General features: G+C 43.0%; 105 protein-coding genes, 4 tRNA genes, 4 pseudogenes and 1 riboswitch (2 of these 114 cut by a window edge). Of the genes and pseudogenes, 82 read left to right on the top strand and 31 right to left on the bottom strand.

Annotated elements, in window-relative coordinates; all coding sequences use genetic code 11:
• Positions 1–104: the start of a spore coat protein gene (locus AXI57_RS00295; protein ID WP_061668890.1), read on the bottom strand. Its footprint begins 385 nt before the window's first position; 104 of the gene's 489 nt are visible here — the first part of the coding sequence; the start codon lies at positions 102–104; the stop codon falls past the left edge of the window.
• Between the two features lie 143 nt (positions 105–247).
• Between AXI57_RS00295 and AXI57_RS21190 the strand changes: the two genes are divergently transcribed.
• From AXI57_RS21190 to rplI, 4 genes are all read left to right on the top strand, one after another.
• A complete protein-coding gene (locus tag AXI57_RS21190; RefSeq protein WP_003326096.1) occupies positions 248–400 on the top strand; it encodes a hypothetical protein in 153 nt (50 codons plus the stop codon).
• Positions 401–662: 262 nt separating this feature from the next.
• Positions 663–1592: a YybS family protein gene (locus AXI57_RS00300; RefSeq protein WP_061668891.1), complete on the top strand. Its 930-nt coding sequence runs from the start codon at positions 663–665 to the stop codon at positions 1590–1592.
• Positions 1593–1630: 38 nt separating this feature from the next.
• Positions 1631–3610 carry a cyclic-di-AMP phosphodiesterase GdpP gene (gene gdpP, locus AXI57_RS00305; RefSeq protein WP_061668892.1) on the top strand — a complete coding sequence of 660 codons (1980 nt, stop codon included), beginning with the start codon at positions 1631–1633 and terminating at the stop codon, positions 3608–3610.
• Positions 3607–4056, top strand: a complete 450-nt coding sequence (gene rplI / locus AXI57_RS00310) for a 50S ribosomal protein L9 (protein ID WP_003326099.1) — start codon at positions 3607–3609, stop codon at positions 4054–4056. The genes gdpP and rplI overlap by 4 nt, the downstream gene beginning before the upstream one ends.
• A 37-nt stretch (positions 4057–4093) precedes the next feature.
• Here the strand turns inward: rplI and AXI57_RS00315 are convergent.
• From AXI57_RS00315 to AXI57_RS20535, 3 genes and pseudogenes are all read right to left on the bottom strand, one after another.
• Positions 4094–4494 (bottom strand): annotated as a pseudogene (locus tag AXI57_RS00315) (mannosyltransferase YkcB-related protein); the annotation flags it as partial.
• A 174-nt stretch (positions 4495–4668) separates the two neighbouring features.
• Positions 4669–5883: a CynX/NimT family MFS transporter gene (locus AXI57_RS00320; RefSeq protein WP_061668893.1), complete on the bottom strand. Its 1215-nt coding sequence runs from the start codon at positions 5881–5883 to the stop codon at positions 4669–4671.
• Between the two features lie 77 nt (positions 5884–5960).
• Positions 5961–6095 (bottom strand): YycC family protein, encoded by a 135-nt coding sequence (locus AXI57_RS20535; RefSeq protein ID WP_003326103.1) that lies wholly within the window; start codon positions 6093–6095, stop codon positions 5961–5963.
• 118 nt (positions 6096–6213) lie between these two features.
• Here AXI57_RS20535 and AXI57_RS00325 point away from each other — a divergent pair, with 118 nt between their 5' ends.
• A complete protein-coding gene (locus AXI57_RS00325; RefSeq protein ID WP_061668894.1) occupies positions 6214–6423 on the top strand; it encodes a hypothetical protein in 210 nt (69 codons plus the stop codon).
• 63 nt (positions 6424–6486) lie between these two features.
• Here AXI57_RS00325 and AXI57_RS00330 read toward each other — a convergent pair whose 3' ends face one another.
• Positions 6487–6687, bottom strand: a complete 201-nt coding sequence (locus tag AXI57_RS00330) for a DUF2188 domain-containing protein (RefSeq protein ID WP_087941851.1) — start codon at positions 6685–6687, stop codon at positions 6487–6489.
• Between the two features lie 163 nt (positions 6688–6850).
• Between AXI57_RS00330 and dnaB the strand changes: the two genes are divergently transcribed.
• The 19 genes and pseudogenes from dnaB to AXI57_RS00420 all read left to right on the top strand — a co-directional run bounded on the left by dnaB (position 6851) and on the right by AXI57_RS00420 (position 24607).
• Positions 6851–8215: a replicative DNA helicase gene (gene dnaB / locus AXI57_RS00335; RefSeq protein WP_010790516.1), complete on the top strand. Its 1365-nt coding sequence runs from the start codon at positions 6851–6853 to the stop codon at positions 8213–8215.
• Between the two features lie 117 nt (positions 8216–8332).
• Positions 8333–8740, top strand: coding sequence for a VOC family protein (locus AXI57_RS00340; protein ID WP_061668895.1), 408 nt, complete (start codon positions 8333–8335; stop codon positions 8738–8740).
• Positions 8741–8972: 232 nt separating this feature from the next.
• On the top strand, positions 8973–10265 hold the full coding sequence (gene purA, locus AXI57_RS00345) for an adenylosuccinate synthase (protein ID WP_003326108.1): 1293 nt from the start codon (positions 8973–8975) through the stop codon (positions 10263–10265).
• A gap of 218 nt (positions 10266–10483) precedes the next feature.
• A tRNA-Lys gene (locus AXI57_RS00350) sits at positions 10484–10559 on the top strand.
• A 7-nt stretch (positions 10560–10566) separates the two neighbouring features.
• Positions 10567–10638, top strand: a tRNA-Glu gene (locus AXI57_RS00355).
• Positions 10639–10720: 82 nt separating this feature from the next.
• Positions 10721–10797 (top strand) — tRNA-Asp (locus AXI57_RS00360).
• Positions 10798–10832: 35 nt separating this feature from the next.
• Positions 10833–10905: transfer RNA gene (locus AXI57_RS00365), tRNA-Phe, on the top strand.
• 39 nt (positions 10906–10944) lie between these two features.
• The gene (locus AXI57_RS22250) at positions 10945–11079 is read left to right on the top strand and encodes a hypothetical protein (protein WP_003326110.1); all 135 of its coding nucleotides are present in this window, start codon (positions 10945–10947) and stop codon (positions 11077–11079) included.
• A gap of 206 nt (positions 11080–11285) precedes the next feature.
• Positions 11286–11993, top strand: coding sequence for a cell wall metabolism DNA-binding response regulator WalR (gene walR / locus AXI57_RS00370; protein WP_003326111.1), 708 nt, complete (start codon positions 11286–11288; stop codon positions 11991–11993).
• Between the two features lie 7 nt (positions 11994–12000).
• Positions 12001–13836, top strand: coding sequence for a cell wall metabolism sensor histidine kinase WalK (gene walK / locus AXI57_RS00375; RefSeq protein WP_003326112.1), 1836 nt, complete (start codon positions 12001–12003; stop codon positions 13834–13836).
• A pseudogene (gene yycH / locus AXI57_RS00380) lies at positions 13826–15191 on the top strand (two-component system activity regulator YycH). Before walK ends, yycH begins: the two are co-directional and overlap by 11 nt.
• On the top strand, positions 15178–16023 hold the full coding sequence (locus AXI57_RS00385; RefSeq protein ID WP_003326115.1) for a two-component system regulatory protein YycI: 846 nt from the start codon (positions 15178–15180) through the stop codon (positions 16021–16023). The pseudogene yycH and the gene AXI57_RS00385 overlap by 14 nt, the downstream one beginning before the upstream one ends.
• A gap of 14 nt (positions 16024–16037) precedes the next feature.
• Positions 16038–16832, top strand: coding sequence for an MBL fold metallo-hydrolase (locus AXI57_RS00390; RefSeq protein ID WP_003326116.1), 795 nt, complete (start codon positions 16038–16040; stop codon positions 16830–16832).
• A gap of 81 nt (positions 16833–16913) precedes the next feature.
• Positions 16914–18110 (top strand): S1C family serine protease, encoded by a 1197-nt coding sequence (locus AXI57_RS00395; protein ID WP_003326117.1) that lies wholly within the window; start codon positions 16914–16916, stop codon positions 18108–18110.
• Between the two features lie 581 nt (positions 18111–18691).
• Positions 18692–19696 (top strand): ThiF family adenylyltransferase, encoded by a 1005-nt coding sequence (locus tag AXI57_RS00400; RefSeq protein WP_061668897.1) that lies wholly within the window; start codon positions 18692–18694, stop codon positions 19694–19696.
• Positions 19693–21012 (top strand): periplasmic substrate-binding domain-containing protein, encoded by a 1320-nt coding sequence (locus AXI57_RS00405; RefSeq protein ID WP_061668898.1) that lies wholly within the window; start codon positions 19693–19695, stop codon positions 21010–21012. The genes AXI57_RS00400 and AXI57_RS00405 overlap by 4 nt, the downstream gene beginning before the upstream one ends.
• Before the next feature lie 18 nt (positions 21013–21030).
• Positions 21031–22224 carry an MFS transporter gene (locus AXI57_RS00410; protein WP_061668899.1) on the top strand — a complete coding sequence of 398 codons (1194 nt, stop codon included), beginning with the start codon at positions 21031–21033 and terminating at the stop codon, positions 22222–22224.
• Between the two features lie 24 nt (positions 22225–22248).
• A complete protein-coding gene (locus tag AXI57_RS00415) occupies positions 22249–23874 on the top strand; it encodes an ABC-F family ATP-binding cassette domain-containing protein (protein ID WP_061668900.1) in 1626 nt (541 codons plus the stop codon).
• A 13-nt stretch (positions 23875–23887) separates the two neighbouring features.
• The gene (locus tag AXI57_RS00420; protein ID WP_061668901.1) at positions 23888–24607 is read left to right on the top strand and encodes a cupin-like domain-containing protein; all 720 of its coding nucleotides are present in this window, start codon (positions 23888–23890) and stop codon (positions 24605–24607) included.
• A gap of 67 nt (positions 24608–24674) precedes the next feature.
• Here AXI57_RS00420 and AXI57_RS00425 read toward each other — a convergent pair whose 3' ends face one another.
• The gene (locus AXI57_RS00425) at positions 24675–26060 is read right to left on the bottom strand and encodes a sigma-54 interaction domain-containing protein (protein WP_061668902.1); all 1386 of its coding nucleotides are present in this window, start codon (positions 26058–26060) and stop codon (positions 24675–24677) included.
• A gap of 218 nt (positions 26061–26278) precedes the next feature.
• Here AXI57_RS00425 and AXI57_RS00430 point away from each other — a divergent pair, with 218 nt between their 5' ends.
• The 14 genes from AXI57_RS00430 to AXI57_RS00485 all read left to right on the top strand — a co-directional run bounded on the left by AXI57_RS00430 (position 26279) and on the right by AXI57_RS00485 (position 40006).
• Complete coding sequence (locus AXI57_RS00430; RefSeq protein ID WP_061668903.1) at positions 26279–26566, top strand: autorepressor SdpR family transcription factor; 288 nt, start codon at positions 26279–26281, stop codon at positions 26564–26566.
• Complete coding sequence (locus AXI57_RS00435) at positions 26563–27198, top strand: SdpI family protein (RefSeq protein WP_061668904.1); 636 nt, start codon at positions 26563–26565, stop codon at positions 27196–27198. Before AXI57_RS00430 ends, AXI57_RS00435 begins: the two co-directional genes overlap by 4 nt.
• Positions 27199–27530: 332 nt before the next feature.
• Positions 27531–28736, top strand: a complete 1206-nt coding sequence (gene rocD, locus AXI57_RS00440) for an ornithine aminotransferase (RefSeq protein ID WP_061571997.1) — start codon at positions 27531–27533, stop codon at positions 28734–28736.
• A 233-nt stretch (positions 28737–28969) separates the two neighbouring features.
• Positions 28970–30373, top strand: coding sequence for an amino acid permease (locus tag AXI57_RS00445; RefSeq protein WP_061668905.1), 1404 nt, complete (start codon positions 28970–28972; stop codon positions 30371–30373).
• 72 nt (positions 30374–30445) lie between these two features.
• The gene (gene rocF / locus AXI57_RS00450; protein WP_010790498.1) at positions 30446–31336 is read left to right on the top strand and encodes an arginase; all 891 of its coding nucleotides are present in this window, start codon (positions 30446–30448) and stop codon (positions 31334–31336) included.
• 53 nt (positions 31337–31389) lie between these two features.
• A complete protein-coding gene (locus AXI57_RS00455; RefSeq protein ID WP_061668906.1) occupies positions 31390–31860 on the top strand; it encodes a GNAT family N-acetyltransferase in 471 nt (156 codons plus the stop codon).
• A gap of 215 nt (positions 31861–32075) precedes the next feature.
• Positions 32076–32825: a hypothetical protein gene (locus tag AXI57_RS00460; RefSeq protein ID WP_013390712.1), complete on the top strand. Its 750-nt coding sequence runs from the start codon at positions 32076–32078 to the stop codon at positions 32823–32825.
• 62 nt (positions 32826–32887) lie between these two features.
• Positions 32888–34063 carry a hypothetical protein gene (locus AXI57_RS00465; protein ID WP_061668907.1) on the top strand — a complete coding sequence of 392 codons (1176 nt, stop codon included), beginning with the start codon at positions 32888–32890 and terminating at the stop codon, positions 34061–34063.
• Positions 34064–34117: 54 nt separating this feature from the next.
• Positions 34118–34294 (top strand): hypothetical protein, encoded by a 177-nt coding sequence (locus tag AXI57_RS21650; protein WP_169800239.1) that lies wholly within the window; start codon positions 34118–34120, stop codon positions 34292–34294.
• Positions 34295–34402: 108 nt separating this feature from the next.
• Positions 34403–35620 (top strand): formaldehyde dehydrogenase, glutathione-independent, encoded by a 1218-nt coding sequence (gene fdhA / locus AXI57_RS00470; protein ID WP_141292154.1) that lies wholly within the window; start codon positions 34403–34405, stop codon positions 35618–35620.
• Between the two features lie 187 nt (positions 35621–35807).
• A complete protein-coding gene (locus tag AXI57_RS20545) occupies positions 35808–35978 on the top strand; it encodes a CxxH/CxxC protein (protein WP_081112729.1) in 171 nt (56 codons plus the stop codon).
• A gap of 80 nt (positions 35979–36058) precedes the next feature.
• Positions 36059–36538 (top strand): 23S rRNA (pseudouridine(1915)-N(3))-methyltransferase RlmH, encoded by a 480-nt coding sequence (gene rlmH, locus AXI57_RS00475; RefSeq protein ID WP_003226975.1) that lies wholly within the window; start codon positions 36059–36061, stop codon positions 36536–36538.
• Positions 36539–36711: 173 nt separating this feature from the next.
• Positions 36712–38472, top strand: a complete 1761-nt coding sequence (locus tag AXI57_RS00480; RefSeq protein WP_061668909.1) for an ATP-dependent nuclease — start codon at positions 36712–36714, stop codon at positions 38470–38472.
• Positions 38459–40006: a UvrD-helicase domain-containing protein gene (locus AXI57_RS00485; protein WP_061668910.1), complete on the top strand. Its 1548-nt coding sequence runs from the start codon at positions 38459–38461 to the stop codon at positions 40004–40006. The genes AXI57_RS00480 and AXI57_RS00485 overlap by 14 nt, the downstream gene beginning before the upstream one ends.
• Before the next feature lie 935 nt (positions 40007–40941).
• Here AXI57_RS00485 and fbp read toward each other — a convergent pair.
• The gene (gene fbp, locus AXI57_RS00490) at positions 40942–42867 is read right to left on the bottom strand and encodes a fructose-1,6-bisphosphatase (RefSeq protein WP_061668911.1); all 1926 of its coding nucleotides are present in this window, start codon (positions 42865–42867) and stop codon (positions 40942–40944) included.
• Positions 42868–43384: 517 nt separating this feature from the next.
• Between fbp and AXI57_RS00495 the strand changes: the two genes are divergently transcribed.
• From AXI57_RS00495 to AXI57_RS00505, 3 genes are all read left to right on the top strand, one after another.
• On the top strand, positions 43385–44014 hold the full coding sequence (locus AXI57_RS00495) for an ATP-binding cassette domain-containing protein (RefSeq protein ID WP_061668912.1): 630 nt from the start codon (positions 43385–43387) through the stop codon (positions 44012–44014).
• A 20-nt stretch (positions 44015–44034) separates the two neighbouring features.
• Positions 44035–44757, top strand: a complete 723-nt coding sequence (locus AXI57_RS00500; protein ID WP_061668913.1) for a peptide ABC transporter permease — start codon at positions 44035–44037, stop codon at positions 44755–44757.
• 287 nt (positions 44758–45044) lie between these two features.
• Positions 45045–45125: riboswitch (glycine riboswitch) on the top strand.
• Between the two features lie 149 nt (positions 45126–45274).
• A complete protein-coding gene (locus AXI57_RS00505; RefSeq protein WP_061668914.1) occupies positions 45275–46627 on the top strand; it encodes an amino acid permease in 1353 nt (450 codons plus the stop codon).
• A 355-nt stretch (positions 46628–46982) separates the two neighbouring features.
• On the opposite strand, the gene ahpF is transcribed toward AXI57_RS00505, so the two are convergent.
• The 6 genes from ahpF to AXI57_RS00535 all read right to left on the bottom strand — a co-directional run bounded on the left by ahpF (position 46983) and on the right by AXI57_RS00535 (position 54566).
• Positions 46983–48512 (bottom strand): alkyl hydroperoxide reductase subunit F, encoded by a 1530-nt coding sequence (gene ahpF, locus AXI57_RS00510; RefSeq protein ID WP_061668915.1) that lies wholly within the window; start codon positions 48510–48512, stop codon positions 46983–46985.
• A 13-nt stretch (positions 48513–48525) separates the two neighbouring features.
• Entirely contained in the window at positions 48526–49089 is a 564-nt protein-coding gene (ahpC, locus tag AXI57_RS00515; RefSeq protein WP_003326173.1) for an alkyl hydroperoxide reductase subunit C, read from the bottom strand.
• 414 nt (positions 49090–49503) lie between these two features.
• Entirely contained in the window at positions 49504–50907 is a 1404-nt protein-coding gene (gnd, locus tag AXI57_RS00520) for a decarboxylating NADP(+)-dependent phosphogluconate dehydrogenase (protein WP_061668916.1), read from the bottom strand.
• Positions 50908–50930: 23 nt separating this feature from the next.
• Positions 50931–52277 (bottom strand): gluconate permease GntP, encoded by a 1347-nt coding sequence (gene gntP, locus AXI57_RS00525; protein ID WP_003326176.1) that lies wholly within the window; start codon positions 52275–52277, stop codon positions 50931–50933.
• A 23-nt stretch (positions 52278–52300) separates the two neighbouring features.
• On the bottom strand, positions 52301–53842 hold the full coding sequence (gntK, locus tag AXI57_RS00530) for a gluconokinase (RefSeq protein WP_061668917.1): 1542 nt from the start codon (positions 53840–53842) through the stop codon (positions 52301–52303).
• Positions 53835–54566 (bottom strand): GntR family transcriptional regulator, encoded by a 732-nt coding sequence (locus tag AXI57_RS00535; protein WP_061668918.1) that lies wholly within the window; start codon positions 54564–54566, stop codon positions 53835–53837. The genes gntK and AXI57_RS00535 overlap by 8 nt, the downstream gene beginning before the upstream one ends.
• Before the next feature lie 259 nt (positions 54567–54825).
• Between AXI57_RS00535 and AXI57_RS00540 the strand changes: the two genes are divergently transcribed.
• The 8 genes and pseudogenes from AXI57_RS00540 (at position 54826) to AXI57_RS00580 (ending at position 64092) form a co-directional block, all read left to right on the top strand.
• A complete protein-coding gene (locus tag AXI57_RS00540) occupies positions 54826–55941 on the top strand; it encodes a sugar diacid recognition domain-containing protein (protein WP_061668919.1) in 1116 nt (371 codons plus the stop codon).
• A gap of 119 nt (positions 55942–56060) precedes the next feature.
• Positions 56061–57326 (top strand): GntP family permease, encoded by a 1266-nt coding sequence (locus AXI57_RS00545; RefSeq protein ID WP_061668920.1) that lies wholly within the window; start codon positions 56061–56063, stop codon positions 57324–57326.
• 32 nt (positions 57327–57358) lie between these two features.
• Positions 57359–58507, top strand: coding sequence for a glycerate kinase (locus AXI57_RS00550; RefSeq protein WP_061668921.1), 1149 nt, complete (start codon positions 57359–57361; stop codon positions 58505–58507).
• 109 nt (positions 58508–58616) lie between these two features.
• Positions 58617–59648: a polysaccharide pyruvyl transferase family protein gene (locus AXI57_RS00555; RefSeq protein WP_061668922.1), complete on the top strand. Its 1032-nt coding sequence runs from the start codon at positions 58617–58619 to the stop codon at positions 59646–59648.
• Between the two features lie 457 nt (positions 59649–60105).
• Positions 60106–60785 (top strand): annotated as a pseudogene (locus tag AXI57_RS22420) (VOC family protein).
• Between the two features lie 292 nt (positions 60786–61077).
• Positions 61078–61653: a transcriptional regulator YxaF gene (gene yxaF, locus AXI57_RS00570; protein ID WP_061668925.1), complete on the top strand. Its 576-nt coding sequence runs from the start codon at positions 61078–61080 to the stop codon at positions 61651–61653.
• A 90-nt stretch (positions 61654–61743) separates the two neighbouring features.
• Entirely contained in the window at positions 61744–62757 is a 1014-nt protein-coding gene (locus AXI57_RS00575) for a quercetin 2,3-dioxygenase (protein WP_061668926.1), read from the top strand.
• A 108-nt stretch (positions 62758–62865) separates the two neighbouring features.
• Positions 62866–64092, top strand: a complete 1227-nt coding sequence (locus AXI57_RS00580; RefSeq protein ID WP_061668927.1) for a DUF418 domain-containing protein — start codon at positions 62866–62868, stop codon at positions 64090–64092.
• 60 nt (positions 64093–64152) lie between these two features.
• On the opposite strand, the gene AXI57_RS00585 is transcribed toward AXI57_RS00580, so the two are convergent.
• Positions 64153–64611 (bottom strand): RDD family protein, encoded by a 459-nt coding sequence (locus tag AXI57_RS00585; protein WP_061668928.1) that lies wholly within the window; start codon positions 64609–64611, stop codon positions 64153–64155.
• A 427-nt stretch (positions 64612–65038) separates the two neighbouring features.
• On the opposite strand from AXI57_RS00585, the gene AXI57_RS00590 reads away from it, so the two are divergent.
• Positions 65039–65458 carry a DUF5391 family protein gene (locus AXI57_RS00590; protein ID WP_061668929.1) on the top strand — a complete coding sequence of 140 codons (420 nt, stop codon included), beginning with the start codon at positions 65039–65041 and terminating at the stop codon, positions 65456–65458.
• A 160-nt stretch (positions 65459–65618) separates the two neighbouring features.
• Here the strand turns inward: AXI57_RS00590 and AXI57_RS00595 are convergent, their stop codons facing one another.
• Entirely contained in the window at positions 65619–66956 is a 1338-nt protein-coding gene (locus AXI57_RS00595) for an aldehyde dehydrogenase family protein (protein WP_061668930.1), read from the bottom strand.
• Positions 66957–67099: 143 nt separating this feature from the next.
• Here AXI57_RS00595 and AXI57_RS00600 point away from each other — a divergent pair, with 143 nt between their 5' ends.
• The gene (locus AXI57_RS00600) at positions 67100–68260 is read left to right on the top strand and encodes a TetR/AcrR family transcriptional regulator (RefSeq protein ID WP_061668931.1); all 1161 of its coding nucleotides are present in this window, start codon (positions 67100–67102) and stop codon (positions 68258–68260) included.
• 80 nt (positions 68261–68340) lie between these two features.
• Here AXI57_RS00600 and AXI57_RS00605 read toward each other — a convergent pair whose 3' ends face one another.
• On the bottom strand, positions 68341–69162 hold the full coding sequence (locus AXI57_RS00605) for an SDR family oxidoreductase (protein WP_061668932.1): 822 nt from the start codon (positions 69160–69162) through the stop codon (positions 68341–68343).
• Positions 69163–69279: 117 nt separating this feature from the next.
• Here AXI57_RS00605 and AXI57_RS21875 point away from each other — a divergent pair.
• Positions 69280–69369 (top strand): annotated as a pseudogene (locus AXI57_RS21875) (hypothetical protein); the annotation flags it as partial.
• A 174-nt stretch (positions 69370–69543) separates the two neighbouring features.
• Positions 69544–71424, top strand: coding sequence for a molecular chaperone HtpG (gene htpG, locus AXI57_RS00610; protein WP_061668933.1), 1881 nt, complete (start codon positions 69544–69546; stop codon positions 71422–71424).
• A 41-nt stretch (positions 71425–71465) separates the two neighbouring features.
• On the opposite strand, the gene AXI57_RS00615 is transcribed toward htpG, so the two are convergent.
• The 3 genes from AXI57_RS00615 to AXI57_RS00625 all read right to left on the bottom strand — a co-directional run bounded on the left by AXI57_RS00615 (position 71466) and on the right by AXI57_RS00625 (position 74218).
• Positions 71466–72854 carry a sugar porter family MFS transporter gene (locus AXI57_RS00615; protein ID WP_061668934.1) on the bottom strand — a complete coding sequence of 463 codons (1389 nt, stop codon included), beginning with the start codon at positions 72852–72854 and terminating at the stop codon, positions 71466–71468.
• Positions 72855–72991: 137 nt separating this feature from the next.
• Positions 72992–73480 (bottom strand): HPP family protein, encoded by a 489-nt coding sequence (locus tag AXI57_RS00620; protein ID WP_223827886.1) that lies wholly within the window; start codon positions 73478–73480, stop codon positions 72992–72994.
• Between the two features lie 153 nt (positions 73481–73633).
• Positions 73634–74218, bottom strand: a complete 585-nt coding sequence (locus tag AXI57_RS00625; protein ID WP_013390705.1) for a CGNR zinc finger domain-containing protein — start codon at positions 74216–74218, stop codon at positions 73634–73636.
• Between AXI57_RS00625 and AXI57_RS00630 the strand changes: the two genes are divergently transcribed.
• A complete protein-coding gene (locus tag AXI57_RS00630) occupies positions 74181–74483 on the top strand; it encodes a hypothetical protein (RefSeq protein ID WP_238380152.1) in 303 nt (100 codons plus the stop codon). The two genes, AXI57_RS00625 and AXI57_RS00630, sit on opposite strands and share 38 nt — an antisense overlap.
• 38 nt (positions 74484–74521) lie before the next feature.
• Here AXI57_RS00630 and AXI57_RS00635 read toward each other — a convergent pair whose 3' ends face one another.
• Entirely contained in the window at positions 74522–75454 is a 933-nt protein-coding gene (locus AXI57_RS00635) for an aldo/keto reductase (protein ID WP_010790460.1), read from the bottom strand.
• Between the two features lie 92 nt (positions 75455–75546).
• Positions 75547–76308, bottom strand: coding sequence for a DeoR/GlpR family DNA-binding transcription regulator (locus tag AXI57_RS00640; protein WP_003326205.1), 762 nt, complete (start codon positions 76306–76308; stop codon positions 75547–75549).
• Between the two features lie 431 nt (positions 76309–76739).
• On the opposite strand from AXI57_RS00640, the gene iolA reads away from it, so the two are divergent.
• From iolA to fba, 10 genes are all read left to right on the top strand, one after another.
• Complete coding sequence (gene iolA / locus AXI57_RS00645; protein ID WP_061668937.1) at positions 76740–78203, top strand: methylmalonate-semialdehyde dehydrogenase; 1464 nt, start codon at positions 76740–76742, stop codon at positions 78201–78203.
• Positions 78204–78272: 69 nt separating this feature from the next.
• Positions 78273–79088: a 5-deoxy-glucuronate isomerase gene (gene iolB, locus AXI57_RS00650; RefSeq protein ID WP_061668938.1), complete on the top strand. Its 816-nt coding sequence runs from the start codon at positions 78273–78275 to the stop codon at positions 79086–79088.
• A gap of 26 nt (positions 79089–79114) precedes the next feature.
• Positions 79115–80098, top strand: a complete 984-nt coding sequence (gene iolC, locus AXI57_RS00655; RefSeq protein ID WP_061668939.1) for a 5-dehydro-2-deoxygluconokinase — start codon at positions 79115–79117, stop codon at positions 80096–80098.
• 27 nt (positions 80099–80125) lie between these two features.
• On the top strand, positions 80126–82039 hold the full coding sequence (gene iolD / locus AXI57_RS00660; protein WP_061668940.1) for a 3D-(3,5/4)-trihydroxycyclohexane-1,2-dione acylhydrolase (decyclizing): 1914 nt from the start codon (positions 80126–80128) through the stop codon (positions 82037–82039).
• Positions 82040–82055: 16 nt separating this feature from the next.
• Positions 82056–82952 (top strand): myo-inosose-2 dehydratase, encoded by an 897-nt coding sequence (gene iolE / locus AXI57_RS00665; protein ID WP_061668941.1) that lies wholly within the window; start codon positions 82056–82058, stop codon positions 82950–82952.
• 17 nt (positions 82953–82969) lie between these two features.
• Positions 82970–84274 (top strand): MFS transporter, encoded by a 1305-nt coding sequence (locus AXI57_RS00670; protein WP_061668942.1) that lies wholly within the window; start codon positions 82970–82972, stop codon positions 84272–84274.
• Positions 84275–84299: 25 nt separating this feature from the next.
• Positions 84300–85334, top strand: coding sequence for a bifunctional inositol 2-dehydrogenase/D-chiro-inositol 1-dehydrogenase (gene iolG, locus AXI57_RS00675; protein WP_061668943.1), 1035 nt, complete (start codon positions 84300–84302; stop codon positions 85332–85334).
• Between the two features lie 22 nt (positions 85335–85356).
• Positions 85357–86226 carry a sugar phosphate isomerase/epimerase family protein gene (locus tag AXI57_RS00680; RefSeq protein ID WP_061668944.1) on the top strand — a complete coding sequence of 290 codons (870 nt, stop codon included), beginning with the start codon at positions 85357–85359 and terminating at the stop codon, positions 86224–86226.
• 86 nt (positions 86227–86312) lie between these two features.
• Positions 86313–87149 (top strand): 2-keto-myo-inositol isomerase, encoded by an 837-nt coding sequence (gene iolI / locus AXI57_RS00685; RefSeq protein ID WP_061668945.1) that lies wholly within the window; start codon positions 86313–86315, stop codon positions 87147–87149.
• Positions 87150–87168: 19 nt separating this feature from the next.
• Positions 87169–88041, top strand: a complete 873-nt coding sequence (fba, locus tag AXI57_RS00690; protein ID WP_061668946.1) for a class II fructose-1,6-bisphosphate aldolase — start codon at positions 87169–87171, stop codon at positions 88039–88041.
• 120 nt (positions 88042–88161) lie between these two features.
• Here the strand turns inward: fba and AXI57_RS00695 are convergent, their stop codons facing one another.
• A complete protein-coding gene (locus AXI57_RS00695) occupies positions 88162–89133 on the bottom strand; it encodes an iron-hydroxamate ABC transporter substrate-binding protein (protein WP_061668947.1) in 972 nt (323 codons plus the stop codon).
• A 189-nt stretch (positions 89134–89322) separates the two neighbouring features.
• On the opposite strand from AXI57_RS00695, the gene AXI57_RS00700 reads away from it, so the two are divergent.
• The 6 genes from AXI57_RS00700 to AXI57_RS00725 all read left to right on the top strand — a co-directional run bounded on the left by AXI57_RS00700 (position 89323) and on the right by AXI57_RS00725 (position 94653).
• Positions 89323–89724 (top strand): hypothetical protein, encoded by a 402-nt coding sequence (locus tag AXI57_RS00700; protein ID WP_061668948.1) that lies wholly within the window; start codon positions 89323–89325, stop codon positions 89722–89724.
• Positions 89725–89866: 142 nt separating this feature from the next.
• Positions 89867–90556 (top strand): response regulator transcription factor, encoded by a 690-nt coding sequence (locus AXI57_RS00705; protein WP_003326219.1) that lies wholly within the window; start codon positions 89867–89869, stop codon positions 90554–90556.
• On the top strand, positions 90553–91530 hold the full coding sequence (locus tag AXI57_RS00710) for a sensor histidine kinase (protein ID WP_061668949.1): 978 nt from the start codon (positions 90553–90555) through the stop codon (positions 91528–91530). Before AXI57_RS00705 ends, AXI57_RS00710 begins: the two co-directional genes overlap by 4 nt.
• A 127-nt stretch (positions 91531–91657) precedes the next feature.
• On the top strand, positions 91658–92431 hold the full coding sequence (locus AXI57_RS00715) for an ABC transporter ATP-binding protein (protein ID WP_003326221.1): 774 nt from the start codon (positions 91658–91660) through the stop codon (positions 92429–92431).
• The gene (locus tag AXI57_RS00720; RefSeq protein WP_061668950.1) at positions 92406–94289 is read left to right on the top strand and encodes an FtsX-like permease family protein; all 1884 of its coding nucleotides are present in this window, start codon (positions 92406–92408) and stop codon (positions 94287–94289) included. Before AXI57_RS00715 ends, AXI57_RS00720 begins: the two co-directional genes overlap by 26 nt.
• 13 nt (positions 94290–94302) lie before the next feature.
• Complete coding sequence (locus tag AXI57_RS00725) at positions 94303–94653, top strand: YxeA family protein (protein ID WP_061668951.1); 351 nt, start codon at positions 94303–94305, stop codon at positions 94651–94653.
• A 47-nt stretch (positions 94654–94700) separates the two neighbouring features.
• On the opposite strand, the gene AXI57_RS00730 is transcribed toward AXI57_RS00725, so the two are convergent.
• On the bottom strand, positions 94701–95054 hold the full coding sequence (locus AXI57_RS00730; RefSeq protein WP_003326225.1) for a hypothetical protein: 354 nt from the start codon (positions 95052–95054) through the stop codon (positions 94701–94703).
• Positions 95055–95375: 321 nt separating this feature from the next.
• Positions 95376–95744, bottom strand: a complete 369-nt coding sequence (gene cotNE, locus AXI57_RS00735; protein WP_003326226.1) for an inner spore coat protein CotNE — start codon at positions 95742–95744, stop codon at positions 95376–95378.
• Between the two features lie 189 nt (positions 95745–95933).
• Between cotNE and AXI57_RS00740 the strand changes: the two genes are divergently transcribed.
• The 3 genes from AXI57_RS00740 (at position 95934) to yidA (ending at position 97708) form a co-directional block, all read left to right on the top strand.
• Entirely contained in the window at positions 95934–96299 is a 366-nt protein-coding gene (locus tag AXI57_RS00740; RefSeq protein WP_087941850.1) for a DUF3255 family protein, read from the top strand.
• Positions 96296–96826 (top strand): hypothetical protein, encoded by a 531-nt coding sequence (locus tag AXI57_RS00745; RefSeq protein WP_061668952.1) that lies wholly within the window; start codon positions 96296–96298, stop codon positions 96824–96826. Before AXI57_RS00740 ends, AXI57_RS00745 begins: the two co-directional genes overlap by 4 nt.
• A 69-nt stretch (positions 96827–96895) precedes the next feature.
• A complete protein-coding gene (gene yidA, locus AXI57_RS00750; RefSeq protein ID WP_061668953.1) occupies positions 96896–97708 on the top strand; it encodes a sugar-phosphatase in 813 nt (270 codons plus the stop codon).
• Positions 97709–97799: 91 nt separating this feature from the next.
• Here the strand turns inward: yidA and AXI57_RS22255 are convergent, their stop codons facing one another.
• The gene (locus AXI57_RS22255; RefSeq protein ID WP_255265355.1) at positions 97800–97922 is read right to left on the bottom strand and encodes a hypothetical protein; all 123 of its coding nucleotides are present in this window, start codon (positions 97920–97922) and stop codon (positions 97800–97802) included.
• 284 nt (positions 97923–98206) lie between these two features.
• On the opposite strand from AXI57_RS22255, the gene AXI57_RS00760 reads away from it, so the two are divergent.
• The 8 genes from AXI57_RS00760 to AXI57_RS00795 all read left to right on the top strand — a co-directional run bounded on the left by AXI57_RS00760 (position 98207) and on the right by AXI57_RS00795 (position 106848).
• Positions 98207–99193, top strand: coding sequence for a choloylglycine hydrolase family protein (locus AXI57_RS00760; RefSeq protein ID WP_061668955.1), 987 nt, complete (start codon positions 98207–98209; stop codon positions 99191–99193).
• A gap of 119 nt (positions 99194–99312) precedes the next feature.
• The gene (locus tag AXI57_RS00765) at positions 99313–100221 is read left to right on the top strand and encodes an ROK family protein (RefSeq protein WP_061668956.1); all 909 of its coding nucleotides are present in this window, start codon (positions 99313–99315) and stop codon (positions 100219–100221) included.
• Between the two features lie 12 nt (positions 100222–100233).
• Positions 100234–101355, top strand: coding sequence for an ethanolamine utilization protein EutH (gene eutH, locus AXI57_RS00770; RefSeq protein WP_061668957.1), 1122 nt, complete (start codon positions 100234–100236; stop codon positions 101353–101355).
• A gap of 180 nt (positions 101356–101535) precedes the next feature.
• Complete coding sequence (locus tag AXI57_RS00775; protein WP_081112731.1) at positions 101536–102381, top strand: DUF1206 domain-containing protein; 846 nt, start codon at positions 101536–101538, stop codon at positions 102379–102381.
• A 142-nt stretch (positions 102382–102523) separates the two neighbouring features.
• A complete protein-coding gene (locus AXI57_RS00780; protein ID WP_061668958.1) occupies positions 102524–103462 on the top strand; it encodes a sugar-binding transcriptional regulator in 939 nt (312 codons plus the stop codon).
• Between the two features lie 102 nt (positions 103463–103564).
• A complete protein-coding gene (gene deoC, locus AXI57_RS00785; RefSeq protein ID WP_061572060.1) occupies positions 103565–104233 on the top strand; it encodes a deoxyribose-phosphate aldolase in 669 nt (222 codons plus the stop codon).
• A gap of 103 nt (positions 104234–104336) precedes the next feature.
• Positions 104337–105518, top strand: coding sequence for a NupC/NupG family nucleoside CNT transporter (locus AXI57_RS00790; protein WP_010790428.1), 1182 nt, complete (start codon positions 104337–104339; stop codon positions 105516–105518).
• 28 nt (positions 105519–105546) lie between these two features.
• On the top strand, positions 105547–106848 hold the full coding sequence (locus AXI57_RS00795; protein ID WP_010790427.1) for a pyrimidine-nucleoside phosphorylase: 1302 nt from the start codon (positions 105547–105549) through the stop codon (positions 106846–106848).
• Between the two features lie 40 nt (positions 106849–106888).
• On the opposite strand, the gene AXI57_RS00800 is transcribed toward AXI57_RS00795, so the two are convergent.
• From AXI57_RS00800 to hutP, 6 genes are all read right to left on the bottom strand, one after another.
• Positions 106889–108277: an amino acid permease gene (locus AXI57_RS00800; RefSeq protein ID WP_206699609.1), complete on the bottom strand. Its 1389-nt coding sequence runs from the start codon at positions 108275–108277 to the stop codon at positions 106889–106891.
• Positions 108278–108378: 101 nt separating this feature from the next.
• A complete protein-coding gene (hutG, locus tag AXI57_RS00805) occupies positions 108379–109353 on the bottom strand; it encodes a formimidoylglutamase (protein WP_061668959.1) in 975 nt (324 codons plus the stop codon).
• Positions 109346–110611, bottom strand: coding sequence for an imidazolonepropionase (gene hutI / locus AXI57_RS00810; RefSeq protein ID WP_061668960.1), 1266 nt, complete (start codon positions 110609–110611; stop codon positions 109346–109348). Before hutI ends, hutG begins: the two co-directional genes overlap by 8 nt.
• Before the next feature lie 12 nt (positions 110612–110623).
• Positions 110624–112282, bottom strand: coding sequence for a urocanate hydratase (hutU, locus tag AXI57_RS00815; protein ID WP_061668961.1), 1659 nt, complete (start codon positions 112280–112282; stop codon positions 110624–110626).
• 13 nt (positions 112283–112295) lie between these two features.
• Positions 112296–113816, bottom strand: a complete 1521-nt coding sequence (gene hutH, locus AXI57_RS00820) for a histidine ammonia-lyase (RefSeq protein WP_061572066.1) — start codon at positions 113814–113816, stop codon at positions 112296–112298.
• 112 nt (positions 113817–113928) lie between these two features.
• Entirely contained in the window at positions 113929–114375 is a 447-nt protein-coding gene (gene hutP, locus AXI57_RS00825; protein WP_003326246.1) for a hut operon transcriptional regulator HutP, read from the bottom strand.
• 394 nt (positions 114376–114769) lie between these two features.
• Between hutP and AXI57_RS00830 the strand changes: the two genes are divergently transcribed.
• Positions 114770–115343, top strand: the beginning of a protein-coding gene (locus AXI57_RS00830; RefSeq protein WP_061668962.1) for an arabinan endo-1,5-alpha-L-arabinosidase AbnB. It continues 845 nt past the right edge of the window; 574 of the gene's 1419 nt are visible here — the first part of the coding sequence; its start codon is at positions 114770–114772; the stop codon falls past the right edge of the window.

Below are 115343 nucleotides of genomic sequence, written 5' to 3' on the forward strand. Positions count from 1 at the left end.
TCCCGAATCATTTTTTTCAGTTTTATAAGGCCGTTTGCTTGAAAAGCCACCAATTCATGAATTTCCAACGTTTCGTGCCAAGCCAGTGTTCTGCGTTCATCCATGTAAGTATCTCCTTCATCGTTAATTTCTATATCAGCATATGCCCCGGGTATGATGTGGTTACTGATGTTTCGAAGTTTATAAAAAGGGAATTTACATTGATATAGGAAACCACTTGTGAAAATCATAATAGAGGTGATCATATATGTTGGAGATGATAAAGAACTTTTTCTTGTTTACAGGCGGTATTCTTCAAGCAACCACTCTTCTAGTCGTCATTCTAATCTTCTTATATGTTAGAAAAACGAAAAAGAAAAACAAAGATAGTTCCGGATTTATGGATGATAAACATTTATAATATTGGTTCAGCGGGCATTCTTCATGAGAGGATGTCTTTTATTTTTAATCGGCTATAAATGTTTCACATGAAACATGAGGAAGATCTGGCCTGATTTTACTTGCCTTTTCAACTTATGTTAAAATGTAAAGGTGATTTTAGAGATGATATGAAAAAGAAACTTGGTGCGAAAAAGAAATTTTACGGCGTCAAAAAGAGCAGTCGTTTAAGCTGCTCTTTTCTATTCGTATGTTCATGATTAATCGAGGTATGAGGTGACTAAGTGAAACAAACAAGGGCATTAATGGAAGGTGCTATCCTAATCAGTCTTTTTACTATCATCACGTTAATGGTCGTTTATATTCCAATCATCGGATCCATTCTTCTGTTTGCATTGCCGCTGCCCGTTATTCTCTACACCATTCGGCATGGGTTGAAATTGGGTTTGTGGATGGGCGTTGTCAGTCTTCCGGTGGTATTTATTGTCGGTTCATTTAACGGGCTTATCGTTGCTTTTATGTCAGCGTTTGCCGGGATTGCCATGGGACACTTTTTTAAAAAGAAAGAGCCAGGGCATGCTATTGTATCCGGCGCCCTCATTTACATGCTGTGCATTGTCTTCTATTTTGTGATAAGCATTCAGTTTTTGGGGATCAATATGATTGATGAAGCTATGTCTCAATATCGCCAATCATTGTCTATGACCGAATCGTTCTTAAAGAATACCGGTAATGGGGATCAGCTGGAGAAGCAAATGAAACTGATGGAAGAACAATTAGGTACGGTCCAATATCTTTTTCCAACAGCTATTGTCATGTTAGGGGCTATTTTTTCTTTCCTCAGTTATCTTATCGCTAAGCCGCTCTTAAGGCGATTTTCCCCCGATATTCCCAAGTTAAAGCCTTTTAGAGAGTTGAAACTCCCGCAAAGTATCATGTGGCTGTATCTTTTAATCATTATTTTGTCCTTTATGCCTTTAGAAAAGGGCCAAATGCTGTATTCTCTCGCTTTAAACGGGGGATTTATACTAGGCATATTAGTCTTTATTCAAGGCTTAGCGTTTATATTTTTCTATTGCCATATGAAAAAATATCCTAAAGCAGTTGGGATTATTGCGATCATTTTGGGGCTGCTGTCGCCGATTTTTATGGCGGTGATCCGCCTGTTGGGTATTATTGACATAGGCTTTAACATAAGGAATAAGGTGAAGTGAAAAATGGGTTTTACTCACATGGTGGGGAGTTGATAGAAATGCCAAGCTTTTACGAAAAACCGTTATTTCGGTATCCCATCTATGCGTTGATTGCTTTGACAATCATCACAGTCCTCATCAGCTTTTATTTTAACTGGATGATCGGAGCCGCCGGTATTTTGCTGCTCGCAGTCATTTTGTTTTTTATAAAACGCGCGGATTCTCTTATCAGAAAAGAGATTGACGGTTATATTTCCACGCTATCTTATAGGTTGAAAAAAGTCGGTGAAGAAGCATTGATGGAAATGCCCATCGGGATCATGCTTTTTAATGATCAATATTACATTGAATGGGCGAATCCGTTTCTTTCTTCTTGTTTTAATGAAAGCACTCTTGTGGGGAGATCGCTTTATGATACGTGCGAATCCGTCGTGCCGCTCATTAAACAAGAGGTTGATTCGGAAACGGTTACACTAAATGACCGGAAATTTAAAGTGGTGATCAAAAGAGACGAGCGCCTGTTGTATTTCTTTGATGTGACTGAGCAGATACAGATCGAAAAACAATATGAAAACGAAAGAACTGTATTGGCATACATTTTTCTCGATAATTACGATGATGTCACACAGGGCTTGGATGATCAAACGAGAAGTACGATGAACAGCCAAGTGACTTCACTGCTGAACAACTGGGCGCAAGAGTACGGTATTTTCTTAAAGAGAACGTCTTCTGAACGATTTATCGGTGTGTTGAATGAACATATTTTAACCGAGCTTGAAGGATCTAAGTTTTCCATTCTTGATGAGATCCGCGAGAAGACATCGGTGCATAGTGTTTCACTGACATTAAGCATCGGGGTCGGGGCCTCGGTCTCTTCTTTGAAAGAACTTGGTGACTTGGCGCAGTCGAGTCTGGATCTGGCGCTGGGACGCGGCGGAGATCAGGTAGCGATTAAGATGCCAAATGGCAAGGTGAAATTTTACGGCGGCAAGACCAATCCGATGGAGAAGCGTACAAGGGTGCGCGCCCGTGTGATTTCCCATGCGTTAAAGGAAATCGTATCTGAAAGCAGCAATGTGATTATTATGGGCCACAAGTTCCCGGATATGGATTCAATCGGCGCTGCCATCGGAATATTAAAGGTGGCTCAGGCGAACAGTAAAGACGGTTTTATTGTGATTGATCCAAATCAAATCGGTGCAAGTGTTCAGCGTTTAATAGAAGAAATTAAAAAATATGAAGAGCTTTGGTCGAGATTTATTACGACTGAGGAAGCGATGGAGCTTGCTAATGATGATACGCTGCTTGTGATTGTTGATACGCATAAACCGTCTCTGGTTATGGAGGAGCGACTGGTCAACAAGATTGAGCATATCGTGGTCATCGACCATCATCGCAGAGGGGAAGAGTTCATAAAGGATCCTCTGCTCGTTTATATGGAACCGTACGCTTCCTCTACTGCTGAATTGGTGACTGAGCTTCTTGAATATCAGCCGAAACGCTTAAAAATTAATATGATTGAAGCAACAGCCCTATTAGCTGGTATAATAGTGGATACAAAGAGTTTTTCACTTCGCACCGGCTCGCGTACATTTGACGCCGCTTCTTACTTAAGGGCGAAAGGCGCGGACACGGTGCTCGTGCAGAAGTTCCTCAAGGAGACCGTTGATTCTTATATTAAACGGGCGAAGCTGATTCAGCATACATCTCTTTATAAAGACAGCATTGCCATTGCGTCTCTTCCTGAGAATGCGGAGGAGTATTTTGATCAAGTGCTTATTGCACAGACGGCTGATTCTCTGTTGTCCATGAGTGAGGTTGAGGCTTCATTTGCGGTTGCAAGGCGGGATGAGCAAACGGTGTGTATCAGTGCGAGATCGCTTGGCGAAGTCAATGTTCAAATTATTATGGAGGCCTTGGAAGGCGGAGGACATTTAACAAATGCGGCGACCCAGTTGTCCGGCATTTCTGTGTCAGAAGCGCTGGAGCGGCTGCGAAGTGCAATTGATGAATATTTTGAAGGAGGCGTTCAGAGATGAAGGTTATTTTCTTACAAGATGTAAAAGGAAAAGGCAAAAAAGGCGAAGTGAAAAATGTAGCAGACGGTTATGCTCATAACTTTCTCCTTAAAAAAGGCCTCGCTGTAGAAGCTAACGCATCAAACATCAGCGTATTGAACGGACAGAAACAAAAAGAGAAAAAAGAAGCGATTGCAGAGCTTGAACAGGCGAAGGATTTAAAAGAAAAGCTAGAAAACCTGACTGTAGAGCTTAGCGCTAAATCAGGAGAAGGCGGCCGTTTGTTTGGATCTGTAACAAGCAAACAAATCGCTGAACAGCTTCAAAAAGACCACCAAATCAAAGTGGATAAACGAAAGCTGGAATTAAGCGATGGTATCCGCGCTTTAGGATATACAAATGTCCCGGTGAAACTGCATCCAGAGGTGCAGGCCGTACTAAAGGTACATGTAAAAGAGCTAGTATAATAGATAAAGAGGCTTGGAATTATTCCAAACCTCTTTTTTATGTCTCATATAGTGTTTGCTGATTTTGGCTGCCGCCAGGACCGCCAATCATGCCTTGCTGTATTGAGCTGCTTGTACTGCTTGAAGAACTGCTGTAATCATCGGGAGAAATCACGGTTCCGTTTTTCTTGATCCATGAGACAAGTTCACTATTGCCTGAGTTGTCGCTGCTCAGAAGGAAGTATTTCACTTTGCCTTCTTTTATAAATTTTTTCAGTTCAGACACCGACAAAATCGGGTCTGTGCCGTTGAAGCCGCCGAGTGCCAAGACAGATTCGTCTGTATTGATAATGTATGGCGCGGCGGTTACTGTCATCAGCGTGGCGAATAAGTATTCTTCGCCTGAAGGTAGGAAAGCAGCCCGGTGTCGACTTCGGAGGTGAACATGCTGCCCCCGTGACCTCATCAGTTTCACCCCTTTATGATTGCCTATTGTAAAAGCTAAATATGAAAAAGTTATGAATAAACAATAAATATTCGGGGAAATTTTTGTCATTGCTTTTACTGCGGAATAAAGCCGGACAGAAAACAAGAGACGTGGAATATGATTGCTCCCCGCCTCTCTTGTTTGTTCTAAGCTGAATGTCTCTGTTGTTCTTTTTGAAGGATGTATTTATTGCGACCCGCACCCAGTCCCGCGGCTCCCATTACTGCCAAAATGATCATCAAAAGAATAATCGGCAGTGTCCATGAATGGGTTTGGTCATAAAGGAAGCCGATGAAGATGGGACCGATTGCTGCTAATAAGTAGCCCAATGACTGTGACATGCCTGATAATGCGGCCGCCTGATGGGCATTTTCGCTGCGCAGCCCGATCAGCGTAAGCGCCAAACTGATGCTTGAACCTTGCCCGATCCCAATGATAATCATCCATATGACAAGCATCACATGGTTTCCGCCCGCCAGCAGTCCGCATAAGCCAATAAAGTAAACTGACGTCAGCCCTGCAACGATTCCTCGCTGCTGTTTCACGCGGTCTGCCAAAATAGGGGTTAAGAATGTGGTTGGCAGACTGGCGAATTGCATAAGAGATACCATCCATCCGGAGGTTGCCGGGTCCATGCCGTGCGAACGAAGAATTTCCGGAAACCAAGCGATGCTGCTATAAAATAAAAAAGACTGTAAGCCCATAAAAATCGTGACATTCCAAGCCATTTTGGATGTCCAGATCGGCTGCTGATTTGGTTGGAGCGAAATGATCTGATTCGCCGTATCCCGGTGGCGAAGCTGCGGTATCCAAATGAGAAGCGCAAGAAAAGCAAGGCCGCCCCAAAGCAAAAATGATTGTTTCCAGCCGCCTGAAAGCTGGCTTGCAAGAGGCACACTGATCCCAGAAGCCAAGCCCGCAAAAGTACTCATGGAGGTTGTATAAAGGCTGATCATAAGCCCCGACTTTTTCGGGTATTTATGCTTGATTAAGCTTGGCAATAGAACATTGCCGATCGCGATGCCCACACCGATCAGGATCGTCCCCGCGAATAAGGAGGAGGTCATGCCGGCTGACCGTATGATAATACCAATGAAAAGCGTCAGCATGCCTATCCATAAGGTGCGTTCATTGCCAAGCCGCTGACCTAGTTTAGGGGCAAGCGGAGACAGAATCGCAAAAGACAGCAAGGGCAGAGCTGTCAAAAAACCGGCCAGTCCATTCGACAGGTGTAACTCTGTCCGGATCGAACTGACGACCGGTCCGACAGACGTAATAGCTGGTCTCAGGTTAAACGCTATAAAAATAATGCCTGAGATCAGCCAAAAATTTCGGATGGTATGTGTTGTTGTATTTGGCAAAATAGCTTCTCCTCTTTAACATATAAAATATATAATTTCGTAAAATGAAAGTGATCATACATTGTTATTTTTTGTTATTATTCCTTTTCCTGTAACTCGGCCAATTTCGCAAGCAGTATATGCTGAGGCATATGCATGATTTGCTCCAGCGGCAGATTCAAGGATTCTGCAAGCTTTTGCGCGGTATCAGCTGAAATTTGCAAAGGCTTCATACGATCACTCCTCTCTTTTGTCCATTGTACTAGAATAGGGGACGGTACGTAAGAATATATCACAGATGAATGGAGTATAAGAAAGCTGCCCTTTATAACTGAATGAAGGAGGATTCTTATGCATTTGCCATTATCATTATTAAAACAAACGCTTTATGAACATCAACAGAAAGCAGAGAGCCTATGTACGGGTGAGGAATATGTTGTCATGAGGCATAAGCTTCTGGAGCTGAGGCGAAAATTCGCATCCTATGAAGAATGGGAGCTTTATCAAAAAGCTTCTGATTTTGTGCTGCGGGCAGATTTAGACAAACATTTTATCGAATAATGAGCCCGGTAAACTGAAAACCCTTCGCGCTGGGGAGGCGAAGGGTTTTCAGCTGATGACAGATTAAAATGAGCGTTCTTCTTCTACATTTTTGTGTTGATCGTAGATGACAAGCTTTGCCGGACTGTTGTCTTTTGCCATTTGTGATGCTTTTTCAATCGCGGCATCCTTTGAAGTATATAAAGCTGTAGGCGCCACATTTTCCACTTTGATAAACCAGCCATCTACATCGACATTGGGTGTAACCGCATATTCTTTCATGATGATCCCTCCATTATCATTTATTTTTTGATTTCCCATAGGCGCTTCTGCTGAAACATCGCAGCATGCAGTTGACAAAAAAAGGAGTATGAGATAGTTCTATTTTTTTTTTGTATAAATGGTAAAATGGAGTTTGGATATTTTTTATGAAAGGACGGTGCTTAGCATGACAGACCTTCTGAATGATCGGCTGCCGCCGCAAAATATAGAAGCCGAACAAGCCGTGTTAGGTGCTGTTTTTTTGCAGCCATCTGCTTTAACACAGGCTTCTGAAGTATTAATTCCAGATGATTTCTATAGAATGTCTCACCAGAAAATATATAATGCCATGCTCGTGCTCGGAGACCGCGGTGAACCGGTTGACTTGGTTACAGTGACTTCAGAGCTTGCGAATACGGATTTATTAGAAGAGGTTGGAGGCATTTCCTATCTCACGGATATCGCAAACTCGGTTCCGACAGCGGCTAACATAGAATACTACGCGAAAATCGTTGAAGAAAAATCGATTCTCCGCAGACTGATCAGAACGGCGACAACCATCGCGCAAGACGGCTATACGCGTGAGGACGAAGTCGAGGATTTATTAAGCGAAGCTGAAAAAACGATTATGGAAGTGGCGCAGCGCAAAAATACGAGCGCCTTCCAAAATATTAAGGACGTGCTTGTCCAAACGTATGATAATATCGAGCAGCTTCACAATCGCAAAGGTGATATTACCGGCATTCCTACAGGATTTGCGGAGCTTGACCGGATGACAGCGGGATTTCAGCGAAATGACTTGATTATTGTTGCCGCGCGTCCTTCGGTGGGGAAAACCGCTTTTGCTTTGAATATCGCCCAAAACGTGGCCACCAAGACCGACGAGAGCGTTGCGATTTTCAGTCTTGAGATGGGAGCCGAGCAGCTGGTTATGCGTATGCTCTGTGCGGAAGGCAACATCAATGCCCAAAACCTTCGTACAGGAAACCTGACTGAAGAGGATTGGGGCAAGCTGACGATGGCGATGGGAAGCCTGTCCAACAGCGGAATATACATTGACGATACGCCGGGTATCCGGGTCAGTGAAATTCGCGCCAAATGCAGACGTTTGAAGCAGGAAAACGGTCTTGGCATGATCCTGATCGACTATTTACAGCTCATTCAAGGGAGCGGCCGTTCAAAGGATAACCGCCAGCAAGAGGTATCTGAAATCTCCCGTGAGCTGAAATCAATCGCCAGGGAGCTGCAAGTCCCTGTTATCGCACTGTCTCAGCTTTCAAGGGGAGTGGAACAGCGTCAGGATAAACGCCCGATGATGTCTGATATTCGTGAATCGGGGAGTATCGAGCAGGATGCTGATATCGTTGCATTCTTATACCGTGATGACTATTATGATAAAGAATCAGAGAACAAAAACATTATTGAAATCATTATCGCAAAACAGCGTAACGGCCCGGTAGGCACGGTTTCGCTTGCATTTGTAAAAGAATACAATAAGTTCGTCAATTTGGAACGGCGCTTTGATGACGCCGGAGTTCCGCCTGGCGCGTAAACCCCAAGAGTTAATCTTGGGGTCTTTTTCATTCAAAAGTCTGAAAGAAATACAGCCGTTCTCCCGATGAGGGATTCAAGCCCATTCCATATAATGAAATGAAAGGAGTGATGCGGGATGGAATTTTCCCAGTTTGATGCGGCGCAAATTCGCATCGCAAGACCAACCGGCCAGATTAATCAAATGATTCGTTTTTACGAAGAAGGACTTGGCTTGAAAAGAATTGCCGGTTTTTCTCAGCATAACGGTTATGATGGCGTCATGTTCGGGCTGCCCCATGCCCAATATCATTTGGAATTCACTCAACATACTGAAGAAGCAAGCACTGCTCCTGTTCCTCATGCAGACAGCTTACTTGTGTTTTATCTCCCCAACCTTGATGAAGTCACTGGCATCACCTCAAAATTAAAGAAAATGGGCTATCGGGAGGTTGAATCGGAAAATCCTTACTGGAGCAACGGCGGCGTTACAATTGAAGACCCGGATGGCTGGCGAATTGTCTTTATGAATGCAGAAGGTATTTGATAACAAAGAGTCCGGCCGATCCGGACTCTTTTTATATGAAGATATAAATATTTCATGAGCTTTTGTTCATAATTTCACGAGAAAACGCTTTTAAAAGCATTTAAAGCGAACAAATATAGATTCTTTATAATATAATGTTCGGATTTACAATTGACTTTCTGTTTCTTCACTGATAAACTTAATTTGTTTGAATAAGGATATCGTTTTAAAAGGTTAACGGAGGTGCACGGATATGTCTTCAGTAGTTGTAGTAGGTACGCAATGGGGCGATGAAGGAAAAGGTAAAATTACGGATTTCCTCTCAGAAAATGCAGAAGTGATCGCACGTTATCAAGGCGGAAACAATGCAGGACATACAATTAAGTTTGATGGAATTACGTACAAGCTTCACTTAATCCCGTCAGGAATTTTTTATAAGGATAAAACGTGTGTGATCGGAAACGGAATGGTTGTTGATCCAAAAGCATTGGTCACAGAACTTGCGTATCTTCACGAGCGTAACGTCAGTACAGATAACCTGAGAATCAGCAACAGAGCTCACGTTATTCTGCCATATCATTTAAAACTTGATGAAGTGGAAGAAGAACGAAAAGGAGCAAACAAAATCGGTACGACGAAAAAAGGGATCGGTCCCGCTTATATGGATAAAGCCGCCAGAGTCGGCATTCGTATCGCAGACCTTTTGGATCGTGACGTATTTGCAGAAAAACTGGAACGGAATCTTGCGGAGAAAAACCGTCTGCTTGAAAAAATGTATGAAGCGGAAGGCTTTAAAATAGAAGATATTTTAGATGAGTACTATGAATATGGCCAGCAAATTAAGCATTACGTTTGTGATACGTCTGTCGTTTTAAATGACGCGCTTGACGAAGGACGCCGCGTGTTATTCGAAGGCGCACAAGGGGTCATGCTTGATATTGACCAAGGTACGTATCCATTTGTTACATCATCTAATCCTGTTGCCGGGGGAGTTACAATCGGTTCAGGTGTAGGCCCGACAAAAATTCAGCACGTCGTCGGCGTTTCAAAAGCTTATACAACCCGTGTCGGCGATGGTCCATTCCCGACTGAGCTGAAAGATGAAATTGGTGATCAAATCCGTGAAGTCGGCCGTGAATACGGAACAACGACAGGCCGCGCCCGCCGCGTCGGCTGGTTTGACAGTGTAGTTGTCCGCCACGCGCGCCGTGTCAGCGGAATCACAGACCTTTCACTGAACTCAATCGACGTATTAACAGGAATTGAAACGTTGAAAATCTGTGTGGCATACCGCTACAAAGGCGAAGTCATTGAGGAATTCCCTGCAAGTCTGAAAGCTCTTGCAGAATGTGAGCCGGTTTATGAAGAAATGCCGGGCTGGACGGAAGATATTACAGGAGTGAAAAATCTCAGCGAGCTTCCTGAGAATGCGCGCCATTACCTTGAGCGTGTATCACAGCTCACAGGAATCCCGCTTTCCATTTTCTCTGTCGGACCGGATCGTTCACAGACAAATGTGATCCGCAGTGTATATCGCGCCAACTAATTGCCAAAAAGCCTCTCTTACGAGAGGCTTTTTTCTTTGGATATTGAGTTGTTTTTTGTCTTGAAAAAAAATAATAGAATAAAAAATGAAAAAGTTATTGCCACTTCTATTTATTCTGTGATATTATAAATCTCGTTGTTACGGGAATTGCTTCAATAGAGTACAGTGAAGAATTTGATTCAAGTTGAATGCTCTATGGTAAAACTCCGACGTATCAAGAGCCATTAGCTCAGTTGGTAGAGCATCTGACTTTTAATCAGAGGGTCGAAGGTTCGAGTCCTTCATGGCTCACCATTTGTAAGGCCCGTTGGTCAAGCGGTTAAGACACCGCCCTTTCACGGCGGTAACACGGGTTCGAATCCCGTACGGGTCATTGATTTACTTTAGCGTTATTGCTAAACTCCTTATTTGTCCATGAGGGCTGACACGACAGCTCTCGGGGCAAATTACTGTAAGGTCCGGTAGTTCAGTTGGTTAGAATGCCTGCCTGTCACGCAGGAGGTCGCGGGTTCGAGTCCCGTCCGGACCGCCATTTTACTTTACTTAGTAGAGAAAAATAAAACATTTGGCTCGGTAGCTCAGTTGGTAGAGCAACGGACTGAAAATCCGTGTGTCGGCGGTTCGATTCCGTCCCGAGCCACTTACCAAACGCATCTGCAATTGCAGGTGCGTTTTTTCTGTGAGTTTAAGAAAAGAAATACGAGTGGATGATATAATAGAAGAAAAAGGGAGAACCGGCCTTTCAGCCGGTCCAAAAGAAGAAGACGTCAATAATTTAGACGGTGACTCTTCTGTTGAGGTTTCATTTAAATGAGAAATTTTAAATGAAAATAAAAAACGTGACAAAAGATATACATCTGTTGAAGAATGTGTTTTTTTCTTAAACCTTTAATTTTTTTATCTTTTGACCTTAAACCGTTATAATAGACAAGGACCCGGTCTTTCTTAGCGGGCTTATGTAATGAAACGATTGTTATACAGATGAAACGAAGTTAATTCGGCAGGAGGAAAATCAAGATGATGGATAAAAAGATCCTTGTAGTGGATGATGAAAAACCGATTGCAGATATATTAGAGTTTAATTTAAGAAAAGAGGGCTATGAAGTACATTGTGCCTATGACGGAAATGAAGCCGTCGAAATGGTCGAAGAAATTCAGCCTGATTTGATTCTTTTAGATATTATGCTTCCGAATAAAGACGGCGTAGAAGTATGCCGGGAAGTGAGAAAGAAATATGACATGCCGATCATTATGCTGACGGCAAAGGATTCCGAAATTGACAAGGTCATCGGGCTAGAACTCGGGGCTGATGATTATGTGACAAAGCCGTTCAGCACACGTGAACTTTTGGCGCGGGTAAAAGCGAATCTGCGACGTCAGCTGACGACTGCACCGGCAGAGGAAGAATCCTCTTCCAATGATATTCACATCGGTTCTCTGGTGATTTTCCCTGATGCATATGTGGTGTCAAAAAGAGAAGAAACGATTGAATTGACTCACCGTGAGTTTGAACTGCTGCACTACTTAGCGAAGCACATCGGTCAAGTGATGACCCGTGAGCATTTGCTTCAAACGGTTTGGGGCTACGATTACTTTGGCGATGTCAGAACGGTTGATGTGACAGTCCGGCGTCTTCGAGAAAAAATTGAGGATAACCCAAGCCATCCTAATTGGATCGTGACAAGACGAGGCGTGGGTTATTACTTAAGAAACCCAGAACAGGACTAATACTCCCATGAATAAGGTTGGTTTTTTTCGGTCGATCCAATTTAAGATTACATTAATGTATGTACTCTTAATTATCGTAGCTATGCAAATTATTGGGGTGTACTTTGTTAAGCAGGTAGAGAAGTCACTGATTGATTCCTATGAAACCTCTCTTAATCAGCGGATTGATAACCTCTCCTATTATATAGAGCAGGAATATAAGAGTGACAATGACAGCACAGTTATTAAAGATGATGTCAACCGCATCTTGAACGATTTTACAAAGAGCAATGAGATACGGGAAATCAGTTTTGTCGACAAAAGCTATGAAGTTTTGGCTTCCTCTAAACCGTATGGAGAGGAAGTAGCGGGCAAACAAACGACAGACCCGATATATAAAAGAATTTTTTCTATGAAACAGTCTTACAGCAGAAAATACTATGACCCGAAAAGTAAAATCAGGGTTCTTATTTCGGCAAAGCCGGTCATGACAGAGAATCAGGAAGTTGTCGGAGCGATATATGTAGTAGCCAGTATGGAAGATGTCTTTAATCAAATGAAGACGATAAACAAAATACTGGCATCCGGTACAGGATTAGCTCTTGTTCTGACGGCTCTGCTCGGCATTTTTCTGGCAAGGACCATTACCCATCCGCTTTCAGATATGCGCAGACAGGCAATGGAGCTTGCGAAAGGGAACTTCTCCCGAAAAGTCAGAAAGTATGGACATGATGAGATTGGGCAGCTTGCAACGACATTTAATCATCTGACAAGAGAATTGGAAGATGCTCAAGCGATGACTGAGGGTGAGAGGAGAAAGCTGTCTTCTGTTATTGCTTATATGACAGACGGCGTCATTGCGACAAATCGAAATGGAGCTATTATTCTCTTAAACAGTCCGGCTTTGGAGCTTTTAAATGTTTCACGTGAAACAGCCTTAGAAATGCCAATCACGTCCCTGTTGGGGATTCATGAGAATTTCACCTTTGAGGATCTGGTAGAACAGCAGGAATCTATGCTGCTTGAAATTGAGCGTGAAGAACAAACGACTGTGCTTCGCGTGAATTTCTCTGTTATTGAACGGGAGCATGGCAAAATTGATGGCTTAATCGCTGTCATTTATGATGTAACCGAGCAGGAAAAAATTGATCAGGAGCGCAGAGAATTTGTGGCGAATGTGTCCCATGAACTGCGTACGCCGCTGACGACGATGCGGAGTTATTTAGAGGCGCTTGCAGAAGGCGCATGGGAAAATAAGGACATTGCGCCGCGCTTCTTGATGGTGACCCAGAACGAAACAGAGCGCATGATCAGACTCGTAAATGATCTGCTTCAGCTTTCTAAGTTTGACAGTAAGGATTATCAATTTAATCGCGAATGGATTCATTTCATCCGGTTTATTTCTCTGATTATTGACCGTTTTGAAATGACAAAAGAGCAGCATGTTGAATTTATCCGCCAGCTGCCGGATAGAAGCCTATATGTAGAGATAGACCAAGATAAGATTACGCAGGTACTCGATAATATTATTTCGAATGCCTTAAAATATTCACCAGAAGGCGGACATGTGACGTTTTCTGTAAATGTGAATGAAGAGGAAGAATTGCTCTATATCAGTGTCAAAGATGAAGGAATCGGTATACCGAAGAAAGACATGGAAAAAATCTTTGAACGTTTTTACAGAGTGGACAAGGCGAGAACGAGAAAGCTTGGCGGAACCGGCTTGGGGCTTGCCATTGCGAAGGAAATGGTTCAGGCGCATGGCGGCGACATTTGGGCCGACAGCATAGAGGGTAAAGGAACGACTGTGACATTTACTCTTCCATATAAAGAAGAACAAGAGGATGATTGGGATGAAGCGTGAAAATATAAAAACCATAATACTTTCCATACTCGTGATCATCAGTCTTGTTTTTACGTGGAGCATCTGGACGTTTCAGCCAAACTTTATGGAAGGCTCGACATCGACAAAATCTACAGTGCGTGAGAAATATAAGATTGAGAAGGTTAGCCAAAAACTGTCTGAGGTAGTGAAGCCGCGGGAAATATTCATCCATGATAACGGCGCCCACTACAAAGTGGACGATTCAGATCTCTATAATAAAATCTGGAACGACTTGCCTCGTTGGGATGTAAAGGCAATTAAAGATATTTCAGACCAATATGATAAGCCAGGATTTAAAAACTGGCTTTATGGGAGAAATGGCTCAGCTTCTAAGCTGGACCTCCAATTCAGCGATACGATACCTATTGATATTTTTCAGCAATTGTTTAAATGGTCGAACCAGACTTTTGAGTATAGTTCCTTTGACCATATCGTTATTCCTTTTAATGAAAATAAAACGAACAAGAAAATATATCTTGCGTCCTACAGCAAGCAGCTGATTCTTGAAATCACTGTCGATTCGGCTAATTATCGAAACATTATGAGTGACCTTTACAGTAAGAAATCAAGCATGCCTTCATACAGTTTGTTTTCACTCGGAACGAAGAAGGAATTTTTACTGCCGAACAAATCACTTGAAATGGAAAGTAAAGAATTTATAACAGAGACGATTGATACGAACACCTTTAAGCAGGTGCTGTTCAGTGAACCGAATACGGTTAGGAAGGATTCAAATTACAATCGTAATGTGCTGACAGACGGAGTCAGCCGTTTAGAGGTAAGCGCCAGCCAGCGGCAAATTCAATTCCAGCATCGCAATCTGACGCAAAGCACCTCCTCCCAAACAGGGGAGTTAATCAAAAAGAGTCATAAATACTTAGAAGATACAGGAAGCTGGACGGATGATTATCAGTTTTTTAATATCAACGACAGCCAGCAGCTGACCTTCTATATGTTTATGAACCAGTTGCCGATTATTAATAGTGAGTCCAAACCGTTCGGCGCAGCGCCGGTAATGACGCTGCAATGGGCCAGTGATGATATTCTCAGCTATAAACGGCCGAATTATATTCTTGGCACCAATCCTATTAAAACGGGCACAGCTGATCTGATGAGCGGCAGCGAAGTGAAAAATTTGCTGGAGAAACAACAGGTATATGATATCGATAATATAGATCAAATTTTCCCTGCGTACCAACTAGTTGCGGCTTCCTCAAATGATGAACCGATTGTAGAGCTGAAGCCGGTGTGGGGTATGAAAATTAACGGGAAAACTGTGCCGATAACGAAAGATTTATTAACGAAGGAGGGGGGCAACTAGTGGAGTGGAATAAGACAAAGACAATCTTCATCATTGCCTTCCTCGTTCTCGATATTTTTTTGGGCTACCAGTTTTTTGAAAAGCGTTCGAGCAGTGAGTACGACGTGATTAAAAACTCAAGTGTGCAGACTGACATGAATGAAGATCATATTACCTATGGCACACTATCTGACAACGCAAAGGAAGGTTCACGCATTACAGCGAATCAGAAATCTTTTACTAAAGAAGAGATAGAATCGCTTAAAGGCCAAAAACCTAAGATGGACATGCCGAGTGACAAGCATAAAGTGACGAAATTAAAAATGGAGTTTACCAGTCCTATCGCTCTCTCAAAGGATAGTGTGGAAGATGATGCAAAGGCGCTTGTCTCCTCAGAATTTCAAGATGGGGAAGAATATAAGCTTTGGAAAGTAGATAAGGATAAAAAACAAGTGATTTTCTTCCAAACATATCAAGGGAAATATATTTATCAGGAAAACGATGACGCTTCAGAAATGATCGGACAAGTGATTTTGCACTTAAATGACAAAAATGAAGTCGTTTCCTATGAACAATCAACCCTCGATACGTTTAAAGAAATCCAGAAGGAAAGCCTGATCTCTGAATTGGATGCTGTTGAATCATTGTATTATCAAAATCTGTTAAAGGCCCACAGTACGGTAAAAACGGTGAAGTTCGGATATATCGCCCAATACCCGCTGACAAGTACGCAAGTGTTGGCGCCGGTTTGGAGAATTACAGTGGAATACGAAAAGACCGTAGATGGAACGAAGAAGAAGGTTCAAGAGAATTTTACGGTGAATGCAATGGACAGCAGAGTGTTTGATTCTAGTCAAATAAAGTAATGGAGTGAGATATAATGAGCTTGCAATTTAGCGTACTTGCGAGCGGGAGTACGGGAAACGCGTTTTACTTGGAAACAGACGATCACGCGTTTTTGGTAGATGCCGGGTTGAGCGGGAAAGCCATGGACGGCTTGATGGCGCAAATCGGACGGAACATGGATGATCTGGACGGGATTTTTGTCACTCATGAGCATAGCGACCATATTAAAGGGCTCGGCGTTGTAGCCAGAAAGTACAAGCTCCCCGTCTATGCGAATGAGAAGACATGGAAAGCAATGGAGAATCAGATTGGCAAATTAGACAACGGGCAAAAGTTCGTCTTTCCGATGGAGACGGTGAAATCGTTCGGCGGACTTGATGTAGAGTCGTTCGGTGTTTCTCATGATGCTGCGGAGCCGATGTTCTATGTGTTTCATTATAATGGCCGGAAGCTTGCTTTAATGACAGATACGGGGTACGTCAGCGACAGAATGAAGGGCATTATCCGCTCGGCAAACGCGTTTGTTTTTGAAAGCAACCATGACGTCGGCATGCTGCAAATGGGAAGATACCCGTGGAGCATTAAACGCAGGATATTAAGCGATGTCGGGCATGTGTCCAATGAAGACGCGGCGCTCGCCATGACGGACGTTATCGGAGACGAGACATCGCGTATCTATTTGGCGCATTTGAGTCAGGACAACAACATGAAAGAACTCGCCAGAATGTCAGTCCAGCAGACTTTGGCGTCTAAAGGGTATGTCACAGGCGAAACCTTTGAATTATTTGATACTGATCCAAAAAAACCGACACCGCTATGCGCTGTGTAATTTTTCATCAGAATCATGATTATTATGATCCGTTCTAACCTACACTATAACCATATTTATGTTCTCTGAAAGGATTTGAATATGGTGGATTATAATCGTGACGATGAAAATTATGTTCCGGATCGGCCAAGGAGAGGCAAAAGAGGATATTTTCTTTCAAGCCTGATCGGCGTCATTGTCGGAGCTGTTTTGATGGCGCTTATGATGCCGTACCTGTCAAATTGGGGTTCTGAAACAGGAGAAACAAATCTCGGCGAGAACACCCAAGAACCGGTCCGTACAGTAAATGTAAGTGTGAATAATGCTGTCACAAAGGTTGTCAGCAATGTGTCTGAGGCTGTCGTCGGCGTAGTGAATATCCAGAAAACCGACTTTTGGGGAAAAAGCGGCGAGGCAGGAAGCGGTTCAGGCGTCATTTATAAGAAAAATGGGAATACCGCCTATGTAGTGACCAACCACCATGTGATAGAAGGCGCTTCTCAAATCGAAATCAGCCTGAAAGACGGATCGCGGGTGGCAGCAGAGCTTATTGGCAGCGACCAGCTGATGGATCTGGCGGTATTAAAGGTGAATAGCAATAAAATCAAGGCGGTCGCGCAGTTTGGGAACTCGGATAAAGTGAAGTCTGGAGAACCTGTCATCGCGATTGGAAACCCGTTAGGCCTTGAATTTGCCGGTTCGGTGACACAGGGTGTCATTTCAGGAACTGAACGTGCTGTGCCGGTTGATTCTAATGGCGACGGCCAGGCGGATTGGAATGCGGAGGTTCTGCAAACCGATGCTGCGATTAACCCGGGAAACAGTGGTGGCGCTTTACTGAATATTGACGGGAAAGTGATCGGCATTAATTCAATGAAAATCGCTGAGTCAGCGGTAGAGGGCATCGGCCTTTCCATTCCATCAAAGCTTGCCATACCTGTGATCGAGGATTTAGAGAAATACGGAGAAGTGAGGCGTCCTTATCTCGGAATTGAAATGAAATCACTGAGCGACATTGCCAGCTACCATTGGGAGGAAACGCTGAAGCTTCCTGAAAAGGTAACGTCAGGCGCAGTGGTAATGGGCGTATCCACATTATCGCCTGCCGGTAAAGCCGGGCTTAAGGAGCTTGATGTGATTACTGAGTTTGACGGTGAAAAGATAAGCGACATTGTCGATCTTCGTAAGCAGTTGTATCAGAAAAAAATCGGTGATCGGGTGAAGGTGAAGTTTTACCGGGCCGGTAAAGAAAAATCTGCGGAAATCAAGCTAACTGAAGCGGATAAATTAGGACGATAAAAAAGCAGTCTGGCGAAAACGCCAGGCTGTTTTGCTGTTTTATGAAAAGAACTGAACACGGGTCACACGTATTCAGGTAAAGAGGTATTTCAAAGCAGACATGAAGTATTTGAGTAAATGTTACACGTGAAACGGCTGATTTAGCTGCAAATGCTTCCGTTCTCAGCGTTTACTTTTACCGTTTGCTCTTTATGGTTGTGAGCGGTGTTTTTAATGATGTAAATGTATGTTCCATTTTGTTTTGATGCCCAGTGACAGACCAAACAGGGCTTTCCCTTACATAGGAAAGAAACGTTCCAGACGATCTTATATAGTAAATTATGAGTATAAATAAAGAGGGTAAAAAGATAGGAAACAAGCTCTTGAGTCTTTCATATTATATTTTAAAAATTCTGAAAAATGTGTTGATAATCCCTTAATTTGATATTATTATGAAATTGTTGGAAGCAGGGAGGTGTAAAACGATGAAGATTGAAGAACTTGATCTTGATACTGAAACTGCAAACTTGGTGCAACGTTGCTAGTTGAAAGCGACTCCCCTCTCTCTGGGGAGTTATTATCTTTTTGGGAGGTATAAAAAGATGCTAAACGACAGCAAACGAATGACATTCAAAGATGGCGTGCTGGTTTTAACCTATTCTACCCATATCATTATTCAATATCAAAAGGCGATTAAGCTTGAACCTTCGGCTAACGTTCTGAAAGTGATCGATAAGTTAAAAAACGGATGCTATGAAAAAGAGATATGTGAAGTGCTGGGGGAAGCTGATGGGATTCGGCTGGTCAGTGTATTACAGGGAATGGGTGCGCTGATAGAGGTGTGGGAGAACCAATATAAGGACCACATAGTAGAGAAGCAGCTTTATTATTTGGAGCAATTCGGAGAAAATCCTAATGACATCCAAAAGAAACTGGATCATAGTACTGTTGTGATCTTGGGGCTTGGCGGAGTAGGTTCTATCATTCTCCAGCATTTGGTTTCAGCCGGAGTGCAGCGTTTTATATTAATTGATTATGATGATGTATCTATACATAATTTGAACAGACAATTTGTTTATAACCGCTCTTCTGTCCGGAAGCCGAAAGTGGCCGAATGTCAGCAGTATATCTCTGGCATCAACAGCAAAGCAGAAGTGTCAGTATTTCATAAAGAGATCAAAGCAATGCCAGATCTCGATTTTCTGAACCCATATGGCATTGATATATTTGTAAATGCTGCCGACAAACCAATTGAAATATCAGAATGGGTGTATGGTTATTGCAAAAAGCGAAACATCGCATTTATAACTGGCGGTGTCGGTATTTCCAGCGGACAATGGGGACCGCTTTTGACCCCTGAATCATATCGGGCAGGCATAAGTTATGAAAAACATAAACACAAAGATCTTATCAGTATTTTTCCGTCTGAACCAATAAAGGGGTCATTGGGTGCGACAAATAGTATTATTTCATCATTCATGTCACATGATATTATTTCCTATTTGGCAGGAAACGCCCCTAAATCTATCAATACAAACATCAGTTTACACTTTGATCAATTGAAAATTACAGAGACAAAACTGAATACAAAGGAAAGCATCTCATGAAAAGGCTGAATCGTGCAGCAAGAAATGCTGACGAGCCGCTTAAAATAGAAATCGACAGCCTCCCCATTCAATTAAATCCTTTGATCACAAGCGATTATACCAGCAAGTTTATTTCCAGCATCATGTATGAATCCTTGCGCCACGGTTATAATTGCCGCATGACACACCAGCAGCATCAAATATATACTGTAAAGCTTCATCCTCATTATATCGGAGATGCAGAAAAACTCATTCACACCATAACATTTCATTTGATAAAAGAGAATCAAAGCCCGCATCTCACAAGTTTCCTATGCATTAAAAACGCGATACCTTTTGTCAAAGGGCTTATGCCGCCTGAGGAATTGGGACTGAAAGTGATGAACAAAAGAGAGTTTGAAGTCACCTTGGATGAACCATTTGAAGCTTTTCAAACCGTTTTGCAAAGCAGTTTTCTTATCCCTTCGGAACAGAATGGCGACGCTGTGGCAAACGGGCCCTACCGGCTGATTCATAAAGATGAAAAGGGGCTGGAATTTGAACGAAATCCGGAATATCAAATAACCCCGGCGGATCAAAATACCATCCGGTCCATTCATTTTGTCTTCAATGACAATTTAACAAAAAGCATTGAACTCTATGAAAACAGCAAAATTGACGTCACCTGCCATACTCAGTTCCACCATACAAATATGGATTATCGGACTTATATTGATTTTAAAGAAAGCAGTCTGCCCATGCTGTTCACGTTAAAGGTGAAAGACGGCATGATGCTGCGATTTATTAAAAATAATCTGAACAAGCAGCAATTGGCGCAAGACTTGAGGCACATTGTCATTCCGACAGACTCGCTGCTGGGAGTGAGCAGCAATATAAGAGAGAAACATGAAGAAATAGAGATCGTAAGAAATGAACCTGTCCGTATCGTATATGCTGATTATTACCCGAACGGTGAAATCATGGAGAAAGTCGCTGATATTGTAAGACAAAGCGGAATTGATGTTGTGATTCATAAAGTTTCAACATTTCATGAGTATTATCATTTGGATAAAAGGGTATTTGATATTGAACTTCACCTTTTTCTTCCAAATTATCTGCATTATATGAGTTATTTGAAATATTTTATTCATGATATTCCAGAAAAAAAGGTGAAGATTGACATCATTGAGTTCGCCAAGCATAAAAAAAAGAAGGAACTTTATGGTTTATTCGAGAATACAACACAATATTATCCAATTTGCTTTGGGAAAAGTCTGTATTTGCAAGATCCATGCATAGAAGGTTTTTATTTGAATCCGGACGGCCTCCTTTCTGTTCATGATTTGAAATGCAGATAGCTGGAAAGGGGTATTGAATTGAGAAATCGCAACTTGTTATACTTCTCAGGTTTTTTTGGGAACTTTTTTTTTGAAAGAGGAATATGGATTTTATATTTAACAAGCTTACATTATTCATTATTTCTCGTTGGCATTTTGCAGTCCGTATTAAATCTGGCTATGTTCTTATCGGAGATTCCGACCGGTATCATATCAGATAAAATCGGCAGGAAAAAATCGCTGCTGCTGGGACATTCCCTCATTATTATTTATTTAGCCATGTTTTTGCTGTTCCATGATTTTTGGATTCTATTATTGGCACACATTATTTATGGTGTAGGATTAACCTTTATTTCCGGGACTGACCATGCTTTTTTATATGATTCCTTAAAAACAAATGGAAAAGAAAAGCTTTATGGCAAATCGATCGGAACCTATAACGGTTTAGTTATTGTCGGATTGGCTATCGCCATGGGCGCCGGCGGATATTTGCAAGAACATTCATGGTCCTATGTCTTTATCGCGGGTATTCTGACACAGCTGATTGCAATGGCTGTTATTACTCAATTAAAGGAAATCCAATTTACGGACAGCGACGATCAAATGCAATCCGTAGGAACCATTGTGAATGAAGTGAGAGACTTTTTCAGACTCAACCGGGCTTTTAAATATTTGGTTACGTCTGTCTCCGTCTTTTTTGCCATTACGTCTGTTTTTTATATGTACGGGCAAGATTTATTAAGCCAAGAAGGCATCTCCGTACGTGATATATCTATTATTTTTGCGGGCTTATCCCTATTGCAGGCGATGTTTTCATTTTTATCGTCCAAGCCGGCAGAGAAATTCACTCCGAGACGTGTGTTAATCACGACATTTTGTATCATCGGAGTCCTGTATCTCTTTATTCCATTGAGCAGCATCTATATTACCGTTGCGGCTTTTGTTCTGATTAATGCGTTGTATGACATTATCGATCCTGTATCGAGCCAAGTGATTAATAATGAAATCCCATCCAAAACGAGGGCTACGCTGCTTTCCATTATCAGCTTAATGACATCGTTCATAATGTTTATCGCGTTCCCGCTAATCGGTTTCTTATCAGATTACTTCGATACTGCGTTGCTGCTGACTGTTATCGGTGTGTTATCCATCTTATTGTCGCTATTTATGCTTATCAGCTTTTATAAACAAAAAGCCAATATTTCCGTCCAACAAGAAAAAGTGGAGCTTTAGCGCTTCACTAAAGGATGATGATCATTGTTAAATGTCCATAATCTTACGGTAAATCTTGCGGGGGATTGTATATTTCAAAACGTATCATTTTTTATTAATGAAGGAGAAAAAATACTCATCGCCGGCCCAAACGGTTCAGGAAAAAGCACTCTCTTCAACGTTCTTGCCGGGCATCTGGATCCGGAGGAAGGGAATATCGCCATCAACAAAGGGGCGACTGTCGGTTTATTAAAGCAAATTGCAGAGCCGAAGCAAGACATGACGCTGTATCAATACCTGGAGACGTCATTTGAATCTCTCATGGAGATACAAAACGAGATGAAAGCCATTGAAGTGAAATTATCTGAGGCGCTGAGCGACCGCGAACTGACGAATCTCCTGGAGAAATACAGTAAATTAACAGAAATTTTCGAAAGAAATAACGGATACCAAATGCATACCATCATTGATGATGTTTGTAACGGGCTCAGCATAAGCCACCTGAAGGATCAGCCGTTCTCGAGTTTAAGCGGAGGCGAAAAAACAAAGGCAGGGCTTGCAGAGATCTTAATCCGGAATGATGACATCATTTTATTAGATGAACCGACCAACCATTTAGATGTACATGCGATTGAATGGCTGGAGAGTTTTATTAAAAAATCGGACAAAACCATTCTTTTTACAACCCATGATAAGACATTTGCGAATCAGGCAGCCATGAAGGTGCTGGAATTAGAAGACAAAGAACTGAGGATTTGGCCGTATGGCTTTAATGAATTTTTGAAAAAGAAAGAGGAATTCATTGTTGCACAATTTGAAAAATACGAAGAACAGCAGAAGAAAATTCAAAAAATGAAAGAATCAATCGCACAGCTAAGAGACTGGGCTAACCGTTCCAATCCGCCATCGATCGGTCTTCACAGACGGGCAAATAATATGGAAAAAGCATTAAAGCGCATAGAAATAATTAATAAACCGGTAAAAACAGAGCAAAAGCTGAAAAATGCTTTTCAAGAAGCCGGCATCGGATCAAAAGACATTGTGTTCATTGAAAACGGCACCGTCGCGCAAGGATCTGCCATGTTATATGAAAATCTGAACCTGAATATTAAACATAAGGACAGAGTCGGAATTGTCGGCAGAAACGGTGTCGGGAAAACCACACTCATCAGATGCATCATCGGCGAGAAACAACTGGCGGATGGCACGATAAAGATAGGTGAGAATTTAAAGATCGGATATATTGACCAAAAGAGCCATGTAGGCGATTCTAACCAAACGATCGTCCAATTTTTCAAAGAAAATCTGATGTCTGAGGAGGGGATGGCCCGGAATATTCTCGCGAAATACGGATTTTACGGTTCGTCTGTTTTTAAAAAGCTGTCCGTATTATCCGGCGGAGAAAGAATACGGTTAAAGCTGTCGATTTTAATGGAGAAGAAGTTAAATGTATTAATCTTGGACGAGCCGACCAACCATCTGGACATTGAATCTCAGGAAATTCTGGAAAACAGCCTGCAGCAGTTTCAAGGCACGGTTATTTGTGTATCTCATGATCGGCATTTATTGGAGAATTTCAATAAAATTTTATGGCTTGAAGACAAAAAAGTCACGGTATTTGTCGGCCCGTATAGCTATGCGAAAAACAAAAGGCGGTGTGCTGCCGAATAAAAGGGGTGTTTTGATGTTAATTGACAAGATCAGAATCGAAGACTTATCGTATGAGCGGTTTTTAAGTGATTATGCTGATAAAAAACCTTTTATCTTATTGGATGCGATGGAAAATTGGGAGTGCAGGCAATGGACGTTAGACTTTATTAAAGAAAAGTATGGCGACAGAATCGTAACCATCAGAAAATCTGATATTGAAGGAGTCAAAACGTTTAAACAAGTCAGGCTCGCCAATTACATTGAGCATATTCACGACAATGAGGATCGTTGGTACTGTGATTGGAACTTTACGGCTCTTAATCAAAAGGATCTCGATCTTGTCTATTCATCCCCTGATTACTTTACTAAAGATACGTTAAGAGTAGATGATGAGACAGGCCAGGATTTTAAATGGTTTTTTCTCGGGTCTGAACAAACAGGCACGCCGCTTCACCAAGACTTTAACAAAACGCATGCTTGGAATGCCGTCATCTTCGGCCAAAAGGATTGGGTGTTTTTCCATCCGGATGATACGCCGTATTTATATGAAGGAAATATCAACGTCTTTGATCAAGAGGATATGGAGCAGAAAACGCTCGTAAAGCAGGCAACACCGATATACTTTTCTCAAAAGCCGGGGGAAATCATTTATGCGCCCCGCAATTGGTGGCACCAGGTTGTAAATGCAGAACACACGTTAGCTGTGAGTGAGAATTTCTGGTTCAAACAAGAACAGCTCATTCAACAGGGCTGATAAAGGATGAAAAGGGCTGTGAACGCTATGCAGCCCTTTTTTTGCGGGATAAAAGCCTTTCTGAATGCTACTCTTTGCCATGCAGAGCGAATTTTTTCAGGCGGTATTGCAGGCTTTGTCTGCTGACGCCCAGCTCATTGGCCGTTTGCGAAATGTTGTAACTGTGTTTTCTTAAAATTTTCTCAATGATATATTTTTCAAAGCTTTCCATCTTCCCTTTTAAATCTGCCCCAGGCTGCGGATCAGCGGTATTTTCTGATGGCTTATCAGCGGGTTGGATTTTCATGCGGTATTGATACGGCAGATGGGCAAACGTAATCATTTCTTCGTCTGTTATAAAATTCATCGCCCCTTCGATCATATGCTCAAGCTCGCGAATATTTCCCGGCCAATCATATGAAAGGAAAAATTGTTTTACCTCTTCACTCAGATCTTTTACATTCATTTGAAATAAGTGATTGTTCGTCTGTATGAATTCCGAAGCGAGCAGCAAAATATCCTCTTTCCGTTCACGAAGCGGCGGAATAATCAGTGTGACCACACTCAGCCTGTAATACAAGTCTTTACGAAGCCGCTCTCCGGCAATGGCGTCAATCGGATCTTCATTCATCGTGGCGATAATCCGGACATCAATCGGCGTATCCTGGACAGAGCCGATGCGTCTGATTTTCTTTTCTTGAATGGCGCGAAGTAATTTCGCCTGCAAACTGAGATTCAGAGAATTGATTTCATCTAACAGAAGTGTTCCTCCATTGGCTTGTTCAAACAGGCCGGGCTGGTCAACCGCTCCTGTAAATGCCCCTTTTTTCGTTCCGAATAAAATGCTCTCGACAAGACTGTCAGGCAAGGCCGCGCAGTTTTGTGAAATAAACGGGCGGCCCGATCGCTGGCTGCCGTTATGTATGCTCTGAGCAAATAATTCTTTTCCGGTGCCTGTTTCGCCTGCAAGCAGCACAGACGAGGAGGTGCGGGTCGCGCGTTTCGCATTTTCGATGACCTCCTGAATCGCCGGGCTGTCGCCGAGAATGCTGTCAAACGTGTAGCTGTTCTGTTCTTTTCTGTGCATGTTCTCTCTGATCAGACGCTCCAGCTTCGTCACATCCTTTGCGATCTCTACCGCGCCTTTGATCTCGCCGTCCTTCACAATCGGGAAGGTGTGGTTGATCGTCGTAATTTCCTGGCCTTTATTATTGAAATAGCTTTGTTTCACGTTTTTAATCGTTTTTCCTTCCTGTAGAGCCTGTACAAGGGTGCTGTCCTGCTGATTCGAAAACATAAATACATCAGTCAGGTTTTTATGCAGGACGTCCTGTTCGTCCATATCTTCAATCTGCATCATTTTCTTATTGTAAATGACGGTGCTGCCTTGATCGTCTACCACATGCAGACCGACATCGATTTCCTCCAGAATGCTTTCTAAAACCAGTGTGAAAAATTCGCTGTTTGTGTGCAGAAGAATCCCCCCTTATAATCGTCTTAACATTCATTATTTTAAAATAAATAATGAAGGAAATGCAAAAAAATTTTGCGCTTATCTGTTTAAATAAAAACTTTTTTAATAAAACAAAATAATTGGAAACTGAGTAAATATATCTATTTACAATTTAAGGGAAACACATTAATATTTAGATGATTACCTAAATATCTAAATGTGTGAGAGGGGGAAAGTTTTTGAATAAAGCTTTTAAAGCACTCGCCGATCCCACTAGGAGAAAGATTTTAGATTTATTAAAGAAACAAGATTTGACAGCTGGGGAAATTGCAGAACACTTTGAAATGTCAAAACCTAGTATTTCTCATCATCTTAACATATTGAAGAATACTGATTTAGTTCTCGATGAGAAGAAAGGTCAATTTATTATCTATTCATTAAATACCACTGTATTACAGGATCTTATAGGCTGGTTCTTTTCCCTAACTGATTCAGAACATGATAAGAAGAAAGGTGGAGAATCATGAAAAAATATCTCTTTTCGGTAGTTATCATTGTTTTAACCATTTTAACATGGGTTTTCACATATTCATCTTTACCAAACGATTTGGTGACACACTGGGGAATAAATGGAGATGCAGATGATTACTCTTCGAAATTTAATGCAATGATGACGTTTATTGGCATAATGATTATTCAATATATTTTAATGGTAATCATCCCTAAGATTGATCCTAAAAATAACTACAAAACATTTATGCGCCCATATATGGCTATATTTAATACAATGTTTGCGGTTCTGTTTATAATTAACCTTATTACCATTTTGATTGGACTAGGATACGATCTCCCTATACCTTATTTAGGAAGCTTTGTATCGGGGGCGATTTTCATGGTGTTTGGAAACTTTATTCAGAAAGTTAAGCCTAATTTCTTTTTGGGGATTAGAACACCATGGACGTTGAGCAATGAAAGGGTTTGGAAGGATACACATAGAGTTAGTTCAAAACTTTTTGTCCTAGCAGGAGTTATCATTATGCTTACTGCATTTTTTCCATCAACTTATAAAGAATCAATAATTTTCATTGCTGCAATTGGCTGTATTATATTATCAATAGTAAGCTCCTATTTTATATATCAGAGACAGTTGAATAAATGAAACTTTAATGTGAATTAAGGAAAAACGAAAATGGCTATGATGATGTTTCATCATAGTAAAAGGAGCAATCCCCAATTGGATGGCTCCTTTTCTTGTTGAGTTATAACTGTTTAGTTTGCTTTTAAATGAATTTCTTCATAATTAAAACGAGAAATGCAAAAAAATTTTGCGCTTATTCTTTCTTTGCACATAAACTGCCTGAAATTTTTGCAGGAAAACCGAGAATTTTGACGAAAAACCTCATTCTTTCGCTTTGGCACGGAACTTGCATTTATAAAAAAGGGAAAGCAGCATAACATGTTGAATCACACATTACAGGGGGAATGAGTATTATGTCAGCTTTATCAAAATCTCAAGAAATCATCAGCCAAACTTCACATTTTGGGGCAAACAACTATCATCCGCTTCCGATTGTTATTTCTGAAGCGCTCGGTGCATGGGTGAAGGACCCTGAGGGTAATGAATATATGGATATGTTAAGCGCTTATTCGGCTGTCAATCAGGGGCACAGACATCCGAAAATCATTCAGGCATTAAAGGATCAAGCCGATAAAATCACGCTCACTTCACGTGCGTTTCACAATGATCAGCTGGGACCGTTTTATGAAAAGACAGCCAAGCTGACGGGTAAAGACATGATATTGCCAATGAATACAGGAGCCGAAGCTGTTGAATCCGCCATCAAAGCGGCAAGACGCTGGGCTTATGAGGTAAAAGGGGTAGCGGACAATCAGGCGGAAATTATCGCGTGTGTCGGAAACTTCCACGGCCGGACAATGCTGGCGGTTTCTCTTTCTTCTGAAGAAGAATATAAACGGGGATTTGGCCCGATGCTTCCTGGGATTAAGCTGATTCCATACGGAGACGCAGAAGCGCTGCGACAAGCGATTACGCCGAATACAGCAGCCTTCCTATTTGAACCGATTCAAGGAGAAGCGGGGATTGTGATACCGCCTGAAGGCTTTTTACAAGAAGCGGCGGCTATTTGTAAGGAGGAGCAAGTGCTGTTTATTGCTGACGAAATTCAGACAGGGCTCGGCCGTACCGGCAAAACCTTCGCCTGTGATTGGGAAAACATTGTGCCGGATATGTATATCTTGGGGAAAGCGCTTGGCGGCGGCGTATTTCCAATCTCATGCATTGCGGCGAACCGTGATATTCTGAATGTGTTCAACCCAGGCTCACACGGCTCTACTTTTGGCGGCAATCCCCTCGCTTGCGCTGTATCTATCGCCTCTCTTGAAGTTCTGGAGGATGAGAAGCTTGCTCAGCGTTCACTGGAGCTGGGAGACTATTTTAAAGCTGAACTAGAGCAAATTGATAATCCGATGATAAAAGAAATCCGCGGAAGAGGCCTTTTCATCGGGGTGGAACTGACAGAAGCTGCGCGCCCTTATTGTGAGCGATTGAAAGAAGAAGGATTATTATGCAAGGAAACGCATGAAACCGTTATCCGATTCGCTCCGCCGTTAATCATTTCTAAAGAGGATTTGGACTGGGCGATCGAAAAAATTAAACACGTGCTGAAAAAAGCATAAATCCGCTTAAGCTCGCGATATTCACAGCATCTGTATAAATTTTCAATAACAAATTAGCCACTCACTATTTGCGCAGCTTCAGTATTTTAGTATAATGTATCTTTATGTATTAAAATGAATTTGATATTAAATAGATAACAGATAGAGGCTCTTTGGACAGCAAACTGACATCAGCACGATAGGCGGGTGTTACAGCTTAGATCCAATACAAGTTGCTGAAAGGGTGCAGATATGTGAATACGAAACAACAAGAAGCAAATCAACTCAAAAGGACGATGAAATCACGGCATTTGTTCATGATTTCATTGGGAGGAGTCATAGGGACCGGTTTTTTCCTTGGAACCGGTTATACCATAAATGAAGCGGGGCCGCTCGGTGCGGTTCTGTCTTATTTAACAGGCGGTTTTATCATGTACCTGACGATGCTCTGTTTAGGAGAGCTCGCGGTCGCCTTGCCGGTATCAGGATCGTTTCAGACCTACGCGACAAAATTTATCAGCCCGGCCTTTGGTTTTGCGGTGGGGTGGATTTATTGGCTCGGCTGGGCGGTTACGGTCGCTTTGGAGTTTTTGTCGGCGGGCCAGTTAATGCTCCGCTGGTTTCCGCATGTCGGAGTGTGGGTGTGGTGCCTCGTATTCGGAGGATTGCTGTTCCTGCTGAATGCGTTGACCGCTAAAGCATTTGGTGAATCGGAATTTTGGTTCTCAGGCATTAAAATTCTCGTCATCTTACTCTTCATTTTTCTTGGCGGAGCTGCCATGTTTGGCCTTATAGACTTAAAAGGCGGACAAGAAGCGCCTTTATTCTCTCATTTTTATGAGGACGGGTTATTTCCTAACGGAATCCAGGCTATGCTGATTACGATGATTACCGTGAATTTCGCCTTCCAAGGGACCGAATTAATCGGGATCGCCGCGGGAGAAAGTGAAAATCCGGAAAAAACCGTTCCCCGGTCTATCAGACAGACCGTTTGGAGAACCCTGATCTTTTTCGTATTATCGGTTGCGATTATTGCCGGAATGATTCCTTGGAAACAAGCCGGTGTCGTGGAAAGTCCGTTTGTCGTAGTATTTGATCAAATCGGAATTCCGTACGCGGCTGATATGATGAACTTTGTCATTTTGATCGCCCTGCTATCAGTGGCCAATTCCGGGTTATTTGCATCCACGCGGATCATGTACTCTATGGCGAATGACGGACAAGCATTTGCGTTTTTAGGAAGAGCCAATAAACGGGGGATTCCGATGAACGCGCTTTTGGTGACATTGCTGTTCGCCAGTCTTTCTCTGCTTTCAAGCGTTGCGGCTAAGGATACTTTATATATCTGGCTGTTGTCGATGGCGGGAATGAGTGCGCAGGTCGGATGGATCACCATTACGCTGTCCCAATTGATGTTCAGACGAAAATATATCCGTGACGGCGGAAAAGTAGAAGACTTAAAGTTTAAAACGCCGCTTTACCCGATTGTGCCGATTGTCGGCTTAACATTAAACACGATTGTTCTCATAAGCCTTGCTTTTGACTCAGAACAGCGTATGGCTCTGTATTGCGGCATTCCTTTTATGGTAATATGTGTGGTTATTTATCATCTATTTATCAAAAAACGCCAGCAGGCAAATAAACAACTAGAAATCTAATCATTTTTGTCCAAGTCATCTTTGCTGTTACCCGCACAGGACAACATCATATATGTTGAGGTGGAATTACAGATGAATAAGCAAATTTCAATTATTGGAATGCCAATGGATTTAGGACAAGCACGACGCGGAGTTGACATGGGGCCGAGTGCGATACGATATGCCCATCTTATCGAACGGTTATCAGAAATGGGTTATTCGGTTGAAGACCTCGGCGACATCCCGATCAACCGCGAAAATATTAAAAATGACCAAGAACTGAAAAACTTACATTCCGTACTGGCGGGGAATGAAAAGCTCGCCCAAATGGTCAACAATGTCATTGAAGAACAAAAATTTCCGATGGTCCTAGGCGGCGACCACAGCATCGCCATCGGCACGCTGGCCGGTACGGCAAAGCATTACGATAAGCTCGGCGTCATTTGGTATGACGCACACGGCGATTTGAATACGCTTGAAACATCACCATCAGGCAATATTCACGGGATGCCGCTTGCCGTCAGCCTTGGCATCGGCCATGAGTCATTGGTGAATCTGGAAGGCTACGCGCCGAAGATCAAACCGGAAAACGTCGTCATTATCGGAGCCCGTTCACTAGATGAAGGAGAGCGCAAGTATATCAAGGAAAGCGGTATGAAGGTATACACCATGCATGAAATCGACCGCCTTGGCATGACAAAGGTCATCGAAGAAACCCTTGATTACCTGTCAGACTGTGACGGCGTCCACCTCAGCCTTGATTTAGACGGACTCGATCCAAGCGATGCACCGGGTGTCGGCACCCCTGTCGTCGGCGGCATCAGCTACAGAGAGAGCCACCTGGCTATGGAAATGCTGTACGATGCGGGGATCATTACTTCCGCTGAATTTGTAGAAGTGAATCCGATCCTGGATCACAAAAACAAAACCGGAAATGCAGCAGTTGAGCTTGCTGAATCATTGCTGGGCAAAAAATTGCTATAAAAAGAAAACCTCCGTCTGCACGGAGGTTTTTTTATGAAATAGGAGGAGGAAGTATGCCGATCACATTGAAGCCGATGGAGGAAAGTGAATTCCAGGCTTTCTGCGCGTATTCAAATCAACACTATGCGAAGGAAAAAATAACAGCAGGTACATGGACAGAAGAGGATGCAGATGAGAAAGCAAAGGCCGCCTTCTGCCATCTTTTACCAGAAGGCTTACAAACACAGCATCACCGCCACTGGACCATCACACGCAATGAGACGGAATCCATCGGCTGGCTGTGGCTGTATATTGATCCGATTCATCCGCAGCGAGCAGCCTTTATCTACGGCTTTGGCTTGTATGAGCCATACAGGGGACAGGGCTTAGCCAAACAAGCGCTGGCCGCATTAGACGCCAAGGCGAAGGAGCTGGGCGTCAAAAAACTGTCTTTGCATGTGTTTGCCCATAATGAAACAGCACGGCGGCTTTACGAACATACCGGCTATACCGAAACAGATATCAGCATGAGCAAGGAACTATGATGGGAAGAGAGGGCTGCGTCAGAAAAGTCCTCTCTTTTCTTTATGTCCTTTGTCAGACTATCTCTAAAGAATCATTTTAGCCCATCTCGATTTATCCTGTGTACAAGAAATATTTTTAAAAAATTGTAAATTTAATAGACTATTTGTAATAATCTGATATTATAATGAATATATGGAACTTAATTTCCATTAAAACAATGAAAAGAGGCGATGTAATGAAAAGAAAATCGAAGGTTTATGGCGTGATCCTATCCTTCACTCTGGCTCTTACTCTCACCACACCACTGTCAAACGCGCAAGCCGCAAAAACGTCAGCAGACTATCCTTATGCCGAAGAAATAGCTGCACTCCAGCCAGGCACCACTCCTGAAGAAGTCATCCAATCTGCAAAACAGCTCGCAAAACAGGAGAACGTAAAAACAGAAGCCATCCTCAAACAATTCCATCAAGAGATCACCGCTGACAAAGCCGAAGGAGACAAAATCGCCAAAAAAAGCTACTCGACCATGGGCGGCTCCTCAGGCTCGAAAAAACTGCCGAAAAGCTCCAAAGGGAACATTTATTATACCAACTCTTACACAGCCTACTATAACCACGGACATGTCGGAATGTATTCCGCCGCGGACAAAATTGTTGAATCTGTACCCGGTGACGGAGTCAGACAGATTGCCTACAACGCCAGAGATGTAGAGGATAACTCCATCGTGCAAAGCGTCAGCGTCACATCCTCCCAAAAAACAGCCGCAGCCGACTGGGCGGTATCCAAGGTCGGAGATGCGTACTCTTTTAACTTTATCAACAACAGAAACACAGGACATGACGGCGCGAAAAACTGTTCCAAATTATTATGGTCCGCCTTCTTGCTGAAAGCGGGTATTGATATTGACAGCAACGGAGGAGCCGGGGTGTATCCGCGTGACATCACAAGCTCCTCATATACAACAACCATTGCGACCATTAACTAAATAAACAGATGGAAAGCCTGAAAAGCGGTTCTTTTTGGGCTTTCCATCTTAAGGAGAGGGCAATGAAGAAAAAATCATGGTGGATCATCTTGCTCAGCATTGTCATCGCCGCGTCTGCCGCAGTCGCCATATACGCATCATCAGCCGAAAAAGGCTACATCGCCGTGGATAAAAAGGATCTGAAGCAGAAGGACTTTCTGGATGATAAGGACGCACTGCTTTACTTTTCCACCGCTGCTGATCAGGATACATTTGGCGGTGGAAAAAGCTATGCCCTATTTGCCGGCCAAAACGGCAGCCTGTCTTCTTTTAAGATGAGGGGGCTTGAACAAGGCTCTGCCGGCGTAAATGGCGAGAGTGTCATGCTGGAGGATAAAAAAACGATTTTCACAATTAAAAACGGGCTTACAGCCTATGACAGAACGTATCAGCATACAGGAGACAGCGCCGGCTATGTTGGAGACCAAAACGGCTTCTACACCCTGTATAACTCCGGATTTGATAAAGACGGCAATCACTACCGCTCAGAACTCTACCGCCAATTCAACGGGAAATGGAAAAAGGACGTCATCCCCTTCTACATCCGCGCTTCCGGATTTGACGGCGATTCCATCTATGCGCTGATTCCGACGGATGATGAAAAAGGATACAAGATACTGAAAATACGAACTGACCAAAAAGACCTTACCTATGAAACGATAGCGGAATGGACCTACAAAGAAGGAACTTCGGTCGAATCCCAGCTCGCGGCTGATCAGGAATCGGTCCATTTTGTCGTACGGGGTGAAAAAGCGGACAATATCTATCAAATGGTCAAAGTCGATAAAAAAAGCGGCAAAGTTGAACTTCATGACATCGCCACATACAAAAAAGACGAACAAGTTCTATACGACTCCATGCCGTTCAGCTTCAAAAAAAGCTTTTTCTCCTATCAAAAGCATCTTTATTTCATCGACGGCTTCGGCAAAGTCTATCAAATCAACTCCCAAACAGGTAAAAGCAAAGCCGCTTTTACGCTTTCCCAAGAAAAAATGAAATCTGATTTCAAAGAGATTCACAGAAAAGGCGACAAACTCTATTTCTTCACATACAGCTACAACAAACCCGCAAGCATTGAGCAATATAGCTTGAAAACAGGGAAGAAGCTTAATGATAAAGAAATAGAAGATGTAAAAAAAGTCGTGACCCCGAAAAGCCATTTGAAGCTTTATGATTTTCAGGTGTTGAAGGGTTTTTGATAGAAAGTACAAAGGGAATATAGACAAAAGGAGATGATGGGAAGGAGAAATAACATGAGCAAAAAACGTGTCATACTGCTGGCAGCCATGATCACCCTGACCTCAACAGCCACCGTGTTTCTTTTAAATAGAGGAAAAACCGATTGGTTTGACATCATCGGCACAATTATCGCTTGTTTGACATGCGTTTTGATTGCTTTGAAGATAGAGAAAAAAGAGAAAAAGCAGTGATGATAAAGGGAAAACGTGATCCCGGACCGAAATCATCTGAAAAGCGGGATTGCCGATTTGGCAGAAATCCAAGCGAATTCTATTTTTATATAAGTTCTAAAGGGAGGAATGGCGTTGTCAGCGAACAAAGCGGTTGTGTATAAAGGAAATGGAAACGTGGCGGTGGAAGACATCGGATATCCGGAATTAATTCTGAGGGACGGGCCCGGCGTTCCGAAAGCAAATGTCAATCGGAAATGTGAGCACGGCGTGATTCTGAAGGTCATCACCACCAACATCTGCGGAAGCGATCAGCACATGGTGAGAGGACGGACGACAGCGCCGGAAGGCTTAGTGCTCGGGCATGAAATCACCGGTGAGGTTATTGAAGCCGGCCGGGATGTTGAATTTATCAAAAAAGGCGACATCGTATCCGTTCCCTTCAATATTGCCTGCGGACGCTGTGTCATGTGCAAGACGCAGAAAACGCATGTCTGCCTCAACGTAAATCCGGATCGGCCGGGATCGGCTTACGGCTACGTTGATATGGGCGGATGGGTCGGCGGACAGTCCGAATACGTCATGGTGCCGTACGCCGATTTTCAGCTTTTGGTATTCCCGGATAAAGAACAGGCGTTAGAGAAAATTCTCGATTTGACCATGCTGTCCGACATTTTTCCGACCGGATTTCACGGCGCATATACAGCGGGTGTCCAAACCGGATCAACAGTCTATATCGCGGGAGCGGGGCCAGTCGGTTTAGCAGCCGCACACTCCGCCCAGCTTCTCGGCGCTTCTACAGTCATTGTCGGCGATTTGAACGAAGACAGGCTGGCACAGGCGAGAAGTTTCGGCTGTGAAACCGTCAACGTGCAAAAACACGACCGCCTCGGCGAGCAAATTGAACAAATATTAGGTGAACCGACCGTTGATGCCGCCGTCGATTGCGTTGGGTTTGAAGCAACAGGACACGGCAATCAAGGGGAAGCCCCCGCCGCGGTGCTGAACTCCATTATGGATGTCACCCAAGTCGGCGGAAGCCTCGGCATTCCGGGCCTATATGTCACTGAAGACCCGGGCTCAAGCGACGCAGACGCCAAAAAAGGCTCATTAAAAATCCGATTCGGCCTAGGCTGGGCAAAAGCCCATACCTTCGTCACCGGACAAACACCGGCCATGAAGTATAACCGCAATCTCATGAAAGCGATCCTGAGCGGCAGAGCGCAAATCGCAAAAGCCGTCAACGCCACCGTCATTTCTCTGGACGACGCGCCAAAAGGCTACAGCGACTTTGACAAAGGAGCGGCGAAGAAATTTGTGATTGATCCGCATGGAACATTGAACTAAATCAAGAGGGAAAGCCGGACGTTCTGGGAACGCCGGCTTTTTTGTGAGAGAAAACGGATTCATCAACAGCTTTGCTTGTCGAATTGTGGATAAAACTCAGTCCGAAGCACTACTAACATGTGAATAAATAGGTTATATTGGGAAGAGAACATTTGCAGAATGCAAGAAAACATCGGAGGATTTAAAAATGAAAAATGCTTATTATTCCTGTGAAGAACACATCGAAACTGTGCTGGATATGTACATAGACGACCACGAACTCCCGCCCGAAATCAGAAAAATCGAACATACTAACAGTTTATCCACAGCCTGTGAATTATGTGGGGAGACCGCAGTATATATAGTGGGGAACGAATGATCTTACACAAAATACAGAAAAGATATCCACAATTGTGGACAACATATATGAATAACTTGTTTCTAAGGTGGGGATGACCTGTGAATATCAATATTGTGACAATCGGAAAACTAAAAGAAAAATACCTCAAGCAAGGCATTGAAGAATACACCAAACGACTTTCGGCCTACGCAAAAATCGACATCATCGAACTCCCGGACGAAAAAGCCCCGGAAAATCTAAGCGACCAGGACATGAAAATCATAAAAGACAAAGAAGGCGACCGCATTTTATCAAAAATCAGCCCCGACGCCCACGTCATCGCCCTCGCCATCGAAGGAAAAATGAAAACATCCGAAGAACTAGCCGATACAATAGATAAGCTGGCTACTTATGGAAAGAGCAAAGTCACCTTCGTCATCGGCGGATCACTCGGATTGAGTGACGCGGTGATGAAGCGAGCGGATGAGAAACTGTCGTTTTCGAAAATGACGTTTCCTCATCAGTTGATGCGACTTATTTTAGTGGAGCAGATTTATCGGGCTTTTCGGATTAATCGTGGGGAACCTTATCATAAGTAATCGCAACCTTTATGGTACGGGATTCGGACAAAAATAGAATAACGATTAAATGATAGAAGTAATAACTCTAATAATCATCAAAGAGTTATTACCTCTGTTAATTTTTTAATGTTATAATAATGGTGGTAACTTTTTCAAAAAAAAACAAAAAAACACTATTAGAGGGGATACTAATGCAGCTTAAAAGCCTAACTATAGAGAATTTTCGAAACTTTGAAAAAGTAAGTATAGATTTAACAAATCAAAATGTTTGTTTTGGAATGAATGATGTGGGTAAAACAAATTTGCTTTATGCTATCAGATTCTTATTAGATAGAGATATTCGTAAAAATGGCTTTAAAGAATCAGATTATTTTAGAAATGAAAGAGACAGAGTAATAAGAATAACATTAGGTGTCGATTTATCTGATCGTCTAAAAGATGAAGATTCCCAGCATATAATAGCCAAAGTGGGAGGGGCAAGGTCAAGTAATGAATTAGATAACTTTTTTTTTCAGGTAGAAGGTACTTATGATATTAGTGAAGAAGTTGGAATACCTAAAATTTATTGGGGAAGTAATTTAAAGGATTTGGATGAAATAATCCAAAATGGAATATATAGCAATTTGGATAATTTATTTAAGATCGTATACGTAGATCCAACAATAGATTTAGAAAAAACTTTCTCAAAAAATAGAAGACAGCTATTTGATCAAAACAAATTAGATGATAATGATATTACAATTTCCAATGAGATTAAGACTTTAGGAATAGAAATGAACAAAAAAATTAGTAGTATGGGGGTTATTCAGTCTTTTCAAGATACTATAACAGAAGAGTATAGAAAATTGAAAAAGGAAAAAATAAATATTGAAATGAAATCAGAAATAACCATTAATGGATATTTCAGTAACCTTATTCCATATATAAAAAAAGAAAATGATGATAATATTTATCCAACTTCAGGAGACGGAAGAAAGAAGATTTTAGCTTACTCCTTGATAAACCATCTTATTCAAGCACAAGAAGGAAATAAAATTATTATTCATTTAGTTGAGGAACCAGAAAATAGTTTACATAGATCTATGCAAATTGCTTTATCCAAACAATTATTTAACTCTAAAGTATATAAATACTTCTTTCTATCAACACATTCTTCTGAACTACTGTATGAGATGGACAACACATCGTTAATAAGAATTTATTCAGAAGATCGGATAAACTGTGATTCATATATTTATAATGTTAGTGAAGAATATAAAAATGTAAAAAAAGAACTTAATAGAGCATTGTCAACAGCTCTTTTTGCTGAAAAAGTACTTTTAGTAGAAGGTCCTTCAGAAAAAGTATTATTTGAAAAAATTTTAGAAAATGTATATCCCACATATGAGTTAGATGGCGGTTACATATTAGATGTAGGCGGGATAAAATTTAAACCATATGTAGATGTATTGAAAGGTTTAAATATTACTCCTATAGTAAAAACCGATAATGACTTGAAATCAAAAAGGGATAATAAAACAATTTTTGATTTAATAGGAATTAAACGATGCTTAAACCTTATTAATGATGAAGAGAATTCTATTGAGCCAATTGAGATTGAATATTTTGAAAATGATGCGCAAGGAAAAAGGGTTCCGAATAATAAAGTGAAAAAACAAAAGATAAAAGATAAAAAGTTAGAATTATATGTGTTATTTCAAGACACTATAGAGCATTTTAAAGAAAATAATATATATTTGTCAAAAATAGATTTAGAACACGACCTCTATGAAGTTATTGGAGACAGAATGGAAGAGATTTTAGGTTCAAACCCTATAAACTACCTTCAAGATCATAAGCTACTTAATATGATTGAATTAACTAATGAATTAACGAGAACAGATTGTAACAACATAATTAATCATCCTTTATTTGAATCTTTAAGAAAGTTGGTGCCAAATGAAGTTGATTGATCAGGAAGATAGAACTGCAATTTTAGAAAATAACGATGATATAGTTGTTTCAGCTAGTGCAGGCTCTGGAAAAACTACAATTATGATAAAGAAAATGGGAATTGAACTTGAAAAAATAACAGACCACCGAACGATAGCAGCTATTACATTTACTGTGAAAGCAACTGATGAAATTAAAAAAAAAGCAGTAAAAAATATTAAGAAACCCTTTGTTGTTATGACAAATGATTCTTTTATTGAGAATGAGATAATTAGACCTTTTATTAAAGATGCATTTGGTAAAGATTACGGAAATGATTATTCTGTTGAATATGGAAATGAATTTAAATTTGATAATTATTCATCTGGACTAAACCAGTTGAGAAATAATAATATTTTAGGTAGTTTTGAAGATAATAAACGCAATTTCAATTTTAAAGTTGCTAATGATATTTTAGAAAAATCATTAGCTGCACAAGAATATATTAAAGCAAAGTATTCATGGATCTTTATAGATGAATACCAAGATTCTGATAGGGACATGCACCGTTTTTTTATGAAGTTAAAAAATAAGCTAAACATAAAGTTATTTATTGTTGGCGATTCAAAACAGGCAATTTATTTATGGCGTGGAGCAATGAGTAACATATTTAAATTATTAGAGAAAGAAAGTTTTAGCTCTTATGAACTCGTAACCAATTTTCGTTGTGATAAAGAAATTGAAAACTATGCAAACCTGTTTCATAATTCGCAATATTATTTACACTTATCTGAGAACGTAGAGAATGTAGTTTTTAAGGAATACAACACTTTTAGTAATTATTATGAGCGAAGGGATTTTGTCGGTTTTATAGATGAATTCAAAGGACTTATTTTAGAAAAAACTCTTGAGCTAGATAAAGAAGTAACAATAATCGCCAATTATAATGATGATGCTAAGAAGATAACGGAGTTATTAAATCTAGAAGGGTTTGATTTTGTTTTTATTCCTAAGACCCCAATTGATGAAGGCATTCCTAATGGATACTTATTAAAAGAACTTGCATTATTTTCAAAGAATTCAACATACACAATCTATGATTTTTTAGAAAATACCCATATTGATGAAAGAATTCGCACGAGATATGAAGTTAATAATATTATTGGGAAACTAAAGAAGAATACAAATCCAGACATAGTTGAAGAAGTAGTTTCTGGCTTAGCCAATTATTTGGAAATATCAATAGGGGAAGATGAAATCGAAAAGTTCTGTGAAAGTATTTGTGATAGTAAATATGATATGGCTTTCAGATTAATAGAATCAAAACACAAAGTAATGACGGTTTTTGCTTCAAAGGGATTAGAATTTGAGCAAATAATAAGCTTTTCACGCTATTATAAAATTTATAAAGATGAAAATTTGCAAAATCACTATGTATGTATTACACGGGCAAAAGAAAAGTTTATTATGTTCATTGATGATAAAGGATACTACGATTTTGTTTTAGAAGTAGCAGACAGCAATGGTATTAAAAATATAGAAAAACTAATTAGATATAAGGAAAGTTGTAATTAGGATTATTAAAAAAATTAAGGGTGACAAAATAATAAAGATTCTCTGTATAAAAATTATTATTTCGTATAACTACAGAAATATTTTAAATTCAGTAATCAGCCCATAGATAAGAACCTTCCGTTTTTGAATTTTATCTGTTATATTTTATATGATATTTTACCCAATTCTTACTTTGGTATTTAATGATATTTAAAATCAGATATAGAATCGGATTAACTATTTTCTAATTATTGGAACTAGAAAACAAGAGATGTTGAAATTACTATATCATTTGAAATATTGGAAAAGATAATGGTTAAGGATAATGCCTGGATTGGCATCTGAAGAGCAGTTGCTGACGTTACGTTGTACCTATTATAAACAAAGAAAAAATATCTGATTGTAATATATTTTATTATTCGGAGCGGGTGATGGCTGTTAAAAATTGTTGTCATCCGTTTCCGATATAGCTTGAGGTTTGGATATATTCACTTTTGTAACTAAATTAAATTTTCACTCCAGAACACTATAGTTTGCTGGATTATAATAACGAAGAGATGAAACATATATTATTATCATTTCTTGAAGAACCCTTAAATATTTATGACTTAATTAATTAAGATTTTCTACTCAAGGATATTGTGTTTATCTATCGAAGGTCTAAAACTAGAAGAAATAGGTAGGTGTTGGCTCAAATATGCAACAAGCGAATGGATAAATATGCTCGAGCTAGAACAATGTATCGCGAACCAAACTAGAAATACGCTCTGCCCTTCAAATACAGCGTCTGTACTGGGTTTCATACTTTGATTTTCGTGCAAAACAACCTATATTTTTGTATTGGTATTTACGTATTTGAAAATACAGATAACCAGACTTGTTAGCAATTTGCAGCGTTAAATGAGAACCAGCAAAAAAGAGCCCAGAGAAAGTCAGCTCTGAACCCCCTATACTCCTCACTTCATATACCGATACTCCCGCAAACTCTCCAAAATCGCAACTTCCTGCAGCAGTTCCTCACCCACATTCGTTTCCTTCACTTTCTTCCGCTCGAGCTCTTTGTCCACTAATCGTTTCACCGTTAAGACATCGGTTCCGGTGCTTAGGACTTCTGCCTTGGAATTAAAGTGTTTATGGGCGACGAGCTGCATGCCGTAGGAGTTGTATAACAGCGTGTAGCCGGCGATGCCTGTTGTGGATTGGTAGGCTTTGGAGAAGCCGCCGTCGATGACGATCATTTTTCCGTTTGCTTTGATTGGGTCTTCTCCTTCGATTTCTTTTACGGGTGTATGGCCGTTGATGATATGGCCATGATCTGGATTGAGGCCGAATTCTGCCAGGATGTTTCGGCAGGTTGCCTCGTCTTCACGTAAATAGTAATACGGGTTTTTCTTCTCTTTATGCGTTTCCTTCTCTTTAATGAAATACCGCTCAAATGTCGTCATGGCGCGTTTTCCGAAGAGGGAAGAGTACTCGCCTGTCCATAAATACCAAGCCATATCCGTCGCCAGATCATTGGTTTCTTCCGGGTGGGCAAACGCTTCCCGCAAGAATCGTTCAAATACATCGAGCAGCTCACGGCCTGCATACGGTTTATCCTCAATCATCATCGTTTCCATATTGCCGTTTTCATCGACAGGAATACAGCCGTGAATCAACAGGTTGCCGTTATATTTTAAATAAAGGCTGCCTTTTTTCATCATAAAATTCATATGGCGGCCCAGCTTTTCAGAATGCTGGACAGAGAATAGCAGCTTGTCTATGATTTCTGCTTCTTCTTCTAATAGCTGATCTGGCTGCTCCGGATTAATCGTAGCAAAGCAGGTGTTTTCCAGTTGATATGTTTTTCCGTTCAGCGTGATTTCGTTTTTGTCATAATCTATTTTCTCTAATAATAGCCGTTCCTCCATGTTAAAGTTCGGCCGTCTCTTGATAATCGGGCTCTCAAGCTTGAATTGGATCATGGCAATGGCTTGATGGATTTTTGTGATTTGCTTAATCTCTTCTTCCGGTCTGTTTTCGTCTGCTTTTGGACGGAACGCTGGATTATCATCGTAATATTTTTCGGCCAGGTTCATCAGCGGTCTTAAATTGATGCCGTACACGTCTTCAATAATGTCCAGGTTGTCATAGCGGGCACAGATGCGGATAATATTGGCCAGACATACTTTGGAACCGGAATAGGCGCCGATCCAAAGGACATCGTGATTTCCCCACTGAATATCGACTGAATGATAATTGATTAGCTCCTCCATAATCCGATCCGGCTGCGGGCCGCGGTCGTAAATATCGCCGACCACATGCAGATGGTCGACCACCAATCGCTGAACGCTGTAAGCAAGACCGGTGATCAGCTTATCGGCTTGGCCAAGTTCAATGATCTGGTCTATGATTTCGGAGTAATATTGCTCCTTGTTGCCAGCTTGTTCTGTTTTGTATAGCAGCTCCTCCGTGATATAAGCAAACTGGGCAGGCAGTGCTTTACGCAATTTGGAGCGGGTATACTTCGAGGAGCAATAAGAAACAAGCCTAATCATTCGGTTAATCGTTTCTTTATACCACTCGTTTAACGCTTCTTTCGCATCAAAATCATGTTTGATTAACTTCAATTTGTCTTCCGGATAATAGACCAATGCTGCTAAGTCATCAATTTCTTTATCGTAAATGACACCGCTGAAAATGTCGCGTATCTTCTCTTTGACTCGTCCTGAACCATTACGCAGCACGTGCTGGAATGCCTGATACTCCCCGTGCAAATCACTGACAAAATGCTCGGTGCCTTTTGGCAGGTTCAGTATCGCTTTCAAATTAATGATTTCCGTTACCACTTTTTCTTCACAATCGTATTTTTGTGCGAGTAAATCTAAGTACTTGCTTTCCAAAACCGTCCATCCCCTTTTTAGAATAAACCCCTATTTATGAGCATTTGCATGATAAGGTGAATTTAAAAGTATGACATTATTTTTAATCATTGGACCCTTATACGATAGTAACGCATAACTCCTTTTAGAGACAATCAAAACGAGGGAAAGAGGCGCCGAAATAAGCGAGATAAAGAAAAAGCAGAAAAAAGAGAGAAAGATTAAGGCAGATAGAGCTAAAAAAATCTACGGAGGAGGTTATTTAGTCGAGGGCTTAGGCTGAAAGGTTCAGTATCCTCTTTATTCTTGTTATCAATATGTATTGATATGGTAAGACGATCCGTTTATTTGGCTTGTTTGTCAATTATCTTGTAAGGAATTGCCTTGAGGAAACTGCCATTGTTGTACTTTGAGTGTTATATATTGTAAACTAGAGTAAAAGATCTCCAAATGTATCATCAAAAAACATTTCTTACAGTTCCGAATCGGAAACGAAAGAGGCATCTTGAAAATCCAAATATTTCCTAGGGGTATGTATATGAACATAGCGAATTATACTTTAAAAGTGAAAGGTAAAACGTTACTTCAGGACACGGACTTACATTTTTCGAATGGGAAAATCAATCATATAGTCGGAAAAAATGGAGTCGGTAAATCACAGCTTGCTAAAGACTTTTTATTAAATAATAGCAAACGAATCGGTAGAGATATTCGTCAAAATGTTTCTTTAATCTCTAGCTCGTCGAATATACCTCATGATGTTTCTAAGGACTTTTTATTAAATTTTTTGAGCGAAAAGTTTGATTCAGAAAAGATAAATAAGATTGCGAGTTTACTTAATCTTGATAATATAGATGGTAAAGTTCTTATCAAAAATTTAAGTGATGGGCAAAAGCAAAAATTAAAATTGCTTAGCTTTTTACTAGAGGATAAAAATATTATTGTTTTAGATGAAATCACAAATTCATTAGACAAAAAAACGGTTATGGAAATTCATCGTTTTCTGAAAAAGTATATCCAGGAGAACCCAGAGAAGATTATCATTAATATTACACACGATTTGTCTGATTTAAAGGCGATAGATGGGGATAATTATATATTTCATGATCAAAAAATCCATAAATATGATTCAGTGGAAAAGTTAATTGAAGTGTATATAAATGAGTAATGGAACAGTGGGGGCATAAGATGAAATTAGAGTTAAAAAAAAGTATGAGCAACAAAGTTTTTGTTATATTAGGATCTATGATCGTTTTTTTATTTTTACTGGGGTATTTTTTGCTTGTTGGAATCGATAAAGTCAGCAATGTTACATCTGAGATGTTTTTCTTTAGCTCCTATACCGTTGCCACTCAATTTGGTTTGATGTTATTTTCATTTGTTATAGCTTTCTTTATCAATAGAGAGTATTCAAATAAAAATATTCTCTTTTATAAATTAATTGGAGAAAACATCTATACCTTCTTTTATAAAAAGATAGCTGTTTTATTTTTGGAATGTTTTGCGTTTATAGCGCTTAGTCTGCTCATCATATCGTTGATGTACCATGATTTTTCCCATTTTACATTAATGCTATTCTTATTTTCTGCAGTTATATTGCAGTATATTTTAATCATTGGAACGATAAGCATTTTATGTTCTAATATATTAACTAGTATAGGTATTAGTATAGTTTATTGGATTACTACAGTTATTTTAGTAGCAATAAGTAATAAAACGTTTGGTTTTTTTGCTCCTTTTGAGGCAGGTAACACTATGTACCACCGAATAGAAAAAGTGTTGCAATCTGATCATATGACACTTGGGATTAATGATATTATATACATTATTTTATATTTAATATCAATCATTATCATAAACGTAATTATTCTTCGCTTTTCTAAAACTAAATGGGTCAAAATGGGTATTTGACAAAAGGAAGCTACTTCAAGTTGAAGTAGCTTTTTGTGTATACGATATCATCCAGGTGACGTGCTGTGTGTTTGAGTTTTGTTTAGGTGAGGTGTCTTTTAGCTTTCATCAATTGTCTTTCCCCATCTAAAACTCTTTTTTGATTATATGATTCTAATTAGGAAATAAAATCACCATTGACAAACCACGCAACCCCTATTAAAATAAAAAGTTATCCGATAGTTGTTGTTTCTATCGAAAAATTCAATATGTAGCAAGCTATGATTGCTGTGGGTCACACTATAGCAGGAGCAGCTTCTGGAGAGACCGCGGAGATTCCGCGGCGCCGAAGGGTTCACAATCTCAGGCAAAAGGACAGAAGAGTACCGAATATGTATTTGTCGTGCTGATGATTGTCAGCGCACAAATATGATTTGTTATTCTTATGACCACGAGATTGGAGGACATCCAATCTCTTTTTTATGGGCTTTTTTCACTGCTCGTCGTTTCACAATAAAGAGGTAAGGAGGAGTTTGATTTGGAACAGCGAGAATTAAAGAGGGAGTTGTCCAATCGGCATGTGCAGCTCATCGCCATTGGCGGGACGATTGGCACCGGCTTATTTTTAGGTTCCGGTAAGGCGATTCAATTGGCGGGTCCTTCTATCATCTTTGCGTATTTCATTGTAGGTATTGCGCTTTTTTTCGTGATGCGGGCGCTGGGAGAACTGCTGTTATCTAAAGCAGGTTATCAATCGTTAACAGATATTGCCGAGGAGTATCTGGGACCGCGGGCATCGTTTGTCACCGGCTGGACGTATTGGTTTTGCTGGATTATGACGGCTATGGCGGATGTGATTGCCGTCGGTGTATATGTGAAATATTGGTTTGATATTCCGCAGTGGATCCCTGCACTTATCTGTTTACTCATTTTATTAGGGTTCAATCTATTAACGGTCAAGCTTTTTGGAGAATTGGAGTTTTGGTTTGCTTTAATAAAGGTCATTACGATTCTCGCATTAATTGTCATTGGGGTTATTTTGCTGGTGATCGGATTCAAGACGCATACAGGAACGGTTTCGGTTACAAATCTTTGGGAGCATGGCGGCTTGTTTCCAAACGGATTTTCAGGCTTTTTGCTTTCTTTCCAAATGGTGATCTTTGCATATGTCGGTGTGGAATTAGTAGGTGTATCGGCAGCGGAAACATCGAATCCGAAAAAAAATATTCCATCGGCTATTAATAAAATTCCTTTGCGGATTCTATTTTTCTACGTCGGCGCGCTTATCGTCCTATTATGTATTAACCCATGGACGGAATTGAATGCTGCCGAAAGTCCTTTTGTGAAAACCTTCAGCTTAGTCGGTATTCCGCTTGCTGCGGGTATCATTAATTTTGTTGTATTAACGTCAGCCGCTTCTGCTTGTAACAGCGGGATGTTTTCAACAAGCCGGATTCTGTACAATTTAAGCAAAACGAAACAGGGCCCGGCCAATTTTGCGAAGCTGAATAAAAATCATGTGCCGAGTAACGCGTTATGGGTATCGGTTATTGTCCTCTCAGCGGGAGCTCTTTTAAGCAAACTGATACCGGAACAAGCTTTTGGCATCGTGACAACCATTAGCGCGATTTGTTTTATTTGGGTGTGGGGTGTGATTCTTGTTTGTCATATCAGATACAAGAAAACCCGTCCGCTATTACACTCAAGATCAACATTCAAAGCGCCATTTGCGCCGTTTATCAATTACGTTGTTCTGGCGCTGTTTGCTGTCATTCTCATGATTATGCTGTTTGCGGATGCAACTCGCCCGGCCTTGTTGCTGACTCCTCTGTGGTTTATTTTATTATTTATTTTATATTGGACTAGAGGAAACAAAAAAAGAAGGACCTGATGAGTCATATTAAATGGTGATTCCATAAATCTCTAATCATTAACAAGCCGGTGTGCTGCATGCAGTATGCCGGCTTTATTTTTGGTTAACCGCTTCTCTTTATAGGGATATATCTAATGCAGAGGATTATCGAGGACCTTGAGCTTAATTTAATGAATCTCTCAAATAAATCAAGGCATAAAGTTAACAAAGTAATGGATTATTTAGAGTAGCAAGGATTTGTTGAGCTAGTGAGCAGAAGACCAAAAGCTTATAAAATCAGCGAGAGGATTGTTTAGAAGAAATACTGCCTTCTTAATTCAACGCAGACATATCAAAAAAGCCGCCAATCAGGTAATATGGCGGCTTTCTTGTATTAGTTCCGGATCAAATAATCAAACGCTCCTAAAGCAGCACTTGCACCTGATCCCATCGAAATAATAATTTGGTTATAAGGACCGTCTGTACAGTCACCGGCAGCGAATAAACCAGGAACGCTTGTTGCGCCGCGTTTGTCGACTACGATTTCGCCGATGCGGTTGCGTTCAACGGTTTCGTCTAACCATTCTGTGTTTGGCACGAGACCGATTTGGACGAATACACCTTGAAGTTCAACGTGTTTTTCTTCGCCTGTTTCGCGGTCTGTGTATGTGATGCCGTTTACGCTTTGATCGCCTGTGATTTCTTTGGTTTGTACGTTTTTCAGTACTGTAACGTTTGGCAGGCTGTAGAGACGTTTTTGCAAGACTTCGTCTGCCTTCAGTTCCGGCGCGAACTCTAGCACAGTGACGTGATTGACAATACCTGCAAGATCAATCGCTGCTTCGATACCAGAGTTTCCGCCTCCGATAACGGCTACGTCTTTGCCTTCAAACAATGGGCCATCACAGTGCGGGCAGTAAGCGACACCTTTGTTTTTGAACTCTTGTTCACCAGGTACGTTGACATTGCGCCAGCGGGCACCTGTTGAAAGGATGACTGTTTTACTTTTCAGGACAGCACCGTTTTCGAGTTCAAGCTCGAACAGATCTTTTTTCTCAAGGCGTTTTGCGCGCTGAAGGTTCATGACATCAATATCATATTCCTTCACGTGCTCTTCAAGACTTGCAGCAAGCTTTGGTCCTTCAGTTGCTTTTACGCTGATGAAGTTTTCGATGCTCATGGTGTCGAGGACCTGTCCGCCGAAGCGTTCAGCGACAACACCTGTGCGGATTCCTTTACGCGCCGTGTAAATGGCTGCACTTGCGCCGGCAGGTCCGCCGCCGACAACAAGAACGTCGTAAGGATCTTTGTCAGCAAACTCAGATGCATCTGCGCCGCTGCCCATTTTCGCAAGAATCTCTTCGAGGGTCATACGGCCGCTTCCGAAAGTTTCGCCATTCAAGTAAACAGTTGGCACTGCCATGACGTTTTTGTTTTCGACTTCTTCTTTAAACGCCGCACCGTCAATCATGGTGTGAGTGATGTTCGGGTTCAGCACGCTCATCATGTTTAAAGCTTGTACAACGTCAGGACAGTTGTGGCATGTCAGGCTGATATAAGATTCAAAGCGGTACTCACCGCTGATGTTCTTCACCTGATCAATGACCTTCTGATCTACCTTAGGCGGTCTGCCGCTCACTTGCAGCAATGCCAATACTAAAGAAGTGAATTCGTGTCCAAGAGGAATACCGGCGAAAGTGACGCCAGTGTCTTCTCCGGCGCGATTCACACTGAAGCTTGGCGTTCTGTTCAATTCAGCTTTTTCAACAGTGATTTTCGATGACATGGAAGCCAGCTCATCAATCAGAGCCAGCATATCCTTAGAGGTGTCATCTTCACCTGCGCTCACTTTGAGAACAATGTCATTCTCAATTAGCTGCATGTATTGATTTAATTGTGCTTTGATATTTGCTTCAAGTACCAATGGAATGCACTCCTTAGATTTTACCTACTAGGTCAAGGCTTGGTGTAAGTGTTTCAGAACCTTCTTCCCATTTAGCCGGGCAAACTTCACCTGGGTTTTGACGAACATATTGAGCTGCTTTTACTTTGTTTACCAGGTTGCTTGCGTCACGGCCGATACCGCCTGCATTGATTTCAACAGTTTGGATTACGCCATCCGGATCGATGATGAATGTACCGCGGTCAGCAAGACCTTCTTCTTCGTTAAGTACATCAAAGTTACGAGAGATCGTTTGAGATGGGTCACCGATCATAGCGTAAGTGATTTTGCCGATTTTTTCAGAGCTGTCATGCCAGCCTTTGTGTACGAAGTGAGTATCTGTAGAAACAGAGTATACTTCAACACCAAGTTCTTTTAGGGCTGCGTATTGGTTTTGAAGATCTTCAAGTTCAGTCGGACATACGAAAGAGAAATCTGCTGGGTAGAAGCAGAATACGCTCCATTGACCTTTTAGGCTTTCGTTTGTTACATCGATGAATTCACCGTTTTTGTAAGCTTTCGCTGCGAATGGTTGTACTTCTTTTCCAATTAGAGACATAATTTATGTTCCTCCTAAATGTGATTTTGAGAATATTAAAAAGCATAAAGTATAAACTTTAGCTTTCAATAATAATTCTAATTATATATGAATTATTAAATAACATTTATTTTTTGTCAAGGGGAAACACCTAGATTATTTTTGCTTTTTGTACTTATGATGGGGAAATACTGGTAATGATTGGTCTATTTTGTTCTATCAAGGATGATGAAATTTATCATGGCCTATTCTCAATTAGAAGTGATATTGGGGTGTGAAAATGCAGTTTGATCACTTTCGCCGTACTAAAAATGATTGAACGTGTCTTTGTCGAAATGAAGTTGGAAGAGAAATTTTTTTCACCGCCATGAATTTAAAAAAGCTGGCAAACTGGACCTTTTCAAGTCCGGTTTTCCAGCTTTTGTTACATACTCTTCATGACCATTCCGTATGAAAAAACCCATCCATATCCGTCCGTTCATACGTATGAGCACCAAAGTAATCACGCTGAGCCTGCAATATATTCGCGTTGGAACGTCCTGTGCGGTAGCCATCGTAATAAGATAGAGCCGTACTCAAGCATGGGAACGAGATGCCGGCGTTGATTCCTTCACACACCACTTTTCTCAGGCCTGTTTGGTAGGCTTTGAGCTTTTCTGAGAAATATGGTGCGATGAGCAGGTTTGGTAGGTCCGGCTGTTCTTGGAATGCTTCGCTGATGATGTTTAGAAATTCTGCACGTATGATGCAGCCGCCGCGGAAAATAAGGGCGATGTCTTTTAACGGCAAATCATACCCATAAAGCTCAGACGTCATTTTGTATTGGGCAAAGCCTTGTGCGTAGGCACATACTTTTCCCATGTATAAGGCTTGTCTCACGTAATCAATCCACAGGTTTTTATCGAAATGCTTTTCCTCGGTCTCTGGACCGGATAAGATTTGTTCTGCCGCAACCCGTTCATCTTTTAATGCAGATAGGTAACGGGCGAACAGTGATTCCGTGATAATGGATGACGGAATGCCATTATCAATGGCTTGCATGCTCGTCCATTTTCCTGTGCCTTTTTGGCCTGCTTTATCAAGAATGACATCGATCAGCGGGGCGTCTGTCCGTTTATCTTTTTTCCTTAAAATCTCTGCTGTGATTTCGATTAAATAGCTTTTCAGTTCGCCTTGATTCCATTCTTCAAAAATGTCAGCGATTTCATTGAGCGGCAGACGCAATGTGTCTCTTAGAAATGTATAGGCTTCTGCGATCAGCTGCATGTCTGCATACTCAATCCCGTTGTGCACCATTTTTACAAAATGACCCGATCCTTTTGGTCCGATATACACACAGCAAGGGTCATCTCCTACTTGTGCTGCGATTTTAGTCAGGATGGGAGCGGCTTTTTCATAGACATCTTGATCTCCGCCCGGCATGATGGATGGGCCTTTTAAAGCGCCGACCTCGCCGCCGGAAATGCCGATTCCTAAATAGCCGATTCCCTTCTCTTTTAAATGATCATATCTTTGTTCCGTTTCGTTGTAGTGAGAGTTTCCGCCATCCATGATGACATCGCCCTTTTCAAGCAAAGGAATCAGCGAATGGATTACGGAATCTACCGGTTTGCCCGCAGTCACCATCAGAAAGATTTTTCTTGGTGTTTCTAACGATTGAACAAAATCCTGAAGCTCATAGTACGGATTGACAGACTGTCCATCAAGCTTCTGTACGAGCTGGTCCGTTAAATCCCTCGTGTAATTATAGACGGCGACCCGTTCCCCTTTATTGGCCATGTTTAAGGCGATATTGCTGCCCATCACACCTAAGCCTATGACACCAATTGTATTGAACATGTATTACAGCTCCTTCATCAATTTCATACAAATACACTGAGTAATAGAATAAACCCTAATCCTGCAACTGAAATAATCGTTTCCAGTAATGTCCATGTTGCGAATGTTTCTTTCATGTTTAAACCAAAATACTCTTTGAACATCCAGAAGCCGGCGTCATTGACATGTGAAGCGATGACGCTTCCCGCGCCGGTTGCAAGCACCACTAATGCAAGATTGGCATCGGACTGTCCCAGCAATGGAATGACAAGTCCCGTTGTGCTTAATGCAGCAACGGTGGCTGATCCTAAGGAAATACGCAGGATCGCCGCGATAAGCCAGGCAAGTAAGATAGGCGATAAAGCCGTTTCTTTGAATAAATCGGCTACGTAGTCGCCGACACCGCCGTTAATTAATACTTGTTTGAAGGCGCCGCCGCCTCCGATGATCAAGAGCATCATTCCAATTTGTGTGATGGCTGTTGAACATGAGTCCATCACGGTTTTGATTGGAATGTTACGTGCAATTCCCATCGTATAGACAGCTACTAATAAGGAGATGACCATGGCAGTCGATGCATTTCCGATCAAACGGATGAATGCCAGTGCGCCGTTATCCGCAAATCCTATTGTTTCTTGAAGCAAATCGATAATCGTAGCGATCGACATGATGATAATTGGAAGCATCGCTGTAAATACACTGATTCCAAAGCTTGGTGTCTCCTCAAGCTTGAATGTTTTTTGTGTGCCTAGCGACGAAATATTTCCGGTTTTGGCAAATGATTCAGGGACTAGCTTTTTAGCAAGCTTTGTAAACAAAGGCCCTGCGATAAGCACCGTCGGAACAGCAACGATGAAGCCGTACAATAACACCTCACCGATGTTTGCACCGTACTCTCCGGCGATTGCCGTCGGTCCTGGATGCGGAGGCAGGAAGCCATGTGTGACGGATAATGCTGCGACCATCGGAATACCGAGGAATAAGATAGAAATCTTTATTTCTCTTGAAATCGCAAATACGATCGGAATTAATAGGACCAAACCAACTTCAAAGAATAAAGCAATACCGATAATGAATGAGGCAATGACGACTGCCCATTGAATATTTTTTTCACCGAATTTGTTGACGAGCGTCATCGCAATACGCTGTGCGCCGCCTGAATCTGCGATCAGCTTGCCCAGCATGGCGCCGAGTCCGAAGATTAATGCGATGTGCCCGAGTGTTCCGCCTATTCCTTCTTCGATGGAGCTGACGATTTTATCAAATGGCATTCCTAGTGTTAACGCAACGCCGAACGATACGACAATTAAGGAAATAAACGTATTTAATTTTAAGCCCATAATCAAAAATAGTAATGCTAAGATTCCAATTGCGACAATTATTAACGGCATGAATGACGCCTCCCCTTCATTATCTATTTGTGTGTGATTAAGCCTCTTTGATAATTTGCAATTTGTGTATATTCATTTTCTAATGCCCTAGATAAATTAATGAATATCGGCATTAATGTTCTATACTCTTTGGCTGATTCTTCTTTTGGCGTATGTCTGTAAGTGCTTCCGACCATGTCAGAAACGACATCAAACGACTCGATTTTTCCTGTAGCGTACAGGCCTAAGAGGCAGGCACCGAGACATGAGCTTTCGTAGCTTTCCGGAACGACTACTTCGGATTCGAATATATCCGACATCATTTGACGCCAAACCTCAGATCTTGCAAAGCCCCCAGTCGCTTGAATCCGTGTAACAGGACCGTCCATGCATTCTGTTAACGCTAAAAAGACAGTGTATAAATTGTAAATGACGCCTTCCAATGCCGCCCGTATCATATGTTCTTTTTTATGTGACATAGTCAGGCCAAAAAATGAGCCGCGTACATCAGGATTCCATAAAGGAGCACGTTCACCGGCAAGATACGGGTGGAACAGCAGGCCGTCAGAACCCGGTCTGACGCGTTCAGCAATCTTAGTCAGTACGTCATATGGATCAATTCCGAGTCTTGTCGCTGTTTCGATTTCGGATGAAGCAAATTCATCTCTGATCCAGCGAAGAACGATTCCGCCATTGTTAACCGGTCCGCCGATGACCCAATGATTTTCCGTTAAGGCGTAGCAGAAAATTCTCCCCTTTTCATCCGTTTGCGGCTGGTCAATAATTGTCCGAATCGCACCGCTTGTCCCGATTGTGACGGCGATTTCGCCTTTTTTAATCGCGTTGACGCCGAGGTTAGACAACACGCCGTCGCTTGCGCCAATGACAAAAGGTGTTTTCGGGTCGATTCCCATCTGTTTCGCTAATTCCGGGCTGCAGTTATGAAAGATCTCGGTTGTTGGCACTAGTTTAGATAAATGATCCGTTGTAATGCCTGCGATTTTTAATGCTTCTTCGTCCCAATCCAAGTCTTTGAGATTCATCATCCCCATCGCTGAAGCTAGAGAATAATCCACGACATATTCATCAAATAGCTTTTTAAAAATATATTCTTTAATCCCTATATATTTTTTTGCTTTGGAAGCGATTTCAGGTCGGTCATTCGTGATCCAAGCAATTTTGCTTAACGGTGCCATGGGGTGAATGGGTGTTCCTGTCCGTTTGTAGACTTCATGCCCGTTTAATTCATCTTTAATCTTATGCGCCCAGCCTTCGCTTCGGTTATCCGCCCACGTGATGCACGGCGTCAGCGGCTGATCGTTTTCATCCATGGCAATGACGCTGTGCATGGCGCTGCTGAATGAAATAAATGAGATCTTTTTTTGTGAATGCTGTTGCATGATTTTTGCGGTTGAGAGTATCACAGCCTGAAAAATCTCTTCCGGGTTTTGTTCAGCTGTCGATATGTCGGGTGTATGAAGCGGGTATCCGATACTTTCTTTTTGTATCACTACTCCATTTTCATTGAATAACACAGCCTTCGTACTTGTCGTACCGATATCTATTCCTAACATATAATTAGTCATTTTTTTGTTCAGCTCCTTTAGCCAGCATTTGTTGCGACAACCAAAGGTCGTCTACTTTCTCTTGAACATCATCAAAGTTCTGGTGCAGAGATTGAATCATCAGCGCCCTATCCTTTGTTTTGATCGCTTGAATATAAAGCTCATGGTTATCTAAAATCCTTGAGAAGTCTTCATATTTTTCCTTTAATCGCATGCGCATCGATAAAAGAATGAAGCTTTCCATCACAGGTTTTAGATTGTTCCATATCATCAGAATGTATGAATGATCAATGGCGCGAACAATCGTTTCGTGAAATAACACATCTTGATAAGAGAACTCATCCGCGTCCTCATATTTTATAGAGACTTTCATCATTTCAAGAATTTTACTAAGATCTTTTACCAATAGATCGGTGTCTATTTTGGCAATCCGTTCAAATACAAACGTTTCTATGAGTAAACGCACATCATAAATTTCTGCTATTTCTTTTTCAGTTAAACCAATCACAACCGCTCCCATTCGTTCTAAACGGATGATTTTTTCGGATGCCAGTATTTTTAAAGCCTCGCGAACGGGCGACCGGCTCACTGAAAAGTCTGCGGCGATTGTATTTTCCGATATTATGGTACCGCTTTCAATCAACCCGGAAATAATACGCATCCTAAGCTCGCAAGCTACACGAACACCGGTTGAAGCCTTTGAGAGCCACTTTACGGGATACAACAGATCCTTGGAGTCGAGCATAAACTCACCTTCCTGCTAAAGGAGTATACTTGTATACAAGTATGATAACTTGAATTTTTCTATTATGCAAACACTTTCATTTCTAATTTTTCTTAAAAATTTTCCCATTTCCTCATAGGTGGAGTGATGAAGAGGTCATTAAAAAAGGCAGATGTTTCTTCAAGCTGCGATCTTCCAAACATTCCGTGCCGCTTTATTTATTGTGCAACTTCACTATGGTAAATTGGAGAAAAGATGAAGAGGGAGGAGGGAAAGCAGCATGCAATTTTTAACGTATGAGCTGGCTCAGGATATCGTTGAGCGTACAATGAACATTTTGAATAGAAATATAAATGTCATGGACGATAAGGGGGTTATCATAGGCTCGGGCGACAGCGAAAGGATTAATCAGCTCCATGATGGTGCTCTTCTCGTTCTTAAAAACGGTGAACATATTGAAATAGATGAATCGAGGGCGGCCAAAATGAAGGGGGCAAGGCCTGGAATCAATTTACCTATCCGATTTAGCAGCCAAATCGTTGGTGTTGTAGGTATTACAGGAGAGCCTGAGCAAATCCAGAACTATGCCCAGCTTGTAAAAATGGCGGCCGAACTGGTATTGGAGCAATCGTTTTTGCTGGAAAGAGTGCAATGGAAACAAAGGATACAGAGTGAGATTGTGAATCAGCTTATTTCAGAAGAAGGTTTGAATGAAGAATGGTTAAAAGAACGGGCCGGATTTCTTGGAATAAATCTAGAACAGCCTAGAATGGCCATCGTCCTGAAACCATCAAATTATACAGAAATAACGATTCAAAACATAATGAGGTCTATTCAATATGAAATCAGTAAATCTGATTTAATCGGAGTTACGTTTAATAATGAAATCGTCGTTCTGAAAACGGCAGCGGGTAAAGAAATCAAAAGAGAGTTATTGCCCTTGTTGAAGCGGTTGTTAACAACATTGGATGGCGTGCGTATCGGAAGCGGAAACTTGGCTAAAGGCTTAAAAGAATTACGTTCTTCATTTTATCAAGCCAAAAGAGCAATTCTCATCGGAAGCAAACTTCAGCCTGAGGCGGGCTTTTACCATTACGAGGATTACAGATTAGAAGTCATACTGGCACAACTGGCTCAGGAAGAGCAGGACAAAAATGCCTTCTCCTTTTACCATCAACTGTTGGATCAAGGTAAGAAGGGCGAACTGGTTAATACGCTGGAAGCCTATATAAAAGAGGGCGGAGAGTTAAACAAAATTGCAGAAAGTCTGTTTATCCATCGAAATACCCTAAGGTACCGACTTGAGAAAATAAAAGAATTGACAGGCAAAGATCCGCGAAATATAAAGGACTTGATTGAATTGTACATAGCAAAGCTTTTGTATGACATTAGCTGATTGTGCTTATGCACAATGTACATCCTTATTTCATTCTCTTATTTCATCATCTTTCACAATGTATCTACTTAAGTAAACGCTTACAATAAATACACAACAAACACGGTGGGGGAATGAGCATGGATGTTACCGTAAGCGCTTTAGGGGCCGTCAGTGCCTTACTCATTGCGATCATACTCATCTTGAAAAAAGTGCCGCCTGCATATGGGATGGTTGCGGGGGCTTTAATCGGCGGGTTGATTGGCGGTGTGGATATTACAAATACTGTTGCCTTCATGATGGAAGGTGCGAAAGATATCATCCCGGCAGTTTTAAGAATCATGGCTGCAGGTGTCCTGGCGGGCGTCCTGATTGAGTCAGGAGCCGCTTTATCGATTGCGGAAACGATTATCAAAAAACTTGGAGAATCACGTGCTCTGCTGGCATTATCGATAGCTGTGATGATATTAACGACCGTCGGAGTCTTCATAGACGTAGCCGTCATTACAGTGTCACCGATTGCTTTGGCTATTGCCAAACGCGCACAGCTTTCTAAAACGGCTATTTTACTGGCCATGATTGGCGGCGGTAAAGCGGGAAATATCATGTCACCGAACCCGAATGCCATTGCTGCTTCTGATGCTTTTGGGGTTCCCCTTACATCTATGATGGCTGCGGGAATTATCCCTGCCATTTTCGGGCTGGCCGTTACATATTTCTTAGCGAAACGGCTTGTTAATAAAGGATCTTCAGTGAGGAACGAAGATACGGAAATGGCGGATCAAAAGATTCCATTATTCATAACAGCATTGATTGCACCGCTTGTCACGATCATTTTGCTCGCATTGCGGCCATTATGTAATATCAGCATTGATCCGATGGTTGCCCTGCCAGCAGGCGGAATCATAGGAGCAATTGCAATGAAAAAGACGAAGAATATCAATGAATATGCCATTTCCGGTTTGAGTAAAATGTCCGGTGTCGCCATTATGCTGTTAGGGACTGGGACATTGGCCGGCATCATTTCCAACTCTGCATTGAAGGATGTCTTTATCAGTGCATTAAACTCGTCAGGTCTGCCAGCTTTTTTATTGGCGCCTGTGTCAGGTATATTTATGTCTGCCGCAACAGCTTCCACAACAGCGGGAACAGCGGTAGCAAGCGGTGTTTTCAGCAGCACCATCTTAGGATTGGGGATTTCAGCGTTGGCTGGAGCGGCAATGATACATGCGGGCTCAACCGTGCTTGATCACCTGCCGCACGGAAGCTTTTTCCACGCTACAGCCGGAAGCGTTAATATGGACATAAAGGAACGCTTAAAACTGATGCCATATGAGTCTATAGTTGGTCTAACGCTCGCAATTATTTCAACTCTCATATTTGGCGTTTTTAAACTATTCGGTTAACGTGTCCTGCGACTATAGAGAGAGGTGATCGTATGAAGATAGTGATTGCACCAGATTCTTTTAAGGAAAGTTTATCAGCGTTGGAGGCTGCTCGTGCCATAGAAAGAGGATTCAAATCGGTTTTTCCGGATGCTGTATACAGTAAGCTGCCGATGGCCGATGGCGGTGAAGGAACGGTTCAGTCACTGGTAGATGCGACAAACGGAAGCATGAAAGAACAGTTTGTCACAGGTCCGCTGGGTGAAACAGTGAAAGCATTTTATGGATTACTAGGAGATGGGAAAACAGCCGTTATCGAAATGGCTGCTGCATCGGGTTTGCATCTTGTGCCCGAAGAAAACAGAAATCCGTTAGTGACCTCCACAAGGGGAACGGGAGAATTAATATTAGCTGCCCTAGATTCAGGCGTAAAGCATTTGATTATTGGGGTTGGCGGAAGCGCTACGAACGATGGGGGAGCTGGAATGGTTCAGGCGTTGGGCGGAAGGCTTCTGGATCAATCAGGAAACAACATCGGTCCCGGAGGCGGTGCACTCTCGCAACTCGTTTCAATAGACGTGACCGATCTTGATGCCAGATTAAAAGATGCGAAAATTGAGGTGGCCTGCGACGTAGATAACCCTTTAACAGGACCTAGAGGGGCTTCAGCTATTTTTGGTCCTCAAAAAGGTGCCACACCTGAAATGGTACATTTACTTGATCGAAATCTGTCCCGCTTTGCTGATATCGCAGAAAGAGCCCTTGGAAAATCCTGCAGAGATATAGAGGGCGCCGGCGCAGCGGGCGGTCTTGGGGCAAGCTTGCTGGCTTTCCTGGACGCTGACCTCAAAAGAGGAATTGATATCGTCCTTGAATTTGTCAGTTTTGAGGATGCAGTCAAAGATGCAGATCTTGTTATCACTGGTGAAGGGCGGATCGATAGTCAAACCATTTATGGAAAAACTCCGATCGGCGTGGCCAAAGCGGCTAAGAAATATGATGTGCCTGTTATTGGGCTTGCGGGATCATTATCCTTAGATAGTGATGTTGTGTATGAACACGGAATTGACGCCCTTTTCAGCATCGTTCCAGGAGTGATTACACTTCCTGATGCATTTGAACACGCCGCTCATTATATGGAAAGAACGGCAAGGAACATTGCGGCATCTATGAAAACTGTCAGAAATACAAATCGTATATAAGGCCCTTTATCCTTTATGCGTTTTTAAGTCAAACACACACACGCGCATACCCCTCCTCCTTTCGGGGTACAGAACAATAAGATAATCAGCCCAGAAGGAGGACATCAGTATGACCGTACAAGAAATCAAAGGTAAAAAACTAGTGAAAGGTATCGCTCCGAATGTGGAGCCGGAAGCCTTATTAAATGATAAACGAAAAGTGTTTCTGTTTGGTTCGCCAAGTTATACAAACATTGGGGATCAGGCAATTGCGTATGCAGAAGAGAAATTTATTAAGAATCATTTTCCTTACTATGAGTACATTGAAATGATGGATTATGCAACAGATGAAGGCATTGAATTGGTAAAGGAAATCATTCGTGAAGACGATATTGTCTGTTTTACTGGCGGGGGTAATTTAGGAAACCTTTACCTCGATATTGAGGAAGACAGAAGAAAGGTATTTGCGGCTTTTAAAGATTATAAATCTATCTCTCTTCCGCAATCAGTGTACTTTGAAGATACGGAAAAAGGAAATAAAGAGAAGAAGAAAACGCAGAATGCTTATCATCAAAATTCGAATTTAACGATTGCCGCTCGTGAGACACAAACACTAGATGTGGTAAAAGAAACATTCAATTCAGATGTGATTTTCACTCCGGATATGGTGCTGTCTTTAGATATAGAGCCGAGAGAGCTTGAACGGGACGGCGTTCTCTTTATTTTAAGAGCGGATAAAGAGAAAGTAACCGATGAAGATTTTGTATCTCAAATGATGAAATGGGCAGAGAAAACGACCTATGTGGAGCGAACGGATACCGTGCTGGATACTGTAGACACGATTGATTATGCCGACCGCGAGAAACATTTTCTGGAGATGCTTGACCGCATTAGTTCTAGTAAATTAGTGATCACAGACCGCTTGCATGCGATGATTTTCTCAATTATTACGAAAACGCCTTGCCTTGTCTTTGGGAATAGCTATGGGAAAGCAAAACATTCTTATCGAGATTGGCTAGAGGGCTTAAACTTCATTGAATATACAGATAAGCAGGATATTGAGAAATTGGAACAGATGATAGATCGTTTGCTTCAAGCAGAGCCGAATGGTGTTGATGTAGCTCAGGACTTTCAACCGTTGATTGATTTCTTTAAAGAGTGATCACAATAAAAAATACGATATTGAGTGAAGACTGCCAACAAAGTCGAATTTTCTGGCAGTCTTCTTTATTTGACACCTCCGCCGCCTGCCGATCCAATCACTAAACCTGCCTTTAAAATACTTCCTGTTTTTTCATATTCTTTCTCACTAGCCGCACTGGCAACAGTCCCGTTAATCTATATGTTCTCAAAAATTCTACTACAGTAGATTTTTGATGCTGTTTTATAGAATTTTCATCCAGAAAAGAAAATCGTAAAACTGCCAATTACTTTGTTCAAGGGTTGGTATTTGCTATTTTCTTTTTTATTATTCTCCTTTTTAGTAGAAATACTTATTGGTTTAAAAAAAATGAAGAATTAATAACGCCTTCTTTTTTTCCATTTCCAAAGCCGATCAATTGGATGGATATCTTAACCAGTGATATGATGGAAAAAAGAAGCAAATGGGAGGGGTTTGAATGTTAATAAGCAAGGTGACTCTGTATAGTAATGAGGTAGATCAAATGAGACATTTTTATGTTCATGAGCTTGGATTTACTTTAATAGAAAGCAGTGAAGACGCTTTTTCAATTAAGGCCGGCTGCAGTGAATTGGAAATCAGGAAAAGCCATTCAGATGAGGATCCTTTCTATCATTTTGCTTTTAATATCAAGAAGCCAAAACATGGGCGAAAAGCAAAGTAACGTTACATAGAGAAGATGATGAAGATGAAGTTTACTTTGAACATTCAGATGCTTATTCGCTTTATTTCTCAGATCCGTCTCATAATATAGTAGAATTTATAGCTAGAAATTCATCAGCGGCGAGTGAAGAAAACTTTTCAGTTCAGTCTGTTATCAATATTAGTGAAATTAATATTACAACAAATGATGTGATGTCAGCAGGGAAGGGTCTCATTCAGTTTGGGGTTCCGGTCAGATATGAAGAATCGGTAAAAGAAGATGGGTTAAATTTTATGGGAGAGTATGAGGAAGGGGCGTTTTTACTGTTAGGGCCTAAAGGACGCCGCTGGATTTTTTCAGACAAAAAAGCTGAAGTTTATCCGCTTTCCATTACCATCAATCATATGAAGAATATCGAGATAGACAGTAAGGGTGAGATAAGATTTACAGACTGCCGAGACATCCCGACAGCCTAAAAGAAGCAGTGTCGAGGTATCTCATATGGTTAAAAAAGAGTAGAGCATGGCGGTTTTCCATTTATCATCTTACCTGTTGTGCATGGGTCTTATCCCTGTCAAGCAGCCAGCTATAAAATCAATGTGTTTCGGTACTCTATTGGAGCACATTGGTTTAATTTTTTCTGCAATCGTTCGTGATTATAAAAACATATATACCATCGACAAGGTTTTTATCTCTTTTTGACATTCACACGGTTCTTTTTTATATTATATAAGTCGCTCTTCACCATACCTAGGAGGGAATGTTTCAATGAGTAGCAGAGGAGATTCACGTGAGAAAATTCTTCATACGGCGTCACGCTTGTTTCAGCTGCAAGGATATCACGCGACCGGTTTAAATCAGATTGTAAAAGAAAGCGGTGCTCCGAAAGGGTCCCTTTATCACTTTTTCCCGAACGGAAAAGAAGAGTTAGCGATTGAAGCGGTTACATATACAGGGAAATTTATTGAAGATATCATTCGGCACAGTATGGACAAGGTCACTGATCCTGTCGAAGCAATTCAGCTATTTATAAAAGAAACAGCGAGTCAGTTTGATAGTATGGAGAGCATTCAAGGCATTCCAGTCGGCTTATTGGCAAGTGAGACAGCGTTAATCAGTGAACCGCTGCGTACGGTTTGCATGAAGGTTTTTAAAAGCTGGGAAGCGGTTTTTTCCGGAAAATTAATGCAAAACGGATTTGACGAAGAAGAAGCAAGCAAGCTGGGAACGCTGATTAATTCTATGATTGAAGGCGGTATTATGCTTTCCTTAACGAATAAAAACAAAGCCCCCCTTCTTCTCATTGCGGAGCAAATTCCCGTGCTGGTGAGAAAAAAAGGGTAGCATTTTGTTATCCTTTCTCCTACAATTATATAGAACGGTCTAGTCATTTATATTTAAATATATAGACTGGTCTAAATTGGAGGAAACAAGATGAAAACTTTATTAAAACATACATTACCTGAAGAAAAAATGCCTTATTTGCTTCGAAGCGGCGAAGGAGAGCGTTATCTGTTCGGCAGACAGGTTGCAACCATTATGGCAAATGGAAAGAGCACAGGCGGTCTGTTTGAGATCGTGCTGCTTTCTGGAGGAAAAGGAGAACATTTTCCGCTGCACATGCACAAGGATACGCATGAAGGAATTTTTGTTCTTGATGGAAAACTTGAGCTTACACTTGATGGAGAGAATCATCTCTTGCTGTCCGGGGATTATGCGCAAATCCCAGCAGGAACGCCCCACAGCTATCGGATGCAGAGCCACAGAACCCGGTTTGTGTCTTACACGATGAAAGGGAATGCGGCGCGTATGTATTCTGTGATCGGAACGCCATATGACAAGGCTGAGCATCCGCCGCACGTGAGCGAAGAGGTGTCGAATGAGCACTTTGCAGAAGCGGCTGCTGTTGCGGACATTACATTTATTGAAGGTGAAAAGCCAGCCGGTGCGGCGAAGCTAGTGGAAAATAAGAAGGTCCCTGATGAAGTTGTCCCGTATGTGATTGAGTCTGGAGAAGGAGAGCGCCTATTGACGGGTGATCAGCTTCACCGTATTGTGGCGGCTCAAAGGAATACAGATGGGCAATTTATCGTTGTTTCATCTGAAGGGCCAAAAGGCGATCGCATCGTAGATCACTATCATGAACATCACACAGAGACCTTCTACTGCCTTGAAGGGCAAATGACAATGTGGGCGGATGGTGAAGAAATTCAGTTAAACCCTGGGGATTTCCTGCATGTTCCTGCCCATACGGTTCACTCCTACCGACTGGATTCGCATTATACGAAGATGGTGGGCGTATTGGTTCCGGGCTTGTTTGAGCCATTTTTCCGTACGTTAGGTGAACCGTATGAAGATCACATTTTCCCAAGTGAACCTCAAGCTCTGCGATTTGATCGTGTCATGCAGAATATCGAAAAACTGGATTTGAAGGTTGTTAATCCGTAAAAATGACAATATTGTAAGGTTTAACTCGTAAACTGCCACCTAAATCGATTTTTCAGCACGCCTTTTTTTCATAAGCTAAATGTATAGAAAAAAAGGAGCGTGTTGCAGTTGACTACATTACAGCCAACCCTGAAAGATGAACGTATTCAGGTGCTTGATGTCTTAAGAGGAATAGCAATTTTCGGTATCTTATTTGTTAATTTGGCTCATTTCAGTTATCCGGATGTATATTTATCTGTGCTTGGAAAAGATAACTTTTTTACAGAAAAGTGGTCTGATTTAGATTTCGGTGTCAGGATGATATTGGATTTATTGATCCAAACCAAGTTCATTTTATTGTTTTCGTTTTTATTTGGATTTGGCATGGTTGTGATGATGGAGAGATCGTTAAGCAAGGGACAGCGTTTTGTCCCGCTTTATATTAGAAGATTATTAGCATTGCTGATTCTTGGAACGATTCATGCGTTTTTGGTGTGGGACGGAGATATATTAACGCAGTACGCCCTGCTTGGCTTTATCTTACTTTTATTTAGAAAAGCAAAGACGAAAACGCTGGTGATATGGGCGGCCGCTTTGTATCTCATGTTTTCGATTCCTTTCTTTTTGTCGAGCTTTTCTCCTTCAGACGGACAGGAATGGAAGCAAGAGACGATTCAACAAATTGAACAAGAAGCGAAGCAAACGTTGCAGGTTTACAGCAGCGGCAGCTTTAAAGAAATTGCTGAACAGCGGATTCATGATCGCATGGCTTATATGTCAATGAACGGCATGTTAACATATAACCCGCTTGTATTCTTTCTGGCTTCCATTCCGTATTTCAGTATGTTTTTGCTCGGGGCAGCGACAGCGAAGGCAGGATTGCTGCATCAGCCTGAAAAGCATCGTCAGGCATTAAAAAGAGTGTGGCTCGCAGGACTGATAATAGGAGTTGGCAGCCATGTTCTGTACGGGCTGTTCGAGAAGGAAGCCTTTATGCTGATCGGCGCGCCTTTTCTGATGTTTTTCTATGTCACAACGATTGTACATCTTTATCATAAGACAAGATTCGCTAAGCCCTTGCAGTACTTTTCCGCCGTTGGAAGAACAGCGTTCACCAACTATCTCATGCAATCTGTCATCGGAACGTGGATTTTCTATCATTTCGGATTGGGTTTATACGGAAAAGTATATCCTGCTGTCAGTATTCTCGTGACAATAGCCATATGTGCTCTCCAAATGATTGTCAGCCATCTTTGGCTGCGAACATTCCGGATGGGGCCGTTTGAGTGGTTGTGGAGAAGCGCCACGTATTTAAAATGGCAGCCGATTTTCAAGGAAATCAAAATAATAGTTTAGTTTATTTATACACACAAAAGTCTAGACTCTTTTTGACGTCTAGACTTTTTATGTATTCCTTTATTTATAGACAACACGTGTTTGACAAATGATATCATGCAGCCCTTTTTTCTGTCCGAAGGCGACCATGATAAAACCGATATAAAAGATAATTCCAGATAATATGTATGCAAAGTAACGGCCGATTCCCTGTCCGACTGAAACCCGTCCGCCTTGTTCATTGACTACTTTGAGACCGAGGATTTTCTTACCGAGTGTACCTTGCATTTTGGAAGCTGTTAACAGGCCGTAATATAAGATTCCTAAAATGACAGAAATAATAATCATAGGCATTACTCCGAAGATCAAGTAGCTGATTGTATATTCTTCCTCTGTCATTCCGCCTGGGTTTGCTGATACCGCGCCAACCACAAAAATGGAAGTAATGATAAATTGAATGATATAAGTTGGTATTCCAACTATAATAAAATCAATAATATAAGCTAAAAAACGAATCCAAAATCCTGCTGGTTTTTCCATGTATATTTTTCTCTCCTTTGAAGTAATCTGGAATAGTATACTTTGCAAAAAAGGTATTTGCAATATGATATGGTGATAAAATCCTAATATTCTTAAAAATGAGTCTTTTATCCTTGCTTTTCTACAATATAAATCTACCAGGGGCGGTGATAGAAAATGTCTTTTACATTAAAAGAAATCATGGAACAGTGCCAGATGACCGAGGATGCTGTTTTTTAGATTCATATTTTACCAAACCAAGCAGGGTTTTTACTGTTCGGTTTTCTTTTCTATAAATGTGATTTACCAATGAGCATTGTGGTTAATATAGGAAAAATAATATAGATTATAATCCTTGTTTGTTTTATTATAACAGTAGTAAACTAATAGAATTTCAAATCATAAAAAGCTGACAGATTGATTTGAAGTCGAGAAAGGAAAGCAAAATATGAAAACAAAGAAAAACGGTATAATCGTGATGACCTTGGTTTCTGCGTTACTCTTCTGCCTGCTGATTGTCACCGCCTCACTCTCTCCTGTAGCGGATACAGGGCCTAAGGCTAATCAATTTAACACTTTAGGGATGTGGATGGCAGTGGGCACTATTCTTGTCTTTTATCTTCTCCCTTTAATCGTATACATGCTGGGCGTAAAGGCTATGAAGGTTGTAATGGCAGTATTTTGCGCGATTGGCCTGCTGATCAGTCTTTCGGTGATGGCCGTTATGATCGTGATGGGAGCGGTTGGAGATTATTCAATTTCTTCCTTAATGGGGGTCACTGTATTTTGCATCGCAAGTTTAATTGTGAATGTGGTTTGGTTTTTTATCGCTTTCCGTTCACCATCGACATTCCAAAAAGCGCTATAACGAAAGCAGGCTCTGAAATAGCCTGCTTTTAATTTTGAAAGTTCCCCAAATAAGGGACAGGTCTAATGGTCAAGATCAACGTGACGCTTTTGGCACAGCAAAAAAGTAAAAAAGGCGCTCCCCGTTTAAAAGGGAGCGCCTTGTGTGATCGGCTTATAAACTACTTAGCTGCTTGAATAAATACGCCTTTTTCATGTGAAAACTCTTTGAATCCGTATACCCCATGGTAAGAGCCGATTCCGCTTGTATTGACACCGCCAAATGGCAGGTTCACGTCACTGAAATGAACGACGACATCATTCACAGCGGCATTTCCGGAAGTTGTATGCTGTAAGACGTTATCAATAAGTTCTTGATTGTGGCTGAATACGTACAAAGCTAGCGGTTTATCGCGGTCAGTAATGTAATCAATGACCTCGTCTATGTCTTGATAGTTCATCAGAGGCAGGATGGGCGCAAAGATTTCTTCCTGCATGATTTTCATATCCGGTGTTACGTTTTTCAGTACTGTTGGTGAAATGGTGCGGTCGCTTGCATCAAATGTGCCGCCGAACACGACTTCCGCGCCTTTACTGATGGCATCGTCGAACAAGTCTTTCACGCGATGAAAGTTGCGGTCATTGACAATTTGCGTGAACTTATTTCGATCAACGGTATGATCATCCTCCATAAATCCGGCGTTGACAATCGTTTGTAAAAGGCCGGCAAATTGGTCTTGTACGTCCTTTTTAATGAAAATATAATCCGGCGCGATACAGGTTTGGCCTGCATTCACAAATTTGCCGACCGCGATTTTTTTCGTCGCGTCCAGCATATCGTATTCACTGTCAATAATGGTTGGACTTTTTCCGCCAAGCTCCAGGGTGACGGATGCCAAATGCTTCGCCGCGGCTGTCATGACGATTTTTCCTACATTTGTGCTTCCAGTGAAGAAAATGTGGTCGAACGGCTGATCGAGCAGCTCAGTTGCAACCTCAACCTCCCCTTCAAAAATCGCGACTTCTTTTTCATCAAACGCTTCACGAATCACTTTTGCGGCGATATGGCTTGTGTTCATTGTGAAGTCGGACAGTTTCACAATCGCGCTGTTTCCTGCCGCAATCGAAGCGGCAAGCGGGGCCATTGTGAGCATAAACGGATAATTCCACGGGCCGAGAATTAACGTAACCCCTTTTGGCTCGTACATTAAAAGGCCGTTTGCATCCGGATGTAAAGAGGAACCGACTTCTTTTGGCGCCATCCATTTTTCCAGGTTGTCCATATTATCTTTAATGGCTTTTATCGTTCCTGCGGTTTCCGCTTTTTTGACCTCGTGATATGGTTTCCGTACGTCTTTGCGGATGGCTTCAATGATGTCTTCCTCATGAGCAACAATCGCTTCGAGTAAATGGCTCAGTTTTTCTCTGCGCTGCTCAGCTGTTGAGGCACGCAACGCTTTTTGGTTATTTTTCTGTAATTGAAAGACACGCTGAATGTCGATTTTTAGTTGTTGATCCATCGTTATATCCCCCTCTATTTGCTTTCTTACTGTCTCGCAACTATTATAAAGTGGTGTCATTTCTTAATGAAAGACAGTGGAAAAGCATTTATACGTTACCGTACATTTATAGAACATCTGTCTAATGAGAGGAGGTGTCTCTTATGCCGGATTCTGTGACGGCTGACATCAAAAAAGCACTGCTGGTCTTACTGAAGGAAAGAGATATTCGCCAAATCACAATGAAAGAAATAGCCGGGCATGCCAATGTGAGCCGAGGGACACTTTACCTTTATTACGAGGAAAAATTTTCGATTTTTGAAGACATTGCAGAGGAAATGAAGGAAGGGCTGAGTCAAGCTCTGTATGATTCTCTGAAGAATAAGGATTATTTGAATTTGAACCGCAAGTGGCAAAAGGTGCACCCGACGTTATCGTTTGTCGATCAGCACAGGTCTTTTTTTCACACGATGATGGACAGGGACAAAATGCCGTATCTCAATTTTCATCGATTCTTTAGAGATGTATTCCATCAGGATGTCATGCTGTCTCCGATCAATGCGAATCTGACGCCGATTGAGCAAGATATTTACGGGCACTACCGGGCGCTTTATACGTACGCGATCATTTTATATTGGCTGAAAGAGGATCCTGCTGCTTCTGCGGAGGACGTCAGCCAACAAGTGTGGGACCTCATTTCTCAAAAACGATTTTATTGGCTGTTTGGAAATCCCGCTGCGGTCAAGCAGAAGGAAGAAAAGCACACAGACCGGCGTATTGTCCGGACGAGACAAGCCTTGCAAGAGGCCTTACTCGAGTTAATTGTGGAGAAAAAAGAGTATGCGGCGGTAACCATTTCAGACATTACCCGCAAAAGTAATATCCGCCGGGCAACCTTTTATGACCACTATGCGAATAAAGAGGAATTGTTAAAAACGATGATTCATCAATCATGCTCTGAGCTGATTGAGATATTTACGATTACAGCCAATCCGGAAACCTATTCCATGTCAGAAGCGGAAATGGCGCTTGTCCGGTTGTTTTCTGCTTTATCTGATCAGATGTCCATCATGCATTTTCTCGATACGGACTATGGAATTCCTGATTTGATACCTGAGATCTTCAGAGCATTAGAATCGTTTTACTTACACCAGCAGGTCGATATTCATGCGGGCAAGAAACTCTATGCCTATTATGTCGCCGCTATGGTAATCGGGCTGATCTTGTATCGGCTTCATGAAGGGAAAGAACATGCGCCGGAAGTGCTGGCTAGGGAGTTTCTGCAGTTTTTGGATGTGAAGAAATATAAAGTAATTCTGCTATAGTTCGCTATGATCATATGAGAAATACAAGGAATAAAAAAAGACACCTGCGATCGGTGTCCTTTTCGACTTCTTTCTGCTTCTTATCCCGTTTCTTCCTTCCATTTCTTATCAATCAGCATTTTCCCAGGCCATGTATACGCCATAATGCCGCCGTCTGCCGTAATGTCTTCCCCAGTTACATAAGAACTGTCGTCTGAAGCGAGGAACAGCGCCACGGTGGCCATTTCCTCCGGCTTTCCTAAGCGGCCGAGCGGTGTGATCCATTTGTTGGCTTCGCGGAATTTTTCGCCCATTTCTTGTTCCTTTGTGCCTGCCAGTTTGTCAATCAGCGGCGTTTCAATCGTGCCCGGCGAGATGGAATTGACCCGGATGCCGTTTCTTGCGTAATCAATGGCCATCGCTTTTGTGAAATTGGTGATTCCGCCTTTTGCGGCATTGTAGCCGGAACGGTCGAGGTCCGCCGCCCTGCCTGACATGGAGGAGGTGTTGATGATGGAGCCTCCTTTTTCGAGCATGAGCGGAATTAGATATTTGCTGCATAAAAACGTTCCGCGCAAGTCGACTGCGATAATACGGTCGAACAGTTCAACCGGGTATTCGTGCACTTTTCCGCCTTCCTGATCGACGCCGGCGTTGTTAAAGAGAATATCGATCGTTCCGTATGTGTCTTTCATTTGTTCGGCAAACGATTTTACATTGTCTTCATCTGACACATCGAGATGAAAGGCCTCCGCCTGCCCTCCGTTTTTTCTGATACTTTCGGCTGTTTCTTTCATTTGATCTTCATTGACATCCGCACAAATCACACGCGCGCCCTCATTGGCAAAAACCTGCGCCGTTGCTTGTCCAATGCCTGTCGCAGCGCCTGTGATCACAGCGGTTTTGTTTTTAAGTCTTCCCATAAAGCAAGTCCTCCTTTTTCTATATGTCTTCCCGCAGTGTACAGTGATAAACATCCGTAAAAAGAAATTCCAGCATATGTTAAGATGAACTAGGAATTGTTGGGAGGTTTATGTACTTTGAAGGTACAGCATAAGAAGGAGCTCAAGTTTTATTGCTTCGTCTTGATTCCGGTCGTGTTTGTTGTGCTGACTGTCATCTCTTTTTTGTCAGAATAACTGAGAAAAATTAGTGAAAACATATCCAACTAATGTTAAATTTACATATATAATCATCTTCCCATGTATAAGAATAACATGATTGACAGTTGACATTATATGTGGTAAATAGATGGTGAAAAGAGTTTACATAACATCAAAGCAAGAATTAAAGGAGCGATCTCAATGGCCAAAAAAGAATTTAAAGCAGAGTCCAAAAGACTGCTTGATATGATGATTAACTCCATTTACACCCAAAAAGAAATCTTCCTGCGTGAGTTAATCTCCAATGCGAGTGATGCGATTGATAAAATTTACTACAGAGCGCTGACGGATGATGCATTAACTTTCGATAAAGACAATTACTACATAAAAGTAGCGGCTGACAAAGACGCGAGAACGCTGACCATCTCTGATACAGGGATTGGCATGACAAAAGATGAGCTTGAACAGCATCTCGGAACCATTGCGAAAAGCGGTTCTCTTGCGTTTAAAAAGGAAAATGAACTGAAGGACGGGCATGATATCATCGGCCAATTCGGTGTCGGATTTTATGCGGCGTTTATGGTGGCCGATGTGGTGACGGTCGTCAGTAAGGCGCTCGGCAGTGAAGAGGCGTATAAGTGGGAGTCTGCGGGTGCGGACGGCTACACGATTGAGCAGTGTGAGAAGGATTCCGTCGGAACAGACATTATCCTGAAGATCAAAGAGAATACAGAAGACGATAGCTATGATGAGTTTTTAGAAAACTATCGTTTAAAAGCGATTATCAAAAAGTATTCTGACTTCATTCGCTATCCGATCAAAATGGATGAGACTGTTAATAAGCCAAAAGAAGACAGTGACAATGAGTTTGAAGAGGTTCAGGAAGAACAGACGGTCAACAGTATGGTGCCGATCTGGAGAAAAAACAAGAACGAGCTGACCGATGAGGACTATGAAACGTTTTATTCCGAAAAGCATTACGGCTTTGATAAACCGCTCACTCATGTGCACATCAGTGTTGATGGTGCCGTTCGCTATAACGCAATTTTATTTATTCCTGAAAATATGCCGTTTGACTATTATTCTAAGGAATATGAGAAGGGGCTTGAGCTGTATTCCAATGGCGTACTGATCATGAACAAATGCGCGGATCTGCTTCCGGACCATTTCAGCTTTGTGAAGGGGATGGTTGATTCTGAGGACCTGTCGCTGAACATTTCCAGAGAAATGCTGCAGCATGACCGCCAGCTGAAGCTGATTGCGAAAAACATCAACAAAAAAATCAAAAGCGAACTGCAAAGCCTGCTGAAAAATGACAGAGAAAAATATGAATCATTCTATCAATCTTTCGGCAGACAACTGAAATTCGGCGTGTACAATGAATTCGGCGCTCATAAAGATGTATTGAAGGATCTCTTATTATTCTATTCTTCTAAGGAGAAAAAACTGGTCAGCTTAGACGAGTACGTATCCAGAATGCCGGAGGATCAGAAATATATTTATTACGCGTCCGGTGATTCGTATGAGCGAATTGAGAAATTGCCGCAAACAGAAATGGTAGCCGACAAAGGTTATGAAATTCTGTACTTTACAGAGGATATAGACGAGTTTGCGATTAAAATGCTTACCACTTATAAGGAAAAAGAGTTCAAATCCGTATCAAGCGGTGATTTGGGAATCGATACGGAAGAGGATCAAAAACAGTCCGAAGAAGAAGAAAACAAATACAAAGATCTGTTTGAGGAAATGAAAAGCATTTTGTCTGGCAAAGTCAACAACGTCAAAGTGTCAAAACGCCTCAAATCCCATCCGGTCTGCCTTGCCGCTGACGGCGAAGTGACAATCGAAATGGAAAAAATCCTAAACGCGATGCCGGACAATCAAAATGTGAAGGCTGAAAAAGTGTTGGAAATCAACCCGAATCACGAAGTATTCAAAACACTGCAAGATGCATTTGAACAGGATAAAGACAAATTGAGCTTATACACAAATCTTTTATATAACCAAGCGCTTCTGATTGAAGGTCTGCCGATCCAAGATCCGGTGGAGTTTACGAACAATATATGCAAGGTTATGGTGTGACCATAAAAAAAGGAATCGTCCAGAGACGATTCCTTTTTTGTTTACGATGTTCGCTCGTTAAGCATTTGATTTTGTCTGTTTTTCTTCTTTTTAAATCGGTTTTTCAGACTTTCTTCAATTTCTTCTAAGCTTTTCCCTTTGGTTTCAGGAACCATGTAGAGGGCGAAGAAAAATGAGAGAAGACAAATGACTGAAAAGATGGCAAAGACCCATGCGATGCCCATTGCGCTGAGCATCAGCGGGAAGACCAGCGACACGATAAGGTTGGTTGCGGATAACACCAAAGTGGTGAAGCCCGTCGCGGCTCCGCGGGCTTTGGACGGGAAGAGTTCAGGCATCAGAACCCATACAACCGGACCCCATGTCGCCTGATAAAACACGATATAAACCCCGAGAAATACGACGGTCAGCCATGCTGTTGATGTAGAGAGTCCCAAAGACAGGAGCACAGCCGATAGTGCGGCCAGGCTCAGCGTAATCCCGACGCTTCCCCAGATCAGCAGTTTTTTGCGGCCGATGCGATCTATTAGTATCATCGCTGTGATGCACATGATGACGTTAAGTACGCCGATTCCCATTGTGCCAAGCACTGATGCCGATGTGCCGAGGCCAGCCTTAGTGAAAATGGTCGGCGCATAGTAGATTACCGTGTTAATCCCGACAGCCTGTTGGAAAACGGCAAGCCCGACGCCAATCAGAAGCATGGGGCGAATCCATTTTGCTTTCAGTAAGCCTAGTGTCGTTTCTTTTTTCTCTGACTCGCCTTGTTTCATTTCTGCCAGTTCCATTTCAATATCTTCTTGATGATCATGAGTGATTTCCATGATTTTTTTTGCTTCATCTTCACGCCCGCGCTTTACCAGCCATCTTGGCGATTCCGGCATAAATGCGATACCGATTAATAAAAGAACGGCCGGCACCGCAGCCAGACCGACCATCCAGCGCCATGCTTCAAACGGTGTGAAAAGATAGTTCACGATATATGCGAGTAAAATACCCGTTACAATCATTAAATTGTTCATGGTTCCAAGTGTTCCGCGGATTTTCGTCGGCGCCATTTCAGAAAGGTACACGGGTACAAGAGCCGTTGAACCTCCCACAGCCAAACCGAGAATCACCCGAGACGCAATCAGCATGGTTATGTTTTGAGAAAATGCACAAACCAGCGCTCCGATGATAAAAATAATGGATAGAACAAATACAACCTTTCTCCTGCCCCAGCGATCTGAGCATGTGCCGCTTAAGGCAGAACCGAAAATCGCGCCAAGGAGAAGCATGCTGACAACCAATCCTTCTGTTAATGTCGTTAAAGGAATGTCATTGTTGATAAACAGCAGCGCTCCAGAGATGACACCCGTATCGTATCCGTAAAGCAGCCCCCCTAAAGCACCGAAAAAGTAAATCATATATTTCCTTGTGTTTGTGTTCACAAATGTTCCTCCTCAGTCTTGAACCAATAGATGAATATCTAAGTTTTTATAAGTAATTATTTAGTACCCTTTACCTATTAGACTCGAAACATTTGCAATTGAAAAAGTTTAATTTGTTTAATATTGCAGGTTATCACTCATATCCAAAATGTAGGATATTGGCGGTTCTCGCGCAAGTTATTCAGCAAGAGAGCGATAATCACGATGATGAAAGATCCTATCAGCACCGGAAAAACCAAATAACTCCAACTATACGCTCCCTGAATGACAACAATCGGGTCTGCACCGGCGGGAGGATGAGTGGTTTTGGTCAGCATCATAAAGAAAATAGCGAGCCCTGCCCCTAATGCGAATGTCCATGGATGAGCACCGAATAAATGAAACACAATAAGGCCCGTCAGTGCAGAAATGAAGTGGCCGCCAATCACATTTCTGGGTTGTGATAAAGGTGCATTCCAAGCGCCAAATGCTAACACACAGCTCGCTCCAAAAGGCGCCATTAACCATAGGCTTGATGTGTAAGACGTTAATGAGGCTAATGCCAAAATGGTGATAAATCCGCCTATAAGACCTGTAGCAGCGTCCTTACCGTTTATCTTTAAAGGCGTTTTTCCCTTTCCTTTCATTTTCAACAAATAGTTGGTTTCCAAAATTATCCCCTCCTGTATGTATAGAATAATCATTGAAAACTAACCTGTCAATTATTAATTTAATGGTTAATTTAATGCGTGGATATAAAAAAACTGTCCCATTGAAGGACAGCTTTCTGCTCGTTTATGTCATTTATTTGTTTTTTTCTGATGGCGTGAGACCTTTTGTCTGTTTCCGCATATCTTCATGGAGCACCATTTTCGTCTTCCGGTCTTATCGAGAAAAAGCAAAATACACTTTTCATTGGCGCATCGCTTCAACTGCTTTATTTCTTTTGTATGAATAAGCCATAATGCATCGTAAGCGATAAGAGAAAGAATCGCATCATCAATGTTTCCGGCAGGAATGCGCGCGAGCTTGTCATCAATGATTTTATAAGTAAAAGGTGCAGCTGCGATTTGGTCTTGCAGGAAAGAGACAAAAGACGGTGCAGGCTCCCCGCCCTCGGCAATGTCCTCGAATTGTTCTCTCAGTACGGAACGGAATTGGAGAATCTTTTGTGATACATTTGAAAAATCTTCTTGGACTTTTTTTAACGCAGAGCGGTTTAGAAAAGGAGCTGCTTCTCCCATTTTGTCTAACCATTTCATCAGATCTTCTTCTGAATGGATGTGATCGTGCCGTTTATCATAGCTTATGATTTCGGTATTTACTAGATCGAGAGAAAGATTGTGAGTGATAAGGGGAAATTCTGTCTTTGCCAAAGTGATCATTCCTTTCTGTCCCATTTTAAGTGCCACAACCACACTCACGCAAGAAAAGGACCATGAAGGGAGCTCCGACAGACAAGAAGAAAGCTTTGTTTTGCTGCTTGAGAGGGAGGAGTATTTTGCTGTAGACAGCAGATTGAATTTGGTTTTTATTGATCCGGGTCAGGTCTGCGCGCCGGTGCTCAAGAGAAAAAGATCAGCGGCTAATAGCACGGGCAGCCTGCCGAAGTCCGCCACGCTGAAAAGAAAACAAAATGCCAAAACATAAAACCGTTTTGGCATTTTGTCATCAATCTGTTTTATGTCTTAAGCAAACAATTCATCAATAAATGAAATATCTTCTTTCGTCAGCTCAACGTTTGCTGTTTTCATATTATCTTTCAGCTGTTCTGCACGTTTTGCCCCAGGTATTAAAATATTAATTTCAGGTCTTGCAAGGTACCAAGCCAGTACCACATGGGCAATGCCGACATTGTGCTTTTCGGCAATTGGCGCCAGTTGATTGACTTTCTTGATATTTTCTTTGAAAAGGTCACCCTGGAAATTTTCCTGTTCTCTCCGAAGGTCGCCCTCTGGGAACGTTGTGTCTTCTGTGTATTTCCCTGCCAGCAGTCCTGACACTAGAGGGAAGAACGGAACGAATGAAATGTTGTTTTCCATAATATACGGGAAGAATGTTGACTCTGCTTCACGGTTTAACAGATTATACTCGCCTTGCAGCACATCGACAAATCCGTCTTTATTGGCTTCCTTTAATTGTTCCAAAGAGAAGTTAGATACGCCGATCGCGCGGATTTTCCCTTCTTTTTTTAACTCATGCAGGGCTTTCACGGCTTCATCTTTCGGTGTATGGTCATCAGGAAAATGAATGTAGAAAAGGTCAATGTAATCGGTTTGAAGGCGTTTAAGCGCGTCTTCAACAGATTGTTTCAAAAATGCCGGTGAGTTATCAAAGACAAAGTCATCACCTTCTTTTCTGTGGGCGGCTTTTGTTGCGATGATGACATCTTCCCGGTTATATTCACGAAGGACCTCGCCGATTAATTCTTCAGAGCGGCCTACCCCGTAAATGTAAGCGGTATCTAATAAATTCACGCCGTTGCGAAGTGCTTCACGAACCAGTTCTTTCCCTGCTTCTTCATTTAAATCTGGATAAAGGTTGTGCCCTCCAACAGCATTTGTTCCTAAACCAATTGGAAATACTTGCAGGTCTGATTTGCCGATTCTTGTTTTTTGCATGGTTAATCCTCCTAGAAAAATGAATGGATATATATGAAACTTTTCCGATGGGGCGCTTTCATATGTATGCCCGGTCAAGTTCCCTTCTAATGTTAACTCTGTGCCAGATGAATATCAATTTGATGCTCTTTGCAAAACTTGTTATATTCCTCATCCAGCGGTTTCGATGTTACTATGCAATCCACTCGCTTAAACGGTGCGTACGTCAGCAGAGTTGACTTGCCAAATTTAGAGTGATCAGCGAGTAAATACACTTCTTTTGCTTTTTCAGAGATCTTCTTTTTGATTTCATATTCCATCAAATCGGAATTGGTTAAACCGTGTGTGAGCGTGATTCCGGTTGATGACATAAAGGCTTTGTTAATGTTGTATTTGTCTAATGTGCCGGGATCATCAATTCCGACAAAGGATCTTGTTTTTCTCTTATAGCTGCTTCCGATGATAAGCAAATTTACATTATTTAATGATGAGGCAGCATTGATTACGTCTAAGCTATTGGTCAGAATCGTCACGTTTCTGCCCTGATCAAGCGTATCCATAATTGATTTGGTGGTTGTGCCCGAGTCGATGAAAATGAGATCTTGGTCTTCTATAAATCGTGAAGCGTAATGGCCGATCTTCGTTTTTTCATCTTGGTTTTGGATTGTACGGTTTTCAAAAGGAATGAGTGCTGATTTCTCAATTGACGTTACACCGCCGTATACTTTTTGGATGGCACCCTTTTCAGTTAATTTGTTGATATCGCGTCTGACCGTGTTTTTAGAGACATTGAAGACCTGGCATAGTTCATCTAACGAAACGGTGCCATTCGTTAAAATGTATTCCTCCATCTCCTGTATCCGCATCAGTTTCATACAAAAGTCTCCTTCTAATCTTAAATTAATTCAAATATATAACATAACCAAAAGTTAATCAATATTTACTTAAAAAATGATAACACTCGTATATGTCTTTTGCAAGGACTCGTCTTACAGCCAAGTTTGGACTCAAAAAGTGTGAGATAAAGAAATAATAAAAATAATGAAAAAATTAAGATAATATGGTTGACTTGTGGGTAAGATGCAATTAGAATATAACCAAGAAATGACCAAAAAATACTCTGTTGCTCTGGTTTCTTATAAGGTTTAAACCATGAGAAACTAAGGGGGCTTTAGTGAAAGCGGTTAATTCGAGTTTTTTTGGAAGAACGGGTCATGAATGAAGGATAATGGCAATCAATCATTTATACCATCCTCGCATCATTTATATAAGCGTTTGATGTTTACTATTGAAGGAGGCAATAAAGATGGCTGAAATTAGAAAACTAAAAAACTACATTAATGGTGAATGGGTTGAAAGTAAAACAGATACATATGAAGACGTTGTCAATCCGGCAACAAAAGAAGTTCTGTGCCAAGTTCCGATTTCTACTAAAGAAGATATAGATTACGCGGTTGAAAAAGCATCTCAAGCCTTTAAGAAGTGGTCAAAAGTAGCTGTGCCGCGCCGAGCAAGAATTCTATTTAACTACCAGCAGCTCCTTCAGCAAAATAAAGAAGAGCTCGCTCGTCTGATCACATTAGAAAACGGTAAAAACACAACTGAAGCGTTAGGCGAAGTCGGACGCGGTATCGAAAACGTTGAGTTTGCCGCAGGAGCGCCATCCTTAATGATGGGAGATTCCCTCGCATCAATCGCAACTGATGTAGAAGCTGCAAACTACCGCTACCCCATCGGAGTTGTCGGCGGAATCGCGCCATTTAACTTCCCGATGATGGTTCCTTGCTGGATGTTCCCGATGGCGATCGCATTAGGAAACACATTCATTCTAAAACCGTCTGAGCGTACACCGCTGTTAACCGAGAAGCTGGTCGAGCTTTTCGAACAAGCCGGACTTCCAAAAGGGGTCTTCAACGTAGTGCACGGTGCTCATGACGTAGTGAACGGCGTACTCGAACACCCGGAAATTAAAGCGATTTCATTTGTCGGATCTAAACCGGTCGGCGAATATGTATTTAAAAAAGGAAGCGAAAACTTAAAACGTGTTCAAGCTTTGACCGGCGCCAAAAACCACACGATTGTCCTGAATGACGCACATATGGAAGATACGATCACAAACATTATCGGCGCTGCATTTGGTTCAGCCGGAGAACGCTGCATGGCTTGTGCGGTCGTAACGGTTGAAGAAGGAATCGCTGCTGAATTCATGGCGAAATTACAAGAAAAAGCGGCAAGCGTGAAAATGGGGAACGGACTTGATGACGGTGTGTTCTTAGGACCTGTCATTCGTGAAGATAACAAAAAACGCACACTCAGTTATATTGAAAAAGGCCTTGAAGAGGGCGCGAGACTGGTTTGTGACGGCCGTGAAAACGTATCTGACGAAGGCTACTTTGTCGGACCGACGATCTTTGATAACGTGACAACGGATATGACAATCTGGAAGGACGAAATCTTCGCCCCTGTTTTATCTGTCATCCGTGTGAAGAATCTGAAGGAAGCCGTTGAGATCGCCAACGAGTCTGAATTTGCAAACGGCGCGTGCTTATTCACGTCTAATGCCAACGCCATTCGTTACTTCCGTGAGAACATTGATGCGGGAATGCTTGGCATCAACTTGGGCGTACCGGCGCCAATGGCATTCTTCCCGTTCTCCGGCTGGAAGTCTTCATTCTTTGGCACATTACATGCGAACGGAAAAGACAGCGTAGACTTCTATACTCGTAAAAAAGTAGTGACAGCAAGATATCCGTCTCCTGATTTTAACTAATATATGAAGAGACCGAACAGCGCGGCTGCGCTGTTCGGGCCTATTTAACCAATGAGGAGGTCTTTTTTTATGAGTTATTTATTGCGGAAGCCTCAAACGGATGAGCTTTCTCAAGGCGTAAAGGTTGTACATGAAGTAACAACATCAAATTCAGATCTCGAATATGTTGAATTTAAAGTTGTGGACCTTGCACCGGGTTCCCGCTATACAGAGGAATTACAAAAAATAGAATGCTGCATTGTTGCGGTTACAGGTAAAATCACAGTCACTGATCATGATCAAACATTTGAAAGCATCGGCACACGCGACAGTGTATTTGAAAGAATACCGACGGACAGCGTCTATGTGTCAAACGATCAATCCTTTGAGATTACAGCGGTCAGCCAAGCCAGAGTGGCGCTTTGCTATTCTCCGTCTGAAAAGCAGCTGCCGACAAAGCTGATCCAAGCGGAAGATAACGGCGTTGAACACCGCGGAAAACTCTCAAACAAACGGATTGTGCATAACATTTTGCCTGATTCAGACCCGTCAGCAAACAGTCTGTTAGTTGTTGAAGTATATACAGACAGCGGAAACTGGTCGAGCTACCCGCCCCATAAACATGACCAAGAAAACTTACCTGCAGAATCCTTTTTAGAAGAAACTTATTATCACGAAATGGACCCGCCGCAAGGCTTTGTATTCCAGCGTGTGTATACGGATGACCGTTCAATTGACGAGACAATGACTGTAGAAAATGAAAACGTTGTCATCGTGCCGGCGGGCTATCACCCGGTTGGGGTTCCGGATGGATATGCATCGTACTATTTAAATGTAATGGCAGGACCGGCAAGAAAGTGGAAGTTTCATAATGATCCCGACCATGAATGGATTCTGGAACGCTAACAATCAGTGAGGAGTGGCTGTTTACGATGAAGTATACGTTTAATGAAGATAAGGATTTTGATATTGTTGCCATCGGACGCGCATGTATTGATTTAAATGCGGTGGAGTACAATCGGCCAATGGAAGAAACGATGACGTTTTCAAAATATGTCGGCGGCTCACCGGCCAATATTGCGATCGGAAGTTCCAAGCTGGGCCTAAAAGCGGGTTTCATCGGCAAAATTCCTGATGACCAGCATGGAAGATTCATAGAATCCTATATGAGAAACACGGGCATTGATACGACACAAATGATTGTCGACCAAGACGGACATAAAGCCGGCCTTGCCTTTACGGAAATCAAAAGCCCGGAAGAATGCAGCATTTTAATGTACCGGGATGATGTGGCAGACCTATATCTGGAACCATCTGAAGTCAGTGAAGCGTATATCGCAAAAGCAAAGATGCTGCTTGTCTCAGGGACGGCTCTTGCGAAAAGCCCTTCTCGTGAAGCTGTCTTAAAAGCTGTGAATCTGGCGAAAAAGCATCAGGTGAAAGTCGTATTTGAACTCGATTATCGCCCTTATACATGGAAATCAACTGAAGAAACCTCCGTTTACTATACATTGATTGCTGAACAATCCGACATCGTGATCGGCACACGGGATGAATTCGACATGATGGAAAACCGCATCGGAGGCAGCAACGACGAGTCGGTTAAATACTTATTTCAACATTCCGCAGACCTGGTCGTCATCAAGCATGGTGTCGAAGGGTCATACGCATATAGCAAATCTGGAGAAGTATTCCGCGCGAAAGCATACAAGACGAATGTCTTGAAAACGTTTGGAGCTGGAGATTCGTATGCTTCAGCCTTTATCTATGGCCTTGTTTCAGGTAAAGATATCGAAACGGCATTGAAATACGGAAGCGCTTCCGCATCCATCGTTGTCAGCAAGCATAGCTCATCGGAAGCAATGCCGACCGTATCAGAAATCGAACAGCTCGTTGAGGCTCAGCCATCATTTTAAATAGAACGAATAAAGGTGGGATCGTTTGTGGGGAAGAAAATTCGCTTAACAACAGCACAAGCGCTGATAAAATTCTTAAACCAGCAGTATATCCATGTTGACGGGAAGGAAGAGCCTTTCGTTGAAGGGATCTTCACCATCTTCGGCCATGGAAATGTGGTAGGGATCGGTCAAGCGCTGGAACAAGATGCCGGCCATTTAAAAGTATTTCAAGGTAAGAATGAACAAGGTATGGCACACGCTGCCATGGCATACAGCAAGCAAATGCTGAGAAGAAAAATTTATGCAGTGTCGACATCTGTCGGACCGGGAGCGGCCAACTTAACGGCAGCCGCAGGTACGGCGCTGGCAAATAATATTCCTGTGCTTTTGATTCCGGCAGACACGTTTGCGACAAGACAGCCTGACCCAGTGCTGCAGCAAGTGGAACAAGAATACAGCGCGGCGATTACGACAAACGATGCATTGAAGCCGGTATCAAGGTATTGGGACCGCATCACGCGTCCTGAACAGCTTATGAGCAGCTTGATCCGCGCATTTGAAGTCATGACTGATCCTGCGAAAGCCGGTCCTGCAACGATTTGTATTTCACAAGATGTTGAAGGGGAAGCGTATGATTTCGATGAAAGTTTCTTCGTCAAACGGATTCATTATATTGACCGGATGCAGCCGAGCGAGCGTGAATTGCAAGGCGCGGCGGAGCTGATCAAATCAAGCAAAAACCCTGTGATCTTAGTGGGCGGAGGCGCTAAATATTCTGATGCACGCGAAGAATTAATCGCCATCTCTGAAGCATACAACATTCCATTGGTTGAAACGCAGGCAGGTAAATCCACGGTTGAAGCCGATTTTGCCAACAATTTAGGCGGGATGGGAATCACCGGAACACTCGCAGCGAATAAAGCGGCCCGCCAGTCAGATCTGATCATCGGAATCGGCACCAGATATACCGACTTTGCGACTTCCTCTAAGACTGCATTTGATTTTGATAAAGCGAAATTTTTGAATATCAATGTCAGCAGAATGCAAGCGTACAAACTGGATGCGTTCCAAGTGGTAGCGGATGCGAAAGTAACGCTCGGCAAGCTGCACAGCTTATTGGAAGGGTACAAAAGCGAATTTGGTTCAACCATTCAGGATCTTAAAGAAGAGTGGCTGGCTGAACGTGACCGGCTCAGCAAGGTGACATTTAAACGCGAAGAATTTGTGCCGGAAATTAAAAATCATTTTAATCAAGACGTGCTGAATGAGTACGCTGACGCTTTGGATACCGAGCTTCCGCAAACAACAGCGCTGCTAACGATTAATGAGACGATTCCCGAAGACAGCGTTGTCATCAGTTCAGCAGGCTCCCTCCCAGGAGATTTACAGCGCTTATGGCATTCTCATGTACCGAATACGTATCATCTGGAATATGGCTATTCATGCATGGGGTATGAAGTGTCCGGCACACTCGGACTTAAATTAGCCCATCCGGACAGAGAAGTGTATTCACTTGTCGGAGACGGCAGCTTCTTGATGCTTCACTCCGAATTAATCACGGCAATTCAGTACAACAAGAAAATCAATGTCCTGCTCTTTGACAACTCAGGATTCGGCTGTATCAACAATCTGCAAATGGATCACGGAAGCGGCAGCTATTATTGTGAGTTCCGCACAGACGACAATCAAATTTTGAACGTGGACTATGCAAAAGTGGCTGAGGGCTACGGAGCCAAAACCTACCGCGCCAACACGGCAGAAGAGCTGAAAGCAGCGTTAGAAGATGCGAAGAAGCAAGACGTGTCAACTTTGATAGAAATGAAAGTGCTGCCGAAAACGATGACGGACGGCTATGATAGCTGGTGGCATGTCGGCGTTGCTGAAGTTTCTGAGCAAGAAAGCGTCCAGAAGGCATATGAAGCCAAAGAGAAAATGCTGGAGTCTGCGAAGCAGTACTAGAGGGGAGGACATCACGATGGGCAAAAAAGAGATTCTATGGGGCATCGCCCCCATAGGATGGCGTAATGATGATATTCCTGAGATCGGAGCGGGAAATACATTGCAGCATTTGTTAAGCGATATCGTTGTCGCACGCTTTCAAGGTACGGAAGTAGGAGGATTTTTCCCTGAACCCTCCATCCTCAATAAGGAGCTTGAGCTTCGAAACTTACGGATTGCCGGGAAATGGTTCAGCAGCTTTATCCTGCGCGACGGGCTTGATGAAACGGAGAAGGAGTTTACCGCACATTGTGAATATTTGAATCAGGTGCACGCGGATGTCGCTGTCGTTTCTGAACAAACCTACAGTGTGCAAGGGTTGGAAAAAGACGTGTTTAAAGAGAAGCCTTACTTTACAGATGAGGAATGGAAACGGCTTTGTGAGGGATTAAACCACCTTGGCAAAATCGCTGAAAAGTATGACCTAAAGCTTGTCTATCACCATCATCTCGGCACCGGAGTCCAAACAGCGGAAGAAGTAGACCGCCTTATGGACGGAACGGACGCAAAGCATGTACACCTTCTCTATGATACAGGCCACGCTTATATCTCGGACGGCAATTACCTGACAATACTTGAAAAGCATATTGACCGGATTAAACATGTCCACTTCAAAGACGCACGGGTAAACGTCATGGAGCAATGCAAAAAAGAGGGAAGATCTTTTCAGCAGTCCTTTTTGCAAGGCATGTTCACTGTTCCCGGAGATGGATGCATCAATTTTGTAGAAGTATATCAAACCTTGTTGAAACACGATTATTCCGGATGGATCGTGATTGAAGCGGAACAAGACCCGGCTGTTGCAAATCCGCTTGAATATGCGCTTTTGGCCAGAAAGTATATTGATCGTCAGCTGCTCGATCTTGCAAACTGACTAGAGGGGGACCAAATATGAATAGTGCGAAGGCGGATTCGGCTTTTAATAAAAGGACCATCGCCGCAGCATTAGCAAACTATATTGATGCAGGTTCCATCGTGGCAGGATCAGCAGGTTTATCAATGTGGGTCAGCTACCTGAAGCTGTCAGACAGCCAAATCGGATTGCTCGGCGCGTTTAGCGCAAACGCCATTTCAGCGGCAGTCGGCGCTTTGCTCGGCGGATATCTCGCGGACAAAGTGGGACGAAAAGCGGTCTACACAAACAGCATGTTAGTGTACGCGTTAGGGATTTGTTTGGTGCTGTTTGGAATGAATTTTCCCATGCTGTTAAGCGGTTACATGATTATCGGTATCTCTGTAGGTGCGGATATCACGGCATCGTGGACCATCATTGCGGAAAACGCGCCAAAGAGAAACCGAGCCAGGCATTGCGGTGTTGCACAGGTGGCTTGGGCTGCCGGAGCAGTAGTCGTCCTGATGCTGTCAGTGCTGGTCGGCGATTTAGGCCTGTTGGGAAATAAAATTGTGTTTGCTCATTTATTAGTGATTGCGTTGATCACTTATATATTAAGAATTCGATTGCCTGAATCTGAAGCTTGGAAAGGTCAATCAAAACAACCACAGGCTGAAGGTGCGGTCTTGGTGAATAAAACGTCTTATCTAAACTTACTCAAGCCTACATTCTTAAAGAAAATTTTGTTTCTAATGGGTGTTTATCTGCTTTGGAATTTAGCAGCCGGGGTCATGGGATTTTTCATGCCTTATATATACCAGCAAGTCGGGGGCGTTTCTGCCAATATGGCAAATCTCCTGCAAATGGGTCTGTTTATTTTCACCGGACTGGGTGTTGCTTTTATCTTCATGCCTTTTGCAGATAAATACAGAAAAACTGTTTTTGGTATTTGCGCCTTTATGGCGGTCATCGGATGGTCGCTGTTTCTGATGCCGGTTCAAGGCATGCCTATTCTGCTCCTGTTTATCGTGGCTATGGGAATCAATAACGGAGCCGGGCAGCAAGCGAACTACCAATTATGGGCCAGCGAGCTGTTTCCAACAGAATACCGTGCTTCAGCGCAAGGATTGATGTTCTTTCTTGTTCGTATTTCGATAGGAGTTTGGAGCTTGTTTGTACCGATGATTATGACGAACTTCGGCATTGGCTTTATGGCTGCGATTCTCCTTGGATGTGTGACGGCTAGTATGATCATAGGGCTTATTTTCGCACCGAATACGTCTGGCAAGTCGCTTAAAGAAATTCAAGAAGACCTTTATGGAACTCCTCCTGCCAAGCAAGGTAACGATAGAATAATCATGTAATGACTATTAGAAGGAGTGACGATCAATGATTTTACGTATTGGTGTTATCGGAACTGGGGCAATCGGAAAAGAGCACATTAACCGCATCACGAACAAACTGGCTGGCGCGGAGATTGTGGCTGTAACGGATGTCAATCAAGAAGCGGCACAACAGGTCGTTCAAGACTATCAATTAAACGCAACTGTTTATCCTGATGATGACAGCCTCGTTGCTGATGAAAATGTAGACGCTGTCTTGGTCACAAGCTGGGGACCGGCTCACGAGTCCAGTGTTTTGAAAGCGATTAAAGCCAAGAAATATGTATTCTGTGAAAAGCCTCTCGCGACAACTGCTGAAGGATGCATGCGTATTGTCGAAGAGGAAATGAAAACGGGGAAACGCCTCGTTCAAGTCGGTTTTATGCGCCGCTATGACAGCGGTTACGTACAGTTGAAAGAGGCGCTCGACAACAATGTCATCGGAGAGCCGCTTATGATTCACTGCGCGCACCGCAACCCGGCTGTAGCTGAAAATTATACGACTGATATGGCAGTTGTCGATACGCTCGTTCATGAAATTGATGTCCTTCATTGGCTCGTCAATGATGACTATGAGTCTGTTCAAGTCATCTATCCGAAAAAATCGAAAAATGCGCTGCCGCATCTAAAAGATCCGCAAATAGTTGTGATTGAAACAAAAGGCGGCATTGTGATCAACGCTGAAATTTACGTCAATTGTAAATACGGATATGACATTCAGTGTGAAGTCGTTGGAGAAGACGGGATCATTAGGCTTCCTGAACCATCAAGCATCAGCGTGAGAAAAGAGGGAAAATTCAGCACAGATATTCTGATGGATTGGCAGAGACGCTTTGTGGATGCGTACGATGTGGAAATCCAAGACTTCATTGATTCCATCCAGAAAAAAGGCGAAGTCAGCGGGCCGACGGCATGGGACGGCTATATTGCTGCCGTTACGACTGACGCGTGTGTAAAAGCCCAGGAATCTGGACAAAAAGAAAAGGTTGAATTGAAGGAAAAACCGGAATTCTATCAATCCTTTACAACAGTTGAAAACTAGAAATATTGAGGAGTGAAAAAATTTGAAATTAGCATTGGATCCATCGATGTATCGAGATGATTTAACGCTGGAAGAAATGGTCTATAAAACGGCGGAGCTTGGTTATGAATATATCGAATTGTCGCCGCGCGAGGATTTTTGTCCATTCTATAAATATCCGAAAGTCGATTCAGCAAAGATCAAACAATTAAAGCGGCTTTTAAGAGATACAGGTGTTAAGCTTTCATCACTCCTTCCGCTTTACCACTGGGCGGGTCCTGAAGAAGACCGCCGCCAGGCTGCGGTGCGCAATTGGAAAAGGGCGATCGAAATTGCGGTTGAACTAGAAGTGGATTTAATGAACAGCGAATTCAGCGGTTCAAAATATGATCCTTTAACAAGTGAAGAAAAATTTATCAAATCCATGGATGAGCTTCTGCCCGTTTTTGAAAAAGAAGGCATTAAACTCAATCTTCAAGCCCATCCATATGATTTTATCGAAACGCACAAAGGGGCAATGGATATGATCCGCGCGCTTGACCGGGATTGGATCAACCTTGTCTACTCGACTGCGCATACATTCTTCTATGATGACGGCAAAGGCGATATCGAGACAATGTTTGACGAAGCCGGCGACCGCCTCACACATGTTTTATTTGCAGATACCTTTAATCATAAAGCGGCTCATGGCCTGCGCTACATCGTCAATCCGCCTGACGCGAAAGTAACGGTTCACCAGCATTTGGACATTGGTCAAGGCGAGGTTGATTTCGATACAATCTTCAGAAAGCTGAGAGAGATGAAGTTCGACGGAATTGCGACGAATGCCGTTTTTGCTTGGGTCGACGAAAAAGCGGATGAATCAAGCCGATTGATGCTTCGAAAAATGAAAGAAGAATTAGGTCTGGCATAAGCTGAGCATGGAGTTCGGCGGGAGATGGCGAACAGCCTTCCTGCCGAACTCCCTTCATATCTAAAATGCAGATAGGAGAGTCTGACATGAAACTTTGTTTTAATGAAGCGACAACATTGAAAAACTCAAATCTCAAACAAGATTTAGAGCTATGCGAAAAGCACGGCTATGATTATATTGAAATCCGCACAATGGATAAGCTGCCGGAGTACTTAAAAGACCATTCGCTGGCCGATCTTGCGGAATATTTTCAAACCCATCACATTAAACCACTTGCCTTAAACGCACTTGTTTTCTTCAATAATCGTGATGAAAAGGGCTATAAGGACATCATTGCTGAATTTAAGGGCATGATGGAAACCTGCAAAACCCTCGGTGTGAAATATGTAGTGGCGGTTCCGCTTGTGACAGAGCAGAAAATCTTAAAAGAAGAGATCAAAAAGAGCTGTGTAGAGGTTCTGACTGAGCTTTCTGATATTGCCGAGCCGTACGGCGTTAAAATCGCCCTTGAGTTTGTCGGACATCCGCAATGTACAGTCAATACGTTTGAACAGGCATATGACATCGTCAATACTGTCAGCCGCGACAACGTCGGGCTTGTCCTTGACAGCTTTCACTTCCATGCGATGGGGTCAAATATCGAAAGCTTAAAGCAGGCGGACGGCAAGAAAATCTTTATTTATCACATTGACGATACAGAAGATTTCCCGGTCGGTTTCTTAACGGATGAAGATCGCGTATGGCCGGGCCAAGGGGCTATTGATCTGGACGCCCACTTATCTGCATTAAAAGAAATCGGCTTTTCAGACGTTGTATCTGTTGAGCTGTTCAGACCGGAATATTATCAGCTAAGCGCAGAGGAAACCATTAAGACGGCAAAAGCAACAACGGTTGATGCCGTTTCAAAATACTTCAAGATGTAGTGAGATAGGAGGGGTGAACGTGGCTTTAGTACCCATGAAGAACCTGCTGGCAGAAGCAAAGCGCAGCCAGTACGCAGTCGGGCAATTTAATATCAACGGCCTTCAATGGACAAAGGCGATTTTACAAGCGGCGGAAGAAGAACAATCTCCTGTGATCGCGGCGGCGTCTGATCGGTTAGTAGATTACTTAGGCGGATTTCATACGATTTCCGCTATGGTCCATGCGTTAATGGAAGAGTTGTCGATAACGGTCCCTGTTGTATTGCATCTTGATCACGGAAGCAGTGCGGAACGGTGTAAAAAAGCGATTGATGCCGGTTTTAGTTCGGTGATGATTGACGGCTCTCATTCTTCAATTGATGAGAATATCGCCATGACAAGAGAAGTCGTTGAGTATGCCCGCCTGCACAATGTGTCGGTTGAAGCAGAGGTTGGTACGGTCGGCGGTATGGAAGACGGTCTCGTTGGCGGGGTGAAATACGCAGATATCCATGAATGTGAGCGACTTGTGAAAGAAACCAATATCGACGCATTGGCAGCGGCGCTCGGCTCCGTGCATGGAAAGTATCAGGGGGAACCGAAGCTTGGATTTAAGGAAATGGAGGAGATCGCCAAGGTAACGGACGTTCCGCTTGTTCTTCATGGAGCATCCGGCATTCCAAGAGATCAAATCACAAAAGCCATCCAGCTCGGACATGCAAAGATTAATATTAATACTGAATGTATGGTGGCTTGGATGGAAGAGACACGTAACATGTTTAACAAGAACACGGACTATTACGAACCACGTGTCATTCTGGCTCCCGGGGTTCATGCCGTTATGAAAACAGTCAAAAGTAAAATGAGAGAATTTGGCTCTTCAAATAAAGCGGCAAAGCAACAAGTGGGTTAAAACTTAACAAACGAACAGCATCGCTATACATCGCACTCACTTTGAATTGGTGAGTGTTTTCTTTTTGCGAAAAAAACACCTTCTCAGCAATATCATCTGAGAAGGTGCGTGCCCTCTTTTTTACTTCTGATTTTCCTTCTCGCGCTTCACAAGCATATCAGCAATCAAATCAACCTGTTTGCTGACCGAAATCGGATCGTACGGGTAGTACGTATCAAAATCATTAATAAACACTCGATTCTTTTTCACGGCATCGAGGTTTTTCCAAATGGACGATTCTTTTAGTTTGTCGAGTGTTTTGCTTTCGCCTTTCGGATTGTAGTCCGTGATAAACATATAATCAGCGGCGTATTCAGGGATGACTTCTTGAGAGAGCTGTTTCATTTCTCCCGTTTTCATGATATCTTGTTCAATCTTTTTAGGGGCTTTTAAGCCAAGCGCATTGTATATCGCTTGTCCGCCTCGCCCGGCGTTGTCGTTGAAGGCCCAGAATTCGCCTTTGTCTGTGTTTTCGTAAAGGCCGAACGTGGCATCTTTGTCAATCACGCCTGCGATCTTCTTCTTGGCAGCCGCCGCCTTTTTGTTGAAATCGGCCATAAATGACTTGGCTTCATCCTTTGCTCCGGCAATATCACCGAACAGCTCGACTGTATCTTCTACATTTTTGGCGGTGTTATAAGGAACGACCACAGTTGGAGCGATTTTCTTTAATTTATCAACATTCTCATCATTCATAACGACAATCAAGTCCGGCTGAAGCTCCATCACCTTTTCAACACTGACCGGATCACCGATATCTTTTACATCTTTCATCTGATTTTTCAAAAATGGATTATCAAATGACCAAGACCCGGACCCGACGACATTTGCGCCGACGGAGAAAAATTCGCCAGCATAAAAATCAGTGACGATACGCTTCGGATGTACGGGGATTTTGACGTTCCCTTTTGTTGATTTATATGTTCTCATTTCTGTCTTTTCTTTGCCGGAAGCCGAACCGCCCGTGCTTTCTTTTGAAGCTGAGCCGCTACAAGCGCTGACAAACAAAAGCAGAAGAACCAGCATGCCCATAACCAATGTGTTCTTTCTCATAAAGAACCTCCCTATTATGTATTCCGATTGAATAATAATGATAATCATTATCAACTATTAATATAGCAAGAAACCCCTTCTTCGTCTATCACTATTTTTAAGGCGGCGAGAACTTTTCCAGTTACGCAAGAAATGAAGATGACGTGCTTTGTTCTTTCCATTATTATAGGAAGAAAGGAGGAGTAAAATATGGGAATAACCAAACGAGGAGCAACGTGGGAATGGCTGAATAGCTGGTGGATGCTGTTTATTTTTATGCCTTTTGCCATTACCAGTTTTTTCGCCTTTTTATTTATTGGCATTAGGGTGAGAAATAGAAACTGGATTATGTATGGAATCATTTATTTTATACTATTTGCGTTTGGCTTTGTGCTTCCCGATACCCCGGGGCTTATCATTGTGCTCCCTTTGTGGGCGGTGACGATTATTCACGGGTTCAAAGCGCGGCCGCTGTACTTAATTCAGCTCGACGTGTATAAAGATCATGTGGAGGCGCGGAAATTTGCGGCGGCAAGAAGTGAAGCCGAGAGCAAATTTAATGCACCAAAACAGCCTATTGAAGATATACATATTCGACATGACCATCATTAACAATAAGAGGCGGGTCCTTACTTGTGAAGGCCCGCTTACTTTGTGTTGCTTCAGCAGGCCTTGAACCATTATGATGGGATCATTAATAGAAGTACTTCGGCGTCTCTGACAAGGCCGTCTATACAGGTTGGGAGTGTGTCATATGAAGAAAGTGATGATTGTAGAAGACAGTAAAGACATTCGGTCGCTATTGCAGAATTATCTGGAGAAATACGGGTATCAAACGGTGGTGACGTCTGATTTCACATCTGTCTTGGACCTGTTTTTGCGGGAAAAACCGGATGTGGTGCTGCTTGATATCAATTTGCCATCGTATGACGGATATTACTGGTGCCGCCAGATCCGCCAGCATTCGACCAGTCCGATTATTTTTATATCGGCCAGAAGCGGAGAGATGGATCAGGTGATGGCGATTGAAAATGGCGGAGATGATTATATAGAAAAACCGTTTTCCTATGATATTGTTTTGGCGAAAATCAAAAGCCAGATTCGCAGGGCTTACGGAGAGTACGCGGCAAAACAAGGGGAAAAAGTGTTGGAATACGAAGGCGTGCAGCTCTTTGTGGAACGGTTTGAATTGCGTTATCAAGACCAAAAATGCGAGCTGTCAAAAAAGGAAAGCAAGCTGCTTGAGGTGCTGTTGGAAAGAGGAGAAAAGGTAACGGGAAGAGACCGGTTAATGGAAAAAACATGGGACACTGATATTTTTGTCGATGACAATACACTAAATGTGTATATTACCCGGCTGCGTAAAAAACTGCGCGATCTCCATGTGCCGATTTCTATAGAATCCGTGCGCGGCGAAGGGTATCAGCTGAGGGCTGGATCATGAAGTTATTTTTACATTCCCACGCGGTGTTAATCCTGCTTTTTCTCATTCAAGGCTTCTTTGTATTTTTTTACTATTGGTTTGCGGGTCTTCATTCTTTTTCTCACCTTTTTTATATATTAGGCGTGCAGCTGCTGATTTTGGCAGGGTACTTGGTGTATCGCTGGTACCAAGACCGGGGCGTCTATCAATGGATCGGCACTCATCAAGAGGATACAGAAGTTCCTTATCTCGGTTCATCGGTGTTTTGTGCAGAGCTTTACGAAAAGCAGATGGAGCTGAGCCGTTTGCAGCATCAGAAGCTTCATGAAACAGAAGCTAAGCTGGAAGCACGGGTGACGTATATGAACCAATGGGTGCATCAAGTGAAAACGCCGCTTTCTGTCATTAATTTAATCATTCAGGAAGAGGATGAGCCTATTTTTGAGCAAATTAAAAAAGAAGTCCGGCAGATTGAGTATGGGCTGGAAACGCTGCTCTACTCGTCTAGGCTTGATCTGTTCGAAAGGGATTTCAAAATAGAGGCGTTCTCGTTATCCGACATTCTCCAATCCGTCATTCAAAACTATAAAAGGTATTTTATTCAGCATCGTGTTTATCCTAAAACCCATATACAGGCGGATGACATGATTTATACGGATGCCAAATGGCTGAAGTTCGCGGTCGGCCAGGTGATCACAAACGCGGTGAAATATTCGTCGGGAGTGAGTGACCGGCTGGAGCTGAAGATCTTCCGGCGTGAAGACAATACGGTATTGGAGATTAGAGATCATGGTGTCGGGATTCCTTCTCAGGATCTGAAGCGCGTGTTTGATCCCTACTATACCGGCGAAAACGGACGGCGCTTCCAAGAATCAACGGGCATAGGGCTTTACCTTGTCAAAGAGATTACAGGTAAACTGAATCATGAAGTGGAGATCAGCTCTGCTCCCGGAAAGGGCACGGCGGTTCAATTTATATTCCTTACAAAAGTGTAAGGTTACATTAAGAAAACGACATAGCACATTTTCATCCCCCTTGATAAGATTTGTTTACGAAACAGCTTAGCAGGGGGATTTTTTATGAGGCCGCTGCACACTAAGAATAAACATAAGGAGGATTCTCATGGCGAATATGCTCGAGGTCAAACATATAAATAAAACCTATAAAGGACAAGTGTCCCATCAAGCTTTAAAACAAATATCGTTTTCAGTTGAAGAAGGGGGATTCACGGCGGTTATGGGGCCATCAGGTTCCGGGAAAACAACGCTCTTAAACATCATTTCAACGATTGACCGTCCGGATTCCGGTGATATCCTGATTCAAGGCGAGAACCCGCATCTTCTGAAACGGACAAAGCTTGCCCATTTCCGCCGCAGGCAATTGGGGTTTGTATTCCAAGATTTCAACCTTCTTGATACATTAACGATTGGCGAAAATATTATGCTGCCGTTAACGCTTGAAAAAGAAGCGCCGTCTGTCATGGAAAAGAAATTGCAGGAAATTGCTGAGAAACTGGGAATTGAAACGCTTTTGAATAAGCGCTCTTTTGAAGTATCGGGAGGACAGCGCCAGCGGGCCGCCATTGCGAGAGCTGTCATTCATAAACCGTCCCTGATTCTGGCTGATGAGCCGACGGGGAACCTTGATTCCAAAGCTTCAAAGGATGTTATGGAGACGATGCAAAGCCTGAATCAAAACGACAATATCACAGCTTTACTGGTCACCCATGACCCTGTAGCGGCAAGCTATTGCCAGCGCGTGATTTTTATTAAAGACGGAGCACTATTTAACGAAATTTACCGCGGCGAAAACCGCCAAGTATTTTATGAACAAATCCTAGATGTGCTGTCTATGCTGGGAGGAAACGCAAATGACCTTTCTTCAGTTCGCTTATAAAAATGTCACACGGAACAAAAGGGCTTATCTGGCGTTCTTTTTGAGCAGTGCCTTTTCCGTATTGATATTCTTTACCTTTGCCATGTTTCTTTTCCATCCGGCTCTAAAAGAAGGATATTTGAATAACATTGCCAAAAAGGGATTAACCGCAGCCGAATGGATGATTTTTGTTTTTTCTATCTTATTTGTTCTGTATTCCATAAACGCCTTTTTGAAATCAAGAAATAAAGAATTCGGCATCCTGTTGATTCAGGGTATCACGCCGGGGCAGCTCAGAGTGCTGGTTACAGCGGAAAACATGATCATCGGCGCCCTGTCGGTCATTGCCGGAATTATCGGCGGTCTGATCTTCTCGAAAACGTTTTTTACAATCGGTGCTTATATTTTAGAAATGGAAGCTTTGCCGTTATATATGCCTTGGAAAGCACTGGGCATTACGGTTGGTGGATTTCTGTTCTTATTTTTCCTTTTATCGCAATTCACGATCTTTTTCATCAGATCAAAAACGATTATTAAACTGATTAAGGGTACCGAAAAGATCAAACCTGAGCCAAAGCCGTCTATCATCTTGTCGATTTTTGGCATCGCGTGTCTTGCTGCCGGATACGGCATGGTGGTAAAAGGGAATGTTCACGGTCTCGAGCCTGTAATCATTTTGCTGCTAACCATCATTGGCACTTATTTTTTCTTCAGCCAGAGCAGCATTTGGATTTTACGCGCTTTGAAAAAGTGGAAAACCTTTTATTTGCGCGGGAAAAATGTCATTTGGATTTCTGATCTTGTATACCGGTTAAAAGATAATGCCCGCCTGTTTTTTATGGTGAGTATCATCTCAGCTGTTGCGTTTACAGCCACAGGGGTTTTGGTGAAGTACAAATCCACTGTCGGCTCAATGGATTCAGCTTTTGAAATGGAATATTTATCTTATGGCGGCAATAAGAAAGAACAAACCCATCTGCAAGAGATTGAACATAATCTGGAAAAGGGCCATTTTCAATATGCAAGAGAAGATATAAAATCCTCTTACATTCGTTATAAGCAAGGGGATAGCGTTCCTCCAGTCATCATGATGGATGAAACGCAGTTAGCAAAACACTTCAACATCAGTTTGGACAAACTGAAAGACGGCGAGGGTATTTATTTCCCGAACACTTTCGAGGGGAATTCGAAAAACGAAGTGCCGCATCAATTGAACCTGCTCAATCAGAAGCAGAAGCTTTCGAATCAAAAGCTGACGGTAAAAGAGGTGAAAGACCCTCTTATCTCAATTAACAGCATCATTGCAGTAAACGAAAAAACCTACAATGATCTGGAAAAACTAGGGGAGAGCACAAAGTTATTCGGTTACAAATTTGACGGCTGGAAAGACAGTCTGGGTATCAGCCAATCAATGAAAAACAGGTTTTACGGAGATTATTCGGATGTTAACTTTGATTTTGCAACAAAGGCCGACACGTATTATGTCAGGGTGCAGCTGCCAAGCTTGAGTTTATTTATCGGACTGTTCATCGCTATTGTCTTCTTTACTGCGGCGGGAAGCTTTTTGTACTTCCGCTTGTTTACCGACTTAGAGGAAGACCAGCAGCGTTATCGCTCATTGGCGAAAATCGGTCTGAGTGAAAAAGAGATGTCCCAGAGCGTAACGATTCAATTAGCGATCTTATTCTTTTTCCCGTTTGCGGTCGCTGTTCTCCATACGCTGTTTGCCATGAAAACGTTGGAGGTAGAAGGCTTCTCTGATGTGATGAAGCCGCTGTTTATGACGATCGGAGGATTCTTGGCTTTTCAAATTTTATTCTTCCTGATGGTTCGGACAAGCTACCTGAAAAAAATAAAAGGGTTTTTAACGATAAAGTAAAGGTGATCATAAAATGAAAAAAGTACTGGTGATCGTTGTGGCCTTGGGGGCTGTTGCGGCAATCTGCGGCTTTCTCTTCGTCCATAATGAGGTTACAGACAGATACAATCCACTCGTTTCAAAACAAGATATGTATGTACAGATTAACCGAGATGGCAAACATCTTAGCCAAGGCGGTACTGAATATACGTTAGATGGATACAACAAGTCCGGCAAAAAAGGTGAAGTCACCTTCTTTGCTGGAGGAGATCTTCGTAAGAATGCCTATTTAAAAGTAGATACAAAGGGAAAATATGTAGAGACTTGGGAAGAAGTTCAGCTTGATGACATGCCAAAAGAGGTAAAATCAAAATTTGAACAGTAAATAGGAAAAGGCGGCATAGTGATATCTATGCCGCTTTTTTGTATGTGCTACTGCTGGAAAGACTGCTGCTGAAATGGCGTGTTTTGCCCGAATGGAAGTGATGATACATTTGTATGCATCACAGATGTTTGTCCGTTCAGCTCCTGCTGCATTTGGTTGCACATGTTGACGATCTGCTGGCATTTTTGAATGGCCAAGTCATGGCCTTGCAGCGCTTGCTGAATGGTGTGGGCAGCTTGTTGTTCATGTGTTAGGATTTGCTGCAGCATTTGAATGTTTTGCTGCTCCTGATGAAGCATTTGACGATATTGATTGCTGCTTTGCTGGGTTTGCTGGATGAGCTGCTGAGCCGTTTGGCGGCACTGATTGAGCTGCTGTAAACCATGTTGTGTATTATGCATAAGAAAAAAATCCTCCAAATGATCAATTGACATTTAACTTGTAATTGTCAATATTATGATGTGACTTGATCGGAAAGAAATTCGGCTAAAGAGTAAATTCAATTATTTCCCTTTTTGTTGATCTGGCCCCTCATCTTTTGAAGGAATTAGTAAAAGATTGTATACTTGTAAACATCCTTTTTATACAACATGGGCGGCAGAAATGTATGTAACCGACCCGTCAGCATACGTATCGGTGATTGGTCCTTTTCATAAAAAACGATTTTGGAATACGACGCTCACAACAGGTTTGGAGAATCGTATTCCTCTTTTACATCATTTTTAGAACCCGCCTTCACCCGGAGTAAATGGGATATTCAGTCTGTTTTCGACTGCGCGCAGACGCTGATTGAGTCTGTTTAAGCGGCGTGTATGGCGTTCAATGCCTTGGCTCAATTGGCTGATCTGCTCGTTCATCCGCGCAATTTCCCGGTTTTGGCGACGGTCCTCATTTGTCAGGCGGGTTAATTCTCTTGTCTGCTGTTGGTTCTGCCTTTCCAGCGCAGCTACTCTTCTTTCCAGCGCTGACGGCTGTCTTTCGCTATGAAATGGCTCAAAAAGGTCTTGCTGTTCGTAAGGATTGTATTCATATTGGCCATAGTAATTCTCCTGTTGGGGGAGCTGCGGGCTGTAATATTGATAAGGGTTCATGTAATCATTCTCCTTGGAATTAAAATGTGGGTGATTTCCTTATACCTTATGTAGTCATTGGCATAGTGCCACGGCATTCGCCCAAAAACTGGGTGTAATAAAGATTTTTTAGAGGATGGTGATAAATTGAGGAATCAAAATAAGCTTGGCAAAGGGCTTGCCATCCTGCTGTTGATTGTTGGATGTGTCATGGTGTCAGGCTGCCAGCAGAAGAAAGAGGACGAGACGCCTTTTTATTATGGCACTTGGGATGAGGGGCTGGAGCCGGGGCCTATGGACGGTGTGAAAGCAGCCACTGTTACATTTACGAAAGATCAAGTGCTTGAAAAAGAAGTCATTGAAGGAAGAGGAGAGGTGCAATTGCCCTCCATGGCATACAAGGTGATCTCCCAAAGCACAGACGGTTCTATCGAGATCCAATACCTCGGGGCTTATTATCCTCTCAAAAGCACTTTAAAAAGGGGAGAAAACGACACGTTAATTTGGATCCAAAATGGAGAAACGAAAACGATGAAAAGAGTCACATCGCCTGACGGCAAGGAGGGACAAAAATGAGAAATAAAGCAGCTGACCGACTGGTTTTAACAGGCGTTATTCTACATATTATTCAGTGGTTTTCTGTGTTATGGGCATTTTTAAAAATTGAAAATTCATTCGGGCACTTTACGATCTATAATCCGAATGTCATCAACGGTTCGATGCAGTCTTTTTCATTTATGCAGATGATGCGTTCTATGGTTTATTCGGGTGCAATGGTTAATTACGTGCTGTTTTTTATGTTTGCATTCCTTATCTTTTATTTATCGCTTAATGCTGTATTTATCGTTTTAGAGATCGCGGCTTATGTGATGATCAGGCGGAACCCATATTCATCATGGGCTTACTTTATAACGGCAATGGGCGTTAAGCTTGCGAGTATGGACATAACGGGAATCCTTTTCTTGGCTGGCGGTTTCATGCTGATGAAACAGAAAAAAGCAGACAGCAGCGAAACGGAGACAGGCAGAAAGAGGAGAAACCGCATACCTGTCAGAAAACAAATCAGGCAAATGAAGAAAAGACGGAGAAAGTCATCTGTTTAAGTTGAATATCAAAAAGAAAAAGAGATAAGATGAGACTATGGTCTGAAAAAGACACAAAGGAGATGCAAGATGTACAAATTAATCGCAATTGATATGGATGGAACATTACTGAATGATCATCATGAAGTGTCAGCGGAAGTCTGTGACGCATTACAGGCTGCAAAAGCCGAAGGGGTAAAAATTGTACTTTGCACCGGCCGGCCTATCGGAGGCGTACGCAGATACCTGGATGAACTGAATTTAATTGAAGAAGGCGACTACGTGATTGCCTATAACGGAGCGCTTGTGCAAAATACGCATACAAATGAAGTCGTAAATGAGCTGTCTCTCGGATATGATGATCTCAAGTCCTTATATGAGCTTAGCTTAGAGCTGAATACACCGATGCATTTCTTTGACTCATCTCGTTTGTATACACTTAACCGTGATATCAGCGAATATACGGTATATGAGTCATATGTGACACAGGTGCCGCTTCATTATCGCAAGCTCGAGGAAATTTCAGAAGATATCGTCATCCCGAAAGTGATGTTTATTGATAAGCCTGAGAATCTAAGTCATGTGATTTCATCTATACCGGAAGATGTGAAAGAAAAATTTACAATGGTCAAAAGCGCGCCGTTCTTCTATGAAATTCTTCACCCTGAAGCCAGCAAGGGAAATGCCGTTCGGCAGCTGGCGAAGCTGCTGGGCATTGAACAGCAAGAGGTCATGAGTATAGGGGACAACGGCAATGATTTAACGATGATTGAATGGGCCGGCTGCGGCGTTGCCATGGCAAACGCGATTCCGGAAGTGAGAGAGGCTGCGGACTTTCAAACCCGTTCCAATAATGAACATGGCGTGGCGCATGCCATACATGAACTTGTTCTCAAAAAATAATGAAATGAAAAATCCAGCCGCGTAAAGGGCTGGATTTTTTTCGTTATCTTGGTTTCATTGTCCCTGTTCGATCAGTAATGACCTGCAAGCCTCATTGGGGAATGGAGACTAATATTTCTTTTCTGGCTGCTCCGTCAATTTTGACGGAATGATCAAGATGATTGATCACATTCACATAAACGCCATTAAATGGAGCCGCTGCGCTTTTTGCCAAAATGAATAAACACTCGTTTTTCTCATAAATGAGTCTCCTTGTCCTTTCATTTTTGGAAAACAGTTCAAAGCAGTACATTCGCCATTGGGCTTGAATCTTCTTCTGTCTCTTCAAGTCAGCACATAAATATAGAATCAGCAGCATTGATATTTTTGCAGAATGTGCCAATGTCTGACTGAATCTTTTGACTAAAATGCCCGACATTCGTTATGCTGGTAAAATAATTAGTTTACCAAGTGTAGTATTGCAAGCCGAAAACATTACGCAAAAAGGGGATGGATCATATGTGTACAAGTCTTACATTGAAAACTGCTGACGGGAACCATTTATTAGCCAGAACGATGGATTTTGCCTTTCAGCTTGGCACAGACGTGATGCTTTATCCGCGTCAATACAGTTGGAAAAGTGAAGCAGATGGCAAGCAGCATAAGACGCAATACGCGTTTATCGGTATGGGGAGAAATCTTGGGAATATCTTATTTGCAGACGGTGTGAATGAAAAGGGGTTATCATGTGCGACGCTTTATTTTCCGGGTTATGCGGAATACGGGGAAATGACTCAGGAAGGTTCCTCACATATTGCACCGCATGAGTTCGTTACATGGGTATTATCAAGCTGTGCGTCTTTGGAAGAGGTAAAAGAAAAGATAGGCTCATTGACAATCGTTCAAAAGAAATTAGATTTATTGGGTATCGTTTTACCGCTTCACTGGATTTTATCAGACCGTACGGGACGCAGCCTGACAATAGAACCGACAGCAGATGGAATACAAGTCCATGACAATAAGCCGGGTGTGATGACCAATAGCCCTGACTTTCCATGGCATGTGACCAACCTGCGCCATTATATCGGAGTCAGACCGAAACAATTAGAAAGCAAAGTGATGGGCGGAATGACGTTGTCCGCGTTTGGCCAAGGGTCAGGAACTTCAGGGCTGCCTGGTGATTACACACCGCCTTCCCGTTTTGTCAGAGCCGTTTTTCTGAAAGAACATTTGGAGCCGGCAGCCAGTGAAACGGAGGGGGTATCATCCGCTTTTCACATCTTGGCGAATATGAATATTCCAAAAGGCGCGGTTATTACCGATGATGGCGAAATAGATTACACACAATATACTTCTGTAATGTGTAATGACACAGGGAATTATTACTTTCACCACTATGACAATCGCCAAATTCATAAAGTATGTTTATTTCATGAGGACCTCGACCGTGCTGAACCAAAAGTGTTTTCAGCTAAAGCGGAGGAGAGTATTCAAGAGCTTAATTAAAAAAGCTGACTCCCGTATGTATGCGGGGTCAGCTTTTTTTAAAGAGCAAATTTGCAGGCTATCTTCTGTAGCTGTCGAATATTTAACATACAAAAATACGACTTTAGGAGCATCCGGTTATGTACCTAGTATTCGATATTGGCGGAACATTTATCAAACACGCGGTGATGGATTCAGCCGGAACCATTATCTCAAAAGCAAAGCGCCCGACACCGAAAAAAAGCCTGAACGATCTTTTAATATGCTTATTTTCGGTCATTGAACCGCTGAAAAAACAAATCAAAGGGATTGCGGTAAGCTGTCCCGGCATGGTCGATACAAAGAAAGGCATGATTTATTATGGCGGTTTAGTGCCCTATCTGCACGAAGTAAATTTGGCGGAAACGCTAGAAAGCAAATTCGGCATCTCCGCAGCAGTTGAGAATGACGGAAAATGCGCGGCGCTGGCGGAGCTCTGGCTCGGAAGTGTAAAGCACGCGGGCAATGCCGTTGTGTTGGTCCTCGGCAGCGGTGTCGGCGGCGGCATCATCATCGGGGGAGAATTATATAGGGGAAGCCATCTGCTGGCGGGGGAAGTGAGCTATATCATGAACCAGTTCCATTCCCATCATCAGAAAGCGGTTTTTCTCGGACAGACGTGCTCCGCTGTCTCGATGATTCAGCGGATCGCGGCAAAGAAAGGCATTGCCAAAGAGGATTCTGACGGTGAGCAGGTGTTTGCCGATATCCTTGCCGGAGATCAAGAGGCTCTTGCGATATTTGAGACGTACTGTCTGGAGCTTGCAGCGCAAATATACAACCTGCAATATATCATTGATCCGTCGGTTGTCGCTATCGGCGGCGGCATCAGCGCCCAGCCTGCTCTTATTGAGAAACTGAACTGGGCGTTACAAGAAATCGCAGCCCAAAACCCCATGCACACGATCATTCCTAAAATCGTGCCATGCCGCTTTCAAAACGATGCGAACTTGTATGGTGCGCTGTACCATTTCTTCACCTTGCATGATAAAACGAACCAGTCGTATTAAAAAGGAGAAACCATGACTGTTAATGATGTGGTGATATTCATTCTGGCTGTATTTCTTTTTCTCGGAGCCGCCGATCATTGTTTGGGCAACAAATGGGGACTTGGAAAACCGTTTGCAGAAGGGTTTATGGCAATGGGGCCGCTTGCGCTGTCCATGGTTGGGATTGTGTCGCTGGCGCCCGTGCTTGCGGCTGTGCTGATTCCTGTTGTGTCTCCAGTCTATTTAGCCATTGGGGCAGACCCGGCATCCTTCGCCAACACGATTTTGGCCATTGATATGGGAGGCTATGCGCTGTCCGGTGAAATGGCGAAAGATCCGGATGCAGGCGTGTTTTCATGGGTATTTCTAGGGACGATGATGGGCCCGGCGATTGTGTTCACGATCCCGGTTGCCCTCGGTATCATAGAAAAAGAGGACCATCCGTACTTTGCGAAAGGAATTTTGATTGGGATAAGTACGGTACCGATTGGGTGCTTCATCGGCGGATTAGCGGCCGGTTTTGATATCGGTTTGATTCTGAAAAATTTGATCATCCCGATTGTTTTTTCTGCTGTCATTGCTTTCGGGTTGTGGCGGTTTCCTGAATACGTGATCCGGATATTTCATGTATTCGGGAAGGCCGTCGGCATCGCGGCGATCATCGGACTTGCGGCAATCTCGATTGAGACATTGACGGGTATTGTATTGATTCCCCATATGACAAAAATCGAGACTGGCATACATACTGTAGGCACCATCGCCATTGTTCTGGCAGGGGCTTTCCCTATGGTTGCCTTTATAACGAAAACGTTCGACAAGCCGCTTGGGAAAATAGGGAGCCTTTTGAAACTGGATCAGGCGGCAACTGCGGGTCTGGTCGCTTCTCCGGCCCATCATATCCCGATGCTGATGCTAGTAAAAAAGATGAGTCCGAGAGGAAAAGTCATCAATGTGGCTTTCGCCGTGAGCGGCGCATTTGTACTGGGAAGCCATCTTGGTTTTGTGGCGGCGATGAAGAGAGAAATGGCAATTGCGATGATCATTGGAAAATTAGCCGGAGGTATAACGGCGGTTGTAGCCGCAGCCTGGGCGACCCCATCATATCCAACTCAAAAGAATGAAAATAGAAGCGGTGCCTCTCTCGGTCAAAGGTGAGACTGTCAGCCATTCGGGACAGTCCTTTTGTTTTTAACAAGCGAAAGCGCACAAAAACCTGAGAAATGGCACACGGCTGGATTAAGAGGCTGCGGGCCAGTGCGAAAAACGGTTTCAACTCCGGTCAATCGGGAATGAATAAGTAACTTAGTAAGCAAGTTTCCGAGAAAAGAGGGTTGGATGATCATGAATGCGAAAGAAAAAACAAAGCAGGGCGCTTCGAAAGTGAAGGATGAGTCAAAGCCTTGGGTAAGGCGTTTTGGAAGGATTGGCTATTTTTCATTCGGAGGTGTATTTATCTTGCTCGGCATTCTGGCCTTTATGGCTGCCATCGGAGCCGGCGGTGACACGGAGGATTCCGCCGGAGCGCTTCAATCTTTGGCGCGTATGCCGTTTGGGTCGGTCTTGCTTTGGCTGATCGGTATTGGATTGATTGGGTTTGTCATCTGGATGCTGCTGAGCGCGTTTAAAGATTCGGAAGGCCACGGTAAAGGGAAGCGCGGTCTTTCCCGGCGAACCGGAAATGTCATCAGCGCCGTCATATACGCGTCCATTGCCTGGAATGCCCTGCGATTTGCGTTTGACCGAGGTGACGGCAGCAGTTCAGAACAAACATGGTCTGCCTATCTATTAGCCCAGCCGTTTGGTCAATGGCTTGTCGGCCTGACAGGCGCGGGGTTTATCATTTATGGCATCGTCCAGTTTGTGAATGGCGTCCGTGCCGGTTTTATGCGTGATTTCCAAACCTCAAAAATGAATGACCAAGAAAAACGGATTGCCAGAAATACAGGGCGTGCCGGCAATATGGCGCGCGGTATCATTTTTGGTGCGATAGGCTTCTTTCTCATCAAAACAGCCATCACCTCTGACCCTGACGATACAAAAGGATTCGACGGGGCACTTGCTGAGCTGGCGCAGCAGCCGCATGGCAGAGTGATCATCGGACTTCTGGCCGGCGGGCTTATTTTATACGGAATTTACGGAATGATGAAAGGGAGATATCAATATATGGACTTCAAACGATAAGAACAAAACCTCTCCGCTTCGGCTGAGGTTTTGTTTGTATGGATGATTTGCTATGATGACTGCAGACATTAAACTTCTACAAAAAAGATCAGCTGGAATACTGGCATGCCTAACTATACAATAGGAGTTAAGGAGGTGCGGAATGGACCGGGATAAACAACAATTAAGCATAGAAGCGGCCCGGCTCTACTATCAGTCGGATTACAGCCAGCAGCAAATCGCCGAGCAGCTTAACATTTCAAGGCCTACTGTCTCCCGATTGCTGCAATATGCGAAAGAAAAAGGATACGTCCAAATTCGTGTATTGGACCCGTTTGAGGACCTGGACGCGCTCGGCACGATGCTGGAGGAGAAGTATGGATTGCTGGAAGCGCATGTTGTGTTTTCTCCTACGGCTGACTACAGGACCATTACACATTACCTGAGCCATTACGGTGCAGAATATATGCATGACGTGATTAAAGACGGCGATATCGTCGGCGTCAGCTGGGGAACGACGATGTATCAGATCGCGCAAAACATGCAGCCTAAGCATGTGAAAGGCGTTGAGGTCGTTCAGTTGAAAGGCGGAATCAGCCATTCCCGTGTGAATACATACTCATCTGAAACGATTCAGCTCTTTGCCGAGGCATTGCAGACGATGCCGAGATATCTGCCGCTGCCGGTTGTGTTTGATAACGCTGAGGTCAAAAAAATGGTGGAAAAAGACCGCCATATTGAACGGATTATTGAAATGGGCAAGCAGGCGAACGTCGCCCTGTTTACAGTGGGAACCGTTCGGGATGAGGCCTTGTTATTCAGGCTCGGCTATTTTAATGAAGAGGAAAAAGCGCTTCTCAAAAAGCTTGGCGTCGGAGATATTTGTTCTCGTTTCTTTGACGCGAACGGGGACATTTGCAGCAGCGCCATAAATGACAGGACAATCGGTGTACAATTGGCTGACTTGAGGCTCAAGGAACGATCCATTCTTGTAGCGGGCGGAAACAGAAAAATCGCCGCAATTCACGGGGCTTTGACAGGCAAATATGCCAATGTGCTGATCATCGACCAACACACAGCAAAGGCGCTGGCAGACCAATAATGCGTCCGTTTTGTGAAATATGAACAAAATTTCATTTACCAATTTACATATGTTCAAAAGTCAGTTATGCTAAAAATATCTTAAACAAAGGAAGTGCGATAAATGACTGCAAATCTAATTGATCATACAGCTTTGAAACCGCATACACAAAAAGCGGATATTGTGAAATTGATAGAAGAAGCAAAGAAATATCAATTCGCCTCCGTCTGCGTGAACCCGACGTGGGTGCAGTTAGCTGCAAAAGAACTCGCAGGTACCGGCGTTGATGTTTGTACGGTTATCGGATTTCCGCTTGGCGCCAATACGACAGAAACGAAAGCGTTTGAAACAAAGGATGCCATTTCAAAAGGAGCCACAGAAGTGGACATGGTGATTAACATCGCCGCATTAAAAGATGGGGAAAACGACTTTGTTGAAGCAGATATCCGCGGTGTCGTCGAAGCTGCTGGCGGAAAAGCTCTCGTAAAAGTTATCATTGAAACATGCCTTCTCACTGATGAAGAAAAAGAGCGCGCGTGCCGTTTAGCGGTAAAAGCAGGAGCGGATTTCGTGAAGACGTCAACAGGCTTCTCCACAGGCGGTGCAACTGCAGAAGATATCGCTTTGATGCGTAAAACGGTCGGCCCTGATATCGGCGTAAAAGCCTCAGGAGGAATCAGAACAAAAGCCGACGTTGACCAAATGACCGCAGCCGGAGCAAGCCGAATCGGTGCGAGTGCAGGTGTGTCCATTGTGAGCGGAGAGAACGGAAATAACGGAGACAACTATTAATTCAAGCTGCGATGAGCGGAAAGCGGCAAGCTTTCCGCCATATCCTTTAGCTTCATTCTGAGCATTCATTTTTGTAAGCGAATACAAATAAAGGAGAAAACATATGAAGTACTTAATTGGGATCGTCGGCTTAATTGTGATTTTGGGGATTGCCTGGCTTGCAAGCAGCGGGAAAAAAAGAGTGAAATATCGTCCGATTATCGTCATGATTATTCTTCAATTTATATTAGGCTACATTCTCCTGAATACGGGTGTCGGAAACTTTCTCGTAGGAGGCTTTGCAAAAGGGTTTGGTTACCTGTTGTTATATGCTGCTGAAGGGGTTAACTTCGTATTCGGCGGTCTCGTGAATGTGAAGGAATACTCGTTCTTCATGAGTGTTCTCCTCCCGATCGTGTTTATTTCAGCTTTGATCGGAATTCTTCAGCACTGGAGAATCCTTCCGTTTATCGTGAAATATATCGGACTCGCTCTGAGCAAGGTTAACGGAATGGGGAAGCTCGAATCCTATAATGCTGTCGCTTCAGCGATTTTGGGTCAATCGGAAGTTTTTATTTCCTTGAAAAAACAACTGGGCCTGCTGCCAAAGCAACGTCTTTACACACTGTGTGCATCAGCAATGTCCACCGTGTCGATGTCGATTGTCGGCTCTTACATGACCCTGCTTAAACCGGAATATGTGGTGACGGCGCTTGTATTGAACTTATTTGGCGGATTTATCATTGCGTCAATCATTAATCCTTATGAAGTAACGGATGAAGAGGATATGCTTGAGGTACAGGAAGAAGAAAAACAATCCTTCTTCGAAGTGCTCGGCGAGTACATTATGGATGGATTCAAGGTAGCGGTTGTCGTAGCAGCGATGCTCATCGGATTTGTAGCCATTATTGCGTTGATCAACGGCATTTTCAGCGCTGTGCTCGGTATTTCTTTCCAAGAATTGCTCGGATATGTGTTTGCGCCGTTCGCTTTCCTCGTCGGTATCCCATGGAATGAAGCCGTTAATGCCGGAAGCATTATGGCGACCAAAATGGTATCGAATGAGTTTGTTGCCATGCAGGCTCTTGCGCAGGATGGCTTAAACTTCAGCGGCCGTACACAGGCGATTGTGTCCGTGTTCCTTGTGTCATTCGCGAACTTCTCATCCATCGGAATTATCGCCGGAGCTGTAAAGGGTCTCCATGAAAAACAAGGAAACGTCGTGGCGCGCTTCGGCCTGAAATTATTATTTGGCGCTACACTCGTCAGCTTCTTAACAGCAACCGTTGTCGGACTGATTTACTGAACTTAATAGAAAAGGACTGGTGATTACAATGAGAATGGTAGATATCATCATAAAAAAACAAAACGGAAAAGAACTCACTTCGGAAGAAATTCAATTCTTCGTCAATGGTTACACGGACGGAAGCATTCCTGATTATCAGGCAAGCGCGCTCGCCATGGCGATCTTCTTCCAAGACATGACAGACCGGGAACGTGCTGATTTAACAATGGCGATGGTTAACTCTGGTGAAACGATTGATCTCTCAGCCATTGAAGGCATTAAAGTCGACAAGCACTCTACAGGAGGCGTCGGCGACACGACAACACTTGTGCTTGCACCGCTTGTCGCGGCACTCGATGTGCCAGTCGCAAAAATGTCTGGCCGCGGTCTTGGACATACCGGAGGAACAATTGACAAACTGGAAGCCATTGAAGGGTTTCACGTGGAACTGTCAAAGGACGAATTTATTAAGCTTGTGAACCGCGACAAGGTTGCCGTCATCGGCCAAAGCGGTAATTTAACACCTGCTGATAAAAAACTATATGCCCTTCGAGATGTGACTGGAACAGTTAATTCGATTCCTTTAATTGCCAGCTCAATTATGAGTAAAAAAATCGCTGCCGGAGCCGATGCCATCGTTCTTGATGTCAAAACTGGCGCAGGCGCATTCATGAAAACGGATGAAGATGCCGTGAACCTCGCAAAAGCGATGGTTCGGATCGGTAACAATGTCGGCCGCCAAACCATGGCTGTTATCTCTGATATGTCCCAGCCGCTCGGCTTTGCAATCGGAAATGCGCTTGAAGTGAAAGAAGCGATTGACACGCTCAAAGGTGAAGGCCCTGAAGACCTTCACGAGCTTGTCTTAACACTCGGCAGCCAAATGGTCGTCTTGGCGAAAAAAGCCGCTACGTTGGATGAAGCAAGAGAAAAACTGATAGAAGTCATGAAAAACGGCAAAGCCCTTGAAAAATTCAAAGACTTTCTCAAAAACCAAGGCGGCGACAGCTCAGTTGTTGATGATCCGTCAAAACTGCCGCAGGCTGCTTACAAGATTGACGTTCCTGCGAAAGAAGCGGGCGTTGTCTCCGAAATTGTCGCAGACGAAATCGGCGTCGCAGCGATGCTGTTAGGTGCAGGACGCGCGACAAAAGAAGACGACATCGACCTGGCCGTCGGTATTATGCTCCGCAAAAAAGTCGGCGACAAGGTTGAAAAAGGCGAAGCGCTGGTAACACTCTATGCCAACCGCGAGAACGTCGATCAAGTGACGGAGAAAATCTATGAGAACATACGAATCTCGGAAAAAGGAGAGGCACCGAAGCTGATCCATACGTTGATTACAGAATAAGAATAAAAAACAGCACATCTAATGGGATGTGCTGTTTTTATTAAAGAATTTCATCAACCGGATATTCTTCTTGCCCGGCTTCTTTTGTTTGATTGAGAGTTCTTTTTTTGAAAAAGTGGATGAGATAGCATAGGAGAATACACGGAATTCCGCAAAAGAGTGCGATTCTCTGGTTGGGATCAAAAGCGAGACCTATACAAGAAGCAAAACATAAGATAAGAGCGGCGATGGGAACAAGAGGATAAAGCGGTGTGCGAAAGATTAAATCGTTTACATTCCCCCCTTTTTTAAGGAAGTTTTTCCGGAATAATATTTGCGACATCGCGATGCTCATCCATACAACGACACCTGCAAATCCGGCAATCGCTACCAGCACCACATATACCGTTCCAGGCGCCACAATACTTGAAATCAGAGATAAACAGGATACGGCCATGCTGATCATTAGGGCATTAAGAGGAATGCCTTTCTTTGTGATTTTTTTAAAACGGGAGCTGATCATGTTTTCATTAGCTAAAGACCACAGCATACGGGTTGAGGCGTACAGGCCTGAATTTGCCACGGACAGTAAGGCTGTTAGAATCACAAAATTCATAATATCTGCGGCGTAAGGTATGCCGATTTCCGAAAATACTGCTACAAACGGGCTTTCAATCACTCCGGCTTCTTTCCATGAAATCAGCCCGGATAAGACGAAGATGGCGCCTATGAAAAAAATAACTGTTCTCCAAGCAACATTTCGAATCGATCGCGGTATGTCTTTTTCTGGGTTTGCGGTTTCTCCTGCCGTGATCCCGATCAATTCTGTTCCTGAAAAGGCAAAGCTCACAGATATCATGGCGATAAATACAGCGAGAAAACCATTCGGAAACAATCCTCCATGACCTGTGAAATTTGAAAACATAGGAGCTTCAGCCGTCCCGTTTAATGAGATCAAGCCAAACATGGCGGCGCCTCCTAAAATGATAAATAAAAGGATGGTGACGATTTTTACACTGGAAAACCAAAATTCTGTTTCAGCGAATAATTTGACTGAAAACGCATTGGCTGCGAAAAGAATAGCCGCAAAAATCGTACTCCACATCCAAACGCTGCTATCAGGAAACCAGCGCTGCATAAGGATGCCGGAAGCGGTAAACTCTGAACCTACCGTGACCACCCAATTCACCCAGTACATGATGCCGACCATAAAGCCTGTAGAAGGCCCGATGAATGTTGTGGCGTACTTTTGAAAGGAACCGGTCACCGGCATGGCAACCGATAATTCACCGAGACACTGCATCACAAGATACATCATCAAGCCGCCGATTAAGTAGGCGAGGATCGTACCGCCGGGACCGGCTTGGCTTAGCGTATACCCCGTACTGAGAAAAAGCCCTGTCCCAATGACACCTCCCAATGAAATCATAAATAAGTGCCTGCTTTTCATTGTGCGTTTCAATTGCTGGCCGCTGCTTTTATGAAGATCCACTATTCGGATTCCTCCTTTTGAATGAAGTTTGTCTTACAGAAGAATGCTCCGGCAGCCATTTATATCTGCCGGAGATCAAGTTGACGGGCGAGTTTAATTCCTTTTAATGCGTGCAGCATCACGTGCGCTGCGGCTCTGCTGGTCATGTCTCGAAAATCGAGGGTAGGATCGACCTCAACGATTTCAATCCCGGCGACACGCGGATCTTGTGCTATATACCTGACAGCTTGAAGTAATTCGTCAGTATATAAGCCCCCGGGACCGATTGCCGGACAGCCCGGTGCATGGGATTGGTCCAAAACATCCATATCAACCGATATAAAAATTGAGTCTGTTCTGCTTTTAACGGTGTCCAAGACGTCTTTAATGGTTGGGACAAGCCCTTTTTCACGAATCATTCCCATCGTATGTATGTCCACGTTATGTTTCTTGGCGTATTCTTCATACGACAAGCTGTTGCTGAACTCTCTGATGCCCAGCTGAATCAGGTTTTGGCCTTCAATGATGTCTTCATCCAATAGCCGGCGGAAGGGAGTGCCGTTTGTCGGCCCTCCGTCTTCCGTATTACGAACGTCATGGTGGGCATCAAATTGAAAAACGGCTGTTGTCCCTTTCAATTGTGCGATTGCTTTTATGGTGGAATAGCTGATGGAATTATCTCCCCCAAGTATAAGCGGCACCCAATCAGGGTGATCAGTAAGCAGTTCACTCATGGTGTGATAGATTTGCTCGTGTGATTTTACAATATCAGTCACATGAATATCGATATCCCCCAGGTCATAAAGAAGGTCTGATATGACATGTTCTCCAAGCTCCGCAGAATAGGCGGATGTACTGCCTAGAGCCTGGCGGATTGTGCCGGGGGCAAAAGAAGCTCCGGAATGGCTGATGGATGATTTAGAAAGGGGGACGCCTATCAGCGCCGGCCCCTTAATGACCTGGCCGTCCCATTTTTTCGTCAGGTCACTCATTTTGGTTACATCTCGATCTTTGAACGGTGAGCCGGCCTCTTTGAGAAAAGGATATTTATCCAAGAACTGCTCCCTCCCTGCTGATAACCAATTTGCCGTCTTTTATGACTTGATGCACGTGATTTACTCCATAGTGATACGGGATGTACATGTAATTCGGCGCTTCCCAGATGACGAGATCGGCTGTGCGTCCGGTTTTGAGCTGCCCCGCTTCTTCTCCTTTTCCAATGGCATATGCGGCATTGACTGTTACCGCATGCCATATTTCTTCAGCGGTCATTTTCAGATGAAGCGCGGCAATCGACATAATCAGCTGGATATTCTCAGTCGGTGAGCTGCCCGGGTTAAAGTCCGTTGCCAAGCTGACACGTACACCCGCATCAATCATGTCTCTTGCTCTGGCATATGTGTGTTTGCCAAGGTAAAACGTTGTGCCCGGCAAGAGGACGGCGATGGTTCCTGATTCAGCCATTTGCTGTATGCCTTCATCTGAGGCGCCCACCAAATGATCGGCTGAGACAGCTCTAAGCTCAGCTGCCAATTCAGCACCGCCCAGCGGATCAATTTCATCAGCGTGGATTTTTAATCCAAACCCCGCTTCAGCCGCTTTTTTTAAATAACGGCGGGATTGGCTGACTGTAAAAACGCCCGTTTCTGTAAAAATATCAGCAAATGCAGCGAGCTCTTTCTCTTTTATTTCCGGCAAGAGCTCCAGCATCCGATCCAAAAATTCATCAGGGCTGTCCTTATCTTCAGGAGGAATGGCATGCGCCCCCATGAACGTGGAAACAAGGTCAATGGGCTGGCTCTCATGCAGTTTTTTTGCCACGTGCAATTGTTTGAACTCTGTTTCTTTCTCCAAGCCGTAGCCGCTTTTCACTTCAGCCGTCGTTGTGCCGTAGGACAGCATTCTTTTCAGGTGAAAATGCCCTTTTTGCAGCAGCTCTTCCTCCGAAGCCTCCCTGGTATGTTTGACAGTGGACAAAATACCGCCGCCCTGCGACAGAATGTCCAAATAAGACATGCCCTGAATCTTAAGATTCAACTCTTTTTCCCGAGATCCTCCAAACACAAGGTGGGTATGCGGATCGACAAGTCCCGGCGTAACAAGCCTTCCCCCGCAGTCAATGATGTCGGCTGCCGCGTATTCGGCTTCAGCCCCTTTTTTTCCGGCAAATACAATTTTCTGATTGTCGATGCCGACGACAGCGTCCTCTATCACATGAAGATCCTGCATGCTCTTACCCGTGCGGGGACCGCTGCTTTCCATCGTTAAAAGCTGTCCAATATTAATGAGAATCGTATCAATTTGTCTTGCCATGTCATCACTCCTTTATTTTTGCATCGGCACGATAATGTCCTGTTTTTTCGCTACTTCCACGGCACGCTCATATCCCGCGTCCGCATGGCGTATAATGCCCATTCCAGGATCACTTGTTAAGACCCGGGCGAGCCGTTCGTCGGCGAGCTCACTTCCATCGGCTACCGCCACCATACCGGCGTGAAGAGAATATCCCATTCCGACGCCGCCGCCATGATGGAAGGAAACCCAGCTTGCACCTGCAGCCGTGTTCACAAGCGCATTGAGAACAGCCCAATCGCCGACAGCGTCACTCCCGTCTTTCATCGCTTCTGTTTCTCGGTTTGGAGAGGCAACAGACCCGCAGTCCAAATGGTCTCTTCCGATGACGACAGGCGCTTTTAGTTCCCCATTTCGAACCAATTCGTTAATGGCAAGGCCCATCTTTTTCCGTTCTCCGTATCCAAGCCAGCAAATACGCGACGGTAAGCCTTGGAATGCGACTTTTTCCTGCGCCATATTGATCCAGCGGTGCAGCGCTTCATTTTGCGGGAACAGTTCTTTCAATAACGCATCAGTACGGTAAATGTCTTCCGGGTCGCCGGAAAGTGCCGCCCAGCGGAACGGTCCTTTTCCCTCACAAAATAAGGGGCGGATGTATGCCGGAACAAACCCCGGAAAATCAAAAGCCTGATGCAGTCCTTCATCTTTTGCCACTTGCCGGATATTGTTGCCGTAATCAAATACAATGGAGCCCTTTTGTTGAAATGCCAGCATGGCTTCCACATGTTTTTTCATACTTTGCTTAGAGAGGCGCACGTAAAGGTCTGGATTTTCTTGCCGCAAGTGATCGGCATCATCAAGCGAATAACCTTCAGGCACATAACCGATTAACGGATCATGGGCAGACGTCTGGTCGGTGACGATATCAATGGTGACGCCGCGGTTCAGAAGGGTATGGTGAACCTCTGCCGCGTTCCCGAGAAGGGCGATGGACAGAGGCTTACCTGCTTGCTTTGCCTCTTCTGCCCACGCCAAGGCTTCTTCAATAGAGGCTGTTTTTCGATCACAATATTTTGTTTCGATTCGCTTGTCGATGCGTTTTTCATCAACCTCAACAGCGATCACAACTCCGTCATTCATCGTGACAGACAGCGGCTGGGCGCCTCCCATCCCGCCAAGTCCGGCTGTCAGCGTCAATGTCCCTTTCAAGCTTCCTCCGAAATGCTGTCTCGCAAGCTCTGCAAAAGTTTCATAGGTTCCTTGCAAAATGCCTTGTGAGCCAATGTAAATCCAGCTTCCCGCCGTCATCTGTCCGTACATCATTAAGCCTTTTTTCTCAAGCTCGTGGAAATGCTCCCAATTCGCCCATTTCGGGACAAGAACAGAATTAGCCAAAAGCACGCGCGGGGCCTGCGGATGGGTACGGAACATGCCGACGGGCTTTCCGGATTGAACGAGCAGTGTTTCGTCATTTTTTAACGTTTTCAAAGAACGTTCTATCGCGTGAAAAGCGTCCCAATCCCGCGCGGCTTTGCCGATACCGCCATAAACAATGAGGTCTTCTGGTTTCTCAGCGACATCCGGATCGAGATTGTTTCGAAGCATGCGCAACACCGCTTCTTGTTCCCATCCTAAACATTCAAGCTCTGTTCCCCGGTTGGACCGGATTGATTTTTTCACATCAGTCATAAGTTCGTCCCCCTTAGTTTGTCATCAGTTCTTGATTCTGTTGATCCGGCAAAAAAGATTCCTTTTTCAGCCAATCATTCAAATGCTCAATGTCATAAGCAAAGACACGGTCTTGCTGAATGGATGGCACGACTTTTCTCATTTCGTGAAAAAGCTGTTTTGTATAAGAAGCTGCGTTTTCTATGCCTCTGTATTCGACAGCCTGCATCGCGCAAATCGCTTCAATCGCAATCACTCTTCTCGTATTGGCAATAACTTGATAAGCATGCCTTGAAGCGATGGTTCCCATGCTGACGTGGTCTTCTTGGTTGGCGGATGACGGAATAGAATCCACACTCGCGGGATGGGCCAGTGTTTTATTTTCAGAAACAAGCGAGGCCGCGGCATACTGCATAATCATCGCGCCGGATTGCAAGCCCGGCTGAGGGCTTAAGAATGGCGGCAGATCATTCAGTTGCGGATTCACAAGCCGTTCTATTCTGCGCTCCGCAATATTAGCGAGCTCTGCTGTTGCAATCTTTAGAAAATCCATTGCAAAGGCGATCGGCTGTCCGTGAAAGTTTCCGCCTGAAATGATTTTGTCACCGTCATTGAAAATGAGCGGGTTATCTGTGGCCGCGTTCATCTCAATCTCTAATTTTTCTTTGACATAGCCTAACGTCTGCCATGTCGCACCGTGCACCTGCGGAATACAGCGCAGTGAATATGCATCCTGCACCCGCAATTCGCCTTGAGATGTCGTCAGTTTGCTGTCTGACAGGTAAAAGCGGATTCGTTCTGCCACATCAATCTGTTCCTGATAGCCGCGGGCTGAGTGAATATCTTCATCAAACGCATCCATAATTCCGCGAAGCCCTTCAATCGTTAAACTGGCAATCCGTTCTGATTGAAAGGCTAGTTTTTCAGCTTCAATGTAAGAGACGACGCCCATAGCGGTCATGGCCTGTGTGCCGTTAATCAAGGCAAGCCCTTCTTTTGACGTCAGGGTGACCGGCTGAATACCAGCTTTTTTCAACGCCTGCATCGTCGGCATCCGTTCTCCTTCAAAAAAGACCTCTCCTTGCCCGATCAGCGCAAGCGCCAGATGAGAAAGCGGAGCCAAATCCCCGCTCGCTCCAAGTGATCCCTGCTGGGGAATGACCGGATGGACACGTTTATTTAAAAACGCCAGCAAATGTTCAATCAGCTCAGCACGTACACCGGAAAACCCTTTTAACAGTGCATTCGCGCGTAAAAGCAGCATAGCTCTAGAAACAGACTCTGGAAAAGGGTCGCCGACTCCGCAGGCATGAGAAAGGATTAAATTCAGCTGCAGGGCCGCCGCATCTTCCTTTTGAATCAGTACATCACTGAATTTGCCAAAACCGGTGGTAATGCCATAGATTGTCTTTTCTTTCTGAACAATCCGTTCCACCGCTGCTCTGCTCTTTTTCACACGCTCCATGCTTTCTGCGGAAGCCGCTGCCTCTTCAAAATCAAACAGCACACGAGCTACGTCTGCCGTTGTCAGTGAGGAACCGTCTAATGTCACCATAAACCCAACTCCTTTGTCTTTACTTTGATAAAGCGCCCATACAAAAAGGGGCTATGCTGTGAAAATCTGATTTCACGCATAGCCCCCTATCGTCTAAGATCTATGGGCTGTTTCATATGTGATTAATTCCTACGCCGAATGTTTCATGCTCAAGTCCCTTAATCGGCGCTCCGATCGTTCCGTAAAGCGAGACGGCAATCCAATCGCCTTCCGCTTCACTTTCATAAGGATTTCCTCTCAGAACGGCGAATCTCAAACCGACCGTCCGAAGCAGCGATCCAAGCAGCATCTCACCCCTTGTCACACCATGTAAGGCCTCCATCGTCGCATGATAAAGCGCATGCGATTCACGATAACCCTCTGACTGAATGACACCGCCTTTTTTGGAAGCGGTTTCAATTGCGGCTACTACCTTATGCGCATCCATTGAGCCTACCTTCCCGAGACAGACTTTCCAGCCATCTCGCTCAAGCTCTCCGACCCGCTTACTTTCTTCAGACTCATTGAGCAGAAGAAGAACAGACAGTCGGCCGATGCGGCGTTCTTTGTGTAATGTCATATATGAATCACTCAATTCTGAAATATTCTGATAACTAGTAACTGAGTTTTATATTAAGTGTTTATTTCGCAGAAGTCAAAAGGTTTTTTACATTCTTTAGCACGGTAGATTGGTATCGTGATATAGAATTTTCACAATACAACATTCCAAACGACAGCAGCATCTACGAACTGATCCATGACCCCGAGATTGGCACCATTCTGATCTGACCGTTTCTGAAGTTCATGCGGAGCTTACAATAGCCGCGCTGGAATCATCTATCCGTTTGAATTCGAAAACATCCGGCCGCGATGACGGAGCCGGATGTTTTATTCATATCGATTTCATTCGTATCATAAGATGGGATGTTGTGATTAGTCTTTTATAGTTTGGAAAAAGAGAGGAGAACGTACATATGAGCAGCCGCTTGTTTCGTTTATGTTTCATAACTGCCATTTTCATCGCATTCACCTTGCCAAGCGCCGCACAAGCACAGGAAGCTGAAAAACCGGTTTTTAAAGAAGTAAGCGTCCATGACCCTTCAGTAATTCAGACAGATGGGACCTTTTACGTATTCGGCTCCCATTTAGCCTCCGCCAAATCAAAGAACCTCATGCAATGGCAGCAGTTGACCACAAGTGTAACTAACAAGAATCCTCTCATCCCGAGTGTGTATGAAGAATTAAAAGAAACCTTTGAATGGGCGCAATCCGACACCTTGTGGGCCGCGGACGTCACGCAGCTGGCAGACGGCAAATATTACATGTACTACAACGCCTGCCGCGGAGATTCACCAAGATCGGCAATGGGTGTTGCCGTCGCTGACAACATCGAAGGCCCCTACAAAAACAAAGGCATCTTTCTGAAATCAGGCATGGATGGCACAAGCAATGACGGCACTCCATATGACGCAACCAAACATCCAAATGTCGTCGACCCCCATACCTTTTTCGACAAGGACGGCAAGCTATGGATGGTCTACGGCTCCT

Source organism: Bacillus atrophaeus, from assembly GCF_001584335.1.
GTDB classification, from domain to species: domain Bacteria; phylum Bacillota; class Bacilli; order Bacillales; family Bacillaceae; genus Bacillus; species Bacillus atrophaeus.

Excerpts from the sequence above, each read along its gene's own strand:
- AXI57_RS00600 (WP_061668931.1), top strand. The coding sequence starts at position 67,100 with ATGCCGGATTCTGTGACGGCTGACATCAAAAAAGCACTGCTGGTCTTA.
- AXI57_RS00550 (WP_061668921.1), top strand. The coding sequence starts at position 57,359 with ATGAAGATAGTGATTGCACCAGATTCTTTTAAGGAAAGTTTATCAGCG.
- AXI57_RS00740 (WP_087941850.1), top strand. The coding sequence starts at position 95,934 with ATGGTGTCAGGCTGCCAGCAGAAGAAAGAGGACGAGACGCCTTTTTAT.
- AXI57_RS00780 (WP_061668958.1), top strand. The coding sequence starts at position 102,524 with ATGGACCGGGATAAACAACAATTAAGCATAGAAGCGGCCCGGCTCTAC.
- AXI57_RS00775 (WP_081112731.1), top strand. The coding sequence starts at position 101,536 with ATGATCATGAATGCGAAAGAAAAAACAAAGCAGGGCGCTTCGAAAGTG.
- AXI57_RS00635 (WP_010790460.1), bottom strand. The coding sequence starts at position 75,454 with ATGCAAAAAACAAGAATCGGCAAATCAGACCTGCAAGTATTTCCAATT.
- rplI (WP_003326099.1), top strand. The coding sequence starts at position 3,607 with ATGAAGGTTATTTTCTTACAAGATGTAAAAGGAAAAGGCAAAAAAGGC.
- AXI57_RS00400 (WP_061668897.1), top strand. The coding sequence starts at position 18,692 with ATGCTAAACGACAGCAAACGAATGACATTCAAAGATGGCGTGCTGGTT.
- gntP (WP_003326176.1), bottom strand. The coding sequence starts at position 52,277 with ATGCCGTTAATAATTGTCGCAATTGGAATCTTAGCATTACTATTTTTG.
- gdpP (WP_061668892.1), top strand. The coding sequence starts at position 1,631 with ATGCCAAGCTTTTACGAAAAACCGTTATTTCGGTATCCCATCTATGCG.
- AXI57_RS00700 (WP_061668948.1), top strand. The coding sequence starts at position 89,323 with ATGGGAATAACCAAACGAGGAGCAACGTGGGAATGGCTGAATAGCTGG.
- AXI57_RS00765 (WP_061668956.1), top strand. The coding sequence starts at position 99,313 with ATGTACCTAGTATTCGATATTGGCGGAACATTTATCAAACACGCGGTG.
- cotNE (WP_003326226.1), bottom strand. The coding sequence starts at position 95,744 with ATGAACCCTTATCAATATTACAGCCCGCAGCTCCCCCAACAGGAGAAT.
- AXI57_RS00485 (WP_061668910.1), top strand. The coding sequence starts at position 38,459 with ATGAAGTTGATTGATCAGGAAGATAGAACTGCAATTTTAGAAAATAAC.
- AXI57_RS00500 (WP_061668913.1), top strand. The coding sequence starts at position 44,035 with ATGAAATTAGAGTTAAAAAAAAGTATGAGCAACAAAGTTTTTGTTATA.
- AXI57_RS00720 (WP_061668950.1), top strand. The coding sequence starts at position 92,406 with ATGACCTTTCTTCAGTTCGCTTATAAAAATGTCACACGGAACAAAAGG.
- AXI57_RS00340 (WP_061668895.1), top strand. The coding sequence starts at position 8,333 with ATGGAATTTTCCCAGTTTGATGCGGCGCAAATTCGCATCGCAAGACCA.
- AXI57_RS00790 (WP_010790428.1), top strand. The coding sequence starts at position 104,337 with ATGAAGTACTTAATTGGGATCGTCGGCTTAATTGTGATTTTGGGGATT.
- AXI57_RS00395 (WP_003326117.1), top strand. The coding sequence starts at position 16,914 with ATGGTGGATTATAATCGTGACGATGAAAATTATGTTCCGGATCGGCCA.
- ahpC (WP_003326173.1), bottom strand. The coding sequence starts at position 49,089 with ATGTCTCTAATTGGAAAAGAAGTACAACCATTCGCAGCGAAAGCTTAC.
- AXI57_RS00540 (WP_061668919.1), top strand. The coding sequence starts at position 54,826 with ATGCAATTTTTAACGTATGAGCTGGCTCAGGATATCGTTGAGCGTACA.
- AXI57_RS00325 (WP_061668894.1), top strand. The coding sequence starts at position 6,214 with ATGCATTTGCCATTATCATTATTAAAACAAACGCTTTATGAACATCAA.
- purA (WP_003326108.1), top strand. The coding sequence starts at position 8,973 with ATGTCTTCAGTAGTTGTAGTAGGTACGCAATGGGGCGATGAAGGAAAA.
- AXI57_RS00535 (WP_061668918.1), bottom strand. The coding sequence starts at position 54,566 with ATGCTCGACTCCAAGGATCTGTTGTATCCCGTAAAGTGGCTCTCAAAG.
- AXI57_RS00595 (WP_061668930.1), bottom strand. The coding sequence starts at position 66,956 with ATGGATCAACAACTAAAAATCGACATTCAGCGTGTCTTTCAATTACAG.
- AXI57_RS20545 (WP_081112729.1), top strand. The coding sequence starts at position 35,808 with ATGAAAAATGCTTATTATTCCTGTGAAGAACACATCGAAACTGTGCTG.
- AXI57_RS00710 (WP_061668949.1), top strand. The coding sequence starts at position 90,553 with ATGAAGTTATTTTTACATTCCCACGCGGTGTTAATCCTGCTTTTTCTC.
- AXI57_RS00620 (WP_223827886.1), bottom strand. The coding sequence starts at position 73,480 with ATGAAAGGAAAGGGAAAAACGCCTTTAAAGATAAACGGTAAGGACGCT.
- AXI57_RS00575 (WP_061668926.1), top strand. The coding sequence starts at position 61,744 with ATGAAAACTTTATTAAAACATACATTACCTGAAGAAAAAATGCCTTAT.
- AXI57_RS20535 (WP_003326103.1), bottom strand. The coding sequence starts at position 6,095 with ATGAAGCCTTTGCAAATTTCAGCTGATACCGCGCAAAAGCTTGCAGAA.
- AXI57_RS00555 (WP_061668922.1), top strand. The coding sequence starts at position 58,617 with ATGACCGTACAAGAAATCAAAGGTAAAAAACTAGTGAAAGGTATCGCT.
- gnd (WP_061668916.1), bottom strand. The coding sequence starts at position 50,907 with ATGTTCAATACAATTGGTGTCATAGGCTTAGGTGTGATGGGCAGCAAT.
- AXI57_RS00795 (WP_010790427.1), top strand. The coding sequence starts at position 105,547 with ATGAGAATGGTAGATATCATCATAAAAAAACAAAACGGAAAAGAACTC.
- iolB (WP_061668938.1), top strand. The coding sequence starts at position 78,273 with ATGAGTTATTTATTGCGGAAGCCTCAAACGGATGAGCTTTCTCAAGGC.
- AXI57_RS00605 (WP_061668932.1), bottom strand. The coding sequence starts at position 69,162 with ATGGGAAGACTTAAAAACAAAACCGCTGTGATCACAGGCGCTGCGACA.
- AXI57_RS00705 (WP_003326219.1), top strand. The coding sequence starts at position 89,867 with ATGAAGAAAGTGATGATTGTAGAAGACAGTAAAGACATTCGGTCGCTA.
- yxaF (WP_061668925.1), top strand. The coding sequence starts at position 61,078 with ATGAGTAGCAGAGGAGATTCACGTGAGAAAATTCTTCATACGGCGTCA.
- AXI57_RS00640 (WP_003326205.1), bottom strand. The coding sequence starts at position 76,308 with ATGAAACTGATGCGGATACAGGAGATGGAGGAATACATTTTAACGAAT.
- AXI57_RS00730 (WP_003326225.1), bottom strand. The coding sequence starts at position 95,054 with ATGCATAATACACAACATGGTTTACAGCAGCTCAATCAGTGCCGCCAA.
- rocD (WP_061571997.1), top strand. The coding sequence starts at position 27,531 with ATGTCAGCTTTATCAAAATCTCAAGAAATCATCAGCCAAACTTCACAT.
- iolC (WP_061668939.1), top strand. The coding sequence starts at position 79,115 with ATGAAGTATACGTTTAATGAAGATAAGGATTTTGATATTGTTGCCATC.
- AXI57_RS00465 (WP_061668907.1), top strand. The coding sequence starts at position 32,888 with ATGAAGAAAAAATCATGGTGGATCATCTTGCTCAGCATTGTCATCGCC.
- AXI57_RS00405 (WP_061668898.1), top strand. The coding sequence starts at position 19,693 with ATGAAAAGGCTGAATCGTGCAGCAAGAAATGCTGACGAGCCGCTTAAA.
- deoC (WP_061572060.1), top strand. The coding sequence starts at position 103,565 with ATGACTGCAAATCTAATTGATCATACAGCTTTGAAACCGCATACACAA.
- AXI57_RS00725 (WP_061668951.1), top strand. The coding sequence starts at position 94,303 with ATGAAAAAAGTACTGGTGATCGTTGTGGCCTTGGGGGCTGTTGCGGCA.
- AXI57_RS00625 (WP_013390705.1), bottom strand. The coding sequence starts at position 74,218 with ATGATCACTTTGGCAAAGACAGAATTTCCCCTTATCACTCACAATCTT.
- AXI57_RS00495 (WP_061668912.1), top strand. The coding sequence starts at position 43,385 with ATGAACATAGCGAATTATACTTTAAAAGTGAAAGGTAAAACGTTACTT.
- eutH (WP_061668957.1), top strand. The coding sequence starts at position 100,234 with ATGACTGTTAATGATGTGGTGATATTCATTCTGGCTGTATTTCTTTTT.
- iolI (WP_061668945.1), top strand. The coding sequence starts at position 86,313 with ATGAAACTTTGTTTTAATGAAGCGACAACATTGAAAAACTCAAATCTC.
- walR (WP_003326111.1), top strand. The coding sequence starts at position 11,286 with ATGGATAAAAAGATCCTTGTAGTGGATGATGAAAAACCGATTGCAGAT.
- AXI57_RS00545 (WP_061668920.1), top strand. The coding sequence starts at position 56,061 with ATGGATGTTACCGTAAGCGCTTTAGGGGCCGTCAGTGCCTTACTCATT.
- hutI (WP_061668960.1), bottom strand. The coding sequence starts at position 110,611 with ATGGCAAGACAAATTGATACGATTCTCATTAATATTGGACAGCTTTTA.
- AXI57_RS00390 (WP_003326116.1), top strand. The coding sequence starts at position 16,038 with ATGAGCTTGCAATTTAGCGTACTTGCGAGCGGGAGTACGGGAAACGCG.
- hutU (WP_061668961.1), bottom strand. The coding sequence starts at position 112,282 with ATGACTGATGTGAAAAAATCAATCCGGTCCAACCGGGGAACAGAGCTT.
- fdhA (WP_141292154.1), top strand. The coding sequence starts at position 34,403 with ATGGCGTTGTCAGCGAACAAAGCGGTTGTGTATAAAGGAAATGGAAAC.
- yidA (WP_061668953.1), top strand. The coding sequence starts at position 96,896 with ATGTACAAATTAATCGCAATTGATATGGATGGAACATTACTGAATGAT.
- AXI57_RS21190 (WP_003326096.1), top strand. The coding sequence starts at position 248 with ATGTTGGAGATGATAAAGAACTTTTTCTTGTTTACAGGCGGTATTCTT.
- AXI57_RS00715 (WP_003326221.1), top strand. The coding sequence starts at position 91,658 with ATGGCGAATATGCTCGAGGTCAAACATATAAATAAAACCTATAAAGGA.
- AXI57_RS00760 (WP_061668955.1), top strand. The coding sequence starts at position 98,207 with ATGTGTACAAGTCTTACATTGAAAACTGCTGACGGGAACCATTTATTA.
- AXI57_RS00435 (WP_061668904.1), top strand. The coding sequence starts at position 26,563 with ATGAAAAAATATCTCTTTTCGGTAGTTATCATTGTTTTAACCATTTTA.
- AXI57_RS00800 (WP_206699609.1), bottom strand. The coding sequence starts at position 108,277 with ATGAAAAGCAGGCACTTATTTATGATTTCATTGGGAGGTGTCATTGGG.
- AXI57_RS00585 (WP_061668928.1), bottom strand. The coding sequence starts at position 64,611 with ATGGAAAAACCAGCAGGATTTTGGATTCGTTTTTTAGCTTATATTATT.
- AXI57_RS00480 (WP_061668909.1), top strand. The coding sequence starts at position 36,712 with ATGCAGCTTAAAAGCCTAACTATAGAGAATTTTCGAAACTTTGAAAAA.
- hutP (WP_003326246.1), bottom strand. The coding sequence starts at position 114,375 with ATGACATTACACAAAGAACGCCGCATCGGCCGACTGTCTGTTCTTCTT.
- AXI57_RS00670 (WP_061668942.1), top strand. The coding sequence starts at position 82,970 with ATGAATAGTGCGAAGGCGGATTCGGCTTTTAATAAAAGGACCATCGCC.
- iolG (WP_061668943.1), top strand. The coding sequence starts at position 84,300 with ATGATTTTACGTATTGGTGTTATCGGAACTGGGGCAATCGGAAAAGAG.
- dnaB (WP_010790516.1), top strand. The coding sequence starts at position 6,851 with ATGACAGACCTTCTGAATGATCGGCTGCCGCCGCAAAATATAGAAGCC.
- AXI57_RS00695 (WP_061668947.1), bottom strand. The coding sequence starts at position 89,133 with ATGAGAAAGAACACATTGGTTATGGGCATGCTGGTTCTTCTGCTTTTG.
- walK (WP_003326112.1), top strand. The coding sequence starts at position 12,001 with ATGAATAAGGTTGGTTTTTTTCGGTCGATCCAATTTAAGATTACATTA.
- iolA (WP_061668937.1), top strand. The coding sequence starts at position 76,740 with ATGGCTGAAATTAGAAAACTAAAAAACTACATTAATGGTGAATGGGTT.
- AXI57_RS00455 (WP_061668906.1), top strand. The coding sequence starts at position 31,390 with ATGCCGATCACATTGAAGCCGATGGAGGAAAGTGAATTCCAGGCTTTC.
- AXI57_RS00745 (WP_061668952.1), top strand. The coding sequence starts at position 96,296 with ATGAGAAATAAAGCAGCTGACCGACTGGTTTTAACAGGCGTTATTCTA.
- AXI57_RS21650 (WP_169800239.1), top strand. The coding sequence starts at position 34,118 with ATGAGCAAAAAACGTGTCATACTGCTGGCAGCCATGATCACCCTGACC.
- gntK (WP_061668917.1), bottom strand. The coding sequence starts at position 53,842 with ATGACTAATTATATGTTAGGAATAGATATCGGTACGACAAGTACGAAG.
- AXI57_RS00420 (WP_061668901.1), top strand. The coding sequence starts at position 23,888 with ATGTTAATTGACAAGATCAGAATCGAAGACTTATCGTATGAGCGGTTT.
- AXI57_RS00460 (WP_013390712.1), top strand. The coding sequence starts at position 32,076 with ATGAAAAGAAAATCGAAGGTTTATGGCGTGATCCTATCCTTCACTCTG.
- AXI57_RS00590 (WP_061668929.1), top strand. The coding sequence starts at position 65,039 with ATGAAAACAAAGAAAAACGGTATAATCGTGATGACCTTGGTTTCTGCG.
- hutH (WP_061572066.1), bottom strand. The coding sequence starts at position 113,816 with ATGGTGACATTAGACGGTTCCTCACTGACAACGGCAGACGTAGCTCGT.
- htpG (WP_061668933.1), top strand. The coding sequence starts at position 69,544 with ATGGCCAAAAAAGAATTTAAAGCAGAGTCCAAAAGACTGCTTGATATG.
- iolE (WP_061668941.1), top strand. The coding sequence starts at position 82,056 with ATGGGCAAAAAAGAGATTCTATGGGGCATCGCCCCCATAGGATGGCGT.
- rocF (WP_010790498.1), top strand. The coding sequence starts at position 30,446 with ATGAATAAGCAAATTTCAATTATTGGAATGCCAATGGATTTAGGACAA.